A 115,343-nucleotide genomic window follows, 5' to 3' on the forward strand; every position below is an offset into this window, starting at 1 on the left:
TGCCGGGCCGATCACATCCGGTTGCAACAGAGCATTGAAGCTCATGGTCCCACCCGTAGCCGGTGTCACTGTGATCGAGTAGGTTCCAGCGGCCAGATTCCATAGCGATGGGATGTGGCAATAAGTACCACTGCAGCTGATATTCGCTATCGAGGTTCCCGCTGCATTGGTGACCGTTACCCCCACCTGATTCTGACTGCCACCGGACACATTGATGTTCGTCAACTCCAGTTCCAAGTCCTGGCCCGCCGTGGCGGTGAATACCAATCTCTCGCTCTGCCACGGGACCGTGGTGGCCTGCGCCGCAGGAGCGCCGTTCGTTAGCGTGGCATCGGTGAGTACCGCCACCGTCAACTGGGCTCCGGCCGTATTGGGCTGGAACGTCGCCATGTAAGTACCGTCAGCGGTCAACTGCGGCAGGTGAATCGACGGTGAGCTGGTTGAGATAACGCCCTGCGCGATCACCATATTGCCCGGTGCATAGACCGTATAGGCGATGCTGGTCGCGGTTGTAGTGATAGCGCTGGCCTGCAGACTCAGCCATTGTCCTGACGTGCCATTGAACAGCACTGCACCGATCTGACCAGCGGCCCCGATGTTGAGATTGACCGCAGCCCCGTTGGCCGTGGCATAGCCACTGCTCACCAAACCCGCTGCACTAAACCCGCTGGGCAGTACCACCACGGAAGTGGGGCTCGTCGTCTGGCCGTAAGGGGTTTGGACTACCACGTAGCCACTGCTGCTTGTGTCCAGCGCAGTGAATATCAGTTGAGTATCGCTCGCGGACGACAACGCCACCTCGCGACCACCCATCTGCACGTTCGTCTGTCCCGGTAACGGATCCAGATGTGTTCCGGTAACTGTGACCGTTCCACCTTCCACCACCACGCTCGGACTGACCCCACTGATCGTGGGTGGTTCTCCGGTATCGTCGATCACGAACGGCGTGGCGCTGTCGACCGTCAGTCCGCCCACCGTGACGCCGATCAGGCCGGTACTGGCGCCGACAGGCACACTGGCCACCAGTTGCGTGGCCGTCGCCGACAGCACGGTCGCCACCGTGCCGTTGAAACTGACGCTGTCGCTGGCCAGTGTGCTGCTGAAACCCTGGCCGTAGATCGTGACCGCGGTACCGGCCGTACCGTGGGATGGTATGAAGGTGAACACGGCCAGCTGCCCCGCCGCGATCGGACCGCCGACCTGCAGCCGATTGCCCAGCGCATCGTAGGTGTACTGCGTACTGGTGCCGTTGCTCTGAGTCACGGCGACGATGCGACCATTGGCATCGCGGACATAGGTCGTGGCGTGCGCCACGCTCCCGCAGAGCAAGACACCCCACAGCAGCCAGCGGATCAAGGTGCGTCCAGTTCGGCTCGCTGCCTGGAATGCTCTCAACACGCCCACGCTCTGAGCGTGACTCCCCTGCGACTCCATACGCACATCCCCTTTTGCCGACCTCTTGATCGACCGTTCCTTACGCGCTTTCTGTCCCATCGAGACAGGGCACCCAGTAGCCCAACAACTATACGGTACGTTATCTATCCATACGCAAGTGGCATCATCCCAAGGCGTCCACAGGACCACGGTGAGTCAACGACCCGTGACGAGCCACCGCACCACCGGATTGTGACGTGCTGGCAATCCCGGTACTTTAAAAAGAGATCCACTCATCCATCGGGGAAGACCAGTGACCAAATCAGGATTCGTGGGGTGGGTGAGCGTCATGAGCATGATGATCGCCGGATGCAGTCACCCCACATCGGGTACCTCCTCAGCTATCGTTGCCCACACCACCGCGTCCGCGACGACGGGTCCGGCCAAACCCATCGCCACGGCGGACGACACCACATGGGGCAACTACCTTGCCGAACAGGGCAAGCTCCACGGCAAGGACGTCCTAGGTCATCCTTACATCTATGTGATCCCGGGTGGTGACAGCATCGCTGCCACGACACGCCGCAAGAACGAGGCACAGTCGATTCCGACGGCGATTGGCCCTATCGTGATTCCCGGATCGCTGCTGGTACTGGGTGGCCCCGACCCCCAGCAAACCAATGCGTTCGTCGTGGCGCTTCCGAAGGCGATCAAGGCCGGGGGTCTCACCGGCGTCGTGGTGTTGATCGTGAGCGACACCACGCAAAAGGACGCCATCACAAGGGCCTATGCATCGACCGGTGCCACGCTGCGCTTTGCGGTGATGTAAGGATCGCGCAAGGCCCTATCAGGACAAGGACGATGAACACGGCCACGCACTTGAAGAGGCTGCGAGTGCACAGAGCGCTCATGACCTTACTCGTGTTGACCGTCGGAGTGACAAATGGTGCATGGGGGCAGTCAACCCCTGCACCGTCCGACACGGCACTGATCGCGCTGGGCCAACAACTTTTCCAGGATCCGCGCTTGAGCGCAGACGGCACGATCCGCTGCGCGTCATGCCATAGGCCCGACAAGGCCTATGCCGATGGCCGACGCGTGGCGGTCGGTGTCTATGGGCGAGCAAGCACTCGCAACACGCCCAGCCTGGCCAGCATCGGACGATCGGGCGATACATCGTTCTTCTGGGATGGCAGGCGCCCCACGCTGGAACAGGCGGTGCTGGATCCCTTCATCAATCCCGTCGAAATGGGGTTGCGTGACGATAGGGTGCTGCTGAGCAAACTCACGGCTGACGCCGCCTATTTCACGGCATTTGCGAAGCGCTTTCCCGGTACGACGACGCCCATCACGCTGATCCACGTGGCCGCCGCCTTGTCCGCCTATATACGTTCCCTGGATCAGCGAACGAGTGCCTACGATCGCTACCGATCACAGCATGATCTATCTACCCTAAGTGCGCAGGCGCAACAGGGGCTGATCATTTTTTCGGGCAAGGGGGAATGCGCCCAGTGCCATCAGCCGAATGGCTCTCCCGTGGCACTCACCGATCACGCCTATCATCGGACCGGGGTGGGGCTGGGTGCGGTGGAACAGAATCTGCCTGCGCTGACGCAGGATGTGATTGAGCGATCCTTGCAGGGCACCGACATCGGCAATCGCGTCGCGACACATGCCGATGAATCGCAACTGGGTCGATTCAACGTGACGCGAAACCCCGCCGACATCGGCATGTTTAGGACACCGTCATTGCGTGGCGTGGCGTTGACTGCTCCGTATATGCATGACGGCAGCGTGCCGACGCTCGATGAGGCCATTGATCGAGAGGTGTATTACCGCAGCCTGCAGGCCGGTCGGCCGCTCAACCTCACCGTCCGGGAAAAGCAGGAGCTGCGCGCTTTCCTTGAGGCGCTGTAAGGGTCACATATGTGACGCATCAGCCAGTCGTTTTTGCTTTCACTACTGGATGCGCTCTTACTGCGTAACGTCCCCATGCCCACATGCTCATCGCGACGGAGGGTGACCTCGGCCTGATACAGGCCGATGATCTGCGCCCTCCATACGTCGTTGGTCGGATCGCAAAGAGGCTTGACTAAAACAAGCCACCCACCACCACCGACTCATAGTTCGTGATCATCAGCTCCCTGCTCTCGTCAGGCGTACCGCGACGGTTGGCCACGCTATATCGGATGCTCAACTCGCGCATGTGCAGTCCGTCGAATGCACGCCGGATATCCGGGTGGTCGTTGATATTCACCATCACCTTGCCCATTGCCGCCTTGGCAAACGCCGGATTCCAGGCAAAGAAAAAGGCGCCTGGGAGCGCCTGAGTCTTTGTTCGCAATGGAGGCCTAGGTCGGAATCGAACCGGCGTACGCGGCTTTGCAGGCCGCTGCATGACCACTCTGCCACCAGGCCATTGCTAGGTGCATCGCGACCGTGATGATCGCAGGTGCCTTTAAAAAACAAAACCCCGGTGGACCGAGGCTTTGCTGAAACTGGAGCGGGAAACGAGACTCGAACTCGCGACCCCGACCTTGGCAAGGTCGTGCTCTACCAACTGAGCTATTCCCGCATCGGAGCAGCGAATCATAACAGAACGATGACGCTTGTGAATAGCCGTGACCGCGTCTTGTCGGCCCATATTCACGCAATTCCACTGATCGGCCCGGTACCACGCCGAAAAGACAAAGCCCCGAACAAGTCGGGGCTTTGCAGAAAACTGGAGCGGGAAACGAGACTCGAACTCGCGACCCCGACCTTGGCAAGGTCGTGCTCTACCAACTGAGCTATTCCCGCATCGGAGCCGCGCATTCTAATACGTGAATGCGGATCGTCAAGCCCACGTCGTGTCGATCACGCATCGCTGCCCCCAGATGGTTGCTTCGGCACATCGCCAAGCAGGCTCGGCCACGCCGCACGCAGGTAGTACACGCCTGACCAGATCGTCAGGATGCCGGCGATCACCAGCAGTCCCTCGCCGATGTGGTACAGCCGCAGAGCCGTGGCTTCCTTCTCGTGCTGCACGATCAGCACAACCAGCGCCACCATCTGCATGACGGTCTTGAGCTTGCCGATGAAGGCGACCTTGATGGTTGCGCGCATGCCGACCTCGGCCATCCATTCGCGCAGTGCCGACACGCTGATCTCACGCCCGACGATCACCGCCGCAGTCACCGCCATCAGAATGCCGGACCAGCCACTGTTGGGATGCGACTGCACCAGCAGGAACAGCGTGACTGCCACCATCAGCTTGTCCGCGACCGGATCGAGGAACGCACCAAACGCCGAGGTGAGGTTCATCCGCCGAGCCAGATAACCATCCAGCCAATCGGTGGCTGCTGCCAATACAAACACGATCGCCGCCGTGATGTTGTGTCCGCGAAACGGTGCATAGAAAACCACCACCATGACCGGCAGCAGTGCGACGCGAAACAGGGTCAGCCAGGTCGGCAGGTTGATGCGCATGGTTCGTTCCGGATATTTGCCACAGTGTCGCATGCCCGTGTGGCATCAACGAGTGAAAACGGGCACGCGTGTTCAGCCATGCAGGCTGGCGTAGATGCGTTCGGCCAGGCCACGGTCGATGCCCTTGACCTGCATCAGCTCCTCGACGCCGGCACTCTCCACGCCTGCAAGGCCGCCGAAGGCCTTGAGCAGGGCCGAGCGGCGGCGTGCGCCGATGCCCTGGACGTCCTCCAGCACGCTGCGTTCGCGCGCCTTCTCGCGCCGCTTGCGATGGCCGCTGATCGCGAAGCGATGGGCCTCATCACGCACGGCAGCGACCAGATGCAATGCGGGCGATGACGAGCCTGGGTGCAGCTCGCGACCAGAGTCGGCCAGGACCAACGTTTCCTCGCCTGCGCGACGACCTGGTCCCTTTGCGACGCCAACGACTTCAATGCCAGCGACGCCGAGTTCCTTCAGCACATCCAGCGCCTGCGCCACCTGCCCGCTACCACCGTCGATCAACAGGATATCCGGGCGCACGCCCTCGCCTTCGGCGACCTTGCGAAAGCGGCGGGTGAGTGCCTGATGCATGGCGGCGTAGTCGTCGCCTGGCGTGATGCCGGCAATGTTGAAGCGCCGATAATGCGATTTCTCCGGTCCTTCCGGCCCGAACACCACGCACGAAGCGACAGTCGCCTCACCCATGGTATGGCTGATGTCGAAACACTCGATGCGGCGTGGCGATACGGCCAGCTCCAGTATTTTCTGCAAGTCGTCGAAGCGCGCACCCAGGGTCTGCCGGCTGGCCAGTCGGGCGGTCAGCGAAGCCTGCGCATTGCGTTCGGCCATCTGCAGGAATTGCGCGCGGTCGCCACGCACGCTCGATTTCAGTTCTACCGCATGACCGGATTGCTGGGCCAGCAACTCCGCCAGGATCTCCTGGTCGGCGATCGGTTCGCCGAGAATCAGTTCGCGCGGCACCGGCCGATCCAGGTAGTACTGCGCGATGAACTGGGTCAGCACATCGGACGGCTCGGCATCGAGTGGCAGACGCGGAAAGAAGTCGCGCGTGCCAAGGCTGATGCCGTTGCGAAAGAACAGCACGCTGATGCAGGCCATGCCCGACTCGATGCGGCAGGCGATCACGTCCATGTCGGCGCTCGCGCCGTGCACATGATGCTGAGCTTGCAGCTGGCGCAAAGCAGCCACCTGATCGCGCAGGGTCGCCGCACGCTCGAACTGCAGTGACTTGCTGGCACGCTCCATGGCCTCGGCCAGTTCGTCGATCACGGCGTTGCTGCGTCCCTCCAGGAACATCTCGGCATGGCGTACATCGCTGCGGTAATCCTCGACGCTGATCAGCCGCACGCATGGCGCGGTGCAGCGGCCAATCTGGTGCTGCAGGCACGGCCGCGAGCGGTTGCGGAAATAGCTGTCCTCGCACTGGCGCACCTTGAACAGCTTCTGCATCAGGCTGAGGCTTTCGCGCACCGCGTAGGTACTCGGGTACGGCCCGAAATAGCGCCCTGGAAGATTGCGTGCGCCGCGATGAAACGCCAGCCGCGGATAGTCCTCGCCACCGGACAGGTAGATATACGGGTAGCTTTTGTCGTCGCGCAGCAGGATGTTGTAGCGCGGCTTGAGCGACTTGATCAGCTGCGATTCCAGCAGCAGCGCTTCTCCCTCGGTGCGCGTCACGGTGATATCGACGCGGGCGATCTGCGCCACCATCGCGGCGATGCGCGGCTCCATCCGCGGCTTCAGGAAATAGCTGCCGACGCGCTTCTTGAGATTGCCGGCCTTGCCGACGTACAACAACTCACCGGCGGCGTCGAAATAACGATAGACGCCAGGCGAAGAGGTGAGCGTGCTGACGAAGGCCTTGCCGTCGAAAGGTGGTGGTTGTGTGGATGACATGGCGGCATTCTAGCGACTGCAGTCGATGCCACCGATATGGCGGCTCACGGATGCGTGCGCAACCACTGCTCGGCACGTTCCAGATCGGCCTCGGTATCGATGCCAGGCGGAAATGGTTCCGGCGTCAGGCGCACCGCAATCGCATGGCCGTGTTCGAGCACGCGAAGTTGTTCCAGCGACTCGGTCTGCTCCAGCGGCGTTCGCGACAGGCGGGTATAGCGATCCAGGAAGCCGGCACGGTACGCATAGATGCCGATATGCCGCAGGAACGGCGAACCGGATGGCAGCGCATGCCGGTCGGCGGCGAACGCATCGCGCGCCCATGGCAACGGTGCACGACTGAAGTACAGCGCACGCCCATTCACTCCCCGTACCAGCTTCACCACGTTCGGATCGAACAGTTCCTCGGCGTCGATGATCGGCGTCGCCAGGGTAGCCACTGGCGCATTGTCACCGGCCAGTGCCTTGGCCACGGCGCGGATGCCGGCGGCCGGCGCGAACGGCTCGTCGCCCTGCAGGTTCACCACGATGCTGTCCTCGGCCCAGCCATAGAGCGCCGCGCATTCGGCCAGCCGGTCGCTGCCCGAGGCGTGGTCGCTGCGTGTCATGCAGATATCCACGCCCTGCCCGGCCAGTGCATCCGCGATGCGCTGGTCGTCCACCGCAACCACTACCTGGCGTGCACCGGCCTGCAGCGCGCGCTGCGCCACCCGCACCACCATCGGCACGCCACCGATCTCGCGCAGCGGCTTGGCTGGCAGGCGGGTCGAGCCGTAGCGGGCAGGAATGGCAACGATGAACGGCGGCACGGCGTTGGACATGGCAAGACCTTCAACCAGACGGTAGACCTGACAACAACAATACACTTTCCCGGCTGCAGTTCAGCCGGTCACCTGCAATGCAAAGCCGCAACCGTTGGTCAACTCCAGAAAGCCGGGAAAGGAGGTGGCGACATGGCTGCAGTCGTTGATCCGTAGCGGCCCGCTCGCGACCAGTCCGGCCACGGCAAAGCTCATCGCAATGCGGTGGTCGAGGTGACTTTCCACCGTACCGGCACCGAGCGCGCCACCGTGGATGATCGCGCCATCCGGGGTTTCCTCGACCACCGCGCCGAGCGTGCGCAGACCGCTGGCCATCGTGGCGATCCGATCGGATTCCTTCACGCGCAATTCGGCAGCGCCGCGAATCACGGTGCGGCCGCTGGCCACGGTCGCGGCAATGAACAGCACGGGAAACTCGTCGATCATGTCCGGCACCAACGCTTCCGGCAGCTCGATGCCATGCAGCGGCGCATGGCGCACGACCAGATCACCGACCGGCTCGCCGCCGGCCTCGCGCTCCTGTTCGACCGTGATGTCCGCACCCATCAGGCGCAACGCCTGCAGCAGCCCGGTGCGGCGTGGATTCAGGCCGACCGCCGGCAGGCGCAGGACGGAGCCCGGCACGATGCTGGCCGCGACCAGGAAGAACGCAGCCGAGGAAAAATCGGCTGGCACGTCCACATTGGCAGCATGCAAAGCATGACCACCAGTGAGTCTGGCCTGCCCTGGTACAAACTCGATCGGCCAGCCAAACGCAGCCAGCATGCGTTCGGTGTAGTCGCGGGTCGGATGCGGCTCGATGATCTCGGTTTCGCCAGCGGCATACAGGCCGGCCAGCAGCAGTGCCGACTTCACCTGTGCGCTGGCTACCGGCAATTCGTAACGGATTCCGTGCAGTGGCTGGTCTCCATGCACGTGCAGCGGTGGCAGGCCCTCGTGCGTATCGATACGCGCACCCATCGACGTCAGCGGATCGGTCACCCGGCGCATCGGCCGCTTCGACAGCGAGGCATCGCCGATCAACGTGCTGTCGAACGCCTGCCCGGCCAGCAGGCCGGCCAGCAGGCGCATGCCGGTGCCCGCATTGCCGCAGTCCAGTGACTGTGCGGTACCACGCAGACCATGCAGGCCGACGCCATGCACCACGCGCTCGCCCGCCGACGGTGTCTCGATGCGCACACCAAGCTGTGACAGCACGGCCGCAGTGGCGCGGGTGTCCTCGCCTTCGAGAAAACCGCGAATATGCGATGTGCCTTCGGCAATCGCAGCCAGCATCAGTGCACGATGCGATACCGACTTGTCACCGGGCACGCGCACACTGCCATGCAGTGGACGACCTGGTTGACTGCTCCAGTCGAGTCGATTCAAGCGAATTTCTCCGTGCGCATCGCGCAGATCAGGGCAGTGCCACCGGGTAGGAACCCAGCACGCGTATCGTCGCCGCCGACCCGCCGATTTCCTGCACGGCCGCCTGCAGCGTGGCATCGTCGATATGGCCGGAGACGTCGATGAAGAATGCGTACTGCCACTTGCCGGTATGTGCCGGTCGCGACTCGATCCGGTTCAGGCTGACACCATGCTTGGCGAACGGGCTGAGCACGTCGTACAACGCGCCTGGCTTGTCGTTCACGGTGATCAGCAGCGAGGTACGGTCATTGCCGGACGGCGGGAACAGCGACCGGCCAATGACCAGGAAGCGCGTGGTGTTGTCGGCGCGATCCTCGATGCCCTGCGCTACGGTCTTGAGTCCGTAGACCTTGCCAGCGGTCTCGCCGGCGATCGCTGCCGAATCATCGGCATGCCGCGCCAGTCTCGCCGCCTCCGCGTTGCTGCTCACGGCGATGCATTCGACGCCCGGCAGGTTGATGCGCAGCCAGGTCTTGCACTGCTGCAGCGACTGCGCGTGTGCATAGACGCGCTTGACGTCCTCCAGCTTGCCGCCCTGCGAATGCAGGCACTGGTGCACGCGCAGCTCGACTTCGCCGCAGATGGTGGCAGCGGAGGTGAGGAACATGTCCAGGGTGACCTGGATCATGCCCTGCCCGGAGTTCTCCACCGGCACCACGCCGAAGTCGGCATGCCCGGCGGCGACTTCCTGGAATACTTCCTCGATGCTGCCCAGCGGCAGCCCGTAGGCGGCGTGGCCGAAATGCTTGCGCACGGCCTGCTCGCTGAACGTGCCTTCGGGCCCGAGGAAGCCGATCTTCAACGGGTCTTCCTGCGCCAGGCAGGAGGACATGATCTCGCGGAACAGGCGCACCATCTCGGTATCGGACAGCGGTCCGTCGTTGCGATCCACCACCATGCGCAATACGTGCGCCTCGCGCTCGGGGCGGTAATAGTCGATCGCCGAAAGCCCCGAGCCCTTCACCTTGGCCACCGTCTGCGCATGGTTGGCGCGCTCGGAAATCAGCTGCTGGATCTGCCGGTCGATGCTGTCGATGCGCTCGCGCATCTCGCTCAGCGATGTCTTTGGGTCGGTCATGCTTTAGCCGCCTGGAAGTAAAGAAGTCCAAATGATGGACAGGCATCATGCCCGAAATGCAGCCTCCATGGCCAATCAGCCATGCCTTTGTGCGAAATCCTGCATGAATGTGGTCAGCACCTGCACAGCTTCCAGCGGCACCGCGTTGTACAGCGACGCGCGCATGCCGCCCACCGCCTTGTGACCCTTCAATGCGAGCAGACCGGCAGTTTCCGACTCCTTCAGGAACACCGCATCCAGCGCACTGTCGTGCAGAGTGAACGGCACGTTCATGCGCGATCGCGCGGACAGAGCCACCGGGCTGTGGTAGTAACCGCCCGAGTTATCGATGGACTGATACAGCAGCCCGGCCTTGGCGCGGTTGCGCTCGCCGATCACGGCGACGCCACCCTGCTCCTTCAGCCACTGGAAAGTCAGTCCGGCCAGGTACCAGCCCCAGGTATTCGGCGTGTTCAGCATCGAATCGTTCGCCGCGTGCTCGGCATAGCGGAAAATCTTCGCCATCGGCCGACCCGCCCGTTGCAGCAGATCGCGCCGGATGATCATCACCACCAGCCCGGAGGGTCCGATGTTCTTCTGCGCGCCGGCATAGATCAGTCCGAAACGCGAGACATCCAGCGGCTCGGACAGGATGTTCGACGACATGTCCGCTACCAGCGGCACGGCGCCCACTTCGGGAATCTCGTGGAATTCCACGCCGTGGATCGTCTCGTTCGGCGTGTAGTGCACGTAGGCGGCTCGCGGGTCGAGCTGCCAGCCTTCGCGTGGCGGCAGCTTCAGATAGTGGTCGGCCTCACCGCTGGCGGCCACGTTCACCTGCAGGTATGGTGCCGCCTCACTGACGGCCTTCGCACTCCAGTGGCCGCTGACGATGTAGTCGGCGCAGTCGCTGGCGCCGGCCAGGTTCATCGGGATCTGCGCAAAGTGCTGGGTCGCACCGCCCTGCAGGAACAGCACCGCGTAATCGGCCGGAATCGCCAGCAGCGAGCGCAGGTCCGCTTCGGTCTGCGCGGCCATCTCGATGAAGCGCTTGCCGCGATGGGACTGCTCCATCACCGAGGCGCCACTGCCGTTCCAGTCCAGCATGTCGCGCTGAGCGCGCTCAAGTACCGCCAGTGGCAGCGCGGCCGGACCGGCGCTGAAATTCCAGACTCTGCTCACGTGTTCTTGCATCCCGTCATGGTGTTCCACGCATTATGGCGCGGCGCAGCATGGGGCGGTCAACATCGGATGTCGCGAAGGCTCGATACCGCAGCGCAAGGGAATTGGGCCGGTGATGAGATCAGCCAGTTACACTGGTGGCTCGGCCTGGCAAGCAGGCCATCAGTAGCCAGCGGGGGCGTATGACATCGGCAAGGCAGTCTCGTTTCGACGGATCGTGGCTCAGGCAGGCCATTTTCGGCACCATCCTGCTGACTGTGCTGAGCATGACTGGCTGCGCACAGCTCAATAGCCTCAAATCGAAATCCAGTGGAAACCCGGCCACGACGGGTACGACACCCCCTGCTCGGATGGAGACTGGCCGGACGCTGTCGTTCACGGCCATCGTCAACGAGCTTCAACTTGGCCGCTACAGCGATGGCGAACAGGATTTGAAGCAGTATCTGGTACAGCATCCTGGCGACCGCCCGGCGCAGGCCATGTTGCACCAGCTTACGGTCGACCCCAGGCAGGCGCTCGGCTCCCGCTCGCGCACCTATGTCGTGCAGGCTGGCGACTCTTACAGCACACTGGCTGCCCGCTATCTGGGCGACTCCGGAGCGTTCCTGATCCTGGCGCGCTATAACGGATCGACCAACCCTTCCGTGTTGCGCACGGGCGAAACAGTGCATCTGCCGGCGTCCAGTCCCGGCGCATCGTCGGCGACGGGCACCGCATTGCCCAGAAGCGGCGCCACTGATCCGGATGTCTCCGCCGGCGATGCGCTGACGGCGCTCGATGGCGAGTCATCCGCCAGCGAATTGCCAGCAGCAAAGGCACAGCGACTGCAGCGGGAAAGCCTGTCCCTGCTCGATCAGGGGCAGAACGATCAGGCGATGGCGCGCCTCGGCGAAGCCTTGTCCATCGATCCCGGGATGAAGCCGGCAGGGCCGCAGGCCGCTGCCCTGCGCGAACAACTGCTGTCCTCTTACCACGAGCGCGCGATCGTGCTGTACCGCAACCAGCAGCTGGACGAGGCGATCTCGCTATGGGACCGCATACTGGCCATCAACCCGAATTACGAGCCGGCGGTTATCTATCGGGCACGCGCACTCGAGCTCAAGCATCGACTGAAACAGATCTGAACTCTGCGGTGCACCCAACCTGGTCTGGCACTTCGCAAGCAGCAAGGAAAATTGCTCAGGTTGCCTCTTCATCAGCAGCTGGTGGCGTGATGATTTGCGTCGGTTGTGCGACGTCATCCGCCGCGGCATGACGGGGTGGCTGTTCCGTCAGAGGCTGTTGTGCCTGCAGTGCGCCGCTCATCAGATTGAACGCAGTGAACAAACGACCCAACTCATCCCTGCGCTCGAGACGGATGCGGTAGTGAAAATCTCCCCGGGCAACCCGGAGCAAGGCATCCCCGAGCATCTCCAGCAAGGCCAATGGCCGCCTGAACAGCCAATAGGCGGCGCCGACCAGGGCAGTCAGGGTCAGCACGAGAACGGCAACGATGACGCCCAAGGTCGTTTTCTGGGCAATCCGCAGCGGCTCATTGCTGACGCCCAGGCGTAGCTCACCTACGGTCTTTGTCTGGTAACTGACAGGAACATCGAACAGCAGCATCTCGTCACGATGCGTACCGTCCACGATCTCACCGCGATAACTTTCGATGCCATCCGATGGCGACAGGTTTTTCTGCTCGCCCGGGATGGACAGTTTCTGCCCGATTTCCGCTTGCTGCGTGCTGGCGATGATGTCGCCATATCGATCGGCAATCGCGAGATAGCGAATCTGCCGGTTGCGGGCGACATCTTCAACCAGCGCGCGGGTCGCTGCGTGATCGCCCAGCAACAGGTTCTCCGCCGATTCGCCGGCGACCATGCGTCCCAGGGAGCTGCCGAAATCCAGGGCCAGACCGGTGATGGCCGTGTTCTGCTTGGCATAGATCGCTGCCAGGCCCAGCAGCAGGACCAGACACAGCGTGGCTCCCAGTGCACCTGCCCAGCGCAGCCGCAACGAGATGATGCGATTGGTCAGGGGGTTTTCGTGCAACCGCTCATATTCGCGGCTGGCCAGGTGCAGATCGTCGATGACTTCGGTGCCGCGCTGGTAGCGGGCTTGGGCAGTGGGCGCCAGCAAGGTGTGCACGACGTCGATCAACATCGCCGGCGTGGCAGGATCAAGTGGTTCGACCGCCGGACGTGGCGAGCGTTGCCGCTCCCTGATCAGGTGCCGCATATCTCCGGTTTCCGACCAGGGCAATTTGCCGGTGACCAGCCAGTACAGCACCACGCCCAGCGAAAACAGGTCGCTTCGCGCATCGGCTGGCTCGCCACGCAGACGCTCCGGAGCCATATAGGCTGGTGTTCCGCCAATCTCGGTGTGCTCCCCTCCTGCGGCATCGTGCATCCCGGCGCGGTCGGCAATGCCGAAATCGCTGATCTTGGCGTAATGCCAGCCCTCAGCCAGCATGATGTTTTCCGGCTTGATGTCGTGATGGATGACACCTTGGGCGTGGGCATAATCGAGTGCGGCAGCAACCTGGGCAGCCAGCTCGATGATCACTGGCAGCGGCGGCAGTCCCTCGCTTGCAACCCGGCTGGCAAGCGTCTCGCCTGAGAGACGCTCCATGGCGATGTATGAGCGGCCGTCGTCAGTCTCGCCCGCGTCGAAGATCGTGACGATGTGGGGATGGGTCAGGTTGCCTGCCGCGCGAGCCTCGGTGAGGAACCGCTGCCTGTAACCGGGATCGGATGCCACCTCCCGATGAAGACACTTGATGGCCACCTGTCGCTCGATACCAGGGTCGAAACCGGCATACACGACCGCCATCGCTCCTTCGCCGAGAATTCCCTCGATGCGATAGCGACCAAGACTTGAAGGCCACGCACGCTCACTCATCGAGATGGCATCAGAAAAGCCACCAGGCCAATGCACCCAGGCAGATCAGCACGATCACCCCGAGCATCGCCAGGCGACCCAGGTGCCGGGAGCCGGGTGAGCCGCGATCACGGGTCAGAAACACCAGCTCGACTTGCCCAAGGCGAATGCGATCGCCGTGCTTGAGGGTTGCCTGGTGTACCCGCTTGTCATTCACGAACGTACCGTTGGTGGACAGCGTGTTCATGATGACGCAGCGCCCTTGCTGATTCATGATCCATGCGTGCGAAGAAGAGACGCTCGGGCCACTGACAACAATGTCGTTGCTGGCGAGCCTGCCGATCGTCTGGCGACCTGGATGAACGGAAAATCGTCGCCCTCCAAGTTCCGGACTGATGCTCTCCAGAACCGGCTTGTGCACACTGGCCCGCGCCTCGGAAGCCTGGCCCGCCTCGGACGCAAGTCGACGCAGATCCTCCTGAGCGAAGAATCGCGTTCCCTGTGGGCCGGACGAAGGCTTTCCGGAGGTAGCAGGCGAAAGGGGGCGCGGGTTATCCATGGAGCGCTTCAGGCATCGGATCTGCTGGCATTGTAGCTGACCGCATGGCGGTTTCCGGCCGTGCATCACGAATCCGGACGACTGTTCCGATCGCTGGAATCAGTCCTGCTGCTGACGAACTCAAAAACGTATCAGCAGCACCAACGCGATACCCAGCGCCAGCACGGCGGCGGTGACGATCAGCCACCACACCTCGCCGGTCGGGCCGGCGGCTTCCTCCGGCAGATGCTCCGGCGGTGGCTCGGGCATCACGATCTCAGGTTCCGGCTCCATCCCCGGTCCCTCAACCACGAAGCGGTGCATGGCCAGGCCGATCTGATCGCCCGGCTGCAACGCCAGTTTCTCCGCATTGACACCATTGACCCGCAATGGGTGACGCGTGGATGACTGCGTGGTTTCCAGCAACAGCTGGCCGTCATGCCAGGAAATGCGCAATGCAGCGATATCGCCTTGCGGCAGCTCCAAGGGACAACGCCCCTGCGGCCCCAGCTCCAGACTGTCCTGCAATGGCAGCACGCGGCCGGACAGCGGACCGGCCACGGCGCGCAACGCTACCGTGCAACGGCCCTGTTCCGACACGCTGAACGGCGCTCGCAATGCCGGATCCTGATCGTCCCGCAGCAACATGCGGCAGTCACCCACGCTGACCACGTCGCCGGGACGCAGCAGCGCACGCTCACGCACCGGCCGGGCGTTGACGTAGATGCGGTCCGCTGACGGCAAGACCTGCAGCACCCAACCGCGGCGGTCCTGCTGGATCCGCAGATGCTGGGGCGCGGCCTGACTGCTGGCCAGCACGAGGTCATTGTCGGGCGCACTGCCGATGCGCAGCTGCGCCTGCGCCCAGTGGAAATCCTCACGGGCCGCATTGGGGAATTCGATACGCATGGATCAACCGCCGGAAAGACCGCGAAACTCTAGCATGCAGGCGCATGGCATTAAGATGTGGCGTTTATCCGGAGCCCGTCATGCCAAAAATCGATATCCGTCGCCCGCACCAGTTGTCGATCGCCGAGGCCCGTGCCGTGGTCGATCAGGTAGCCGCGAGGATGCATGAGAAGCTCGGCATCGATGGACAGTGGCAGGGAGACACCCTGCGTTTCTCGCGCCCCGGCGTCAGCGGCACGATCGCCGTCAGCAGCGATGCCATCCAGGTCAATGCCGAGCTGGGCCTGATGCTGTCGCCGCTGAAAGGCATGGTCGAGCAGGAAATCCGGCGCAAGCTGGACGAACATTTCGCCTGACCCGCTTCGAGATGTACCGAATGGGTCGACGTCTCCTTGATGATTCTTTAACCACGCCCCCAATCCGTGGCATAATCGACGGCTTACGCAGCCATGACGGCTGTGCGTGAACCCCGGAACACATGGCCAAAGACGACGTCATCGAAATGGAAGGCACGGTCCAGGAGACCTTGCCCAACACCATGTTTCGTGTGCAACTGGAGAACGGGCACGTGATCATCGCCCACATCTCCGGCCGCATGCGCAAGCACTACATCCGCATCCTCACCGGCGACAAGGTCAAGATCGAAATGACCCCGTACGACCTGAGCAAGGGTCGTATTACTTACCGAATGAAGTAAGTCAGCGCCGACTATTGCGCCAGCGCGCAGTGGCAAAAGATCCAAATAGGCGCGATTCGATGCGGTGGTGAGTGATGAAACGAAAGGCGGCGCAGATGCGCCGCCTTTGCTTTGCCCGCCGGTTACCGAAGTGATCAGCCCGGCTCGACCACCGCCGGCAGCTTTTCGACCGCTTCGCAGTCCACCCGCAGCTCGCCATCGCGCACACTCAGGTGCACCTTGCCGCCCTCGGCCAGCTTGCCGAACAGCAGCTCGTCGGCCAGCGCGCGTTTCACCTTTTCCTGGATCACCCGCGACATCGGCCGCGCACCCATCTGCGGATCGAAGCCGTGCTCGGCCAGCCAGCGGCGGGCCTCGGCGTCCACGTCCAGGCTCACCTGCTTCTCGGTCAACTGGCTTTCCAGCTCGATCAGGAACTTGTCGACCACCCGCAGGATGTGCTCGAAATCGAGCGCACTGAACTGGATGATCGCGTCCAGCCGGTTGCGGAACTCCGGCGTGAAGATGCGGCGGATCACTTCCATCGCATCCGACTCGTGCTTCTGCTCGACGAAGCCCATGCTGCGCCGTGAAGCCAGCGCCGCGCCCGCGTTGGTGGTCATAACCACCACCACATTCTTGAAGTTCGCCTCGCGGCCGTTGGTGTCGGTCAGCACGCCACGATCCATCACCTGCAGCAGGATGTTGAACACATCCGGATGCGCCTTCTCGATCTCGTCCAGCAGCAGCACCGCGTGCGGATGCTTGGTCACCGCTTCGGTCAGCAGGCCGCCCTGGTCGAAACCGACGTAACCCGGAGGTGCGCCGACCAGCCGCGACACCGAGTGGCCTTCCATGTATTCGGACATGTCGAAACGGATCATCTCGATGCCCAGCTGCATCGCCAGCTGCTTGGTTACCTCGGTCTTGCCAACACCTGTCGGCCCGGCCAGCAGGAAGCAGCCGATCGGCTTGGACGGATCGGCCAGCCCCGAACGGGCCATCTTGATCGACGCGGCCAGCGCCTCGATCGCCGGATCCTGGCCGAACACCACCATCTTGAGGTTGCGTTCCAGATTGCGCAGCACGTCGCGATCCGAGGCCGACACCTGCTTGGCCGGGATCCGCGCCATCTTGGCGATGATGTACTCGACCTCGCTCACATCGACCTTGCCGGTGCGCTGATCCAGCGGCAGCAGCCGCTGGCGCGCGCCCGCCTCGTCGATCACGTCGATCGCCTTGTCCGGCAGCAGGCGGTCGGGAATGTGCTTCACCGACAGGTCCACCGCGGCCTTCAGCGCCTCGTTGGTATAAGCGACGTGGTGATGCTCCTCGAAACGCGAGCGCAGACCCTTGAGGATCTCGATGCTGTCGGCCACGGTCGGCTCGACCACGTCGATCTTCTGGAAACGGCGGGCCAGCGCGCGGTCCTTCTCGAACACGCCGCGGTATTCCTGGAACGTGGTCGAACCGATGCAGCGCAGTTCGCCCGAAGCCAGCATCGGTTTGATCAGGTTGCTGGCGTCCATGGTGCCACCCGACGCCGAACCGGCACCGATGATGGTATGGATCTCGTCGATGAACAGGATCGAGCCCGGCTGCTTTTTCAGCTGGGCGATCACGCCCTTCAGGCGCTTCTCGAAATCGCCGCGGTACTTGGTACCGGCAACCAGCGCACCGAGATCCAGCGACCAGATCGTGGCGCTTTCCAGCACCTCCGGCACCTCGCCGTCGACGATGCGCTTGGCCAGACCTTCGGCCAGCGCGGTCTTGCCCACGCCGGCTTCGCCGACATACAGCGGGTTGTTCTTGCGCCGGCGGCACAGCACCTGGATCGTGCGTTCGATCTCGTCGGTGCGCCCGATCAGCGGATCGATCTTGCCTTCCAGCGCCAGCTCGTTGAGATTGCTGGCGAACTCATGCAGCGGATTGCCCTTCGGCTCGCCGCCCTCCTCGCCTTCGCGCTCGCTGCCGCCGGACACGCCGGCCGCCGGCTCGTCGCCGATCTTGGCGATGCCGTGCGAGATGTAATTGACCACGTCGAGCCGGGTGATTTCCTGCTGGTGCATGAAATACACCGCGTGCGAATCCTTCTCGCCGAAGATCGCCACCAGCACGTTCGCGCCGGTGACCTCTTTCCGCCCCGAGGACTGCACGTGATACACCGCGCGCTGCAGCACGCGCTGGAAGCCCAGCGTGGGTTGCGTATCGCGCTCGTCCCCGTGCGGAAGCACCGGCACGGTCTCGGCGATGATGCGTTCGAGTTCGGTCGACAGCCGTGGCAGGTCCACGCCGCAGGCGCGCAGGGCACCCACCGCCGACTGGTTTTCGGTCAGCGCCAGCAACAGGTGCTCCACCGTCATGAACTCATGGCGTTGTTCGCGGGCCTGCTTGTAGCAATGGCCGATGGTGACTTCCAGATCCTTGCTGAACATTCGGATCGTCTCCGCTTGCAAATGTTGAGCGGCCTTCAGCGCCGCGATGAGCACGAAATGGGGTCGCTCAGAGCTTTTCCATAGTGCACAACAATGGGTGCTGATGGGAGCGTGAATATTCGTTCACATGGGTCACCTTGGTCTCGGCCACCTCCCGGGTAAACACGCCGCACACGCCCCGGCCACGGGTATGCACGTGCAACATCACCTGTACCGCCTGCTCCTGGTCCAGGTTGAAAAAGCTGCGCAACACCTCAACCACAAAATCCATCGGAGTGAAGTCGTCGTTCAGCAGCAGCACCTGAAATAGCGGTGGTCGCGCCACTTCAGGCTTGGCAGTTTCCAGCGCCAGTCCGCGGCCGCTGTCGTGCTCATGTTCGGGTTCGTGGGCCATGGTTTCCGGGGTATTCGGTTTCTGGTTCGAAGTATACGCCGCAGCGGACAAGTGGCTGCAGCAGTGCATCGGCAGAGGTAATGGCACAATGGCCGCTTTTCCAGTGCCTTGCCGTATCCATGACCGATTCCGTTTCCCCTGCCGAAGTCTGGCGCCCGCGCGTCACCGTGGCCTGCGTGGTAGCCGACGGTGACCGCTACCTGATGGTCGAGGAAGAAGTAAAGGGTCGGCTCGCGTACAACCAGCCGGCTGGCCACCTCGACGAAGGCGAAAGCCTCGCCGCCGCCGCCCTGCGCGAGACGCTGGAGGAAACCGGCTGGGCCGTGGAGCTGCAGCACCTGATCGGCGTGCACCAGTGGCGCAGTACCGAGCATGGCGATGCGGTCGTGCGCTTCAGCTTCGCCGCCCGCGCGCTCAGCCACGATCCGGATCGCCCGCTGGATACCGACATCCGCCGCGCGCTCTGGCTCACCCGCACCGAGATCGCTGCGCTGGGTGATCGCCTGCGCAGCCCGATGGTGCTGCTGAGCATCGACGCCTGGCTGGCCGGTCAGCGACTGCCGCTGGACACACTGAGCTGGCTGCCGGAAGGTAACCCGACGTGAAGGTAATGCTGGGCGTCTCCGGCGGCGTCGACTCCTCGGTCGCTGCGTTGTTGCTGCAACAGGCCGGCTACGCGGTCGAAGGCCTGTTCATGCAGAACTGGGAAGAGGACGACCGTGCAGGCCCGTGCACCGCCGACGCCGATCGCAAGGATGCTGTGGCCGTGTGCGGCCGACTCGGCATCCCGTTCCATGCCCGCAACTTCGCTGCTGCCTACTGGGACGGCGTGTTCGAACATTTCCTGGCCGAGTACCGCGCCGGGCGCACGCCGAATCCCGACGTGCTGTGCAACAGCGAGATCAAGTTCAAGACCTTCCTGGACGAAGCCCATGCACTGGGCGCCGACAAGATCGCCACCGGCCACTATGCCCGCGTGGATTGTCACGAAGGTCGTTATCGCCTGTTGCGCGCGGTCGATGCGGCGAAGGACCAGAGTTATTTTCTGCATGCGCTGGGTCAGCAGCAACTGGCGGCCACGCTGTTCCCGCTGGGGGAGATCGAAAAGCCCCGCGTACGTGAGCTGGCCCGCGAGGCGGCGCTGCCCACCCACGCGAAAAAGGATTCCACCGGCATCTGCTTCATCGGCGAGCGCGATTTCCGCAGCTTCCTCGCCCAATACATCCCGGCCCGTGCCGGCGAGATGCGCACGCCCGACGGAGAACTGATCGGCGAGCACCAGGGCGTGATGTATTACACCCTGGGGCAACGCAACGGCCTGGGCATCGGCGGCCGCCACGGTGCCGGCAGCGAGGCGTGGTACGTGGTCGGCAAAGATGTGCCGGCGAACGTACTGTACGTGGCCCAGGGCGGCGAGAACCGCTGGTTGTACTCGAAGCGGCTGCAAACGGAAGCACCGAGCTGGGTTGCTGGTAGCGCGCCGGCGGCACAATTTCGCTGCACCGCCAAGACCCGCTACCGTCAGCCCGACCAGGCCTGCAGCGTCGTTGTGCTGCACGAGGGGCTGGAAGTCCGCTTCGACGAACCGCAGCGCGCTGTCACCCCGGGACAATCCGTGGTCTTCTACGGTGGTGAGGTCTGTCTCGGTGGCGCCGTGGTCGCCGCCACCGATGCACCTTACGGCGGCTTGTTGCCGGCCTTCACTCTCCCCACCTCATTCACCGCAAGAGAACCGCAATCCCGTGCTTGAAACTTTTTCCATGAATGAAGAGCGCGTGCTCTCCCTCGCAGGCCTGTACCAGGCCTGCGCACTGGCGCAGCAGCTGGCGAATGAAGGGCGCTGTGACGAAGGCGCGATGGAGGCCAGTGTGGCCAGCGTGTTCCGTATCGATGCGCCCTCGGTGGTCGGCGTCTACGGCAATATCTCCAACGTGCGGATCGGCCTGCGCAACCTGATCGGACAGCTCGACGAAAGCGAGCCCAACATGTCGGTGACCCGCATGGTGGTGACCGTGATGCGACTGGAACGCAGCCTGTCGGGTCGGCCGGAGCTGCTCGGCAAGCTGCAGCAGGGCATCCTCGCGGCACAGCGGCAGGTCGAGCATTTCGGCCAGGATTCGGCGCAGGTCACCAGCCGGCTGGCCGAGCTGTACGCGTCTACCCTGTCCACGCTGAAGCCGAGGGTGATGGTCAGCGGCAATCCGCAGCAACTGCAACAATCCAGCGTGGTGGAAAAGGTGCGCAGCAATTTGCTGGCCGCGGTGCGTTCGGCCGTGCTGTGGCGGCAGGTCGGCGGTCGTCAGTGGCAATTGCTGCTGTACCGACGCCAGTGCAGCATGCTGGCGCGTGGCCTCCTGACCGGGGCAACGCTGGACAACCGTTGATCCAAAAGAAACCGAAAAGCTTGCTCGTCCAGAATGTGCCGGGATGGTTTCACTTGAAGACCTTGGCTCGCAGGTAACCGACGTGCACATACTGCTGGTGGAAGACGACAACCAGTTGGGCGAAGCGATCAGGCATGCACTGGTGCAGCAGTCCTATGCCGTGACCTGGCTGCGTGATGGCAAGGAGGCTGCACGCGCGCTGCGTGACCCCACCGCCGATCTGGTGCTGCTCGATCTCGGCCTGCCCGGCATGGATGGCATGGATGTGCTGCTCGAAGCGCGCCGGGACGGTGTGAAGACACCGATCCTGATCATGACCGCACGGGACGCGCTGGAAACCCGCATCCGCGGCCTGGACCTCGGTGCCGACGACTATCTGGTCAAACCCTTTCATGTGGGTGAACTGGTGGCGCGTATCCGCTCGCTCACCCGCCGGGTGCGGGGAATGGCCGATAACCTGATCGAGGCAGGCGGCCTGCGCCTGAACCTGGCCACCGCCGAAGTGGAGTTCCGCGGCAACCAGATAAGCCTTACCCGCCGCGAATTCTCGCTGCTGCAGGCGTTGATGGAGCACGCCGGTCATATCGTGCGCCGCGAAGCGCTGGAAAACTCGGTCTACGGACTGGATACCGTGGTGGAACGCAATGCGATCGAGGTGCAGGTGCATTGGTTGCGGCGCAAACTTTGCCCCGAAGCGATTCGTACCGTGCGCGGCATCGGCTACATGGTTCCACGCGAACCCAAATGAACGAGTCCAAATGAAAGCGGCAAGCCTGCGCACCCGGCTGACCTGGCTGATCATTGCCGTACAGATCGGTGTGCTGATTCCGCTGGGCGTACTGAGTTACCAGCGTGAGCTGCGCGAGATGGATCAGCTGCTCGACGGGCGTTTGGCACAGGCCGGCCGCACGGTGGGTGCGCTGCTTGCGCAAGCGCCAGCCTCCCTTGCAACCGAGTCGCCGGATGCCACATTGCCCGCTGAAGCATTGCGTGGCGCCGTCCTGGTGCGGGTGCACAAACACAACTATGAGCCGGAGGTCGGCTTCCAGGCGTACGCCGCAAACGGCAAGTTGCTTGCGGCCACATCCAATTTTTCCGGGCTGTCGGCGCCATCTGCCGAGGAACGGGGCTTCCGCGATCTCGATGTGCAGGATCAAACGTGGCGCACGTTCATCCTGCAGAATCAGGCCGGGCTGGTGATACGCATCGGCGAGCGCTATGACAACCGCCGCGAGATCACCCGTGCCCTGGTCATGGAGCACAGCCTGCCCCTGTTCATCGGCCTGCCGCTGCTCGCGCTGCTGGCGAGCCTGGCCGTCAAGCGCGGTCTGCGCCCGCTGGCCCTGCTTGCCGAGCAACTGGGGACACGCACGCCTGGAAGCCGCCAGCCGATCGCGGTCGAACACACGCCGCGCGAGATCACGCCACTCGTCGTGACCCTGAACCAGCAGCTGGGTCGACTGGAAGACACCATCGAACGCGAGCACCGGTTCGCCAGCGATGTGGCGCACGAGCTGCGTACTCCGTTGACGGCCACGATGATCCATCTGGAAAGCGCGCAGATCGCCAATGATCCACGCGAGATCGAGTTCACCCTGCAGAGCGCGCAGCAGAGCCTGGCGCGGCTGGCACGGCGGGTCGAGCAGATCCTCGCACTGGCACGCCTGGAGGCTGGCGCAGCTTCACAGCAGCGGGTGCGCCTGGAGCTGGTCAGTCTTGCCACCGAGGTGATCGAAGAACTGGCACCGGTGATCGCCGACAAGGACATCGCGCTCAGTCTCAATCACGAGATGGACGCACTGTGGGTCCAGGGTCACGAGGCTGCATTGACCGCGATGTTTCGCAACCTGATCGAGAACGCCCTGCGCTACACGCAGCAGGCCGGCCGGGTCGAGGTTTCGATTGAACAGCAGGGCCGCGAGGTGATCATCAGCATCTGCGACGATGGTCCAGGCATCCCGGCCGAGCGCAGGGATGTCGTTTTCGAGCGATTCCATCGAGCCGCGGAGAGTGAATCTCGCGGTTATGGCCTTGGGCTGAGCATCGTTCAGCGTGCGGTGGAGCTGCACGACGCACGCATCGAGCTACTCGCCTCACCCTACGGCCAGGGTCTGCAGGTGCGCATACATATGCTTGCCGCATCGGCTTGAGTGCCTGTTTCCTGCACTGAAACCGAATGCCGGATGACTGCTGCTGGTCCGCTGGCGCACGCAAAAGGTTTCCACAAGACTCGCTTGCGATGATGTGGCCGTCAGATGGCACTCGTCTCTTTTCGCATGCTCCACGGTCACCACCATGAAACATCGCCGGGCAATGAATACGTGCAGTCGACCCTGACTACGCGCGTCATTCCCTGAATCACGACAACCATCGGCGCAGCGCGGTGAAGCGCCTCGCTGTGCGGCCGTGCCCGTCACATGCTGCAGGAAGTTCATCATGCTTGGTCTCATTCGCCTGGCGCTGTCACGCCCCTACACATTCATCGTGCTGGCGCTGGTCATCCTGATCGCAGGGCCGCTCGCTGCCCTGCGCACGCCGACGGACATCTTTCCGAACATCGGCATCCCGGTGATCAGCGTGGTGTGGACCTACAAGGGCATGCCGCCCGACCAGATGTCCGGCCGCATCATCTACTACTACGAGCGCACGCTGACCACCTCGGTCAACAACATCGAGCACATCGAGTCGCAATCGCTGCCCGGCGCCGGCGTGGTGAAGATCTTCTTCCAGCCCGGCACCGACATCCGCACCGCGACCGCGCAGGTCACCTCGATCTCGCAGACGGTGGTGAAGCAGATGCCGCCCGGTATCACGCCACCGTTGATTCTCAACTACAACGCCTCGACCGTGCCGGTGCTGCAGATGGCGCTGTCGAGCAGGACGCTGTCCGAATCGAAGATCCGTGACATCGCGCAGAACGACGTGCGTACCACGCTGACCTCGGTGGATGGCGTGGCGATTCCGACACCGTACGGTGGCAAGCAGCGCCAGATCACCCTCGATCTCGATCCGCAGGCGCTCGATGCGAAAGGCCTGTCGGCGCAGGACGTGGCCAATGCGCTGGCGTCGCAGAACCAGATCATTCCGGTCGGCACGGCCAAGATCGGCACCTACGAATACAACGTCAAGCTCAACAACAGCCCCGAGGCATTCGCCGCACTGAACAACCTGCCGATCAAGACCATCAACGGCGCGACCATCACGATCGGTCAGGTCGCCCACGTGCGTGACGGTTCACCGCCGCAGAACAATGTGGTGCGCGTGGATGGCAAGCGCGCGGTGCTGATGCCGATCCTGAAAACCGGTGACGCCTCGACGCTGGCCGTGGTCGCCGGTGTCAGGAAACTGATGCCGCTGATCGAGGAGACGATGCCGCCGTCGCTGAAGATCTCGATGCTCAACGACCAGTCGGTCTTCGTGAAATCGGCAATCGCCTCGGTGGCGCGCGAAGGCATCATCGCGGCCTTGCTGACCTCGGTGATGATCCTGGTCTTCCTCGGCAGCTGGCGTTCCACCGTCATCATCGCGGTGTCGATCCCGCTGGCGATCCTGTCCTCGATCGCCCTGCTCTCGCTGACTGGTCAGACCCTCAACATCATGACGCTCGGTGGCCTGGCACTCGCGGTGGGCATCCTGGTCGACGATGCCACGGTGACCATCGAGAACATCAACTGGCACCTCGAACAGGGCAAGGACGTGCACTCGGCGATCATGGATGGCGCCAGGCAGATCGTCACACCCGCATTTGTCTCATTACTGTGCATCTGCATCGTGTTCGTGCCGATGTTCATGCTCGACGGCATTGCCGGCTTCCTGTTCCGCCCGATGGCGCTTGCGGTGATCTTTGCGATGGTCTCGTCGTTCGTGCTGTCACGCACGCTCGTGCCGACCCTGGCGATGTACCTGCTGCAGCCGCATGTCACCGAGAAAGGCGTTGGCGACCATCCTGAAGATGGCTACATCAATCATCACGAGGGCGATCAGCACCATGCCCATCGCAATCTTCTCGTGCGCAAGGCGATCGCGTTCCAGCTGAAATTCGAGCACCACTTCACCCGGATTCGTGATGCCTATTACGCGATGCTGGGCGTGGTACTGACCCGTCGCCGCAACTTCATCCTCGGCTTTCTTGGTTTCGTGCTGATCTCGTTCGCCCTGGTGCCGTTCCTCGGGCGCGATTTCTTCCCTGATGTGGATGCCGGCTCGATCGCCTTGCACGTGCGTGCGCCGATGGGCACCCGCGTTGAAGAGACTGCGGCGGAGTTCGATCATATCGAAACGGCCATCCGAAAAGTCATCCCGCGTGACCAGCTCGATTCGGTGATCGACAACATCGGCCTGCCGTTGAGCAGCGTCAACCTGGTCTACAGCAATACCGGCACCATCGGTCCGCAGGATGGCGACATCCAGATCGAATTGAAGGAAGGACATGGGCCCACCGCGGATTTCGTCAGGAAACTGCGCGAGCAGTTGCCGAAGGCATTCCCCGGTACCGAGTTCGCCTTCCTGCCCGCCGACATGACCAGCCAGATCCTGAACTTCGGCGCACCTGCACCACTGGATGTGTCGATCACCGGGCGCAACAGCACCGAGAACGAGGCCTATGCAACGCAGATCATGAAGCGCCTGCGTGCCGTTCCCGGCATCGCCGACGTGCGCCTGCAGCAGAGCACCAGCTATCCGCAACTGAATGTCCAGGTCGACCGCACCCGCGCTGATGCGCTGGGCATCACCGAACGTGATGTCACCAACAGCATGGTCGCGTCACTGGCCGGCAGTGGCCAGGTGGCACCGGCGTTCTGGCTGAATCCGAAGAACGGTGTTTCCTACGCCATCGTCGCGGCCACCCCGCAGTACAAGATGGATTCGATGGCCGATCTGGCGCGCTTGCCGGTGACTTCCTCCAACAACAAGAGCAGCCAGATGCTGGGCGGTATCGCAAGCTTCACGCGCGAGCCCAGCGCCGCCGTGGTTTCGCACTACAACATCCTGCCCTCTTTCGACATCTATGCCTCGGTGCAGGATCGTGATCTGGGTGCGGTCGCCACCGATGTGGACAAGGTGCTGGCCGACTTCGCCACGAGTCGGCCCAAGGGCACCATGGTCACCTTGCGCGGACAGGTGGGCACCATGAACGAAGCCTTCAGCGGCCTGCTGTTCGGCCTGCTCGGCGCGGTGGTGATGATCTACCTGCTGATCGTGGTCAACTTCCAGTCGTGGCTGGATCCCTTCGTGATCATCACCGCATTGCCTGCAGCACTCGCCGGCATCGTGTGGATGCTGTTCGTCAGCCACACCACGCTGTCGGTACCGGCACTCACCGGTGCGATCATGTGCATGGGCGTGGCCACCGCCAACTCGATCCTGGTGGTGAGCTTCTGCCGCGAGCGGCTGGCCGAACATGGCGATCCGATCAAGGCTGCACTGGAAGCCGGCTTCACCCGCTTCCGCCCGGTCTGCATGACCGCGCTGGCGATGATCATCGGCATGCTGCCGATGGCGCTCAGCCATGAACAGAACTCGCCGCTTGGCGTGGCCGTGATCGGTGGCCTGCTGTTCGCCACGTTCGCCACCCTGCTGTTCGTGCCGGTGATTTTCAGCATCGTCCACGCCAAAGAACAACACGCAGCTTCCACTGCGCCCCTGCTTGGAGAAGATCCCCATGTCGCATGACGACACGCCGCAAAATGTCAGCGAGCCGGCAACGCAGCCGCCGCGGCTCCGACTCGCCATCGTCATCACACTGGTGGCAGCGGTGCTGGCCACCGTAGCCGGGTTGGCCGTGCGTGCACACGACTACCACCAGCTGGTGACCTGGACGGATGCGCAGGAGCTGCCAACGGTGCAATTGGTCGCACCACTGACTTCTGCGGACGCGCATCGGATGACCTTGCCCGGTCACATCGAGGCGTGGATAAGTGCCCCGATCCATGCACGCGTCAGCGGCTATCTGAAAAGCTGGAGCAAGGACATCGGCAGTACGGTGAATGCCGGCGACACGCTCGGCGTCATCGACACGCCCGAGCTGGACCAGCAATACGACCAGGCCAAGGCTGTGCTGGTACGTGCCAGGGCGGACGAGCACCTGGCGCAGGTCACCAGCCAGCGCTGGCAGCATCTGCTGACGTCCAACTCCGTCTCCAAGCAGGAAGCCGATGAGAAGAGCGGCGAAGCCGCTGTTGCCGCCGCCAACGTGCTGTCGGCCCAGGCGGACATGGATCGGCTGGCGGCACTGGAATCCTTCAAGCACATCACGGCACCGTTCAGCGGCACCGTGACCAGCCGCAGTACCGACATCGGTGACCTGATCTCGGCGACCAGCGAGAGCAGCCCGGCGCTGTTCACCGTGGCCGACACCAGCAAGATGCGCCTGTATGTACGCATTCCGCAGAGTTACGCATCCTCGATCAAGCCAGGCATGACCGTTGACCTCAGCGTGCTCGAGCATCCTGGCGTGTCCTACAAAGCCACGCTGATCGGCTCGTCGGCTTCCGTCAATCAGGCTTCGGGTTCATTGCTGGCGCAATTCGAGGCGCCGAATCCGAATGGCGCGCTGCTGCCCGGCGACTATGCCGAAGTGAATCTTCCGGTATCCGTGAATACGCACCTGATCAGCGTGCCGGCGACAGTGCTGATCTTCCGCGCCGCCGGTCCGCAGATCGCCGTGCTGGGTGCGGACCATCGCGTACAGCTGCGCGACGTTCATATCGGCATGGATCTGGGTGATGCGCTGGAAATCGACCATGGCCTGCAGCCGGGCGATCGCATCATCGATCATCCGCCGGATTCGCTGGCACAGGGCGACCAAGTGCGTCTCGCCACGACGACGCCTGCGGCACACAGCTCGTCTGCGCGATCGAAGCAAGGTTGATCGCATGACTGCCCATTTTGTAAATCCCAAACGCCTCTTGCACTGGCCGGCATGCGGCCGTCGTGTACTGGCCGGCTGTCTGATGGCTGCGCTGGCTGGTTGTTCGCTGGCGCCGGTCTATCAACGTCCGGCGATCGCCGTTCCCTTGAACTACAAGGAAGGCAACGGACTATGGACTGCCGCCGCTCCTGCCGATACGCAGGCGCGCGGCGACTGGTGGAAGGTCTTCAACGATTCGACGCTGGATGGACTGGAGCAGCGTCTCGACGCCGGCAATCCATCGCTGGCAGTGGCGCTGGCGCGCTATGACATGGCGCATGCCTACGAAGGCGAAGTCCGCTCGCAGCTGTTCCCACACCTGGGTGTGGAAGCCAGTCCAGGCAACAACCGTCAGTCGAATAACCGTCCCTTGCGCGGCAACGGGCAGCCTGACGAATACGATGCCAACACCGCGCAGTTTTCTGCCGACTACGAGTTTGATTTCTGGGGCCGCGTCCGCAACGAGGTCGCCGCGGGCAAGGCGCAGGCCCAGGCCGCGGATGCCGATCTGGCGTCGGCCAAGCTCAGCCTGCAATCGCAACTCGCCGACCTGTATATCCTGCTGCGTGGTTACGACATCCAGGCGCGCATCCTCGACGGTTCGCTGGATGCGTACCGCAAGGGACTGACCATGACCGAGAACCGCATGGCCGGTGGCATCGCCTCCGGACTGTCGGTGTCGCGTGCCAGGAACCAGTTGTCCGATGCCATGGCGCAAGCGGCCGAAGTGACTGCACAACGCGCGCTTACCGAGCATGCCATTGCCACCCTGGTCGGTGTACCCGCATCGCGCTTCTCGCTAGCTGCCTCCGACATACAGATCGGACTGCCGGCGATCCCGGCAGGCATTCCCTCCACCTTGCTGGAGCGGCGCCCGGATATCGCTGCCGCGGAACGACGCACCTTTGCAGCCAACGCTGGGATCGGCGTCGCCCGCGCCGCGTTCTACCCGAGCTTCAGCCTGTCGGCCCTTTTCGGCTGGCAGAACACCGGCAATGGCAGTCTGCTGACTGCCGGCAACCGGATGTGGGCACTGGGTCCGATTGGCGCGTTGAGCCTGCTCGACGGTGGTCGGCGGCATGCCAAGGAGCGCGAGGCCCGGGCCTCGTTCGATGAGGCTGCCGGGCAATACCGCGTCACCGTGTTGAATGCATTCCAGCAGGTGGAAGACAACCTCTCGCTGCTGACCAACCTCAGCAATGAGGCGCACGATGAGGATGATGCCGCTGCCGCCGCTGAGGAAGCAGCACAGATCGCCACCAACCGCTATAGCGAGGGCGTGGTGAATTACCTCGACGTGGTCACCGCACAAACCAGCTACCTGCAGGCCAAGCGCAATGCCGAGCAGGTGCGTACGCGTCGCCTGCAGGCCAGCGTGAACCTGATCCGTGCGCTGGGCGGCGGTTGGAGCAGCGCGCAGATGAAAACGCCGCCATCGGATGAACCGATAGCGGCGGCACACTGAATATCGACGGATCGACCGCGACTGATCGTTGGTTTCATCAGGCTGTGCAACACGCATCCGCGCGGCACAGCGCGATTCCAAAAAAGCAAACGGCGGGCTATGCCCGCCGTTTTCCGTCCCTGGGTCGAACTCCCTTGCGATAACTCTTGATAAGTTCAGTCTCGACGGAATCAGCTTGCCACGCCGCTGTGACAGTTTCTGATCAGCGACATGACAGACTGGTCATCGTCGATCAGAACTTGTAGGTCAGCATCACGCGGTTGTAGGTAAACGGCTTGTTGCCCGGGTTCAGGTTGTTGATGCCACCCGAGGATTTTTCCCAGCGGTCGCGGATCTGGAAACCTTTGAGGAAGCCGCTGAAGTTGTAGATGATGTCGAAGTAGGTATCGTGGAAGTCACCGTTCAGATCCGTGGTGTACTTGGCGTACGCACCCACCAGCTGCAGGCTGTTGTTGAAGAAGCCGTAGGTCATCTTGGCCTTCCACGCATGTCCCGGACCCGCTTCCACCAGACCACGGATCATCGAGGTGGTGTACAGCGGATCGGTGGCGTAGTTGGCAGTGAACGGCGAGATGATCGAACCATCGCCGATGGCCGAACCGGTCTCCTGTTCAACCTTGTTGTAGAACACGTCGAAGCGGCCGTTGGGAATCACCACACCGAGATTGGCACCCCACGCGCTGCTGTCCACCTTGGTGCCGGCGACGCCGTTGATCTTGAGATGGTTTGCCACCAGCACGTTGTCGGAACCGCTGCCGCTTTCGGTCAAGCCCTGGAAACCGATGACCGGGTCGAAACCGGTGCCGGTCTTGAAGACATAACTGCCGTCGGCGTAACCCATACGGGCAAAGTCGAGGAAGTCGTAGTACCAGCCCTGAGCCTTCAGGCCGCCATTGACGTACGTGCTACCCAAAGCCCAGGTGCCGCTGGTCTGTTTCGCCGTCAGCGGCAGGCCCTGGTTGCCGCCGTAAAGCGTGTCTCCCTGGTAGGCGCTGGCGTAATAGTTGTTGTCGTTGAAGTAATCGTCGGAGGTGCGGCTCTTGTAGCTGAGCTCGCGGATACCGATGATGTCCCAGCCCTTCACCGGCGTGAAAATGGCGCTCAAGGCTTCGTATGAATTGGGAGTCAGGCGGCCATCGCTGTTGCCCATCCACGGCGTATTCAGATACTGATAGCCGGCACGTGCCATGACCCAGTCATTCTTGTACTGCAGATAGGCCTGGCTCAGCGCCGTCAGCGAATCGCTGGCACCCATCAGCGTGGTATCGACCCGCTTCGGATTGTCAGCAAGCGAGCCCAGGGCATTCGCGCTTACCAGCGACGCACCGGCACTGAAGCCATCCAGCGAGGCAGTCTGTGCATTCAGCAAGATCGAGCCACCAAAGGCGCGAGCACTCGGCTTCGCCGCAACACTGTAGTCATAGGTGCGGTTGAAGTCGTACACGCGAAGTTCGCCATCGACATGACCCTGGGTAAAAAGGTCACTGAGGGTATTGATAGTGCTGTCATCGGCGTGCGCGCTGACACTGAGTGTGCCGAGCACGGCGGCGATGGCTACGGCGACGAGTTTGTTGCGCATGATGAAAAGCTCCGCATCGGGGACAAGAATGTCGTTCTACGGCGCTTGCCGGTGGCTGTTATGAGCCACGGACAGGTCAGCTGCACCGCACTTGTATTAAGTTTGTGTGATGAATATGACACTCGCGTAAATCGCAAATGACAATCAGGTTACGGTGCGACCGTGCGTGTCACAGACGAAAACTCTTGCGCTCATTGCACTCTGCGCGGTCTCGTCACCTACGGCTTTGGGCATTCGGGGGAGTGACCAGACAACACGGAGGCAGAGACAGGGATTACGTATTGCCAAGGGTCAGACCTGCCTGCATTGGTGATGCGGCTGACGGATGAGGCCCTGGAACCTGCTGCTATGCTTGTTCGATGCCTGATCTCTCTTACGCTGTACCCGCGCGCATGGCCGAACGCTTCCGCGGCTTTCTTCCGGTGGTGGTCGATGTCGAAACCGGCGGTTTCGATGCGGAACATGACGCCCTGCTGGAAATTGCGGCCGTTCCGCTGACGATGGACACCGACGGCTGCCTGCGCCTGCAACCCACGGTGTCGACGCACGTGGAGCCGTTTCCAGGCGCAAACCTGGACCCGCGCTCACTGGAGATCACCGGCATCGATCCCTATAACCCGCTACGCGGTGCGCTCGCCGAACGGCTGGCACTCGACCATATCTTTCATGTGGTGCGTGAAGCGGTGCGAGAGGCGGGCTGCCAGCGCGCCATCCTGGTGGGTCACAACGCCGCATTCGACCTGGGCTTCCTCAATCAGGCGGTACGCCGTACCGGTCACAAGCGCAATCCGTTCCATCCATTCAGCTGCTTCGATACGGTCAGCTTCGGCGGCCTCGCCTTTGGCCAGACCGTATTGAGCAAGGCGGTACTGGCTGCCGGCCTGTCGTTCGACAGCCGCGAAGCGCATTCAGCGGTATATGACGCCGAACGCACCGCCGAACTGTTCTGCAGCGTGGTCAATCGCTGGCGCCAGCTTGAATTGCTCGAACAGGCCCAGCGCGGGCTGGATGCGGCCTGAAACCGCCACCCATGCGCATTTACAAGCTGTGATGGAGCGATTTCATGCGATCGCCATGACAGTCCATCAGGGATTGTCATCTGACTGAAACATTCATTTCATCCAATGGCAATACGAAAAGCCTGAAATGGCGGGGTCGCATCCTCTCGACCCTCCAAGGAGCTACCGTCTTGACCTCCAGCAAATTCCCGATTCGATTCGCCGCCGTTGCTGCGCTCGTCGCGGCCTCGAGCTTCGGCATGGCCGCACAGGCTACCGACATCACTGGCGCCGGCTCCAGCTTCGTCTATCCGGTCATGTCCAAGTGGTCGGCTGCGTATGCCGAAAAGACCGGCAACCACCTCAACTACCAGTCGGTCGGCTCCGGTGCCGGCATCGCGCAGATCAAGGAAGGCACCATCGACTTCGGCGCTTCCGACGCCCCGATGAAGGCCGAGGATCTGCAGCAGTTCGGCCTCGGACAGTTCCCGATCGTGGTTGGCGGCATCGTGCCGGTGGTACACATCGCCGGTGTGCAGGCTGACCAGATCAAGCTGGACGGCGCCACCCTGGCTGACATCTTCCTCGGCAAGATCAACAACTGGAACGATCCGAAGATCGCTGCGCTGAATGCCGGGCTGAAGCTGCCCGCCGGCAAGATCACGGTCGTGCATCGTTCGGACGGTTCGGGCACCTCGTTCAACTTCACCAACTATCTGTCCAAGGTCAGCCCGGAATGGGCCAGCAAGGTGAAGTTCGGCACCGCCGTGGAATGGCCGGCCGGCGTCGGCGGCAAGGGCAATGAAGGCGTGTCGCAGTACGTGAACCAGATCCCGGGTGCGATCGGCTACGTGGAATATGCCTACGCGGTCAAGAACAAGATCGCCTGGGTCGACATGAAGAATGCCGCCGGCAACTTCATCAAGCCGAACGCAGATGCCTTCGCCGCTGCTGCCGCTACCGCGGACTGGGCCAGCGCCAAGGACTTCAACCTGATCATGACCAATGCTCCGGGTGCCCAGGCGTGGCCGATCACCGCCACCACCTGGATGATCATGTACAAGACGCCGAAGAATGCGGCGAACAGCAAGGTGGCGTTCGACTTCTTCAAGTTCTCGCTCGAACACGGCCAGCAGGACGCCGCGGCGCTCGACTACGTGCCGCTGCCGAATGCCCTGGTCAGCAAGATCGAAGCCTACTGGGCTGCAGAGTACAAGCACTGAACCTGATCGTTCGTTAGATGCAGCATCAAACCTTCTCCTCCGCATGCGGAGGAGAAGGTTTTCAGTTCAACGGAACATGGGATATTCATGCCGGCAACCGATACCGTTGCATCGTCCATCGACGTCCTGGAGCGGCGCAGTCGCCGCGATGCCCGTGACGAACGGTTGTTTCGCTGGCTGCTCAAAGGCTGTGCCCTGCTGGTGCTTGCTGCCCTGCTCGGCGCCGCTGGCGCCACGTTGTGGGGTGGACGCAGTGCATTCTCCACGTTCGGCTGGCACTTCCTGGTCAGCACGGCGTGGGACCCCGGCAACGATGTCTACGGCGCGTTGGTACCGGTCTACGGCACCGTCGCCACCTCGCTGATCGCCTTGTTGATCGCGGTGCCGGTGAGTTTCGGCATCGCCTTGTATCTTTCCGAGGTGGCACCTGCGTGGCTGCGCACACCGGTGGCTTCGGCCATCGAACTGCTGGCCGGCATCCCCTCGATCATCTACGGCATGTGGGGCCTCTTCATCTTCGCCCCGTTCTTTGCCAACCACATCAAGCCGTGGCTGACCAACAACCTCGGCGACCAGCCCGATGACGGCAAGCTGTCATGGGTAGCACAGCACGTGCCCTTCGTCGGCAAGCTGTTCGGCAGCAGTTACCCGTTCGGCGCCAGCATCCTGGTGGCCGGCATCGTGCTGGCGATCATGATCATCCCGTTCATCTCCTCGGTGATGCGCGAGGTGTTCCAGACCGTCCCGACCCGCTTGAAGGAATCAGCCTATGCGCTCGGTTCCAGTACCTGGGAAGTCTCCTGGGATATCGTGCTGCCATATACCCGCTCGGCGGTGATCGGCGGCATCTTTCTCGGCCTTGGTCGTGCGCTGGGCGAGACGATGGCGGTGACCTTCGTGCTCGGCAATGCGATGACGCTGTCGGCCTCGTTGCTTGATCCCGGCACCTCGATCGCCTCGACCATCGCGAACCAGTTCAGCGAAGCCTCCGGCCTGCAGAAATCCTCGCTGATGGCGCTGGCCTTCCTGCTGTTCGTGGTCACCTTCTTCGTGCTGCTGATCGCGCGACTGATGTTGCGCCAGCTGGCCAAAAAGGAAGGCAGCTGATGAGCGCGATCTATCTGCGTCGGCGCATCACCAACTGGCTGGCGATGGGGCTGAGCATGCTGGCCACCCTGATCGGCCTGGCGTTCCTGGCCTGGATCCTGTGGGAAACCCTGCGTCAGGGTATCGGTGCGCTGAACCTCAAGCTGTTCACCAGGATCACTGCAAACGGTGCCGATGGCGGCCTCGCGAATGCGATGGTCGGCAGTCTGATCATCAACTTCATCGGCATCGCTATCGCCACACCGATCGGCGTGCTGGCCGGCACCTGGCTGGCCGAGTACGCCAATCGCACCAAGCTGGGCGAGACGATCCGCTTCCTCAATGACATCCTGCTGTCGGCACCGTCGATCGTGATGGGCCTGTTCGTCTACACCATCATCGTGCTGCCGAGTACGGCGCTCACCCACGGCTCGACCACGTTCTCCGGTTTTGCCGGCGGCGTGGCGCTGGCGCTGATCGCGCTGCCCGTGATCGTGCGCACCACCGACGAGATGCTGCGCCTGGTGCCGTCCACGCTGCGCGAAGCGGCGTTGTCACTCGGTGTGCCGCAGTGGAAACTGACCCTGCAGATCCTGATTCGCGCGGCGCGCTCGGGCATCATCACCGGCGTGCTGCTGGCGCTGGCGCGGATCAGCGGCGAGACCGCACCACTGCTGTTCACCGCGTTCGGCAACAACTACATGGCGGTCAATCCGATCGACAAGATGTCCAGCCTGCCGCAGATCATCTATCAATACGCCAACGACCCGGGCGACGACCTGCACGCCATGGCGTGGGCCGGTGCCTTTGTGGTCACCATGTTCGTGCTGCTGCTAAGCCTTGCCTCCCGTCTGGTCCTTTCCCGTACCAAGGTGTCCCATGACTGATTCCGCCCTCGCCATGAACCCGGCGCAGGTGGCGGCCACATCGGCTGTCGCGCCAAAACTCACCGTGCGCGACCTGCACTTCTACTACAACGGTTTCCATGCGCTGAAAGGCATCAACATGGATATCCCGGAAAAAAAGGTCACCTCGATCATCGGGCCGTCCGGCTGCGGCAAGTCCACCCTGCTGCGCATCTTCAACCGCATCTACGCGATCTATCCGAAGCTCGAGGCCAGGGGCGAAGTCACGCTGGACGGCGAGAATGTCCTCGACCCGGGCTATTCGATGAACCGCCTGCGCGGCAAGGTCGGCATGGTGTTCCAGAAGCCGGTACCGTTCCCGATGACGATCTTCGAGAATGTGGCCTACGGCATCCGCCATCACGAGAAGTTGTCCAAGGCGGACATGACGATCCGCGTCGAGCAGGCGCTGCGCAGCGCCGCGCTGTGGGACGAGGTGAAAGACAAGCTCAAGCAGAACGCGCTCGGCCTTTCTGGTGGGCAGCAACAACGCCTGTGCATCGCCCGCGCGATAGCGCTGAAGCCCGAGGTACTGTTGCTGGACGAACCAACCTCGGCGCTGGATCCGATCGCCACCAGCCGTATCGAGCAGTTGGTGGAAGAGCTGAAAAGCCAGTTCACCATCGTCATCGTCACCCACAACATGCAGCAGGCGGCACGCTGTTCCGACCTCACCGCGTTCATGTACATGGGCGAGCTGATCGAGTTCGACGGCACCGAGAAGATCTTCACCAAGCCGGGCAAGAAGCAGACCGAGGACTACATCACCGGCCGCTTTGGTTAGTACGGGAGCCGCGCTTGGCAAAAGTAAAGCCTACCCGTCAGGCGTCATTCCCGCGAAAGCGGGAATCCACTTTGACCTTTGCTTTACGCGTGTCGAGCCAATGGCAAAGACAAGATGGATTCCCGCTTTCGCGGGAATGACGAAACTGGAAGCTGACGGCAATATTCAGACAGCACACCTCGAGGCACACCATGAGCGGCAGCAGCAAAGAACACATCATCAAGAGCTACGACGACGAGCTGGCACGGCTCACCGGCGAGATCGTGCGCATGGGCGAACTCTCGGTAAGCCAGCTGGAAGCGGCGATCGATGTGGTTGAGCGTCGCGACGAACGTGCCGCGCAGCACGTGGTCAGCAACGACGACGCGATCGACCAGCTCGAACAGGACATCAGCCACGACGTGGTGCGCCTGCTGGCACTGCGCGCACCGATGGCTGGCGACCTGCGCAACGTGTTCGCCGCGCTGCGCATCGCCGCCGATATCGAACGCATCGGCGACTATGCCGCCAACGTGGCCAAGCGCTCGATCCCGTTGTCGATGGTCGCGCCAGTGGGCCCCGTTGGTGGCCTGGGACATCTCGCCGAGCTGGCCGCCAACGAAGTGCGCGAAGTGCTCGAGGCCTATCGCGACCGCGATGCCGAGCGTGCCTACCAGGTGTGGAAGGATGACGTGGTGCTGGACGAGGCCTATACCGGCTACTTCCGCCAGCTGCTCACCTACATGATGGAAGACCCGCGCAACATCACGCCATGCACGCATCTGCTGTTCATGGCGAAGAACATCGAACGCATCGGCGACCACGCCACCAACATCGCCGAGAACGTGTGGTTCCAGGTCACCGGCGAGCCGCTGACCAAGCAGCGCAGCAAGGGTGATCTCACCTCGAATCCGGAAATGACCAAGCTGGGGGGTTGAAGCCTCCCGGCGGAATCAGGCTCCCCGCGAGCGCTGCTCGCGGCGCAGGCGCATGCCACGCAGCACGCCATAGATGCCGATGGCTGCCCAGGCGACTTCCATCACGAAAGCCGAGGTGTTGAAGCTGCCGAACAGCAGCGACAACATCACGCCAAGCGCGCCGAAGATGTTCATCAGCTGATAGGTCAGACCATTGCCGTGCAGCTTGTGCGCCTGCAGCAGCAGGAACGCCAGCAGCACCAAGAGCACCCCGATATAGCCGGCCCAGTCATGCCACATCAGATTCATCGCTTCGCACTCCGCTGCCGCAAGGCCTCGAACAGCACCACGCCGGTGGCGACCGAGACATTGAGGCTCTCCATCGTGCCCGGCATCGGGATCTTCGCCACGAAATCGCACAGCTCGCGGGTGAGCCGGCGGATGCCCTCGCCTTCGCCGCCAAGCACGAGTGCCACCGGACCCTTGAAGTCGACGCCATAGATCGAGGTGTCGGTGTCACCGGCCAGGCCGGTGATCCACACGCCGGCATCCTTTAGCTCGCGCAGCGTGCGCGCCAGATTGGTCACCGCGATCAGCGGCACCCGATCGGCGCCGCCAGCCGAGGCGCGACGCACAACAGGCGTCAGACCCACGGCGCGATCCTTCGGCACGATCACCGCGGTGACTTTCGCCGCCGCCGCGCTGCGCAGGCAGGCGCCGAGGTTGTGCGGATCGGTGACGCCATCCAGCACCAGTACCAGCGTGTTGCTGCCGTCGCGCTCCATCAGTGCCGCCAGGTCGTTCTCGTGTGCCATCGGTGGCGGCTCATACAACGCCGCTACGCCCTGGTGACGTGCTTCGCCAGCGAGCTTGTCCAACTGCTCGCGCGGACGATGGTTCACAGTGATCTTCAGCGCCTTCGCGCGCTCGACCAGCTCATGCACGCGCGGGTTGCGCTGACCGTTCTCGACGACCAGCTCACTCACGCGCTCCGCGTCGTTGCTCAGCGCACCTTCGACGGGATTGATACCGACGATCCAGCTCTCACTCATGACTTGCCTTTCGGTTTCGGTTTGCGTCCGCTGCGCTTCTTGCCGCCACTCGCCGGTGAGGATACCGGCGCAGCCTTGGCGGCATGGCCTTGGCCCTGCCGCTTGCCATGACTCGGTTGTCCGTGTGCGGGCTTGCCAGGTGCCGATCCGCGATGCGGGCGATTGCCGCCATCCGTGGATGGCCTGGAAGCGTACGAGCGCGGTGGCGGATTATCACTCAGTACAGGTGTCTCCGGCACTACGGCATCGCGGCGACCGAACGCGCGACCAATCGCCTTCGCGGCACGGCCGAACATGCCTTGTGCCTTCTCCGGTGGCGCAGCGCGCTTGGGCAATGAGTAACGCTCGCCACTGGCCGCATAGTCGTAAGCCTTGCCACTGGCGGATGGCGGTGTGCCCGTTGCACGCGGCGACACCAGCCGGAAATCGATCTTGCGATCCTCCAGGCTGGCGCGCAGCACCTGGATACGCACATGGTCGCCGAGCCGGAACTGCGCACCGGTGCGCTCACCCTTCAACAGCTTGCGGGTCGCATCGAAGTGGTAGTAATCGTTGGCGAGCTGGCTGATATGCACCAGGCCGGACACCTTCGATTCGTCCAGTTCCACGAACAGGCCGAACGAAGTGACGCCGGTCACCACGCCCTCGAACTCGCTGCCGATGTGCTTCTCCATCCACGCGCACTTGAAGCGCTCGTCCACATCGCGCTCGGCCTCTTCGGCACGACGCTCGCGTTGTGAACAATGGATTGCCATTGCCGACATCTCGGCAGGGCTGTAGGTGTAGTCGGCTGGCTTGCCGTTGGTCAATGCGTAGCGGATCGCGCGATGTACCAGCAGATCCGGATAGCGGCGGATTGGCGAGGTGAAATGCGCATACGCCTGCAGCGCCAGGCCGAAATGGCCACGATTGTCCGGCTGATACGCCGCCATGCTCTGCGAGCGCAGCAGCACGTTCTGGATCAGCTCGCGCTCGGGACGATCCTTCACCATGCGCAGGATTTCGGAAAAGTCGGCTGGCGTGACATCTTCTACCGGTGGCATGCGCAGTTTGAACTCGCGCAGGAACTGCTGCAGGTCCTCGTACTTCTCCGCCGGCGGCGGCTCATGCGCGCGGAACAGCGCGGGAATCTTCTTCTTTTCGAGGAACAGCGCCGCCTGCACGTTGGCGGCGATCATGCATTCCTCGATCAGCTTGTGCGCGTCGTTGCGCTCGGTGGCGCCCATCGACTCGACGTTGCCGGTCTGGTCGAGGCGGAACTTCACTTCCGGCGTCTCGAAATCGATCGCGCCGCGACGTTTGCGCTGCTGCGCCATCGCCTTGTACAGCGCGTGCAGGTTCTCAAGCTGTGGCAGCACGTCGGCAACTTCATGCCGTGCATCAGCCTCCTTGAGGCCCACCGCCTGCCACACCTTGTCGTAGGTGAGCCGCGCATGCGACAGCATCACCGCGTCATAGAACTTCGACTTGGTGACATTGCCTTCGGCATCGACCGCCATGTCGCAGACCATGCACATCCGCTCGACCTTGGGCATCAACGAGCAGATACCGTTGGACAGCGTCTCCGGCAGCATCGGCACCACGAAACCGGGGAAATAGGTCGAGGTGCTGCGTTCGTAGGCCTCGCGATCCAGCGCGTTGCCGACCTGCACGTAATGCGACACGTCGGCGATCGCCACGATCAGCCGCCAGCCACCACCGCGCTTCGGCTCGGCATACACCGCATCATCGAAGTCGCGCGCATCGGCTCCGTCGATCGTCACCAGCGGCAGCTGACGGATATCCGTGCGGCCTTCGCGCTCGGCAGCAGTCACCACGGGCTCGACCTGCGCTGCATCACGCAGCACTTCCGGTGGCCACTCGTGCGGCAGGTCGTGGCTGGCAATCGCCATCTCCACCACCAGCGATGGCTGCAGCCGCTCGCCCAGCACCGCGCGGATCTCGCCCATCGGACCACGATGCAGCGTCGGCGGATCGGTGATCTCGACCACCACGATCTGGCCGGAACTGGCGCCCTGCTCCTGTCCCGGCTTGATCAACACGTCCTGGTTCAGGCGACGATCGTCCGGCGCCACCAGGGTTACGCCGTTCTCGATCACCACCCGACCGACCAGCCGCGACGAACGCCGCTCAAGTACTTCGGCAATCGCGCCCTGCTTGCGGCCACGTCGGTCGATGCCGACCACGCTGGCCAGCACGCGGTCGCCATGCATGACGGCGCGCATCTGCTGCGGCGACAGGTACAGATCCTCGCCACCTTCATCAGGGCGCAGGAAGCCATAGCCTTCGGCATTGGCCAGCACACGGCCGGCAATCAGGTCGAGTTTCTGGGTTGGCGCATAGCCACCGCGCCGGCCCAGCAGGAGCTGGCCGTCACGCACCATCGCCGCCAGCCGCTTGCGCAGCGCGTCGAGGTCGTCTTCATCATGGATGTCCAGCGCTTCGGCAACACGTGCCTCGGTCAGCAGTTCACCGCGCTCTTCGAGCAGGGCGAGGATCGCCTCGCGGCTGGGGATCGGGCGCGCATAACGCTGCGCTTCGCGATCGGCATGGGGGTCACGCACGGCGCCTGCGGCAGCCTTGTTGCGTCGTGGTCCGGAGGTTGCGCCGGCGCGCTGTTTCTTGACGGCGGTTTTCACCGGGCCTTTGCCTGCAGATGCGTCCGGACCCTTGCCGGACTGCGGGGGAGTTTTTCTGGTCACTAAATATCCTTGTGGTATGCGCGGCGCGGAGAATGACACGACGCGATGATTGGGTGTGAAAGATCGGAATGTGAAAAAGAGTTGACAAGCTACCGACAGATGCCTAAATTACGCGGCTCACGCAGCTCGCAGAGCGGTGTGACACCTGCCCAGGTGGCGGAATTGGTAGACGCACTAGCTTCAGGTGCTAGCGGGGGCAACTCCGTGGAGGTTCGAGTCCTCTCCTGGGCACCAATTGTAAACGAAGGCCGCCCTCCAGGGCGGCTTTCGTCTTTTCAGGGGCTCGATCGAGCTGGTACGCAGGTTGGTACGCATGCGCGACCCTCACCTTTTGGGCAGGGCAAAATTCGCCGCCTCCGTCGGAACAAGCTTCATATTTTGACGTATTCGCTCGGTGATCGGCCGACGAGTTTCTTGAAGTCATTAATGAAGTGCGCTTGGTCGTAGTACCCAAGATCCTGGGCCAGCATCGCCCATTCAGCCGGCTTCCCGGCAGCGAGTTGCTCAAGCGCCTCATATATCCGGTACCGCTTGACCACCCACCTTGCGCTTGCGCCGACGTAACGATGGAACAGCCGCTGCAATGTTCTATCCCGAATGCCGCATCGATCAGCGACATCCTCGACCCGCGTCAGGCTGCGATCATTGATGATCTCTTCCACGACATGGCAGACGGTCTCGACATTCGGATCAAGCGGCGGCAGATGCGCAACAAGAAACCGCGACGCCGCATCGACCATACCGCGGTCGTCATGGCATCCGACTATTTCTTCCTCTGCATCCGCCGCATTGCTGAAGACTTGATTCACCGGAATGCATGCGTTCGAGATCGAACTTAGTGGCTTTCTCAAGAACGGATAGAACGCACCCGGCCGAAATTTTCAGCCGAGGACCCGTTCATTGCCGCTGAGCATTCGAACGAATCGACTCAACTGCACGCCATAAATGCGCGAACGACCGCGCACGAAAGCGAGATGCACGCAAGGCTGAGGCAGCACCTCCCGGACTTGCGGTTCGTATTCGCGAAGATCCCAGCTTTCGATCCAGAAGTACTCCAACCAGCCGGCAAGCGCGGCCGGCGGCGCATACCGCGTATGCCGGTAACTGCCCGGCGGCGGGGAATGTCGCAACACGCCGCAACCTTGTCCGGCAACTCCATTCGGGCAAGATCCGTGTCGATCCGCCCTGGTTGCGTCAAGGTGTCGGCTTTTTCCAATCATTTGGATGTGTGTTTCATTGCAATCACGATCGTCAGTGCGATGACAGACGAAGAAAGCTCACCCCGTTCCGTACGGGAACACCTCGACACTTTACCCCTTCGCATGCGAATTGAGGCCTTGCCGACATGAAAACAGCAACGATGATCGTGCTTGCGTGTTCAGCTTGCTGCATGGCGACCACACCCGGATTTGCCGCTTCGTACCATGGTGCCGATCCGGTCAAGACGGTCCGGCAGAAATTCGAGGCCTTCAATCGGCATGATGTCGCTGCGATTGAGGGCATCTATGCTGCAGACGCGGTTCTGCGTAGTCCAGACTATCCCGGGTTGACCGGCAATTCGCAGATTGCCGATACCTACAAGCGCCTGTTTGATGCCATTCCCGACGCCAACGACGCCATCGAGAACATCGACCGTTCGGGAAACAGGGTGTACGCACAATTCGTGCTGTCAGGGCACCTCAAAGGCGCGGGAGGAAAATTCATCAAGGTGCCGATCATCTCCGTCTACACCGTCAGCGGCGGTCATATTGCCGCGGACTCGACATACTACGACAGGAAAACGCCGTAACTGCAGGCAGTCAGCGAGGCGCATCGATGGCGAATCAGTCATGCGTCCTTCCTGTTTCAGGAACCGGCGCAGGGACGGCCGTCGCAGGAACGACACCATGTACGCTTGCCGCGCGGCAAGAAACAGCCGTGGCGATCAGACGACAGGCGGCCCCTTCAATTCGATCATGTTGCCTTGCGGGTCGTACAGGTAGATCGACGGACCCTCGCCTTGCGCGCCGTAGCGCGAACCCAGCTCACCGATGCGCACGTCATGCGCCTTCAGATGCGCAAGGATGGCCGCCTCGTCGTAATCCTCCACACGCAGGCATAAATGGTCCATGTTGTGGCCTTCGCCGCTTGGCGCAGCTCCGCCGCGGCGACCGAGCTGACCGCCGATGCTGACCAGATCGATCAACGAACTGCCGGCACGCAGCTGCACCAGGCCAATTTCATCCTGCCGGCGCTCCTCGCGGCAACCCAGCACGTCGCAATAGAAGCGCTGCATGACGTCCGTATCGATGGCGCGCAACACCACATGGTCGATCTCTGCGATACGGATCATCGTGCGCTCCCGGGGCTGCAGGGTGGGTCACCAAGCATAAACGGTATGGATTCGGCTGATCGTCAGTTGCCTGCGACGCCTGTATAATCAGCCGGGTAAACGCTTGGTGGGAGAAGCGGATGACCCTTGACCGGGTACAGCCGCTGCCGAAGACGCAACGCCCGTAATCGCTCAGGCCCCACACCATCAGGCGTAAACACTCTGGAGAGAGCGGCTGCCTTCATCGGCGCAAGCCGCCGCCGAAGGGGCACGAGGCTATCGCCTCCAAACTCTCAGGCAAAAGGACAGAGGGGCGCCCCACGTGCGGCACGCACGTCCGGCCTTTATCGGCCATTTCCGGACGCCTGTCATGAGCCAGACCAACACGCCTTCCCTGCGCGACCTCGAGCACCATCACGCCTTCATCGAACGCCACATCGGCCCGAACGATGCGGAGATTGCGCAGATGCTGCGCGTCATCGGCCACGATTCGCTGGAATCGATGACCGACGCGATCGTGCCGGGCAAGATCAAGTCATCGGCGCCATTGGCAGTGCCGAAGGCGATCACCGAGGTCGAGGCACTGGCCAAGATCCGCACCATCGCGGACAAGAACCAGGTGCTGAAGAGCTTCATCGGCCAGGGCTATTACGGCACCCATACGCCGAACGTCATCCTGCGCAACATCCTGGAGAACCCCGCCTGGTACACGGCGTACACGCCGTATCAGGCAGAGATCTCGCAGGGCCGCATGGAGGCGCTGATCAATTTCCAGACGATGTGCGCCGACCTCACCGGCATGGAGATCGCCAACGCCTCACTGCTGGACGAAGCCACTGCCGCCGCCGAGGCGATGACGCTGGCCAAGCGCTCGTGCAAGTCCAGGAGCAACACGTTCTTCGTATCGAACGGCGTGCACCCGCAAACGCTGGAAGTGATACGCACCCGCGCGGAACCGCTGGGCATCGAGCTGGTGATCGGCAACGACGTCGACGCGCTGAACCTCGATGCCTTCGGTGTGATGCTGCAGTACCCGGATACCTTCGGCACCGTCAACGATTACCAGGCGATCGCCGCTGCCGTGCATGCGCGCGGTGGCCTGGTCGCGGTCGCCACCGATCTGCTCGCGCTGACCTTGATTGCCGCACCCGGTGAATGGGGTGCGGATATCGTGGTCGGCAACTCGCAGCGCTTCGGCGTGCCGTTCGGCAACGGTGGCCCGCACGCCGCCTTCATGGCCTGCCGCGATGCGTACAAGCGCTCGATGCCGGGCCGCCTGATCGGCGTCTCGGTGGATGCCGAGGGCAAGCACGCCTACCGTCTCACCTTGCAGACCCGCGAGCAGCACATCCGCCGCGAGAAGGCCACCTCCAACATCTGTACCGCACAGGTACTACTGGCGGTGATGGCCAGCATGTATGCCGTGTATCACGGTCCGGAAGGTCTCACCCGCATTGCGCGTCGCACGCATCGCCTCGCGTCAATCCTGGCCGCATCGCTGCGTCAAGCTGGCCACATCGTAGGTCCGGACTTCTTCGACACGCTGCATGTACTGAACGTCGATGCCGACGCCCTGCTCGCCAAGGCCGAAGCCGCCGGCATCAACCTGCGCCAGATCCATGGCGAGAGCGTCGGCATCAGTCTTGACGAGACCACCACGCGCGCCGACGTGATCGCACTCGCTGCGTTGTTCAGTGCATCCATCGACGACATCGACGAACTGGATGCCGCCACCCCGGACGCGCTGCCGAGCTCTCTCGTACGCAAGAGCGCATTCCTGCAGCATCCGGTGTTCAACACGCATCACAGCGAGCACGAACTGCTGCGCTACATGCGCGCGCTGGCCGACAAGGACCTGGCGATGGATCGCACGATGATCCCGCTGGGCAGCTGCACCATGAAGCTCAATGCCACCGCCGAGATGATTCCGGTGACCTGGCCCGAGTTCGGCAACATCCACCCGCTGGCACCGGTGTCGCAGACGCAGGGCTACAAGGAACTGATCGACGGTCTGGAAGCGATGCTGGTCGAATGCACCGGCTACGACGCGGTGAGCCTGCAGCCGAACTCCGGTGCGCAGGGCGAATACGCCGGCCTGCTGGCGATCCGCGCGTATCACCGCTCGCGCAATGAAGATCATCGCGACATCTGCCTGATCCCCGAGTCCGCCCACGGTACCAACCCGGCCTCCGCGCAGATGTGCGGCATGACCGTGGTGGTGACCAAGTGCGACACCAACGGCAACGTCGATGTGGAAGACATCCGCCGCGCGGCCGAGAAGTACAGCGACCGCCTCGCCGCGCTGATGATCACCTACCCGTCCACGCATGGCGTGTTCGAGGAAGACATCGTCGCGATCTGCGAAATCGTGCATGCGCACGGCGGTCAGGTCTACACCGATGGCGCCAACATGAACGCGCTGGTCGGCGTGGCCAAGCCCGGCAAGTGGGGCTCGGACGTATCGCATCTGAACCTGCACAAGACGTTCTGCATTCCGCACGGCGGCGGCGGCCCGGGCGTCGGTCCGTGCGCGGTGAAGTCGCATCTCGCGCCGTTCCTGCCGCGTACGCTTGGTGGCGAAGGTACGGTCGGCATGGTCAGCGCAGCGAACTACGGTTCGGCCTCGATCCTGCCGATCTCGTGGATGTACATCACCATGATGGGCCAGCAAGGCCTGCGCAAGGCAACGCAAGTCGCCCTGCTCAACGCCAACTACATCGCCAAGCGGCTGGTGCCGCACTACCCGACTCTTTACACCGGCCGTAACGGCCTGGTGGCGCACGAGTGCATCCTCGACCTGCGCCCGCTCAAGGACGCCACCGGCATCGGTGCCGAGGACGTGGCCAAGCGCCTGATCGACTTCGGCTTCCACGCGCCGACCTTGAGCTTCCCGGTGGCCGGCACGCTGATGGTCGAGCCGACCGAGAGCGAATCGCAGCACGAACTGGATCGCTTCATCGACGCGATGATCCAGATCCGCGACGAGATCCGCGCGATCGAAGACGGCAAGCTCGACCGCGAGGACAACCCGCTGAAGAACGCTCCGCACACCGCCACCATGGTCAGCGGCAGCGAATGGACCCACGCCTACCCGCGTGAGCTGGCCGCCTTCCCGCTGCCCAGCCTGAAGCTGCAGAAATACTGGTCGCCGGTGGCGCGCGTCGACAACGTCTACGGCGACAAGAACATCATGTGTGCGTGCATCCCGGTGGATGCATACAAGGAAGAAGCCGAGGTTTAAGACGCTGCGGCAGATGGCTGGATCGATACGAAGAGGCCTCGCGAATGCGGGGCCTCTTGCTTAGCAAAGGACGAATCAGCGCAGCAACGGCTTCGGCTTGGCACGCTTTGCGTCGTACATCGACTGGTCCGCCTTGTCGAGCAGATGGTTGAGTTCCTCGCCATCATCCGGGTAGATCGCCAGACCGATGCTTGCGCCCAGCGAAATGGACTTCCATTCGAACTCGAAGGGTTGCCCGATCTGTTCCGCCAGGCGTTCGACATGGTTCCTGGCACCATCACGGCCGTCGATGCTGGACAGGATCACGCCAAATTCGTCACCACCCACGCGGGCCACCGTATCCGCTGCGCGACTGGCATCCTTGATCCGTGTCGCCAGTTCCCGAATCGCGGCATCGCCAGCGCGGTGACCCAGCTGGTCGTTGATCGGCTTCAAGCCATCCATGTCGACATTGAGCAAACCGAATGGCGCGTACCCGCGCTGTGCCTCGGCGAGCCGATGACGCAGGCGTTCGTAGAACAGGGAGCGGTTCGGCAAGCCAGTGAGCGCGTCATGGGTTGCCTGGAATAACAGCTCGCTTTCCTCGTACTTGGCTGCATGGAACATTGCCGCAGCGATCACTTCGGACATCAGCTCCAGAATCTTCACATCGCCGTCGTCGAACGCGCCGGGCTTGTCGGACAGCACTTTCAACACACCGACCACGGCTTCGTGATGGCGCAAGGGCATCACCACCATCGAGCGCAAACCAATCAGGCGGCAAGCCTCGCGATTGACCCTGTCGTCGGTCTCCGAATCCGTGCAGGACAGCGCACGCGCATCCTCGATGCATTGCCCCGACAGGCTCATGGCACGCTGCAGGCGCAGGCCCAGATGCGGGCTGGCTACGCCCGAAGCTGCCCGGTAGACCAGCTCTCCATCCTCGGCCAGCTCCACCACCGCACCGGTCGCCGAAGTAAGCTGCTGCGTCCGCTCGGCAACCAGCGCCATCACGGCACCCAGATCCAGACCCAGCTTGGCAATCTCGGTCTGCGTCCTGATCACCTCAAGTAGCCGGTCCCCGTTCCAACTGAACTGTTGCGTGTTCATTGGCCCTGCCTTTGACGATATCCGGGTGGCATCACTCCGCGCCAAGTACATGCAGCCGATCCAGACGTGACCCCGCTGCCGGTGACCACATCATCAAGCGTAGATACGCTCGGGAGCAATACCAGCCAGACCGGCGCCGCCATCGCATTGATCACTCCAGCCTGGCGTGGCTAATTACTGGAAACAATCCTGTTTCTCCCCTGCTGCTTGGCCTGATACAACCGCTTGTCCACCGTCTCGATAAACGGCAGCGGCGCATCGCCATGAGACGGAATGGTGGTGCTCACACCCAGGCTGACGGTCAGCGCCGGGCCGATTTCAGAGCGATCATGCGGAATCCGTTCCTGCGCAATCAGCTCGCGACAGCGTTCGGCCACTTTCAGTGCAGCATTCTCATCGGTTTCGGGCAACACCAGCACAAACTCCTCGCCGCCAAAACGGGCAACGAAATCGCGTGCCCGCGTGGCTGCCGTGCCCAGGAGTCGGGCCACCATCTTCAGACACTGATCCCCTTCGAGATGCCCGTAGTGGTCGTTGTACTGCTTGAAATAATCGATATCGAGCATGACCAGCGACAGCGGTTGCCTGTTGCGCCGCGCGTTGTCCCACTCGATTTCCATGATCGCATCGAACCTTCGCCGGTTGGCGACGCCGGTGAGGCCGTCCTTGTAGGACAGCTCTTCCAGTTCCTTCTGCAGACCGAGCAATTTCTCCTCGGTGCGCTTGCGCTCGCTGATATCGAACATGAAGCCGATCAGCGAATCGACCGAACCATCCGCATTACGCACTACATGCACCACGTCGCGGATCCACACGTAGTCGCCGTTCTTGCACAACGCGCGGTAATCGGCTTCGTGATCGATGCCTGCCTTCGATTGCGCAACGCAGAAATCCACCGCCCATGTCCGCTCTTCCGGGTGCATGCGATCGATCCAGTCCTGCACGCTGGCCCAGCTGGAAGGTTCCCAGCCAAGCAGGGTCTCGATCTGGGGTCCGATGTAGGCAAATGTCATGGTGGCCCAATCGATCTTCCAGGGGATGGCCCGGGTCGACTCCAGCAGGGTCCTGTAGACATCGCCATCGGACTCCACTCTTTTTTCGATATCAGCCATCGCTTTCGATCCCGCTCATGTTGGAAAAGCGGTCACGGGAGCCGGCTAATGCCTGCAAGAGTGCGGCTCCCGTGGCTGCATGACGTCACTTCCATCCCTTCCCGGGCAAGCGGAAGGTGTGAAGCTACGTCCTTCCTCCGGATCGTACAGGTGCATGCAATGGTTATGCCCATTCCGGCCATCCGCTCAGTCATGACGGATAGCGAACAGGCAGGCCAGCCTGGATGTCGACGCTGCCCACACAACCGGGGCTAGCGAAACCCCGCACACGTCAAGCCGGACAGGACAGGCCGCGGCAGGAATCGCCGCTCAGACGACTGGAAACATCACTTCACCGGATGCGGCGGATTCGTTGCGGGCGTGGTCACCTGCTGCAACGCACCTACACTTACGTGCCCGGACCAGCCATCGAAGACGATCGCAGCCTGCTTGTCGATCGCGTTGACCATGGTCTGCATCGGCAGGCATTGCTGGGGATCGGGCGCCGAATCTATCGGCATGATGCCCTCCATGCAGTAATTGCTCTCACCGGCATTCATCCGTGCAAGCTGGGCCATGCCTTGCGCATAGCGCTTCTCGGCACGTACTGCCGCGGTGGCATCGGCATAGGTCGGGCGAAGTTTCGCCAGCAGCGATTCGGCAGCCTGCCGTTCGCCCGCCGTGGCACTGGTGTATGCCGACTGGTAAACCTGTTTGAAACTGGACTGTGGCCGTTCCGCCGCCAGCGTCAGCCATGCCAGCGCCAGCGGGCGGTTCACCGGCTGGTGATCGCCATCAAGCGCCATGATGCCAAGTACGTACTGCGCCGGCTTGCTGCCCCAGCTGGCCGCATCCAGGAAAAATTTCTGCGCATAGCTGTAGTGCTGTTCGCCATAGCTCTGCGTGGCCAGGCAATAGAAATAGTCGCTGGGAAGGAAACGCTCCTCCCCAATCGCACACTTCGTCGACGCCAGGTCGGCATCGCTTGGTGCCGTATCCGCACTCTTGGGTGCCGGGGTTCCATCGGTTGCCGCAGCAGCCATCAGAGGCACCCCGAAAATACCTGCCAGCAGCGCAGGCAGCAGCAGCGTCCGCGCAGATTTACCAAACAAGCCGTACATGCGCATTTCCCTTGAAAAATTCGATCGATCAGTCCGTCCAGCCTCCATAGTAACGCCGACAGCCCCGCCTGGATGACAGCACGTACGACCACACAGGTCCGGTGCGGCGTATCAGCATCCGCCGGTAGATACGCCGAAGCGCATGGTGTGCGCACACCATGCGCTTCGGCAATTGGCTTACGACTTGGTCCAGGGCGTACCGCCCGCATAGTCGGCGCTGAGTGTGGTGTTCAGCTGGGTCAGGATGGTGGCGTTGGTGGTGACCAGCCCGAGTTCCCGGTTCTCCGTCAGCGAGGCCGAGGAGAAGTTCTCCGAGCCCACGAAAGCCTTCGCGGTCGAGGTGCCGTAATCGGCCACGATCACCTTGGCGTGGACGTAAAAGCCCGTGGTCGTATCCGGATAGGTGCTGATTTTCACACCGGCTTTCGTGAGAGCCTCGAATTCGCTCTCGTAGTCGTTGTCGTCGTTGGTCATGCACACCGTCACCTTGACGCCACGCTTGGCCGCATTCTCCAGCGCAGTGACGATGGTGCTGTAGCTCATCTCCTCGTTCTCGATCAGCAGGCTGCCCTTCGCCCCATTGATCAGATTGACCAGATCGGTCTTGGAGACGGTCGGGCTCCAGACCAGGTCGTCACCGACCGGCGGCGTGATCGTCTGTGACTTGAAGTCGGCGTTGAACGTGCTTTCGATCGCGGCGACATCGGCTGCATCGTTCTCGATCACCGCGAAGTCGCGGGTGGTGCTGTAATAGCGGCTGGTCAGGTTGAGCGTCATCACCGCACTGGTGGTGCCGTCGATGGTGATGGTCTTCTGATGGGTGGCAGCATATTTGGTCCATGCCCAGACCACGCTCACGCCGCAGCCCTTAAGCTGCGTGTAGGCCGCCGTGTTGTTACTTTTCTCGAGGTTCTGATCGAGGATCACGCGCACCGCGATGCCGCTTTCGGCGGCGGTGCAAAGCAGGCCCGAAGCCTGCGTATCGACCAGCTCATACATGGTCATGTCGATGCTGGACTTGGCCGACTTGATCAGGTTGTAGATGGGCGTGAGGCCCTGATCCGGTTCGATCACCAGCGTCTGGGTGACGGTGGTGGCTTGGCTGCCTGCATCGGCGAGAGTCTGTGCAGAAACACCAGCACAGCCGGCACAGAATACAGAGGCGAAAAGTGCTGCCTTGACGGCAACGGATAACCCGCAACGATCTTTCATGTTTAAGTCCTTTTGATTGGATAAGAATTGAGACGCGTGTCCATGCGGTTCGTGGTCACCGCCCTCCATGGGCGGATGCCGGCTGTCCAACCAATCCAGTGCTCCCCTGCAGCAGGCGCGTAACGCCACAGCCGTGCGCGATTGGAGCTTGACTATGTGACGCTGCTCTTTCCGTTAATCAGTGCATGTTCCTGCGTTCAGAAATCGTACAGGCTGAAACCACGGCGCTCGTTCGCCAGTGCTACCGTCCACGCATGCCCGCCCGCCGCCTGCTCCTGCTCGCCGCCTTGTCGATGCCGCTGTTGGCAGCCGCCGGTGACGCACCCATCGCCACGGGCTTGCAACGCGATGTGATTTTCACCGGCTACTCGCCACTGTCACGCAGCAGCGAACTGGTGCGGCGACTGCTGAGCCCGCTGAACGCGCTGCGCATCAGCCAGGAGTCGATGCGACCAGGCCACGCCATACGCGAGCAACCGCTCGATCTCGCGCACGAGAAATTCGCCGTCTACCTGCCCTCTCATGCACCGCCGCACGGCTATGCCCTGCTGGTGTTCGTGCCGCCATGGCCGCAGGCCGTCGTGCCGCCGGTGTGGACATCGCCCCTGGATCGCCACGACATGATCTACGTCAGCGCCGCGAACTCCGGCAATGACGCCGATGTGCTGGACCGGCGCGTGCCGCTGGCCTTGCTGGCGGCCTACAACATCATGCAGAAATATCCGGTCGATCCGCAGCGCATCTACATCGGCGGTTTCTCCGGCGGTTCGCGGGTGGCCGAGCGCATCGCGCTGGGCTATCCGGATCTGTTCCGCGGAGCGCTGCTGCTTGCCGGCAGTGACCCGATCGGCAGCGCACAGCATTCGCTGCCGCCGGCACCCCTGTTCCGGCAATTCCAGGACGCCATGCGACTGGTCTATCTCACCGGTCGGAATGATGAAGACCACCTCGACATGGATACCCGCAGCCAGCAGTCCATGCGCGAATGGTGCGTCTTCCACCTGGATACCGTGTCGGCGCCCTGGTCCGGACATGAGGTGGTCGCACCCGGGCCGCTGAATCACGCGCTGGATTTGCTGGACAAGCCCGTGCAGCCCGATCCGGGCAAGGTCACCGATTGCCGCGCGCATATCGACCAGACACTGGCCACCCAACTGCAACAAGTGGAAGACCTGCTGGCCAACGGCAAGCCCGATGCAGCGCGCTTGCTGCTGAACAAGATCGACCTGCATTACGGCGGACTGGCGGCGCCACACAGCTCCAAGCTGGCGGAAAAGCTCGCCACGCGACCCTGACCATCCACGTCTCATGCGCCGCCCGGTCAACCGCAGACAATCGCGCTATATTCAACGACGCAAGGCGCCATTGCGGGATCGAGGCAACTTGCAAGATCGAGGAAGCAGTCCGCCTAACTGCAGCGTATTGCCGTTCGTACCATGCGTCCTGTGCCCAGGATATCGGGCCCCAATAGATCGTCTGGGAGGAACCGTGATCGACTGGATCGAATATGCAAAGGTCGCCGGCGCCTTCGTCGGTGCCTGTGGCATCGCTACCATGGCGAAGCTCTATCACGACAAGGTCGTGACCGGAAAGGACACCGAGCTGGCGATCAAGGACGCCGAAATCACACGCCTGCGGGCCGATGTGTTGAAGGCAGAATCCCATGCGCAGACTGCCGCTGACGCTGACGTTCCCGCGCACCGGGACCTGCTGAAGCTGCGCACACAGCTCACCGGCATGATCGAGCAACTGGCCGGCACGCTGCATGCACAGGCCGCCTCCATCTACATCCCGGTGTTCAATGCGGGCGATGAAAAGGCCGAGTCCCCGCGCAGCTTCGCATTCGTCGCCGCCTTCAACATCGATCCGGGTGCCACCGCCGCCATCCTCAAGATGAAACTGGTCGAGACATGGACCGTGGTTGGCGAATGCTGGGACAAGGCAACCCTGATCGGCAGCAACAAGCTGCAGGCCAATGTCCGCCACGTCGCTTCGTATGACAAACAGTCCGGATTTGTGCCGGTCCACACGCTGGCCTCACCCGTGCACTGGCAGGGGCGACAGATCGGCGTCGTGCAGGTCTTCAACAAGACCCTGCCAGGGAGCGTCTACGACATCGACGAACTTGGCTTCCAGAGCGACGACCGCAAGCATCTGCAGGAAGCCATCCACGAAACCAGCGACACCGGCATGGCAGGCAGACTGCATTATTTCCAGTCCAGCCCGAATGCCTTGCGCATACTGGGGCTGCAGGACGAGCTGAATCTCGAAAATGCCGTGATCATGTATGTCGACCTGACACACTCCTCAGCTCTGTTCAGCGAAGTGCCCTTGGTCGACGCGGCCCGGATGATTAACCGCTTCAGCCAGTACATCTACGGGCGAACCAATCTGTATTCCGGCATCGTCGAGAAATTCAATGGCGACGGCACACTGATCCGGTTCCATTACGTCGGCTTCGATTCCCGCATTCAGACGAGCAATCCGGTGCTGCGGGCCATATGCACCGGGGCGGATATGATCAGTGAGTTCAGGGACTTCAAGACCCAGCGCTGGCAGGGTCTCGCAGCAGATACCGCCGACGCGATCAAGCTGCGCGTCACGATTGCGCTGGGCCCGGTCATATCGACCAACATGGGACCACAACAAATCCAGGTACCCACCGTCATGGGACAGTGCGTCAACCGTTCGGCGAAGATGATCGCGTATGCACCACGCGATCGGGATGTCATGCTGATCGACGACAACGTGAGCAAGGCGTTGAAGCAGATCGACGAACGTTATGCTGCTGCCTTGTCCGAGTTCGCCGATTGGTCCGACAGCAGCGCGCTGCAGGCTCCGAGCCTTGCCGGCCACCAGTATTTCGAGGCGGCAGTGGAGCCTTTCAGGCTCGCCGCCATGGAATTTCGACAGACCCGCATCGGCAGCCCCCGTAACAGCGCAGAGCGCTAATCCGCTGCACTCGTGGCCTGCATCCGGCAAGCTTCGATACGCCACGACAGCCACGAGAACAGCAAGGACCGCGCCCATTCCGGCATTCTTCTCGCCTGTCACGCTTCTGTCGCGACTCTCGTCTAGCTTGGGTCCAGACCAACCGACGAGACGATGCCGATGTCATCCGATGCCGCTGCCATTGCGACTCCGGGCCGTAGCTCCGGTCGCCTGTTCGCCATCATCTTCGGGCTGATCCTGCTGATCGGTGGCAGCTACGCCGCCGTGCACCTCATGCAGGATCTGGCCGTCGTCAAATCCGGTAACGCGGCGCCGTATATCCTGCTCGGCGTGGCCTTGCTGATCGCGCTCGGCTTCGAATTCGTCAACGGCTTCCACGACACCGCCAATGCGGTGGCCACGGTGATCTATACGCACTCGATGCCGCCCAACCTGGCGGTGATCTGGTCGGGCGCGTTCAACTTTCTCGGCGTGCTGACTTCATCCGGCGCAGTCGCCTTCACCATCGTGGCGCTGCTGCCGGTGGAGCTGATCCTGCAGGTAGGCAGCCAGGCCGGTTTCGCGATGGTGTTCGCGCTGTTGATCGCGGCGATCCTGTGGAACTTGGGCACCTGGTATTTCGGGCTGCCGAATTCGTCCTCGCATACCCTGATCGGCTCGATCATCGGCGTGGGCCTGGCGAACCAGCTGATGTCCACCGCCAGCGGCACCAGTGGCGTGAACTGGGACGCCGCGATGGGCGTGTTCAGGGGCCTGGTCTTTTCGCCGATCGCCGGCTTCCTGCTGGCCGGTCTGCTGATGGTGATACTGAAGGCGGTAGTGAAGATCCCTGCCCTGTATCGCGCGCCGGAAGGCAACAAGCCGCCGCCGTGGCCGATCCGTGCACTGCTGGTGTTGACCTGCACCGGCGTGAGCTTCAGCCATGGCTCCAACGACGGCCAGAAAGGCATGGGCCTGATCATGCTGATCCTGATCGGCACCGTGCCGACCGCCTACGCATTGAACGGTGCAGTGACCGGCAACCAGGTGAAGACCTTCCACCAGGTATCCGCGGAAGCACAACAGGTGCTGGCCAGCCTCGGCAACGGCGTGAGCGTCACTGCCGATCCGCGCAAGACCGTCACCGCCGCCGTGCAACAACAGGCATTCCTGCCCGGCACCGCGCCAGCGCTTTCCGCGCTGATGGCGTCGATCGACAAGCAGCTGGGTGACCGCACCTCGCTCAAGGCGGTGCCGCAGGATCAGATGGGCAACGTCCGTAACGATATCTACCTCGCCGATGCCGCGATCCCGCTGGTGCTGAAGCAGCCCGGTCTCACTTCGCAACAGACCGCCACGCTCACCTCATGGCGCGGCCTCGGCACGCAGGCGACGCAGTTCATTCCACCATGGGTGAAGGTCGCGGTGGCGCTGGCCCTCGGCCTGGGCACGATGGTCGGCTGGAAGCGCATCGTGGTGACCGTCGGCGAGCGCATCGGCAAGGAACATCTGACTTATGCCCAAGGCGCCTCCGCCGAACTGGTGGCGATGGTGTTGATCCAGGCCGCCGATATGTATCACCTGCCGGTCAGCACCACCCACGTACTCACCTCCGGCGTCGCCGGCACCATGGCCGCGAATGGCTCGGGCCTGCAATGGAGCACGGTGCGTAGCCTGTTGATGGCGTGGGTGCTGACGCTACCCGCCTCGATCCTGCTTGCGGGCTCGTTGTTCGTGGTGTTCCGGCACATCTTCTGAAGAAAGACTGTCGAAGAGCCCGGCACTTACTCTTCTGGTGCCGGCTTCATTTTCTCCAGCACTTCTTCCAGATCGGTGATCACCGTTTCCAGTGCCTCATGCAGCTGCCCCTGCCGATCCATCAGGTCGGCAATCTTGTCGGCCAGCTTCAGCTTGGACAACTCGCCGTCGAACAACAGCCATTCCGCCGTCAGCGTTTCCACGTTGTTCTTGGAGTAATGCCGCATCTCCTTGAGCTGCGCCACCGTATCGCCGATATGGTCGGCGGGGGTCTTCTTGACATGTTCGTCGGACATGGTGGTTCCTCGTGGCGAAATGTAGCTATTCGCTCGAACCGTAACGCCAAGAACGCGAAGCTGAGGTCAATACCCTCTATCAGTAATCCCAGTGCTCATTGCGCACCGGCAGGCGATTGAGCATGTCGCGGCAATCACGCCAGTGGGGCATCAGTTTGTTCATCAACGCGATGAATCGATCGTTGTGGGTCGGCTCGCGCAGATGTACGAGTTCGTGAACGACGATGTATTCGAGGCACTCGGGCGGCTTTTTGGCCAGTTCGGTATTGAGCCGGATATTCCGAGCTGTTGGGTTACAGCTGCCCCACTTCGTTTTCATGTGCTGCACGTAAAAGTGTTCGGCCCATGCGCCAACGATCGGTTCCCACTTTGCCAGCAACGCCGGCACGGCAAGCTTCAAGTTGCTGCGGTACCAGTCAGCCAGAAGCACTTCACGCTTTTTCACGCTCGTGCCGGGACGAACCTGCAGCCGCAGGTGCCTGTGCATCAGATGAACCGAAGGCCGTGCTTCCACCTCGACGATTTGCAGCAAGTAACGCCGCCCCCAGACATAGTGGCTTTCACGCTCAAGGTATTCGCGCGGCGTTTCCCGCTCTTGCGCAAGCAGCTTCTTCTGTTGCTGTCTGACCCGCCTCGGTCTTCACCGGCACGCCATAGCGCACGTAGGTCAATGGCTGTCGGCAAATCGGCCGGATCTGCTGATTTGCGCTACATAAAAAAGAAGCCCCGCAATGCGGGGCTTTTTGTGGTGACGGCTAGAGCAGCAAGGTCGGGATGGATGATCGGTTTCGTTGTTGAAGTGCGATTCCCGCCTTCGCGGGAATGACGGCTCGTTAGGGTGACGGCTCGTGGGGATGACGGCTCGTTGGGATGTGCCCTCGTCCTCCTACTGCTGCTACCAATCAAGCAAACGGATCATCCAGCACGATGGTGTCATCACGATCCGCGCCGGTGGCGACCAACGCCAGACGACAGCCGGAGAGCTCTTCCACCGCGCGCAGGTAGGCGCGTGCCGCGGGCGGCAACTTGTTCCACTCGCGGATGCCGGCGGTGGACTCTTCCCAGCCGGGGAATTCCAGGTAGACCGGCTTGCACTCGTCCCAGCCGTCGGCGTCGAGCGGGGCCAGTTCGCGGCGCTTGCCGCGGTATTCGTAGGCGATGCAGACCTTGATGGTTTCCAGGCCGTCGAGCACGTCGAGCTTGGTGATGGCCAGGCCGTTGATGCCGTTGATCTGGGTGGCGCGCTTGAGCGCGACCAGGTCGATCCAGCCGCAACGGCGCGGCCGGCCGGTGCTGGCGCCGAACTCGTTGCCGACCTTGCGCAGGCGTTCGCCCATCTCGTCGTTCAATTCGGTCGGGAACGGGCCGCTGCCCACGCGCGTTGCATAGGCCTTGCAGATGCCCAGCACGTAATCGATGTCGCGCGCACCCACGCCGGTACCCGCGAGTGCGCCGCCGATGGTGGTATTGCTGGAGGTGACGTAGGGATAGGTGCCATGGTCGATGTCGAGCAGCGCGCCCTGCGCACCCTCGAACAGGATGTTGCCGCCGTCCTTGCGCACGTCGTGCAGGATGGTGGCGACGTCGTCGACCATCGGGCGGATGTACTCGCCCCAGGCCAGCGCGTCGTCCAGCACCTTCTGGTAATCGACCGGCTCGACCTTCAGCCACTGGGTGAGGATGAAGTTGTGGTAGTCGACGGCGGTTTTGATCAGCGCCGGCAGCTCGTGCGGGTACATCAGGTCGGCCACGCGCACGCTGCGGCGGGCGACCTTGTCCTCGTACGCCGGGCCGATGCCGCGGCCGGTGGTGCCGATGGCCTTGCCACCGGCAGCGATCTCGCGCGCCTTATCGACGGCGATGTGGTACGGCATGATCAGCGGCGTGGCTGGGCTGATCTTGAGGCGCGAGCGCACTTCGACGCCATTGGCCTCGAGCTCGGCGATCTCTTCCATCAGGGCGGCGGGCGACAGCACCACGCCGTTGCCGATCAGGCACAGCGCGTCATCGCGCAGGATGCCCGAGGGAATCAGGTGCAGCACGGTCTTCTTGCCCTTGATCACCAGGGTGTGGCCGGCGTTGTGGCCGCCCTGGAAACGCGCCACGGCGCTGACGCGCTCGGTCAGCAGGTCGACGATCTTGCCCTTGCCCTCGTCGCCCCACTGGGCACCAAGAATTACGACTGACTTACCCATGATCTTCTCGCTCGTTTGGGTTGGCTCCGCACGGGAGCCGGGGGAAACATCAAGCACGGCGGCACCAGGCCGCTGCGCGTATCAATGAAACAGTTGCAACAGCAGCAGCCCGACCACCATCACGCCGGCACCGTACAGGCGCAAGGTACGTGGCGGCAGTTTCAGCGCCTCGCGCACCATCGCCTGCCAGCCTTGCGGCACCGCGAACAGCAACAGCCCTTCGATCACCATCATCAGGCACAGCGCGGCAACCAACTGGTGCATCGGAACGCGCCTTAGCGCTTCGAGGCAGCCGGCTGGCTGAAGTAGTGCATGAACTCCGAATCGGGTTTCAGGATCAGCACGCCCTTGCCATCCTTGAACGATGTCTCGTATGCCTGCAGGCTGCGGTAGAACGCGAAGAACTCCGGATCCTGGTTGTAGGCCTGGGCGTAGATCTGCGCGGCCTGGGCATCTCCCTCACCACGGATCTTGGCGGCGTCGCGCTGGGCATCGGCGCGCAGCACCTGGCCCTGGCGATCGGCATCGGCCTGGATCGTCTCGGCCGATTCCTGGCCGGTGAAGCGCAGTTCGTTGGCCAGCTGCAGACGCTCGGCACGCATGCGCTTGTAGACCGATTCGCTGACCTCGTTGGGCAGGTCGATGCGCTTGATGCGCACGTCGACCACGGCGATGCCGAGGTTCTTGCGCGCGGCGGCATCGGTCTGCGTGCGTACCCGCTCGGTGATGTCCTTGCGGCCGCCGGAGATCAGGTCAGGCAGGGTGCGTGCGTTGAACTCGAAGCGCAGGCCGTCCTTGACGATCGGGGTCAGCCGCTGCGCCGCCATCAGCTGGTCGCCGCCGGTGGCGCGGTAATAGGCCGCGTTGTCGACCACGCGCCACTTCACGTAGAAGTCGACGTTGACGCTCTTCTTCTCGGAGGTGAAATAACGTTCCGGCGGCGCATCCAGCGACAGGATGCGCTTGTCGAAGTCCATCACCTGCTGGATCACCGGCAGCTTGAAGTGCAGCCCCGGCTGGTAATCGGTATGCACGATGCGGCCGAACTGCAGCAGCAGCGCGCTGTGCCCTTCGCTGACCACGAACATGCTGTTGAGGCCAAGCAGGATGACGATGGCGGCGATGATGACGGAGGTGAGCTTCATCATGGCTGCGTCCCCTTGTCGGCTGCATTGTTACTGGCAGGTGCCGGCGTGACCGCGCCCGCCGTGACGGTGCCGGCATCCGGTGCCGCTGCTGCTGCCTGCGCTGGCGGCAGATTGATGATGTTGCGGCCGTCGGAGCCGTCGATCACCTTGGGATTGTTCGCCATCACCTGTTCCATGGTTTCCAGCCACAGGCGTTTGCGCGTCACTTCGGGCGCCGCCTTGTACTGGGTCAACAGCAGGTTGAAGCGCGCGATGTCGCCCTGGGCGCGGGCAATTCGTTCGGCCTGGTAGCCGGAAGCCTCGGCTGCGATGCGCGCGGCGTCGCCACGCGCCACCGGCACCACCTTGCTGGCATAGGCCAGGGCACCGTTCTCGATGCTCTGCTTGTCCTCGCGGGCGTTGTTGACGTCGTCGAAGGCGTCCTTCACCTCGTTCGGCGGGGACACGTTCTGGAAGCTGACCTCGGTGACGCGCAGGCCGGAGTCGTAGCCGTCCAGCGTCTTCTGCAGGGTGGTTTGCGCCTCGCTGACCAGGCTGGCGCCGGCGGCGGACAGGATCTGGTCCATGTCGCTGCTGCCGATCACCGAGCGCACGGCGGCCTCGGCGGCAGCGCCGATGGTGCCGTCCGGATCATTCAGCGAGAACAGGTATTTGCGCGAATCGTCCACCTGGTACTGCACGGTGAAGTCGATGGTGATGATGTTCTCGTCGCGGGTCAGCATGGCCACCTTGTCGGTGACCGAGCGGATTCGCGTGGACTCGACCTTGGTGACTGACTCGAACGGCTGCGGCAGCTTCAGGTGGAAGCCCGGCGTCAGCGTGCGCGAGTACTCGCCGAAGCGCAGCACCACGCCGGTCTGGCGCGCGCCGATGATGGTGTAGCAGCTGAGCAGCAGGCCGACCACGAGCACCAGCAACACGGCCGCCAGGATGCTGCCCGGACCCTGCCTGAGCCTGCTCGTGGCGCTACGGATGGTGTTGAGCAACTCGTCCAGCGGCGATTTGCCGGACGGACGCTTCCTGTTCCACGGATCGTTCTGCCCGTTCTTGCCGGGTTCATTCCATGCCACTGTCAGTCTCCTTGAGGCCGTCGGGAGGCCGGCAACCACGGCCGGAACACACGTTGAACGGAGTAACCCATGAGGGATGGGACCAAAGCTTGTTGAAGCACCGTGCGACCCCGTCAGGTAGCCGCACAAACACCGGGCATTCTAGCAGAGCAAGCTGGCGTCGTCCGCTGTGCCACGACGCTATTCCGCCGGGGCCAGCAGCTCACGCAACAGCAGGGTCTCGGCCGCATTGCCGCCACTGAGTGGCGCGATCACGCTGCGCGGTGCGTCGATGCGCAGCTGCCAGCCGTGTTCGTCCACCGTTTCACCGGTGATCGCGCCAGCCGCCTTCAGCCGCGCATGCAGGCGCCCGGCCGACAGTGGCAACTGCAGCGCCGACTGCACGCGCTCGCCGCCGAGCAGTTCACCCAGCGCCTGACGCAGCAGCTCGAGGCCGACGCCGGTGGCGGCAGACAGCCAGACCCGCACGGGTTTGCCGGCGGCATCGCGGTCGATGCGCGGCTCGGCACCGGCCAGGTCGATCTTGTTCATGATGTGCAGCTGCGGCACGTCGCCGGCGTCGATCTCTTCCAGCACGTTGTCGACGACGCGATGCAGCCGTTCGCGCTCCTCGTCGGCGGCATCGCTGACGTGCAGCAGCAGGTCGGCATCGCGTGCCTCGGCCAGGGTGGCGCGGAACGCGGCAACCAGGTCATGCGGCAGCTCGCGGATGAAGCCGACGGTGTCGGCCAGCACTGCCGGGCCGCAGCTCAGGTCTTCCAGCTTGCGCACGGTGGGATCGAGCGTGGCGAACAGCAGGTCGGCGGTGAACACCTCGCCGGTGGTCAACGCATTGAACAGGGTCGACTTGCCGGCATTGGTGTAGCCGACCAGGGCCACGCGTGGCACCGTGTTGCGCAGCCGCGCACGCCGCTGCTGGCCGCGCTGGGTCTGCACCTTTTCCAGCCGCTTGGTGAGCATCTTGACCCGCTCGGCGAGCAGGCGGCGATCCAGCTCCAGCTGGGTTTCGCCCGGGCCACGGTTGCCGATCATGCCGCCGCGCTGGGCGTCCAGATGGGTCCAGCCACGCACCAGCCGGGTGGCGATGTGCTTGAGCTGGGCCAGCTCCACTTCCAGCTTGCCTTCGTGCGAACGTGCGCGCTGGGCGAAGATGTCCAGGATCAGCCCGGCGCGATCGACCACGCGGATGCCCAGATGCTTCTCGAGGTTGCGCTCCTGCACCGGGGTGAGCACGTGGTCGACCAGCACCAGGTCGGCCTCCAGCGCACGCGCCGCCTCGGCGACCTCGTTGGCCTTGCCGGTGCCGATGTAATAACGCGGGTTGGGGTCCTCGACGCGGGCGCTGATGACGCCCAGCACCTCGGCGCCGGCCGACTTCACCAGCTCGGCGAATTCCTCGGCGCGACGCGCCGTATCGCCTTCGCCGCGGGAATGCGGCAAAACCAGCACGGCGCGGTCGCCTTTCTTTTGTCTGTCGAACACGAGTGGGAGTGATCCTTCAGGAGCAGACCCACGTCATGCGGGCAGTTACCCCATCAATCAAGCGTCCGCGTCATTCGAGGCGGCTACCGGGTCGACATGGCCATCGTGGCCTTCATGGCCGTCGTGGCCATTGCCGATACGCACATTGCGGCTGGGCACCACGGTGGAGATGGCGTGCTTGTAGACCATCTGGCTGACCTGATTGCGCAGCAGCACCACAAACTGGTCGAACGATTCGACCGTCCCCTGCAACTTGATGCCGTTGACCAGATAGATGGCGACCGGCACGCGTTCGCGCCGAAGCGCATTCAAAAACGGATCCTGCAACGATTGTCCCTTGGACATTTCTTGTTCTCCCCTTGCAACGGACAGGCCCGGGAAAAAACGCCGAAGGCGCCCCGGCCCAACTCATCGGAGATGTTAGCTGTTTTCAAACGCTTGATGAAAGGGGATTTTTGCGCGTTGGCGGCGCACTGGATCACGCTGTCGGCGCGATGTCGTGCGCCGATTCGTCCGAAGCACCCAGAAACAGCTGTACGGCATCGACTGCACGATCCAGCAAATCGGGGCGGTCCGGATCAAACAGACGCGCGCCGACGTCGCTGCGCAGCCAGGTGATCTGCCGTTTGGCCAGCTGGCGGGTGGCGAAGATGCCGCGATCGCGGAACTCGCCGGACGTCGAATCGCCATCCAGATACTCCCACGCTTGCCGATAACCGACCGCACGGATCGCCGGCAACTCGGCATGCAGGTCGCCGCGGGCGCGCAAGGCATGCACCTCTTCGAGGAAGCCGGTCGCCAGCATCGCATCGAAACGCTGGGCGATGCGTTCGTGCAGCCGACTGCGACCCGCCGGCAGCAGGGCCAGCTTGAGTACGCGCCACGGGAAGTGTGCGCTGCTGCCGCCACGTTGCAGTTCGGACAGCGGTCGGCCGGTCAGTTCGATCACTTCCAGCGCGCGCTGCAGGCGCTGTGCATCGTTGCAGCCGATGCGTGCCGCAGCGACCGGATCCAGCTTCAGCAATCGTGCATGCTGCGCCGGCCAGCCGACTTGTTCCGCCTCTGCGGAAAGTCGTGCCCGGATGGCGGGATCGGCTTCCGGCAAATCGGACAGCCCTTGCTGCAGTGCGCGGAAATACAGCCCGGTGCCACCAACCAGCAGCGGCACCCTGCCCCGCACGCTGATCTGCTGCATCACCGGCAGCGCGTTGGCCCGAAAGTCCGCCGCCGAATACGGCTGCGCCGGATCGCGGATATCGACCAGCGCATGCGGATAACGCGCCAGTGTCGCCGCATCCGGCTTGGCCGTGCCGATATCCATGCCGCGATAGACCAGCGCCGAATCCACGCTGACCAAGTCCAGCGGGAAGCGTTCGCTCAGTTCGCATGCGAGCGCCGTCTTGCCCGAAGCAGTCGGGCCCATCAGGAAAATGGCGAGAGGGCGCTGGTCGACAGGCATGCCTCCATTGTAACGGGCATGGCTGTTCGCAGCCGGCGTCAACCGCCATGGTCAACGATGCGTTCAATGCAGGCAGTTTCTTTTGTACCGGGCGACGAAGACCGCACCCGCAGCCCCCGACCGATCATCAGAACCCTCCCGCATGACATTCCCGAAATCGCTTTGCCTGCTGCTGGCCACATCCTTTGCCGTGGCCACCTTCGCTCGCGCAGCCAGTCCCTCTGCGGACTTCAGCGGGATATGGCGCCTGAACGATCAACAAAGCGACAGTCCATCCGATATCGCCGCACGCCTGCGCGCGGAACGAAAACGCGAGCAACCCGTGCAGCAGCCGGCCAGTGCGGCTTCGACAGCTACACCGGCCAGTCAGACATCAGGTCACGGCGGCCACGGCGGCAATCACGGCATGGGCGGCGGTGGCATGGGCGGTGGTCATGGCCACGGCGGTGGCCGGGGACAGAACAAGACTGCGACCACTGACAACGGCACTCCTCCGCCGGACGATCCGCCGCCGTTGCTCGCCAACGATTCAATGATGAACGTGCAGCAGGATGCCAAGGGCATCCGTGTGGTGCTTGGCGACAAGGATCAACTGGACAGTCGGCTCGACGGCTTCGCCCGGCAGTCGCTCAACGGCGGTGCGATGGTGCAGAGCCAACTGACTGCAACGGGCATGCAGATAACGATGCGGTTCGATGGCGATGTCCGGTTGCAGCAGGACTGGGTGCAGTCGCCAGACGGTCACCATCTGACTGTCATCGAAACGTGGACCACGCCGGCGGTGCAACAGCCGATCGTGTTCAAGCGAAGCTACGACCGGCTGGATATCTGAAGAAGCAAAACCTCAAATAACCAATCATGGCAGTCATCCCGGCAAACGCGAGATTCGGAGGCTTTCGGGATTCATCGACCAAGCCATACAAAACAAAGGCCCGCGTCGATGACGCAGGCCTTTGCGGTTTCGCGAGCTGCCGCCTTACTTTGCCGGTACGCCCATTTCCTTGAGCAGATTGTCAGCGTGGTCGAGATGGTGCATCACCCACAGCATGTAGCGCACGTCGACCTGGATTGAACGGTTGAGCGCCGGGTTGAACAGCCAGTCGCCGCTCACCGATTCCCAGTTGCCGTCGAACGCCAGGCCAACCAGCTGGCCATTGGCGTCCATCGCGGGCGAACCGGAGTTGCCGCCGGTGATGTCCAGATCGGCGAGGAAGTCGACCGGCAGCGTGCCCTGCTTCTTGCTGGCATAGCCGTCGAACGCCTTCGCCTTGATCGCGGCAATCTCGGCCTTCGGCGCATCGAACGGCTCCACACCGGTGTCCTTCTCGACGATGCCCTGCACCGTGGTGAACGGCGAGTAGCTGACGCCATCACGCGGCGCCACGCCCTGCACGTTGCCGAAGGTGACGCGCAGCGAGCTGTTCGCATCGGGATAGATCGGCAGGTGTTGCGAATCCTTCCACGCGATCATCGCCTGCATGTAGCGCGGACGCAGCTTGCCCATCTCGCCGGCACGTGCATCGTTTTCGTCTTCCAGCTTCTGCAGCTGCGGCTGCACCGCGCGGGCGAGCTTGAACATGCTGTCGTTGCTGGCGTCGATCGCCTTGCTGTCGGCGTTGAACCATTTCAGGCGGTCGTCGGTATTGCCGAGCTGGCTGCCGGCATACAGCGCAGCGACCTTCTGGGTCAGTTGCACCTCGGTCTTCGCGTCACCGAGCCACGCATCCAGCGCAGGCAGGCGCTGGTCCTGTGGCAGCGTCACATAACGCTGCAGGCCGTAGACCATGAACTGCTGGTCGACCTTGGGATCGAAGCGGCGCTCCATCTGCTTGAGGCCGCCCTCGATGCGCACCCAGTCGCGCTGCTGGTAGCCGGCATCGCGCTCGAGATCGGCCTTCGGCCGTTCCTTCGCCAGATGCACCAGTCGCACCGCCGTGCTGAACATCGACGAACGGCTGACCAGGCCGATATCCAGGTTGCGCTCGCGATCCGCCTGATCGGCGGCGATCTGCTGGCGCAGCTTGCCGATGTCCGCCGCCAGCGCCGTGTTTTCCGCAGCGCCCTGTTGCTTCAGCCATGCTTCGAGCCGGGTTTCCTGCGCGCGCTTGACGTTGACCGCGTCGGCACGGCGCAGACCTTCGAGCTGACCGCCGAAGTTCTTCAGGTAGTTGTTGAGGCCGGCGACCATGCTGGCGTACTTCACCGTCACCTTCGGGTCGGCCTTGCCGGCGCTGTCGATGATGTTCAGCGTGTCCTGGTAGATCTTGATCTGGGTCGGATAGACCCAGTCGATCGAGCTCTGCACTTCGTCGGCGAGACGGTAGCGGTTGGTGCGGCCCGGATAGCCGACCACCATCACGTAATCACCGTTCTCCACGCCTTGCGGGTTCACCTTCAGCACGTGCTTCGGGTGATACGGCACGTTGTCCTTCGCATAGGTGGCCGACTTGCCGTCCTTCGAGACATAGGCACGCAGGTAGCTGAAGTCGCCGGTGTGGCGCGGCCACATCCAGTTGTCGATGTCGCCACCGAACTTGCCGATCGATTCCGGCGGCGCGTAGACCATGCGCACGTCCTTGATCTCGAGTTGCTTGATCAGCTGGTAGCTGTAGCCACCGTGGAAGCTGTAGACGTCGCAGCGGTAGCCGTCGCTTTCGCAGCCTTTCACCAGCTGCTTGATTGCCAGCTCGATCGCCTTGTAGCGCTCGGCGCCGCTCATCTGGTCGTTGAGCTTGGCGTTGACGTCCCTGGTGACGTCACGGATTTCCTCGGTGACGAACACGCGCATGTCCGGCGAACCCTGCAGCTCGTCCGCTCTGGTCTTGGCCAGGAAGCCGTCGACGATCAGGTTCTTCTGCGGCGTCGAGTTGTACTGCAGCGCACCGTAACCGCAATGGTGGTTGGTGACGATCAGGCCATCCGGCGACACGAACGACGCGGTACAGCCGCCAAGGCTGACGATCGCGCCCATCGGATAGGCGGTAAGGTCGGTCAGCGTCTTCGGATCGAGCTTCAGACCGTGCTGCTTGAGCGTGTCGGCGATCTTCGGAAGCTGGGCAGGCTGCCACATGCCTTCGACGGCATGGGCGGTACCGGCGAGGCCGGCTGTCAACGCAGCGGCAAGCAAAACGCGACGCATGAGGATCTCCTTGAGGGTCGGATACGGGCTCGTGCCGCAGTTTCTTGCGACAGGAACTGGCCTTTATGCCGCATATGCACGCGCCGCCGATAGTGACTTTAGGCATGGTCAGGCCCTTCCCGGGGCCTGTTGTCATGCCACGCGCGCCTCTTCGATGCCCGCCGCGATCCCTCTATAATTGCCGCTTCCCTGCCCGCTGCGCGGGCCAACTGATGGACTCCCCATGCCGCAGACGATGAAAGCCCTGGTCAAGCGCAAGCCCGAACAGGGCATCTGGATGGAAGAGGTGCCGCTGCCGGTGGTCGGCCCGAACGAAGTGCTGATCAAGATGGAAAAGACCGCGATCTGCGGCACCGACCTGCACATCTACAAGTGGGACGAGTGGAGCCAGCGCACGATCGTCCCTGGCCTCACCATCGGCCACGAGTTCGTCGGCCGCATCGTCGAGATCGGCCCGGGCGTGACCGGCTACAAGATCGGCGACCGCGTCTCCGCCGAAGGTCATATCGTCTGCGGCCATTGCCGCAACTGCCGCGCCGGTCGCCAGCACCTGTGCCCGAACACCATCGGCATCGGCGTGAACCGCAACGGCGCGTTCGCCGAATACATGACGATGCCGGCCTCGAACCTGTGGCCGATTCCGGACCAGATCCCGTCCGAGCTGGCCGCGTTCTTCGATCCGTACGGCAACGCCGCGCATTGCGCGCTGGAATTCGACCTGATCGGCGAGGACGTGCTGATCACCGGCGCCGGCCCGATCGGCATCATCGCAGCCGGTATCTGCAAGCACATCGGCGCGCGCAACGTGGTGGTCACCGACATCAACGACTACCGCCTGAAGCTCGCCGCCGACATGGGCGCGACGCGGGTGGTGAACGTGTCCAAGCAATCGCTCAAGGACACCGTGAAGGACCTGCACATCGAAGGCTTCGACGTGGGCCTGGAGATGAGCGGCAACCCGCGTGCGTTCGCCGACATGCTCGACTGCATGTACCACGGTGGCAAGATCGCGATGCTCGGCATCATGCCGCGCGGCGCCGGCATCGACTGGGACAAGGTGATCTTCAAGGGCCTCACCCTGCAGGGCATCTACGGCCGTCGCATGTACGAGACCTGGTACAAGATGACCCAGATGGTGCTGACCGGCTTCCCGCTGCAGAAGGTGCTCACCCATCAGATCCACATCGACGACTTCCAGAAGGGTTTCGACCTGATGGATGCCGGTACCTGCGGCAAGGTCGTCTGCTCCTGGAACTGAGTCACACGCCACGGGTTATCGCCACGCTACACTGACGCACCGGCAGGCCGACAAGGCCTGCCGATTTGGAAGTGACCGACCTTCGGCCGGGTACCGACAGTTCGCGAGGTCAAAGGAGCAGCGACGGCATGGCAAACCGCAGTCCTTCGCGCAGTGAACTGCTCGCCGCGGGACGTAAACACGCTCACGCCCTGTATCGCTCCCGCCGGCTGCGCAAGGGCGCGTTGATTATCGGCATCCTGCTGCTGGTTTTCGGCCTGCTCGGTTTCTTCGCTGCTCCGCCACTGATCCGCAGCCAGCTGCAGACTCGCCTTGGCGACATGCTGCAACGCCCAGTCAGCGTGGCGGCGGTACATCTCAACCCGTTCACGCTGAGACTCGAACTCGACCAACTGCATGTCGGCGAGCGCGATGGCAGATCGCCCTTCGTCGATATCGACCAGATCGTCGTCAACGCCTCGTGGGCCTCGATGTTTCGCATGGCGCCGGTGCTCGACGAGTTGCGCTTGCAACATCCGCAACTGCATATCACGCGAACGGCACCGCAGCAGTTCAATTTCTCCGACCTGATCGAGCGGCTTGTCGGCAAACCGGCACCACCGAATGCCGCTCCGGCACGCTTCGCGCTGTCCAACATCAGTGTGCACAACGGCGACATCGTGTTCGACGACAAGGTGCTGAACAGCAGCCACCGGATCGACCAGCTCGAACTCGGCATCCCGTTCATCGCCAACCTGCCGCACGACACGGACGTATTCGTGCAGCCACTGCTGGCGATGCAGGTAGACGGCAGCCCGTTGCGGATCGGGGGTCAGACCAAGCCGTTTGCCGACAGCCGCGAGTCGGCGATCGACTTCAACATCGATCACCTGGACCTGCCGCGCTACCTGAGCTACGTGCCGACACCCTTGCCGGTGGCGATTCCCAGCGGCCAGCTGTCCGGTCAGCTCAAGCTGGATTTCATCAATCGCCATGCCACCCAGCAGATGAAGTTGAGCGGCAACGTGCAGCTGGAAAACTTCGCGCTCGACGATCACGACGGTACGCCGATCGTCGAACTCGGTCATGTCAGTGCCACGCTGGCAGATGTGGAGCCGTTGGTGTCGCGCTATGACTTCGACGCCATCATGCTCGATCGAGCCATCGTGCATTACACGAGTCAGGCCGGTGGCCATGGCAATCTGGATGCATTGACCGGCACTGCTAAAGCACCGGGCAAGTCGACATCACCACCCACCGATCTGCGTATCGCCACACTGACTTTGCAGGGCAGCCAGATCGCCTATGCCGACCTCAGTGGTCCGACTCCGATGCGGCTGTCGCTCGACAGCCTTCAAGGCACGATCCGCGGGTTCGCGACCCGCCCCGCGCCACCGGCCAGCATTGACATGAGCGCGGGGCTTGCCGGCGGCATGCTGCATATCAGCGGCACCCTGCGCCTGAGCGAGAACCACTTCGCTGGCCAGGTTGCATTGAACGGTGTCGGGCTGCCGCCACTCGTCGCTTTGGCGCCACCGATGTTGAATGCGCAAGTCAGCCACGGCAGCCTGAATGCGAGTGGACAGCTCGTGGCCGACTGGAGCAAGACGTTCAATCTGCAACTGGATGCGAGCAAGCTCGCAGTGAACGATTTTTCACTGCAGCAGAAGAATCGCACCCCGGTGGCGTGGAAGGCGCTCAATGCCGACATCACCCATCTGGATCTGGTCAGCAGCCACGCGAGCCTGGGCAGCATCAACCTGCAAGGGTTGAAGATCGACGCCCAGCGCTATCGCAACGGACACATCGATCTCACCGACCTGGTCAAGTCATCGCCGCATCACGCCGCAAGCAAACAAGCCGCTGCGCCGGCATGGCACTGGAACATTGCGCACCTTGGCATCGATGGCAGCAGCTTTGCCTACAAGGACACGGCGGTGGCAGGCAAGGCTGGACACATCACGGTGAATGCCGACAAGTTCAGCATCGATGGCCTGTCCGACAACATGCATCAACCGCTGAAGCTGGACCTGGCCGGCGGCATCGACCAGGGCAAGTATCGCGTCACCGGTTCCGTGCGACCAGAGCCGCTCAATGCCGACCTGCATGTCACGACGACCCGGTTGAACGTGGCGCCATTGCAATCCATGGTCAAGGTGCCGCTCAACGTGCACGTCGACAGCGCGCTGCTGAGCCTGAAAGGCCGAGTGCGCTATCGCGACCACAAGCCGGAGGCTTTGCTGAGTTACCAGGGCCAGCTCACGCTGGGCCGCGTGAATGTGCTGGACAACCTCACCAACAATGATTTCCTGCGCTGGAGTTCGCTGGCTGCCACCGGCGTCAACGTACGCACCGGCGAAGGTGCCGCGCAGGTATCCGTGGGAGGCCTGGCGCTGGACAATTTCTATGCCCGCGTGATCGTCAACAGCAATGGACGTCTGAACCTGCAGGATGTGGTGGCCAGTCCGCAGACTGCGCCGGTTTCGGTGACCCAGGCCAACAACACGCCGGCTGCATCCAATGCGCCACAGGTGGCTGTCGTCAATCCGGCTGCCTCCGCTACCGCCACCGCCGCGCCCAGCCCGGCTGCCAGCAGCGCCACACCGCCAGCGGTGATCCATATCGGTCAGATCATTCTTGCGCGCGGCAATCTCAACTACACCGACAACTTCATCAAGCCCAACTACACCGCAAACATCACCCAGCTTGCGGGCAAGATCGGCGCCTTCGGTACCGCCACCGGCGGACCGCCGGCGCCGCTTACGCTGCAGGGTCAGCTCGATGACAACGCGCCGGTCAATATCGACGGCACGATCAACCCGCTGACGCCGGTTACCTTCCTGGATGTGAAAGGAAAAGCCGATGGGGTCGAGCTGACGCACCTGACACCCTATTCGAGCAAGTACACCGGCTACCCGATCATCAAGGGTCGCCTCACCATGGACGTGCATTACGCGCTCGATCAGGGCAAGTTGAATGCAGACAACCACATTTTCCTGAGCCAGCTGACCTTCGGCGATCGCGTCGAGGGCAAGGGCATCAGCCATCTGCCGGTGAAGCTGGCGGTCGCCCTGCTCAAGGATTCGCAAGGCAATATCGATGTCGATGTCCCGGTGACCGGCTCGCTCAGCGATCCGCAATTCAGCTTTGGCAGCCTGATCTGGCATGCCTTCGTCAATCTGATCGGGCGCGCGGTCACTTCCCCGTTCCGGCTGATCGCTTCGGCGATGGGCGACAGTCATCAGGATCTTGGTTATGTGGAATTCGCTTCAGGCTCGAACGTACTCGATGCGCAGGCACAGGAACGACTGGCCCAGATCGTCAAGGTCCTCACCGAGAAGCCGGCGCTCAACCTGGACGTCATCGGCAGAACGGATCCCCAGTTCGACCAGGACGGTTTGCGCAAAGTCATGACGCAGCAGCTGATCACGCATGAACTGGCCAAGGACCAGGGCGGTGACGAAAGCGATGTCTCCGTCCTGTCCAGACTCAGTCCCGATGACTACAACAAATACCTGAGCAAGGCATACAAGCATGCCAAGTTTTCCAAACCTCGCGACCTGATCGGCCTGACCAAATCGCAGCCACCGGACGTGATGGAAAAACTGCTGCAGACGAATGTGCCGGTCGATCAGGATGCCTTGCGCCATCTTGCCGAACGCCGTGCCGATGCGGTCCGCCAATGGCTGCATGGCAAGGTCGACGACAAGCGCGTGTTCGTGTCGGCACCCAAGCTGGATGCCACGGGCATCGACGACAAGGGCAAGACCACGCGGGCCGATTTCGGCCTGCATTGATGGTCGTGGTGACAGCCGCGATGGTCCCGCAGCTGTCAATGGTTTTCCATCGCGGTTGAAAGGCTCACAATGGGCGCTTTCCCCGCCAGCGGAACCCACCATGAGCTACCCCGGTCAGTCGCGCTACGCCAGCGAACTCGAGTCCATCCGCGAGCAGGGCCTGTTCAAGGCCGAGCGCATCATCACCTCGCCGCAGTCTGCCGAGATCGAGCTGGAGGGTGGCCGCAAGGTGCTGAATTTCTGCGCCAACAACTACCTCGGCCTGGCTGATCATCCCGAGGTGATCCAGGCAGCGAAGGACGCACTCGACACACACGGTTTCGGCATGGCGAGCGTGCGCTTCATTTGCGGCACGCAGGATTTGCACAAGCAACTGGAAGCGAAGATCGCCGAGTTCTTCGGCACCGAGGACACTATCCTCTACGCCGCCTGCTTCGACGCCAACGGCGGTCTGTTCGAGCCGCTGCTGGGTGAGGAGGATGCCGTGATCTCCGATGCGCTGAATCACGCCTCGATCATCGACGGCATCCGTCTGTGCAAGGCCAAGCGCTTCCGTTATGCCAACAGCGACATGTCCGACTTGGAAAAGCAGCTGCAGGCAGCCGACGCCGCCGGTGCACGTACGAAGCTGATCAGCACCGATGGCGCGTTCTCGATGGATGGCTTCATTGCCAAACTCGACCAGATCACTGCGCTGGCCGCCAAGTACAAGGCGTTGGTACACATCGACGAATGCCACTGCACCGGCTTTCTCGGCGATACCGGTCGCGGCTCGGCCGAAGTCAATGGCGTGATGGACAAGATCGACATCTTCACCGGCACGCTGGGCAAGGCACTTGGCGGTGCATTAGGCGGCTTCACCACCGGCCGCAAGGAAGTGGTCGAGATGCTGCGTCAGCGCTCGCGCCCCTATCTTTTTTCCAACTCGCTGCCGCCACATGTGGTCGCCGCGGCGATCAAGGTGTTCGACATGCTGGCATCCGCCGGCGACCTGCGTGACAAGGTCAAGGAAAATACCCGCTATTTCCGTGAGCAGATGACCGCGGCCGGTTTCGACATCAAGCCAGGTGTGCATCCGATCGTGCCGGTGATGATCTACGACGCAAAGAAGGCGCAGGCGATGGCCTCCGCGCTGCTCGATGAAGGCATTTATGTCACTGGTTTCTTCTACCCGGTGGTACCGCAGGGACAGGCACGTATCCGCACGCAGATGAGCGCCGCACATACCCGCGAGCATCTGGATCATGCGATTGCTGCGTTTACCAAGGTTGGCCGACAGCTTGGCGTCATTGCCGCGTAACCACTGAGCCTCTCCTATGGAAGCGGTTCAAGCCGCTTCCATAAACCGATGATCAACGTGTCCCTTTGCGGCGCGTATCGAGTGCCCGAACTTCATCAGCGCTCAACCGCCGCCACTGCCCCTTCGCCAATTCACCCAGTTCCAGCGTACCAACCGCCACCCGGACCAGGCGCAGCACGTCAAAGCCCAGTGCTGCAAGCAGACGACGGATGTGACGATTGCGTCCCTCGTCCAGCACCACTTCAAGCCAGGCATTCTTCTCGCCGGCACGCAACAGCGTGGCCCGTCGTGCCTTCAACAAATCACCGCCATCTAGGACGCCTGCCTGCATGGCGGCCAGCACCGAAGCATCCGGCTGGCCGGACACCTGCACGTGGTAGGACTTGTCGAGGTGTGAGGCCGGATCGGTGATGGCCGCCGACCAGCCGGTGTCATTGCTGAGCAGCAACAAGCCTTCGCTGGCCTTGTCCAGCCGACCAACCGGTCCCAGCCACGGCAATCCGGCAGCAGCCAGCGCGGTGTAGACGGTAGCGCGTCCCTGCTCGTCGGAGGCGCTGACAACCAGGCCACGCGGCTTGTTGAACATCACATGGATGGGTTCGGCAGATTTCACCGGCTTGCCATCGACGGCTACCTGCTGTCGATCCAGCTGCGCCGGATGATACGGATCGCGTACAACGCGGCCGTCCAGGCTCACACGGCCATCGCGTATCCATTGTTCAGCCTGACTGCGCGAACAGACGCCAAGCTTGGACAGCACCCTTGCCAGTCCATGCCGTGGTGCATGGATGGTCGATGTTGTGCCAACGCTGGATCGAAAAGGTGGTCGTGACATCCGCCTAGCGTATAGGTCAAGGCCACGAAGCAACAAGGTTTCCTGACAGCCGATGACGGTATTGGATGACCTATCCGCCCTACCTGGAATAACGACCAAAAAAAACCCGGCCGAAGCCGGGTTTTTTTCTATTACATGACCGAGGTTCGATTACTGCTGAACCTGCAGCTCCGTGCGACGGTTCTGGGCACGACCGGCATCCGTGGCGTTGTCGCCAATCGGATCGTTCTTGCCATGACCGATCGGGCCTTCCAGACGGTCCGCGGCAATGCCGTGAGCGGTCAGGTAGTCATACACGATCTTCGCGCGACGCTCGGACAGACCCTGGTTGTACTCGTCCGTACCCTTCGAGTCGGTGTAACCGGCAACAGTCACGTGCACCTGCGGGTAACGCTGCAGGGTGTCGACAGCCTGATCCAGGATCGACAGCGAGTCCTTGGTCGGCTCGGCCAGCGACTTGGTGATGTTCGTCTCGCCCTTCTTCGGGCGGTCGAACTTGAAGTTCACACCACGCAGGTCGATCACGACCTTCTGCGGGCAGCCGTCCGGACCCACGACCGTGCCTTCCGGCAGGTTCGGGCACTTGTTGTCGCAGAGGTTGACGCCGTTGACGATCGTCTTCGAGCAGTCAGGTGCTGCCGGAGCCGGAGCCGGGGCCGGAGCCGGGGCAGCAGCTGGAGCGCCAAAGCGCGAAACGATGCTCAGGCCCAGGAACCAGTCGCCGTAGCCGCTCTTGGCCGGGTTGGTCTTGTTGTCCCAGTCGTAGCGATAGCCGGCTTCCAGACGGACGTCCGTGCTGTCGGTAACCGTCTTCGACACACCGCCACCCAATTCAGCAGCCGGCGACCAGCCGCTCGCGTCCACGCTCTGGTGATGGCTACCCATCACACCAGCGAGCAGGTACGGGCGCCATGCGTTCCAGTCACCCGCATAGAAACGGACCGCAGCGCCGACATTGGTGCTGGCCCAGGAGTTGTTGCTGAGACCGCCGCCATTCGCGGGACCGTTGTCCATCTTCCGCTTGGTGCGGTCGACGAACGCATCGATCGACATGTTCGGCGTGAAGAAGCGACCAAAGCCCAGACCATAATAGAACTGGCGGCTGTTGGTATCGCGCTTGTGATCGTTGTAATAGCCGCCGATGGTCGGCGCGATGTACCAGCGGTCGTCGTAGCTCGACGTCGCCTGGGTGGATGCGGAATCAGCAGCAGCCGGAGCCGCGGTGTCCTGCGCATGAACGGCACCTACGCCGCCCAGGGCCAGCGCGATCAGAAAGTACAAGCCCTTACGTTTCATCAGGTGTCTCCTCATTTATTAGATTTTTTCGCGTCCGTTCAATCCCAACCGGAAATCGCGCGTCAGAACTGAATACGTCATTCAGAGCTTTTATAGCCCCTGCTTGGCGTTCATGCGACAAGCGCCGGGGAGTGTAGCAAATTCGTTAAGCCGTTGGCATCTTAACGCATTGACAACGAGATTTCGGTGAGCCTTCGTTCAGGAAGTTACATTACCAAACCAATGCCACTTTTTTCGACTTCAATGGACGCTTGCGGTTGCAGTCCAGGACAGAACAGGAGTATCCAGCGTTCCCTGATTCTACGGAAAAGGCTATTGGCATCCAACCAAATGAAATGCCAACGGCCCTCCACGCGTCTTCCTTAATCTTCCACTCACACCGTCTTTACAACGTGAAGAGTGCCAGGAACTCCTGCACTGGCATCGCATCCAGCTTGGCCGGGTCCTGTGTGGCAGCCATGATCGCCTTGACCCTGTGCGCTGGCAATTGACCCTGCATGGCAGCCTCGAACTTCTTCAGCAATACCGGAATACCCTCGGCCCGGCGCTTGCGGTGACCAATGGGATAATCAATCGAAATCTTTTGCGTGCTCGTGCCGTCCTTGAAATACACCTGCACCGAATTGCCGATATAGCGCTTGGCCGGGTCGAAATAATCCTTCGTGAACTGAGGGTTCTCGACTACCGTCATCTTGTCACGCAGCGCGTCGATCCGCGGATCGATGGCGACGTCATCGTTATAGTCGCTGGCCACGAGACGGCCGAAGATCAACGGCACGGCGACCATGTACTGGATGCAATGATCGCGGTCGGCGTAATTGTCCAGCGGGCCGGTCTTGTCGATGATGCGGCAGCCGGCTTCCTGGGTCTCGATGACGATCTTCTCGATCTGGTCGAGCTTGCCGGCTACTTCGGCGTGCAGCTTCATCGCGCACTCGACCGCAGTCTGCGCATGGAATTCGGCCGGGAAGCTGATCTTGAACAGCACGTTCTCCATCACGTAGCTGCCGAACGGGCGCTCGAACTCGAACGCCTTGCCCTTGAAGGCGACATCGTAGAAACCCCAGGTCTTCGCGCTCAGTGCGGACGGATAGCCAACCACGCCACGATAGACCGCATTGATCGCATGCGTGACCGCGCGACGGCAGGCGTCACCGGCGGCCCAGCTCTTGCGCGGGCCTGTGTTCGGCGCATGGCGGTAGGTGCGCAACGCGCCGTTGTCGATCCAGCTGTGCGACACCGCCGTGGTGATCTGCTCCTTGTCGCCACCGAGCATCGCCGTGGCGACCGCGGTGGAGGCCAGGCGAACCAGGATGACGTGATCCTGGCCGACACGGTTGAAGCTGTTGAGCAAGGCGTAACAGCCCTGGATCTCGTGTGCCTTGATCGCATAAGTCAGCACATCGCGCACCGTCAGCGGCTGGCCACCCTCACGCTCGGCCTTGCGGCTCAGGTAATCGGCCACGGCAAGGATCGCACCGAGATTGTCGGACGGGTGACCCCACTCGGCCGCCAGCCAGGTGTCGTTGAAGTCCAGCCAGCGGATCTGCGTGCCGATCGCGAATGCAGCCTGCACCGGATCCAGCTCATGACTGGTACCCGGCACGCGGGCACCGCCCGGCAACGTGGCGCCCGGCACCAGCGGACCGAGATGTTTCACGCATTCCGGAAATTTCATGGCCAGCATCGCGGTGCCCAGCGAATCCAGCAGCATGTAGCGCGCAGTGTCATACGCCTCGGTCGAGTCGATCTGGTAATCGGCGACGTAATTGGCGATGTCGACGAGCGGTTGATCGGGATCGGGACGGACAGCGGAACGGATGTCGTGCGCACTCATGACGGATCTCGCAACATGGGAAAACGACCATTTTAGCTGACTGACACGCCATGTCGCAGCCCTGTCTTGCTTGACCGCAACCGCACCGCGGCAGACAATCCGGCACTCATCCCAGAAGGGAGTAGTTCCCGAGACAGGCTCGCCTGTGTCGGTGTGGTGATCGTCAACACGAGCGACGCTTCGCTCCGGTCACCTCGGCAGTCATGCTGCGAACGAGACTTTTGTGGTGGACACGGGCTACGCGCGCCCGTGTCCACTGCATTGTCTGACGCGCATGGACTCCCGCATGAATCTCCTCTCCACCGATTTTGTCTCCGACCTGCTGACCATCATCCTGCTCGACCTGGTGCTGGCCGGCGACAACGCCATCGTCATCGCCATGGCGGCAAGCCGCCTGCCCAAGGCGCTGCAGAAGAAGGCGGTGTTCTGGGGCACGTTTGGTGCTGTTGCGGTCCGTTTTGCGTTGACCGCCGTCGTGGTCTACCTGCTCAAGCTGCCCGGACTGATGTTGATCGGTGGATTGTTGTTGTTGCCGATCGCCTGGAAGCTGCTTCGCCATGACAATGACGACGATCCGGCAATAAGCGCCGCTGTCACGTTCTGGAGTGCGCTGCGCACCATCATCGTCGCCGACGCGCTGATGGGACTGGACAACGTGCTGGCAATCGCCGGTGCGTCGAGTGGACACCTCGGGCTGGTCATTCTCGGCCTGCTGATCAGCGTGCCACTGGTGGTCTGGGGCTCCACGCTGATCCTGAAACTGATAGGCCGCTTTCCAATCATCATGTATATCGGTGCCGGCGCCATTGCATTCACGGCCAGTCGGATGATTACGCACGACCACCTGTTGAATATCTGGTTCGAGGAACACGGCTGGGTGAAATACATCTTTGACCTGATGCTGGTGCTCGGCATCTGCGGTGGCGGCTGGTTGATGCAGCGGCGGCGTCAAGCCTCGTTGCCGCCGGCGAACTGAAGTCACCAAGACTGTGCACCGTGATCAGGCAAACTGGTTGCCCGCTTGAACCACCATCATCCACGGGACGGGTACCTTCCCTGCCCCCATCCGGAGCTCTCATGAAGCTTTACTACATGCCTGGCGTCTGTTCGCTGGCCACCCATATCGTGCTGGAATGGATCGGTCAGCCTTACCAGATCGAGGAAGTTCCGCGTGCCGAGCTGCGCTCCCCGGAGTATCTGAAGCTCAACCCCGATGGAGTCGTACCTGTGCTGGTCGACAACGATGGATGGGTGCTGACCGAAAACGTGGCGATCCTCAACTATCTTGCCGATTGCTTTCCAAAGGCTGGTCTTGGCGGCGACGTTACCCCGCGTGGCCGCGCCGAGGTCAATCGCTGGCTGGGTTTCCTCAATTCCGATGTGCATCCGGCATTCAAGCCGCTATTCCGGCCTGAGCGATTCATCGCCGACCCGTCCCAGCATGGTGGGTTGCAGGACACTGCCCGAACAAAGCTGCGCAGCTATTTCGAACAGCTGGATGCACGACTGGAAAATGTGGATTGGCTCGCTGGCACGCGCTCGGTCGCCGATCCCTACCTGTTCGTCGTGCAGCGCTGGGCCAAGGCAAAGGCAGTCGACCTGAGCGGCCTCGATCACCTCGACCGCTTCGTTCATCGCATGCATGCCGATGCCAGTGTCAAGGCAGCCATGCGCGCCGAAGGCATCTGAGACTTGCTGGAACCCGCTCACGTCGCTTCAAATGAAGGAGGGAGCCAGATGGCTCCCTCCTTCATTTCCACAAGTGGATCTTTCAGCGTTTGTCGATCGGCACGTAGGCCAGATCTTCCGGGCCGGTGTAGTTCGCACCCGGGCGGATGATCTTGCCGTCCTCGCGCTGTTCGATCACGTGCGCGCTCCAGCCTGAAGTGCGTGCGAGCACGAACAGTGGCGTGAACATTGCGGTCGGCACGCCCATCATGTGATACGCACTGGCCGAGAACCAGTCCAGGTTCGGGAACATCTTCTTCTGATCCCACATCAGCTTCTCGATCCGTTCGGAGACATCGAACAGGGTCGGATTGCCACCCTCGGTGCAGAGCTTGCGCGAGACTTCCTTGATGATCTCGTTGCGCGGATCGGACACCGTGTACACCGGATGGCCGAAGCCAATGATGATTTCCTTGCGCTCGACGCGGGCTCGGATATCCGCTTCGGCGGCCGCAGCATTGCGATAGCGCGCGATGATCTCCATCGCCACCTCGTTCGCACCGCCATGCTTGGGACCGCGCAGTGCACCGATTGCGCCGGTGAGCGCCGAATACATGTCCGAGCCGGTACCGGCAATGACGCGTGCGGTGAATGTCGAGGCGTTGAACTCATGCTCGGCGTAAAGCACGAGCGACTTGTCCAGCGAGTGCGCATGCAGCTCGCTCGGCTTCTTGCCGTGCAGCAAGTGCAGGAAATGCGCGGCGATCGACTCGTCGTCGGTCTGCGTCTCGATGCGCTTGCCGTTGTGGCTGAAGTGGTACCAGTACAGCAGCATCGAGCCGAAACTGGCCATCAGGCGGTCGGCGATCTCGCGCGCACCGGTGACATTGTGGTCGTCCTTTTCCGGCAATACGGTGCCGAGCACCGAACAACCCGTGCGCATCACATCCATCGGATGGGTTGCCGCCGGCAGCAGTTCCAGTGCGCTCTTCACCGGTGCCGGCAGGCCGCGCAGACGCTTCAGGCGCGCGCGATAGTTGTTAAGCTCGGTCCAGTTCGGCAGCACGCCGTGCACCAGCAGATAGGCCACTTCCTCGAAGCAACCCTTGGCGGCCAGGTCATGGATGTCGTAGCCGCGGTAATGCAGATCGTTGCCGCTGCGGCCGACCGTGCACAGCGCGGTATTGCCCGCAGCCACGCCGGACAGCGCGACGGATTTCTTCGGTTTGGGAAGGGTTGGCTCGCTCATCGGATGACTCTCCTAAGACTTGCAGATGCATGGGTGTAAACGACCCACCCATGCGAAAAACGGAAATATCGATCAGGCCTTCTTGCCGGCAAACAGCGCGTCGAGCTTGCTCTCGAATGCGTGGTAGCCGATGCGGTCGTACAGCTCCTCGCGCGTCTGCATGGTGTCGATCACGTTGCGCTGGTGGCCATCGCGGCGAATCGCCGTATAGACATTCTCGGCTGCCTTGTTCATGGCGCGGAACGCGGACAACGGATACAGCACGATGCCCACGCCAGCCGTGCGCAATTCGTCGACGCTGAACAGCGGCGTCTGGCCGAACTCGGTGATGTTGGCCAGCACCGGCACCTTCACCGCGTCGACAAAGCGACGATACGTCGGCAGATCGTAGGCAGCCTCGGCGAAGATGCCGTCGGCACCCGCCTCGACGCAGGCGATTGCGCGTTCGATGGCGGCGTCCACGCCATCCACCGCGATCGCATCGGTACGCGCAATCAGGAAGAAATCGGCATCGGTCTTGGCATCGGCAGCGGCTTTCACGCGATCAGCCATTTCGCCGGTGGAGACGATCTCCTTGCCCGGGCGATGACCGCAGCGCTTGGCGCCGACCTGATCCTCGATATGGCAGGCCGCGGCGCCGAACTTGATCAGGCTCTTCACCGTGCGTGCGATGTTGAACGCACTCGGGCCGAAGCCGGTGTCGATATCCGCCATCAGCGGCAAATCGCATACGTCGGTGATGCGGCGCACGTCGGTGAGCACGTCGTCCAGCGTATTGATGCCCAGATCCGGCAGGCCCAGCGAGCCGGCCGCCACGCCACCGCCGGAGAGATAGATCGCACGATAACCCGCACGCTTCGCCAGCAGCGCATGGTTCGCATTGATCGCGCCAATGACCTGCAGTGGCTGCTCTTCGGCCAGTGCGGCACGAAAACGCGCGCCGGGGGATGCCATCTTCGTCATGGGCTGCTCCGCGTAAAACGGGCATTTTAGCGCACTGCCCCTGCGATCGCTCCTGCAGCCAGGATCCGCCGGTTCTAGTCGCCCTGCTCCGGCCCACGCTCCAGCGCACGCCGCACCTCGTCCAGCGCATTCGGATCATCCAGCGTGGACAGATCGCCCGGGTCACGGTGCTCGGCCAATGCCTGCAACGATCGGCGCAGCAGCTTGCCGGAGCGGGTCTTCGGCAGTGCATTGACGACGTAGACGCGCGCGGGTTTCGCCACGCCACCGAGCCGGTCGATCACCCGCTGCTGCATCGCCAGCGCGATCGCCGCGGTGGCGGTACCCGCCTCCTGCTTGAGCGTGGCGAACACCACAGGCACCTGGCCTTTCAGCTCGTCGTAAACACCGATCACCGCGGCTTCGGCCACATCCGGATGGCTGGCCACGGACTCCTCGATTTCGCGCGTACCCAGCCGATGACCGGCGACATTGATGACATCGTCGGTGCGGCCGAGGATCCAGGTGTAACCGTCCTCGTCACGGATCGCCCAGTCCAGCGAGCTGTACAGCAGTTCCTTGAAGTGGCTGAAGTAACTGGCGACATAGCGTTCGTCATTGCGCCATACCGTCGTGAGGCAGCCGGGCGGCAACGGCGGTTCGAACACCAGCACGCCCTTCTGCTGCGGCGCGACTTCGGCACCGGTGTTTTCGTCGATCACCTTCATCCGGTAACCCGGCGCCGGCAGTCCCGGCGAGCCGAACTTCACCGGCTTCAGGTCAAGTCCCGGCATCAGGGTGAGCGCGGGCCAACCGGTCTCGGTCTGCCAGTAGTTGTCGATCACCGGCACGCCGAGGCCTTCTGTGATCCAGTGTGCGGTGGGTTCGTCCAGCGGTTCGCCGGCAAGGAACAACCACTTCAGTTTCGACAGGTCGTATTTCTTCAACCACGCCGGATCCTGCTTCTTCAGCACGCGGATGCCGGTGGGCGAAGAGAACATCGTGTGCACACCGTACTTTTCGCACAACTGCCACCAGATGCCGGGGTCGGGGCGTGTCGGCAGCCCCTCATACAGCAGCGACGTGGCACCGCCGATCAGCGGGCCGTAGACGTTGTAGGAATGCCCCACCGCCCAGCCCACGTCCGAGGTGGAGAACATCACCTGGCCCGGCGCAATGTCGAAGATCGTGCGTATCGACAACGCCAGCGCCACCGCGTAGCCACCCACGTCACGCTGGATGCCCTTCGGCTTGCCGGTGGTGCCGGAGGTGTACAGCAGGTAGCTCGGCTCGTTCGATTCCAGCCACGTCACCGGCACTTCGGCATTCATGTGCACGGCGCGCAGTCGCGCGTAATCGAGGTCGCGTCCTTCGATGCGTGTCATCTGCGGATCGAGTCCGCGATCGACGATCAGCACATGCGGTGGTGGCGACCTGGTTTCGGCCAACGCCGCATCCACCAGCGGCTTGTACGGAATCACCTTGCCGCCGCGCATGCCGGCATCGGCACAGACCAGCAGCTTCGGTTCGGCATCATCGATGCGCAACGCGAGGTTGTGCGCGGCAAAGCCACCGAATACCACCGAGTGGATCGCACCGATACGCGCGCAGGCCAGCATCGCGTAGACCGCCTCGGCCATGTTCGGCATGTAGATGACGACGCGATCGCCCTTGCCTACACCCAGTGCGATCAGCACGGCGGCAAAACGATTCACCTCGCGATACAGCACGCGATAGCTCACTGCGCGAATGATCTTGGTCTCACTGGATATCGCCACCAGCGCCAGCTGCTCGCCGCGTTCGGCGAGATGGCGATCCACCGCGTTGTAGCAGAGGTTGGTGGTACCGCCGACGAACCAGCGGCGGAACGGCGGCCGTGACTGATCGAGGATCTGCTGCGGCGGCGTCTCCCAATGGATCAGCCGCGCCTGCTCGGCCCAGAACCGCTCCGGCTGCTCGATGGATTGTCGGTAGAAATCCTCGTAGCGCATGGCCGCATCCTTACTTACCGTCAACTCTTCAAGACTAGAACAGACGCAGTGCAGCAAGGCGCTCGACTTTCGTCCTTGTGGAAACGACAACAGGCCGGCAAGCCGGCCCGCGCGATAACTCCTCCCCCTGCTGGCAGGGGGAGGATGGGAGGGGGTTGTCCGAGCTTGCGACTAGATCAAAAGCTCCCTCCCCTGCGACCGAAGGGAGTCCCTTCTTTGGGGCGTGCAAGGGAAGGAGCATAGCCTCGGCAATCTGGAAGAGCTTACTTGGCGAACAGATGCTCGACGCCGGCGCGCTCTTCGCGCAGTTCCTTGTCGGTGGCGTCCATGCGGGCGCGCGAGAAGTCGTTGATCGCCAGGCCCTGCACGATCTCGTACTTGCCATTCTTCACCGTCACCGGGTAACCGTAGATCACGCCCGGCGCGATGCCATACGAACCGTCGGACGGGATGCCCATCGAGACCCAGTCGCCCTCGGCCGTACCCAGCGCCCACGAGCGCATGTGATCGACGGCAGCCGAAGCGGCCGAGGCAGCGGACGAAGCACCACGCGCCTTGATGATCGCCGCGCCGCGCTGCTGCACGGTCGGAATGAAATCGCTCTCGTACCAGGCCTGATCGACCAGCGACAGCGCGGCCTTGCCGTCCACGGTAGCGTGGTGCAGGTCCGGATACTGGGTGGAGCTGTGGTTGCCCCAGATCGTCATCTTCTTGATGTCGGTGTTGTGCTTGCCGGTTTTCTCGGCGAGCTGGCTCAGCGCGCGGTTATGGTCGAGGCGGACCATCGCGGTGAAGCACTTCGGATCGAGGTCCGGTGCATTCTGCTGCGCGATCAGCGAGTTGGTGTTGGCCGGGTTGCCGACTACCAGCACGCGCACGTCACGCTTGGCGTGATCGTTCAGTGCCTTGCCCTGCGGGCCGAAGATGGCGCCGTTGGCTTCCAGCAGATCCTTGCGCTCCATGCCCGGGCCGCGCGGACGCGCACCAACCAGCAGTGCGTAGTCGACGTCCTTGAACGCGACGCTGAGGTCGTCGGTAGCCACCACACCGGCAAGTGTCGGGAACGCGCAATCGTTGAGCTCCATCACCACGCCCTGCAGCGCGGGCAGCGCCGGGGTGATTTCCAGCAGATGCAGGATCACCGGCTGATCGGGACCCAGCATGTCGCCAGCGGCGATGCGGAACAGCAGCGCGTAACCGATCTGGCCAGCGGCACCGGTAACGGCAACTCGAACGGGGGCTTTCATCGTGGCAACTCCTTGGGGTGCATAAACTTGAGGTGCTGAAGACAAGGCCCGCATCCTGCGATGCGGGCCGGAACAATCGCTCAGCTCAGCTCGGCGAAGAACTCGGCGATACGCGAGAGGCCAGGCGCCAACTGTGCCGTGGGACAGGTATAGGAAATGCGCATGGCGCGCGGCTCACCGAATGCCGAGCCCGGCACGCAGGCGACGCCCTTGGCTTCCAGCAGCGCGGCGCAGAACTCCACATCGCTGTTGATCTTCACGCCGTTGTGGCTCTTGCCGAATGCGCTGGAGATATCCGGGAACGCGTAGAACGCACCCTGCGGCCGCGGGCAGACCACACCGGGAATCGCACCGAGCGCAGCGGCCACGATGTCGCGCTTGCCGGCGAACTCCGCGCACTTCGCCTGCGGGATGTCCTGCGGGCCGGAGAACGCTGCCACCGCCGCTGCCGTGATCACTTCCGGAATGCTGGTGATGTGGTTCGAATTGAGCGTGGTGACCGCCCTGGCCACCGACTCCGGTCCGGCAATCAAGCCGACACGCCAACCCGGCATGCCGTATGTCTTTGAAACCGAGTCGACGAAGACCAGCCGCTCGCGCAGCTCGGGCCTGGCGAACACGAAATTGTGATAGCCGATACCGTCGAACACCATCGAGTTGTAGATGTCGTCGGTGACGATCCAGGTATCCGGATGCTTCACCAGCACCTCGGCCAGCGCAGCGATCTCGTCGCGCGTATAGACCATGCCGGTGGGGTTCGACGGATTGTTGAACAGGAACACCTTCGGCTTGCGCGCCAGCGCTGCATCGAGCTGGGCTGGTGTGAGCTTGTAGTTCTGCGCGGCACCGCAATGCAAGACGTTGGTCCTGGCGCCCACGATATCGGCGATGTCGTGATAGGTGGTCCAGTACGGCGCGGCAAAACAGATCTCGTCGCCCTCGTTGAGCAGCGCCTCGGCCAGGTTGTACAGCACCTGCTTGGCACCGATGCCGATCGAGAGGTTCATGCGGCCGTAGCCGCTGAAACCCAGCGCCTCGATGTGCTTCAGGAACGCATCCAGCAGCGGCTCCGCACCGCGGTTGCTGCCGTACTGGCCGGAGTCGTGCGACAGCGCCTCGCGCGCCGCGGCATACACGTGTTCGCCGGGCAGGAAATTCGGTACGCCGATCGAGAAGCTGATGATGTCGCGACCGGCAGTCTTGAGCTGTTTCGCCTTCTCGGCTATCACCATGATTGCGCTGGGTTTGGCGCGACCGACACGCTGGGCAAGCTGGGGCATGGGTTCCTCGACGTCAGGGGGATGAGGTCAGCAAACCCGTGAATTTTAGCATGCGGCGATGCGGCATCCGGCAAAAATCGCAAGAGTTTTCGCACCAGTCACTGATGCATTCCTACTGCAGTCCATGCATGATGCGAACGCCACCTCCACGACGGTTTGGCCGTGGGCGGGAGGGCAAGGGCCGACAGGATGCCGACCCAGCCAAGTTCAGGGAGATCCAACCAACTCTCGCGGAGGACACACGGATATGCTGCATCTGATCTGGTCCATCATCGTTGGCTTTATCGTCGGTCTGATCGCCCGGGCCATCATGCCCGGCGCCGACCACATGGGTTTCTGGATGACTGCTGGCGTCGGTATCGTCGGCTCGCTTATCGGCGGCGCAATCGGCAACCTGATCAAAAAGCCCGAACCGGGTTCCATGTTCCATCCGGCTGGCATCTTGATGTCGATCGTCGGCGCACTGATCCTGCTGGTGGTTCTCCGCTTCGTGTTCCATATGTAAGCCAACCGTGGCCATTCAAACGCGGTAGCGTCTGAAACGAAAAGGCGGCGGGGATTGCTCCCCGCCGCCTTTTTCATGTCCGTTACTGAAACCGGTCTCAGGCAGTCTGGCCGAACAGCTTGCCGGCCAGCCCTTCCAGAGCACCCAGATCGAAACCGCCGCCCTGCCCAGCCGCCGGCACCTGGCCGTCCGGCGTCAGATGATCGACCGCATGTGGGAGCACCTGCGAGAGCTGGCCAAGCAGCTGGTTCGGGTCGACGCCCAGCTTGCCGGCAGCTTCCTGCACCAACGAGCCGAGACCGCCATTCTGCAGTGCCTGGCCGAGCTGATCGCCCGACACCGCCTGGTTCGCGCCACTGCCGACCCACGACTGCACCGCGTCACCCAGCCCATGCTGCTGCAGCATGTTGGTCAGGCCCTGCACACCGCCGGCCTGCTGGATCAACTGGCCAGCCACGCCAATCAGCGAACCCGCACCTGCCTGCTGCCCCTGTCCTCCGAGCAAACCATCGAGGAATGACATGGTCGTTCTCCTTCGTTAGTGAATGGGCGTGAAGCCTGCCGATCATAGGCACGCAAATCGGCATTTGTCATGACGTTGGCCCGCAAAAAGAAACCGCCGGCTGAAGACCGGCGGTTTTCTGCAAATCGGCCAACGGAAACTCAACCGCGCTGGTCGAGCACCGCGTTCCATTCCTTGACGCGATCGGACTGCGCGGTCAACAGCGCATCGACGTCGCCTTCGACGGTGACCTTCTCGATCACGTCGCCCTGCTGGATCGTGTTGACCACAGCCATATCAGCCGCATCGACCACTTCGCCGAACACGCTGTGCTTGCCATCCAGCCACGGCGTGGCGCCATGGGTGATGAAGAACTGGCTGCCGTTCGTGCGCGGGCCGGCGTTGGCCATCGACAGCACGCCCGGCCTGTCGTGACGCAACGAGGCGTTGAACTCGTCCTCGAACTTGTAACCCGGGCCGCCGCGACCGCTGCCCTCGGGGCAACCGCCCTGGATCATGAAGTCGGCGATCACGCGATGGAACGACAGCCCGTCGTAGTAGCCGCGCTTGGCCAGATTGACGAAATTGGCGACCGTGACCGGTGCCTTGTCCTCATGCAGACGCAGGTGGATCGGGCCGCGGTTGGTGGTGAAGGTGACATTGATGGTCATCGCAAATCCTTGAGTTCGAGAACTGCATCGTGCACCGACCTGGAGCACGCGGGTTGCAGAGAATAACCCAGCAGCAGCCTGCAAGTCAGACCGACCCTTTCTTGCGACGCCAACGCTACGGCAAGTCCAGCATGCCGGACACCAGGACACCGGCGCCTCGTGGCTGAGCCGCTGGAGTCGGCACCTCGGCCGGCCACGCGGTTCCCTGATAAAGATGCGCCCACAGCCGGTCCAGCGCCGCATAGCCATACGGCAACAGCGGCACATGCCCGTCACCAAAACCGGGCAGCGCCAGGAAGGCATCGAAGTGTTGTGCGTGCGGCACCTTCCAGTAGATCGGTTGGCGCCCTTCGTCGCGCAGCCACGCCACATACGGTTCGGAGCTGAAGACCGTCGGCAACAGGCCATCGCTGGCACCGTGCACCACCCACAGCGGCAGGTCATTGCGTGGCAACCGGACTGCGGTGGCGGCAACCGAGGCACGCAACGCCTGCGACTCGTGATCGTCGCCGGTCCACAGCGCGCGCAGGCACTCGCTGCCGATCAAGGTGGGATCGGTCGAGACGCTGGTGCCGCCAAGCAGCCCGATGCCGTTGCCGGGCGGAATGCCGGAGGCATCTGCCCACCATGCTGCTCGCGCGGCAGGATCGGCCGTGCCCGGCAAACCCTTGGCATCGACTGGCGCGTAATGAAAACCGCACGGCATGTCAGTGGCGCCACGGCGAAGATAGGACGAGGCATAGCCCGCGGCAATCACCCGCCACAGGTCGAATGCGGTGGTGCTGGCTGCCGTGCTCATCGCCTCGTCGGTCCAGCCACGGGCATGCAGATACTGCCGGGCCTGTTCCGCCTGTTCGGTTACGGTGTTGCCGCTCAGCTTGCCCTGCGCGCGCAGGCTGGCACAGCGCACCGGCCATGCCGGTAGCGGCACACCCCTCGGGCCACGCGCCAGCGGCACGCTGGCGAAATGCTCGGCGCTGAGCGCGCACGGCAGCCAGATCGCCGCCTCGGTGGCGTAGTCGTACATCGCGCGGCCGTGGCCCTGCACGTGCACGTTCGGCTCCAGCGCCACCACGCCGGCAAAAAAGTGATCCTTGTCGAGACCGGCTGCCTGCAGCACCGCACCGCCACCATTGGACAGGCCGGTGGCGATGATCCTGGTGTTCTGCGGCGTGAATGGCGCTTCGGCGGGAAACGCACGATCGAGCATGGCCAAGCCGAACTGAGCCGCCTGGATCACATGCTGGCCCCAGTCGGCTTCCGGATTGTCGCCGGAGTTCATCTGCTTCACCGCGATGCCGGCCGTCGACGGCGCGGGCGATGGCTGGAACTCCAGCTCGGTCTCGCCACGCTTGGCACGACGACCGTCCAGCCCTACGCCGCTGTTGTCGGCGTAATCGAAATAGCCCGCGCCCGTGCCCTTGTCGGTGTAGGCCACCGCACAACCATGCGGCAGGCCCCAGGCACCGGCCAGCGCGATCGCACCGTAGATACCGCGCGAACCCGACGAGGCAGTCACCACCAGACAGCGCTTCTGCCGATCGAAGTGATCGGGTACCTGCAGCAGCACGCGATGGGGTGCGTTGGCGCCGGGGATGCGCGCAAACGCCTGATATTCACGACCTGGCACTTCCGGCACGCCGCCGTACACCGTGCCGTAACCGCCCAGCGGACCGAGGTCGGCAATGCCCTTCCAGCTGGTCTGGATCGCCCGCTGGCGCAGTTCCTCTGTGGTGGGGTTCAACGGGTCGGCAAACGGCCGTGGTGTGCTGGCCAGGCCAGCCAACCCCAGCCCCGCACTCAACAGATCATCCTGGCCACGATGATCGGTAACCCGTACTTCGCCGTAGTCAACATCACGCATTGCGGATTCCTTCGGCACAGGGCCACCGGCGCAGGCCGACAGCGTGAGCATGAGCAACAGGGAGGACACGCAGGCGGATTTTTTCATCCCGCCACCATATCAAGCATGCACGCACCCGCCATCGTACGAAAGTCCAGCATCGCACCAATGACCTCCGGACCTCGACGACCGTGCTGCGGCCCGCTAACGTCGACGGCATGACAAGCCTGCTGATCGCCGACGACCACCCGCTATTCCGCGCCGCGCTGCGCCTGGCGGCCAGCGAAAGCCTGCCCGACTGCCGCGTGCGCGAAGCCGCCGACCTGTCCGGCGTACTCGCCGCGCTGGCTACCGAACCAGACACCGACCTGGTCCTGCTCGACCTGCACATGCCCGGCAGTCATGGCCTGTCCGGTCTCGCCACGCTGCGCGGCCAGCATCCCGGCGTGGCCGTGCTGGTGGTCTCCGCCCACGACGAACCGCGCATCGTGCGCCGCGTGCTCGATCACGGCGCCGCCGGCTTCATCCCCAAGAGCGCCAGCCCCGCCGAGATCGGCGAAGCGATCCGCCACGTGCTCGACTGCGGCAATTGGTTGCCGCCAGGTCTTGCCGCCGCCGTCGCGGCCTTACCCGCCGATCCGGCCGACACCGATCTCGCCAGCCGCCTCGCCCGCCTCACTGAACAGCAATCTCGTGTACTCACCCTGCTCGCCGAAGGCTTGCTCAACAAGCAGATCGCCGACCGGCTGGCGATCCAGGAGCGCACGGTGAAGGCACATGTGACGGCGATCTTTGAGAAGCTCAGGGTGAGGAATCGGACGCAGGCGGGGATGTTGTTGCGGTCGCTGGATCTGGGGGAACCAGCGCGGGTGATGTGAGAGAAGCTTTTGCCTTATGACGGATACCGAAGTGGTTCGCAAAACCGCTTTCGACCCAGATCGGACGGACTTTTGTCCGATGGCGGACTGGATCTGCCACGCCCCGCATGTCAAATGAAAGACCCATCCGCTGATCCTAGAGACCGACATGCCAATGACTAGACGCATACGGGCATGGCTGCGACCACACCCTCATTTGGCCATAACGTTCTTGTGGTTCACGGCTATGGTGGCTCACGCATGGATTTTCATAGCATCCAATGTCGCTTACGTACGCGCTCACCCTGAGATCGAGTGGTATGCGGGTAGCAGAAGCTTTCAGGCATTGAATTTTTGCGTGACTCGGCTTCCATTCTGGTTACTGGGACTCTGCCTTTTGCTAGTCCTCGCATCATGGATCCAGCGGGCGATCAACAGGCCTTATCACTAGGCGAATGTTGCGGCCATGGACTCGGTTCGGCACGCTGGTAACAACTGCTTTCGACCGCTCCCGCTACCACTCGTTGCAACAACTGCCGCAACGCCAACGGCTTCAAAGGCTTGTACAACACGCCCACCCCTGCATCGAGCAACCGCTGGCGCAGCTCACCATCGCGATCCGCCGTGAGCATCACGGTCGGTACATCGGCATGCAGTTCGCGTAGCTGATGCCACACATCGAAACCGGTGTCGCCGCCGTCGAGGTGGAAATCGAGGATATGCAGATCCGGCCGCCACGGCGCCGCCAGCGCCTGTTCGGCATTGCGCGCGGCATGTACGTGCCAGCCCCAGCTGGTCAACAGACTGCTGAGCGCGGCGAGTGCGGCTGGCTCGTTGTCCAGCACCAGCGCACGACCAGCGGTCAGTGATTGCTGTGCATCGGCGATGGGTGGCAGTGGTATCGCGGCACGTGCCATCGGCATGCTGAGGTCAAACACGCTGCCGCGGCCGGGCCACGAGCGTAAACCGAGCGGATGGCCGAGCAATCCAGCCATGCGTTGCGCGATGGACAAGCCCAGCCCGAGCCCCTGCCCGCCTGCGGCGCTGCCGCGACGAAACTCCTGGAAGATCAATTGCTGCTCACCCGGCGCGATGCCAGGACCGGTATCCCACACTTCCACGCGCAACTGATCGCCACGTCGGCGCACACCGAGCAACACACGCCCGCGCTCGGCATAACGCAACGCGTTCGACAGGAAATTCTGCAGCACGCGGCGCAGCAATTGTGGATCGGATTGCACCCATGCACGCGTGCCGACTACGTCGAACCGCACGCCGCGGTCGAGCGCGATGGCGCGAAATTCCGCGGCCAGGGGATCGAGCACTTCGGCCAGTGGAAATGCACGCGGTTGCGGATGCAGGCGGCCACCTTCCAGCCGTGCGATGTCGAGCAGACCAGCGAGCAAGCCTTCGGTAGCGGCCAGTGCGCCATTGAGATGATGCGCTGTCGTGGCATCGGCGCCGCGTTCGGTGAGCGAGTGGGCAAACAGCTGCGCCGCGTGCAGCGGTTGCATCAGGTCGTGGGTCACTGCGGTGAGGAAGCGGCTCTTCGCCTCGTTCGCGCCCTGTGCTTCCGCCGAGGCCGCAGCCAGCGCGCGGGTGCGTTCTTCCACCCGCAGTTCCAGCGTTTCGTTGACACGCTTGAGTGAGCCTTCGGCCTGACGGAATGCGGTGACGTCGGTGAATGTGGCGACGAAGCCGCCGCCGGGCATCGGGTTACCGCGGATCTCGACGATGGTGCCGTCGGGAAAGCGCCGCTCGGACAGGTGCCGGGTGCCCGCGCGCATGTGGGTAAGTCGCTGCTGCACGCGTCGCTCGACTTCGCCGGGACCGAGCATGCCGGCGTCAATGTTGTAGCGCGTCAGTTCGGCCACCGACCGGCCAACCTGCAGCAGTTCGGGCGGATAGTTGAACAGGCGCGCATACGGACTGTTCCAAGCGACCAGCTGCAGCTCGGCATCGACTACGCAGATGCCCTGGCTCATGTTCTCCAGCGCGGCCTCCAGCACGCGCTGGTTGAAGCGCAAGTCCTGCGCCGCCTCGCCGACGATGGCGACGACGGTATCCAGATCGTCGCGGCCCTGCCGATGCACCACTTCCAGCAGCAATCGTGCCGAGGCAGCGCCGATCACCGCGGCCAGTTCGTGTTCGACCTCGGCCACGCGCGCACTGCCAGCGGAACCGGCGACAGGCGCGTTGATGAACAAGTGCTCGACCCGCTCGGACGGCAGGAAGCGTGCCGCCAGCGCACGCAATTCAGCTACACCGACATGGCCCACGCTGACTGCATGCGTGGCCCTGCCATAACGCGAGCCGGCTACGGCCAGCATCACTGCAGCATTCGCCGCCAGGCTCACCACCACCGCACGGCCCAACCGGTTCCAGTCGCCGAGTCCGAGCAGGTCATCCGGCGCCAGCCAGCGCAGACCGAACGGGCCCACATGCAGCCAGGGCAAGGCGGACGGCAGCAGCGAAGGCAACACCGCATACACCCACACCAGCGTGCCGGCCGCCAGTCCGGCCATCACCGCACGCGAACCCAGCTGCGGGCGGTACACCGCCGCCAGCAACGCCGGAGTCAACCCGGCCAGCGCGGAGAACGAGATCGCACCGATATCGGCCAGCGCCTCGTTGCGTGCCAGCACGCGGCTGTATGCCCACGCCAGCAGGATCACCACCAGGATCGCCACGCGCCGGTGGTTCAGCAGTTCGCCACGCAGGTCGCCATGTTCGTCGCGACCCCAGCCGGCCTTCACCCGCAGCGGCGCAATGAAGTGATTGACCACCATCAGGCTCAAGGTGAGCGTGGCGATCACCACCATGCTGGTTGCGGCACTGAGGCCACCGAGGAAGGCGATCAGCGCCAAGCCGTGTTCGCCTCGCGCCATCGGCAACGCCAGCACGTACATGTCCGACGACACCCCGCTCGGTCCCAGCAGCGCATCGCCCATCCGCGCCAGCGGCAGGATCGGCAGCGAGATCAGCAGCAGGTACAACGGGAACAGCCAGCGCGCGCTGCGCAGATGCCCGTCGTTACGGCACTCCACGATGCCCGCATAGAACTGGTGCGGCATGGTGAACATCGCCAGCGCACCGAGCAGGATCAGCGCCGGGAAACCGCTGCTGTCCGGCGGTGGCGGCAGGTTGACCGGCAAGCCGGCCGGCAGCGCGGCGAACAGCAGCGTACCAAGCGCCAGCATCGCGCCGAGCTTGAACAGCGACTCGAACGCCATCGCCAGCACCAGCCCGCGGTTGTGCGCCATGGTCGAGGCACGCCGCGTACCGAACAGCATCGCGAACAGCGCCATCAGCAACGCCACATACAGCGCACTGTCCTGCCACGGCTCCGACTCGGCCAGTTGGCCGTGGCTGAGGATGCCGTAACTCATCGCCACCGCCTTCAGCTGCAGCGCGATGTACGGCACGATGCCGATCAGCACAACCACGGTGACCAGCGCCGCCAGCCCCGAATGCCGCCCCAGCCGCACCGCGATCAGATCGGCCAGCGAACCGGCATTGTATTCGCGTACCAGTTGCACCATGCGGCGCAGGAATTTCAGCGCGAACAGGTACATCAGGATCGCCCCGACAAACGTCGGCGGCAGCCACCAGCCGGAGCGGCTGGCCTGGGTCACGGTGCCGTAGAACGTCCACGAGGTGCAGTGGATCGCAAGCGACAGAGCGTAGACGATCGCCCAGCGCTTCTCGAACAGCTGCGGGCGACGTTCGCCGAGCAGGGCCACGCCGAACAGCAGGCCTAGCCAACACAATGCGGCAAACGCGATGACGCCTGCGCTCAACATGGCATCCGCACCTGTGGGAGCGACTTCAGTCGCGATGCTCCGTTATTGCCACGGCTTTTCAGCTTTTCGGCTTTCCACCGAGTGCGGGCCAGGATGGCCCGCTGCCCTACCCGGGGCCCCTGTGCGGCGGTGAGTCGGGGTCGACAGGCCGCGCAGCGGGAGTCGACAGGGATGTCGACTCCTTTTCGCTCGGACAGGAGTCCGATCGAAAAGCCCGGCCCCGGCTCACGGACTTGCCGGGCATGAATGCCCGGCAAGCGCCAAGCGGGGTGTCGTTTTCTCTTGGTTACTTCTCTTTTGGACAAGCAAAAGAGAAGTAACTCGCCCTCCGCAGGAGGACGAAAGCTCTTCACGCATTCGCAGTACCGAGCAACCCTCAAGACCAAGAGCGCCCCCTCACCCCAACCCTCTCTCCCGACGTTGTCGGGGAGAGGGAGTAAAAGCGAAGAGCCAACATCAATGCCCCGCTGGCAACCCCAGCGCCCGCACCGCGTTCACCAGCCAGCGCAGCTGCACGCCCTGGCGGCTGTCGTAGTCGGCTCCGGAATATCCCCACCAGTCCCAGCATGCTTGCGGATTCAAGGGCGCGAAACTTGCGCGGGTCTGAGGATATAGCACGGCCACATCGTAGACATCGGCCCAGCGGTTGAAGCCGGCGTCTTTCACGAACGCCTCGCCCACTGCGTCGGCGTTCTGCTTGCAACCGTGGAACGCGACCACCAGGCCGCACGGCTTGCCGGCGAGGCAGTCCGGTGGCAGGTAGACGTAACCGGTCTTCGCCAGCAACGCATCGGCTCCATCAGGGCGCAGTGCATCCTGGTCGAACATGCGCAATTCACCACGTGCCTGCGCGGCCGCGTGGGCCGGCTTGCCGAACATCTGCGCGAAGATTTCACCGGCAGCATCGAAGCCGCAATGACCGAGATACGGCGCGACCGATTTGTCGCAGTCATCGCCGCTCGCCACCACCGGCAGGTTGTGCGCGAACGCGCGCTGGCCGTCGTCATGCACCTGCATGCCGCTCAGGCCGGGCGTGTTGTCGCGCAATTTCTCGTAGAAATGCGCACCCGCCTCCGCCACCGCCGGCGCCACCACTGCGTCGGCGCTGCCGTGCAACAGATAGACATGGGCATGCGCGAGATCCTTCAACGGACCGATCTCGCCAGCGGCGGCACGTTTGGTGGCACTCGCCACCAGTGCGCCGACATCCGGCGCCGGTACACCCTTCATGCAACTGCCCAGCGCAGCCTCGAGCTTGCCGCCGGCGCAACCGAAAGGACCGCCGGCAACCAGGGCCGCGTTCGGGAACAGCTCCGGATACGCCAGCTGCGCCTGCGTCGCCATATAGGCTCCGGACGAAAGCCCGGCCACGGCGACCCGCGACGGATCGAGCTTCAGCTTCGGCAGGGAACCTGCCGGCTGGGCTGCACAGGCGCTGCCGCTGGCCAGCAGCAGCGACAGACCGAACGAGCGGATCCAGGCTTTCAATGACATCGACGATCTCCATGGTTCGACAACGGCACTCGCCGAGTATGCAGCGGGTTCATGCGATGCCTCCACGGCATGAACTCTCCTACATCAGGCTCGACGGATCAGAACGTATAACGCGCGCTGAGAGTCACCATGCGCGGTGCGCCGTAGTAACCGGTGACGATGCCCAGCGCGGCAATGTTGTAGCCAGTGGTGCGATACGACTTGTTGGCGAGATTGGTGCCCTGCAGGCTCAGCGTCCACGGCGTGTTGATCTGCCAGATCAGGCCGGCGTTCCACAGGCCGTAGGCCGGCTGCGCGATCAGCGGCGAGAGGGTGGTCTCCGGATACACCATGCTCTGGTAGGTGTAGTTGATGCGCGCAGTAAGGCTGCCACCGTTGGGCAGTGGCTGTGTTCTATCCAGTGACAGGGCGCCGGAGAACTTCGGTGCGTTGGTGAATTTCTGCGTGTCAGCAATGTTGACGCCGCTGCTGAGGAACTGGGTGTACTTGGTGTGCATCCAGGCGAAGTTGCCGCTGAGCGTCCAGTTTTCCACCGGCTTCCAGGCGAACTCCTCTTCCAGGCCATCGATATGGCCCTTGCCGGCATTGGTGAAGTCGCCGAAGAAGCCCTGGCTGCCATTCGGCAAGGTGTAGGAGGTGAACACCGACAGCTGGATGTTCGAATAGATATTGTGGAACAGCGCCGTGTTCATCATCAACGCGTCGTCGAGGAAGGTCATCTTGCTGCCCAGCTCGAACGACTGCACCTTCTCGTCCTCGATCGGTCGGCACGAGGTGGGAATCGCCGCGCAGTTCGCACGGATGTTGTAGCCGCCCGAATGGAAGCCGGTGCTGTAACTGCCGTAGAGCTTGACGTTGTCGTTGAGGCTCCAGTCCAGCGAGACCTTTGGCGAGGCATTGTTCGAGGTGTGCGAACCGGAGAAATCGGCCAGCACGGCGATCGGCGTGGTGAAGCTTTCGTTGGCGTAACCGTAGTTCTGGATCAGCGCACCCTTGGTCTCGCGGGTGAGGCGTGCACCCACGTCGAGGCTCAGGCTCGGGCTGATGTCCCAGGTGAAATCGCCATAGGCAGCGAGGCTGCGCGTGCTGATGCGCCCACCCGTGCTGCCGTACTGCGAATAGCCCAGCGTGGAGTAAGGCGGCGAACCGAGGAAGATATTGTCGATCTCGCCGCTGGCCGAACCGTTGAAGTAGTACAGGCCGGTCACACCATGCACGCTGCTGCCGGAGTCGTAATTGGCCTGCAGTTCTTCGCTGAACTGGTGATCCTTGTAGATCGCGCTCACGTCTGCGATCTTCTCCGGCAACGTGTCGAAGTCGATGTTGGTGTCGGTCGACGAGCCGCGCACCGCGGTAACCGATTTCAGGGTCCAGTCCTGGCTGGCGATCCAGTTCATCGTGAGCGCAGTGCCGTAGAGCTTGGTGTGGTTGACCTGCGGCATGCCGCTGCGCGTGTCGTAATCGCTGGAGAGCGGCGCATAGGTCGGATCGAACATATTGCCGATCAGCATCTTCGCGCCGCGCGGATTGGAATTGTCGCGCACGCCGTCCACCGACAACTGGGCATTGAAGGTGCTCGACGGGAAGAAGCCGAGCGTGGCGCGTGCGGCATTGGTGTTCTTGTTGCCGTTGCGGCTGCCGCCGAGCAAGTCGGTACCGAAGCCGTCGTTGTGCTCGCTGGCATAGGCAATGCGTCCACGCCACACGCCGTCGGCACTGGCGCCGCCCACGCTGGCCTTGACGTCTTTCTCGCCATGCGTGCCGATGGTCGTCTCCACCGAGCCTTCGGTCTTGGTCGGCAGCGGCGCGGACACGTACTTGATCGCGCCACCGATGGTGTTCTTGCCGTACAGGCTGCCCTGCGGGCCACGCAACACCTCGATGCGGCTGACGTCGAACACGTCGAGCATGGTGCCCTGCGGGCGCGCCATATACACGTCATCGAGGTAGATGCCGACCGCCGGATCGAAACCCCAGGTCGGATCGGCCTGACCGACGCCGCGGATATAGGCGGTAAGCGTGGTGTTGGAACCGCGCGCCGCGTAGATCTGCAGCGAGGGCACCTTGCCCTGCAGGTCGGCGAGGTTCTGCACGTTCTGCTTGTACAGCGAGTCCGCGGTGAACGCGCTCACCGCGATCGGCACGTCCTGCAGGGTCTCTTCACGCTTGCGCGCGGTCACCGTGATCTGGCCGAGCTGCTTGGCGTTGACCGGCTTGCCCTGCTCGGTCGGCGTACTGGTGTCGCTGCTTTGCTGTGCATACAGCGGTGCGGCAAACAGCAGCCCAGTCGTCGCCAGACCAATCGCCAGACTCAGATACGTGCGCTTCATGACTTCCCCTTCCGGCTAGGCGCATCCATTGCTGATGGATGCAGGCAGTGACGCAGCCATCGACGATGGATGCTGATGCGACGAAGAGTAGGCAGCCGGCGCCGGCACGACACTTGTACCTTCGTACAGTGCCCGCGCAGCCGGTACGCGCCGATACTCGGCCCTCGTCGATTCCGACCTTGTCTCCCGAGGATCCGCAAGGATGGCATTCCTGATCGTGCTGGCCGCACTGTGTTTCCTGATGTTCGCGGCCTACCGCGGCTACAGCGTGATCCTGTTCGCACCGATCGCCGCGCTCGGCGCAGTACTGCTGACCGAGCCGGCACTGGTCGCGCCGATGTTCACCGGCCTGTTCATGGACAAGATGGTCGGCTTCCTCAAGCTGTACTTCCCGGTGTTCATGCTCGGCGCGGTGTTCGGCAAGCTGATCGAACTGTCCGGTTTCTCCAAGGCGATCGTCGCCGCCACCATCGGCCTGGTCGGGCGCAGCCGCGCGATCCTGTCGATCGTGCTGGTGTGTGCGCTGCTGACCTACGGCGGCGTGTCGCTGTTCGTGGTGGTGTTCGCGGTGTATCCGTTTGGGGCCGAGCTGTTCCGCGCCAGCAACATTCCGAAGCGGCTGATCCCCGGCACCATCGCGCTGGGCGCATTCACCTTCACCATGGATTCGCTGCCGGGCACGCCGCAGATCCAGAACATCATCCCCACCGCGTTCTTCGGTACCAACGCGTGGGCGGCGCCGTGGCTGGGCACGATCGGCGCGGTATTTATCCTGATCGTGGGTCTGGCGTACCTGGAATCGCGTCGGCGCAAGGCTGCCGCCGCGGGTGAAGGCTATGGCGACAGCCTGGTCAACGAACCGGCGCCGTTCGAGTACGCCAAGCTCGCCCATCCGCTGGTCGCGCTGTTGCCGCTGGTGCTGGTCGGTATCTGCAACAAGCTGTTCACCGAACTTATTCCGCGCGTCTACGGCACAACCCAGTCGTTCCTGCCCAGCGTGGTGGGCGACGTCAAACCGGTGGTGCAGGAAGTAGCCAAGATCGCCGCGATCTGGGCGGTGGAAGGGGCGTTGCTGGTCGGCATCCTGTGCGTGCTCGCATTTGCGTGGCGGCCGGTGATCCGCCAGTTCGCCGACGGCAGCAAGGCAGCGGTCGGTGGCGCGTTGCTGGCCTCGATGAATACCGCCTCGGAATACGGCTTCGGCGCGGTGATCGCCGCCCTGCCCGGTTTCAAGCTGGTCGCCGATGCGTTGCACACGATTCCGAACCCGCTGGTGAACGAGGCGGTCACGGTGACCGCGCTGGCCGGCATCACCGGTTCGGCCTCCGGCGGCATGGGCATCGCGCTGGCGGCGATGGCGGACACCTTCATCGCCAATGCGCATGCGGCCGGCATTCCGCTGGAGGTGATGCACCGGGTCGCCGCGATGGCCTCCGGCGGCATGGACACGCTGCCGCACAACGGCGCCGTGATCACCCTGCTGGCGGTGACCGGGCTGACCCATCGGCAGTCCTACAAGGACATTTTCGCAATCACCGTGGTCAAGACGCTGGCCGTGCTGGTGGTGATCGCGACTTACTACGTGACTGGTCTGATCTAGCCGCCCGAAGCGGTACCACGACGTCGCTCCCCCGACCGGCGAAACGCCAGTTGACGACGCCAGCCCGATCCGGAGCTGCCCGACTTTTCGCGCGGCTCTCCTGATTCCGTGCAAACGGAATCGTCGCGAAGCAAAGGGAGATACGAGCGATGTCGATCAAAACTTGCATTCTGGGGCTGCTGGCCCTGTTGCTGTTCATGCCGGTCATGGCGCTGCATGCCACCTGCCATGACACGGTGGTGATGGTGCACGGCAATACCGGCAGCCCTACCGATTTCCAGAACACCTACAACCTCCTGCGCCAGAGCGGCTGGAGCGATGCACAGATCATCGCGCCGGCCTGGGGCAACGCCTTCTGCGCTGCCTGCAACGACCACAACGGCAGCGAGGAGACTCCGGTGGCCAACGCGATCACCAGCGCCATCGCCACCTCCTGCAGCGGGCACATCGACGTGATCGGCCACTCGATGGGGGTCACTTTGGCAATGCGTGAAATCGACAAGCTGGGCGTGGCCGGCAAAGTCGACGTGTTCATTGGCATCGCAGGCGCAGTGCACGGGCTGTGGTCGTGCGGCATGTATCCGTTCAACGTCGCCAACGCCACCTGCGGCTACTACGGGTTGTCCGTGCACAGTCCGTTCCTGCTGGGCATCGCCGGGCATCGCTTCGGCGTGCGCATGTATTCGATGAAATCGTGGACCGACGAGATCAACTGTGCCACGGGCACCTGCATCGTTGACGGCGTGCACACCTCGACGATTCAGGGTGAGAACTCCAGTTTCGACTATCCCTATGGCCACTATCAGCTGTTGTTCCTGACTGCTGCCGATCAGGTGAGCCTGCTGCAGTAACGCCGCCGGCGGGCGCGTGACGGCAACGCCCGCGCCCGCTGACGCCACAACTCCTGCCCCAGCCGACGGGTCTGCATGGCCCGGATGCTGCGTTCCAGGCTGCCCGCTTGATGCAGCTGCCTGAACCTGTTTGCAGCGATACAGGCAAGTCGTCACATAAGTACGTATAATCCTCGGGTTAATCCTTCTGTTAACCCACGTGGTGGCTCTATGCGCCACCCGAGTCGATCCCATGTCCATCGAAAAACTGCGCAATATTGCCATCGTCGCCCATGTCGACCACGGCAAGACCACCCTCGTCGATTGTCTGCTCAAGCAGTCCGGCACGCTCAACGAGCGCACCGTGCTGGCCGAACGCGTGATGGACTCGAACGATCAGGAAAAGGAACGCGGCATCACCATCCTGGCCAAGAACACTGCCATTACCTGGCAGGGCAACCGCATCAACATCGTCGACACGCCGGGACATGCGGACTTCGGCGGTGAAGTGGAACGTGTGCTGTCGATGGTCGATTCAGTGCTGATCCTGGTCGACGCGATGGACGGCCCGATGCCGCAGACCCGCTTCGTGACGCAGAAGGCGTTCGCGATGGGCTTCAAGCCGATCGTGGTGATCAACAAGGTCGATCGTCCGGGCGCCCGTCCGGAATGGGTGGTCGAACAGGTGTGGGATCTGTTCGATCGTCTGGGCGCCACACCGGAGCAGATGGACTTTCCGATCGTCTACGCCTCGGCGCTGAACGGCTATGCCGGTCTCAACGATGACGTGCGCGAAGGCGACATGACCCCGCTGTACGAAGCGATCATGCAGCACGTGAGCAAGCCGGACGTCGATCCGGATGGCCCGTTCCAGATGCGGATCAGCCAGCTGGACTACAACAACTTCGTCGGCGTGATCGGCATTGGCCGCATCCAGCGCGGCATCTTGAAGAAGGGCATGCCGGTCGCGATCGTCGATCGCGAAGGCAAGAAACGCCAGGGCAAGGTGATGCAGGTGCTGGGCTTCCTCGGCCTGGAACGGATCGAGCAGGACAGCGCCGAGGCCGGCGACATCGTCGCGATCTCGGGTATCGCCGACCTGACCATCTCCGACACCGTCTGCGCGCTGGATACGCCTGAGGCGTTGCCCGCGTTGACCGTGGACGAGCCGACCATCTCGATGACCTTCCAGGTCAACAACTCGCCGTTCGCCGGCAACAAGGATCTTTCCGGCGGCAAGTTCCTGACCAGCCGCCAGCTGCGTGAGCGCCTGGATCGCGAACAGGTGCACAACGTGGCACTGAAGGTCGAGGAAGGTTCCGACGCCGACAAGTTCCTGGTTTCCGGCCGCGGCGAGCTGCATCTGTCGGTGCTGATCGAGAACATGCGTCGCGAAGGCTACGAGCTGGCCGTGTCGCGTGCGGAAGTGATCATCAAGGAGATCGACGGCCAGAAGATGGAGCCGATCGAGCAACTGGTGGTCGACGTGGAGGAAATCCATCAGGGCGCCGTGATGGAAAGGCTTGGCGTGCGCAAGGGCCAGCTGAAGAACATGGAGTCCGACGGCAAGGGACGCGTGCGTCTGGATTACGAGATCCCGGCGCGGGGCCTGATCGGCTTCCAGAACCAGTTCAAGACCCTGACCCAGGGTTCGGGCCTGCTGTTCCACGTGTTCGACCATTACGGTCCGAAGGAAGACGGCCAGATCGCCAAGCGCCTCAACGGCGTGATGATCGCGAATGCTGGTGGCACCACCCCGGCCTATTCGCTCGGACCGCTGCAGGATCGCGGCAAGCTGTTCGCGGCCGAGGGCGACTCGGTGTACGAGGGCCAGCTGGTCGGCATCCACGCCAAGGACAACGACCTCACCGTCAACGTGATCAAGCCCAAGCCGCTGACCAACATGCGTGCTTCGGGCAAGGACGATGCGATCCAGCTGACCCCGGCGATCAAGTTCACGCTGGAACAGGCGCTGGACTTCATCGACGACGACGAGCTGGTCGAGATCACACCAAAGGAAATCCGCCTGCGCAAGAAGAACCTCACCGAGAACGATCGCAAGCGCGCCTCGCGCGGTTGAGTCATCGCCTCATGTGATTGACAGAAGGCCGCCGCAAGGCGGCCTTCTGCTGTGTGGTCATGGCGCAGCGTTTTTTGTCTTCACACCCATCACGCGCAGACCCGGTCGCTGCCGGGCCAGCTTGCGCAGCAATTCGGCAAACGCCTGCAGATCGTCGTGCCACGGCGAGGCGTCACGCCAGTACAACGCGATCTCCCGACCCAGCGCCTGCCCCTTCAGCTTGGCCAGCACGATGTTCGGCATCGAGGCCAGCCGCTCGTGCGCCAGCGTCGGTACCAACGCGTAGCCACCGCGCAGACTGACCAGGGCGGCGAGGCTTTCCAGGCTGACATCCTGCACGTGGCCATGCTCGCTGCCATCGCCGTCGAGCCCATCCGCATGGCTCTCGGCCATCAAGGTCGCCTCGGCCGGATCGAGCTGATCCAGCGCGATGCTGCTCTGGTCGGCCAAGGGATGATCGGCACGCAGCATCAGCTCCCACGGCTCGGCGAACAACAGTCGCATCCCGATGCCGTTGACCGCCGGCGTCGGCGGTGCCAGCACCGCATCGAGCTCGCCTTCGTGCAGGCGGCGCAGCAGGCCACGCGGCTTGCCCTCGGAAATACCGAGCCGCGCACCCGGGAAATGCTGGGGGAACGGCGCGATCAGATGCGGCAGCAGATACGGCCCCAGCGACGCCGGCACGCCGAGTCGCAATTCGCCACCGAAGGCGACCGCACCGGCACGGGCGACCTGCTGCAGGTGCTCGCCCGCGGCGAGCACGGCGTCGATCTGCTGCAACAGCCGCTGTCCACCGGCGGTCGGCACGATGCGGCGACCGCCACGCTCGAACAGCGGTGCGCCCAGCGCCTGCTCGACCTTCTGCACCTGATGCGACAGTCCGGACGGGCTGATGTGCATGGCCCGCGCCGCGCTGTTGAAACTGCCATGCCGATGCACCGCCTGCACCAGCGCGAGGTCGCGCAGCGAGACGGCGGCGAGGGCCATCGAAATCATCGAATGCTGCATGTCATCAAATACGTTTGTGCATAACGAACCCTGCGCCCATGCTAGGCGGCGAACCAGCACCGTAACCGCCCAAGCCCATGCCGCAGTCTACCTGCCCGAACCGATGCCACCACAAGGCTCGCGCATGCAGCTGGAGCCGGCTGACCGGTTAGCGACTGCTCCGTGTTTGCGCGATAATTGCGGTCTTTGCCGGTCTGGCAAGCACGCCCTTCGTTGCCCTCCCCATCCCAGCCGCAGGATCCAGCCAGGAGTTTTCCCATGAAAGATTCATTCTCGGTACGCGACACGCTCGAAGCCAACGGCAAGCGCTACAGCTATGCCAGCCTGGCCAAGCTGGGCCAGCGCTTCGACCTGAAGCGCCTGCCCTATTCGATGAAGATCCTGCTGGAAAACCTGCTGCGGCACGAGGACGGCCTCAACGTCACGACGAAGGAAATCGAGGCGGTCGCCACCTGGAACGCCAAGGCCGAGCCGGATACCGAAATCTCCTTCATGCCTGCCCGCGTGGTGCTGCAGGACTTCACCGGCGTGCCGTGCGTGGTCGACCTGGCCGCGATGCGCGATGCGGTGGTGAAGCTGGGCGGCGACGCCAACCAGATCAACCCGCTGGCGCCGGCCGAACTGGTCATCGACCATTCGGTGCAGGTCGATGCCTACGGCTCGGCCAGCGCGCTGGAGCAGAACGTCGAGATCGAGTTCCATCGCAACCAGGAGCGCTACTCCTTCCTGCGCTGGGGCCAGAAGGCGTTCAACAACTTCAAGGTGGTGCCGCCGCGCACCGGCATCGTGCACCAGGTGAACCTGGAACACCTCGCCCGCGTGGTGTTCACCAATGAAGCGAACGGCGAGAACTGGGCCTATCCGGACACCGTGTTCGGCACCGACTCGCATACCACCATGATCAACGGCATCGGCGTGCTGGGCTGGGGCGTGGGCGGTATCGAAGCCGAGGCCGCGATGCTGGGCCAGCCCTCCTCGATGCTGATTCCGCAGGTAGTCGGCTTCAAGCTGACCGGCAAGCTGCCGGAAGGCGTCACCGCCACCGACCTGGTGCTCACCGTCACCCAGATGCTGCGCAAGCTCGGCGTGGTCGGCAAGTTCGTCGAGTTCTTCGGCGATGGCCTGGCCCACCTGCCGCTGGCCGACCGCGCCACGATCGCCAACATGGCGCCGGAATACGGCGCGACCTGCGGCATCTTCCCGGTCGATCAGGAAGCGCTGAATTACATGCACCTGTCCGGCCGCACGGCCGAGCACATCAAGCTGGTCGAGGCCTATGCCAAGGCGCAGGGTCTGTGGCACGACGCGAACACCCCGCATGCCGAGTTCACCACCACGCTGGAACTGAATCTGGCCGACGTGCGTCCGTCGATGGCCGGCCCGAAGCGCCCGCAGGATCGCGTGCTGCTGGAAGGCGTGCAGAAGAGCTTCCACGACGCCGTGGCCCCGCTCACCGCCACCCGCAAGCCGAAGAACGGCGCCGACGCCAGCTTCGCCAACGAGGGTGGCGCCACCGCGATTGGCAATCCTGCCAACGCCATCACCAACGATGGCGTGCGCGTGGAGAAGGACGGAGAGAACTTCAAGATCGGTGACGGCTCGGTGGTGATCGCCGCGATCACCTCGTGCACCAATACCTCCAACCCGGCGGTGATGCTGGGCGCCGGCCTGCTGGCGAAAAAGGCCGCGGCCAAGGGCCTCAAGGCCCAGCCGTGGGTGAAGACCTCAATCGGCCCGGGCTCGCTGGTGGTCAGCGACTACCTCGAGAAGACCGGCCTGCTGAAGGAACTGGAGAAGATCGGCTTCTACATCGTCGGCTACGGCTGCACCACCTGCATCGGCAACTCCGGCCCGCTGCCGGTCGAGATCAGCAAGGGCATCGCCGAGGGCGACCTCGCCGTGGCCTCGGTGCTCTCCGGCAACCGCAACTTCGAAGGCCGCGTGCATCCGGAAGTGAAGATGAACTACCTGGCCTCGCCGCCGCTGGTGGTCGCCTACGCGCTGGCCGGCACGCTGGACATCGACCTGACCAAGGACGCACTGGGCACGGGCAGCGATGGTCAGCCGGTCTATCTGAAGGACATCTGGCCGAGCAACCAGGAAATCTCCGACACCATCGCGGGCGCGATCAACCCGGCCATGTTCGAGAAGAACTACGCCGACGTGTTCAAGGGCGACAGCCGCTGGAACCAGATCGCCTCGCCGGATGGCGCCTTGTTCAAGTGGGACGACTCCACCTACATCAAGAACCCGCCGTACTTCGACGGCATGAGCAAGGAAGCCGGCACCATCGAGGACATTCACGGCGCCAGCGTGCTCGGCCTGTTCGGCGACTCGATCACCACCGACCACATCTCGCCGGCCGGCTCGATCAAGAAGGACAGCCCGGCGGGCCGCTTCCTGATCAGCAAGGGTGTCGAGCCGAAGGACTTCAACTCCTACGGTTCGCGCCGCGGCAACGACGACGTGATGGTGCGCGGCACCTTCGCCAACATCCGCATCAAGAACCTGATGCTGGACGGCGTGGAAGGCGGCTACACCCTGCATGTGCCGAGTGGCGAACAGCTGGCGATCTACGACGCGGCGATGAAGTACAAGGCGAGCAAGACCCCGCTGGTGGTGTTCGCCGGCAAGGAATACGGCACCGGCTCGTCGCGTGACTGGGCCGCCAAGGGCACCCTGCTGCTGGGCGTGAAGGCAGTGATCGCCGAGAGTTTCGAGCGCATCCATCGCTCCAATCTCGTCGGCATGGGCGTGCTGCCCTGCCAGTTCCAGGACGGCCAGAACGCGCAGTCGCTTGGCCTGACCGGCAAGGAGACCTTCGACATCACCGGCCTCAACGGCGGCGAGTCGAAGGAAGCCAGGGTCGTCGCCACAGCCCCGGACGGCAGCAAGAAGGAGTTCACCGTGAAGGTGCTGCTGCTGACCCCGAAGGAGCGCGAGTTCTTCCGCCACGGCGGCATTCTGCAATACGTGCTGCGCCAGCTGGCCAGCAAGAAAGCCGCCTGAGTTTCAGCGTGACCTGGTGACACACAAAACCGCCCCGGATCCGGGGCGGTTTTTTTATGGGCTGGCCAACTACATCGAATGCTTCCAGCTCGCCGTATAACAGCGCCACTGGCCATCGTCCTTGCGCCACGCGGACTCGACCTGGTAGACACCCATCTGATCGGGCAACAGATGACTGCCGCTGGTTAGAGTGACTGTGAACGTGGCCACCATCCGCTCGCCGCGATGCTCGAGCGTGACCGGCCCCGTCGTTACACCAATATGCTCGCCACGCAGGGCGATCAGCCTGACCATGTTCGCCAGGGCGCGACGATCAAGTTCGCCCTGGTTGCCGTCGAAATCGTCGCTGAGCGGCGCAACAACGTCGCTCGCCGCATTCGATTCGGCAGCATGCGCGATCGAGGCAATCGCTTCACGCACCTGTGCTTCGTCCGGCGTGCGACGGCACCCCCACAACGCTGTCGCGCACAGCACGAGAACGATCCACAGGCAAGCAGCTTTTCTCAATCGGTTCATGGGCGGAAACTCGATGCAGTGCGGCTTGCCGCTATACGCAGGCGTATGCTCCAATGAACAATGCGTCTGGCGCATGATGGATGCTGCGGTCATCCTGAAACCATCATCGACCTGCGGTCATCGACAACACAGGGAACCCTAGCATGAGCAACGAACGTCCGTGGCTGGATCACTATCCGACAGGCGTGCCCAGCCAGATTGACGTCAATACCTATGCCTCGGTACCAGCCGTCCTCGAGGAAGCGTTCGGCCACTTTCGCGAACGACCGGCCTTTGCGAATTTCGGCCATAAGCTGACCTACGGGCAGATCGACGAGATGAGCCGTCAGTTCGCCGGCTATCTCACCGGCGAGCTCAAGCTCGGCAAGGGCGATCGCATCGCGATCATGATGCCGAACGTGCTGCAGTATCCGATCGCGCTGTTCGGTGCGCTGCGTGCCGGTCTGGTCGTGGTCAACACCAACCCGATGTACACCGCGCGCGAACTCAAGCACCAACTGGAGGATGCCGGCGCCAAGGCCATCGTGGTGCTGGACAACTTTGCCGCGACCCTGCAGCAGATCGTCGCCGACACCCACGTGGAGCACATCGTCACCACCGGTATTGGCGACCTGCTCGGTCCGAAGGGTGTGCTGATCAACTTCGCGCTCAAGCACGTCAAGAAGATGGTGCCCGCGTTCGACCTGCCGCAGGCCGTGCGTTTTCGCGATGCACTGACGCGCGGCGCACCGCATCCGCTGCAACCGGTAACCCTGGACCACGACGACATCGCCTTCCTGCAGTACACCGGCGGCACCACGGGTGTGGCCAAGGGCGCGATGCTGACCCACGGCAACATGATCGCGAACATGCTGCAGGCCGGCGCCTGGGTCGGCACAAATGCCAAGCCCGGCGAAGAAGTGATCATCACCGCGCTGCCGCTGTATCACATCTTTTCGCTGTGCGCGAACGGGCTGGTCTTCACCCGCCTGGGTGGCCTGAACTGGCTGATCACCAACCCACGCGACATGCCCGGCTTCGTCAAGGAACTGAAGCAGTCCGGCTTCACCGCACTGACCGGCGTCAACACGCTGTTCAACGGTTTGCTCAATACACCAGGCTTTGCCGAACTGGATTTCTCGAAGTTGCACCTGACTCTGGGCGGTGGCATGGCCGTGCAGCGCGCGGTGGCTGACCGCTGGAAGAAAGTCACCGGCTGCACTCTCGCCGAAGCGTACGGACTGACCGAGACCTCGCCAGCGGTGTGCATCAATCCGCTGGATATAAAGGAATACAACGCCTCGATCGGCCTGCCCGTACCATCCACTGATGTGGCGATCTGGTCGGAGGAGGGACACCCTCTTCCGACTGGTGAAGTGGGCGAACTGATGGTGCGCGGCCCGCAAGTCATGAAGGGTTACTGGCAGCGTGAGGACGAGACCATCAAGGTACTCGGCCCCGATGGCTGGTTGCATACCGGCGACATCGCGAAGATGGACGAAAACGGCTACTTCTATATCGTCGACCGCAAGAAGGACATGATCCTGGTGTCCGGCTTCAACGTGTACCCGAACGAGGTCGAAGACGCCGTGATGCAGCACCCCGGTGTACTCGAAGTGGCGGCCGTCGGCGTACCGGACGAGCATTCCGGCGAAGTGGTGAAACTGTTCGTGGTACGCAAGGACCCGAACCTGACCGAAGAGGCGCTCAGGCAGTTCTGCCGCGAGAACCTCACCGGCTACAAGCGGCCCAAGTTCATCGAATTCCGCGACGCACTGCCCAAGAGCAATGTGGGCAAGATCCTTCGCCGCGAACTGCGCGATGAGAAGAAAGCCGCGACCTGAAATGACAACGCCCGCTTGAGGCGGGCGTTCTCGCTGCAACAACAGCCTGGGACTCAGTTGTCCTTCCAGTACTCCAGGATGTCGGCGTAACCGCCCAGCAGGTTCCACAACGGAACCTGTTTGTCCTCGGGGATCCGGCTGTAGGAAAAGCCGATGTGGTGATCGGAGATGCGTGCGACCGCAGCCTCCAGATGGATGTGCAGGTTGTGCCCGAAGATCATGTCGAGCACCCAGCGCTGACCTACTTCGCCAGCCCAGCCCAATGGGCGCCGCAACAATGCGCCGGTAGCCGAGATGTCGACCAGTTCCGTCGGATGCGACTCGCCATTGCGGCTCATCAGCACCGTCGTCGCGATCTGCATGCGCGCTGGACGCAGCTGCTCCGGAAGGTTGTCACCTTGCACATTCTTGTCGGTCGTCATCGTCATCCCATTGCTCTTGTGTGCACGCCTGCCGCTGGCCAAGACACCGTCCCACACATCCGCCTTACCTTGCTTGATTGTTCCGGTTCGTCACCCGACACCCCATTGAATCTCCGAGCAACGGTACCGAATTGTTTCCAGTCCAAAATAAGCAACTAATATGCCATTCCATCAAATTTGGTATCTGCATATGAGCAGACTAATCCTTTCGCTGCGATACCAGCGTTTTGCGCATGGCCCGAGTTCTTGAGTTCCGAAGGCCCCGGCTGTATCACGAACATTTTGAAGCCAATTGACGATGGATCAATGCTCATTCCCTGATCACGGCCTGCCATCCAGGCATGCCACACCGACAGCACGAGAATGCATGCTCCGTAACGGACCGACGCATTAGGTCACATGCCGCCCCACATCGACGATACCTGCAGGTCAGACGACATCATTGACACGGAGGCCTGACTGGCCAATCCCATATTGTGCCTGCGCCGACACTGCCATGCAGCCTGACGGCGCACAGAATCGGCGTGCATTGATCGGATCCTGTAACCGACTGAACATCGATGCCCCTGCACTGCTGGACTTGTCGCCGGGTAGCCGCTACTCTTTGTCCACGCGTAGTCTCATCCAGAATGCTTGCCGATTACTGTCGGCAGCCGGTGAGTCTTCACCCGATAGCTCTGAAACCGACCGCTGAAGAGTCATTGGCGTCATTGTTCGCCATCTCTGACCTGCACCTTTGCCGTGGCTGACAACCCGGGACCGGCGCAAAGTGATCACCGACGACCCGCCTGACCGAACCACCTGTGCGTGGCTTCATCATGCCCGTCGCGACGATGGCGCCCAGTGCGCCTCGGCGGAAGATGTGAAAGACCGCAGCACCCTTAGCCGCACCTTGGGAACGCCGCCTTACCGCTGCATTCCGAGTACGGATGTTCCATGGGTCACGCCAGCGCATGGAATGGTTCCGAACGTGTTGAACGCACTGCCAGCCGCTGAAGGCGGCCCAACGACATGTATTGATGAGCACTGAGCCAGTCGAGCCCGAGAGCCTGGTCACCGCACCGCAGGGGGCGTTTGCATCGGTACCACAGCAGCAGGAAATGCCGCTGGCCATCGTGCGCGGCCAGCCGATGCTGCAGATGCCGCAGGATCTGTACATCCCGCCGGATGCACTCGAGGTCATTCTGGAGTCGTTCGAGGGGCCGCTGGACCTGCTGCTGTATCTGATCCGTCGGCAGAATCTGGACATTCTGGACATTCCGGTCGCCGAGATCACCCGGCAGTACATGACCTACATCGAGCTGATGCGCGATGTGATGAGACTGGAGCTGGCCGCCGAATATCTGCTGATGGCTGCGATCCTGGCCGAGATCAAGTCGCGGCTGCTGCTGCCGCGACCGCCGGTCGAGGAAGGACTGGAGGAAGACCCCCGCGCCGAGCTGGTGCGACGTCTGCAGGAGTACGAACGGTTCAAGCGGGCGGCGGAAGACATCGAGGCGCTGCCTCGGCTGGAGCGCGACACCGCGGTGGTGCATGCCGAGGTGGGCGAACGCAATGTGATCAAGTTGCCGCCGCCACTGGATTTGACCGAGTTGCTGCTGGCTCTGAAGGACGTGATGCATCGGGCCGAGCTGTTCGGTCATCACGCGATCAAGCGCGAGACACTCAGTGTGCGCCAGCGCATGGGCGAACTGCTGAGCCGGCTCGACGACGACAGCTTCCACCGTTTCGAAAGCCTGTTCGATCCCGGCGAAGGTCGCCTCGGCGTGGTGGTGACCTTTCTGGCGATGCTGGAACTGGCCAAGGAAATGCTGGTGGAAATCATCCAGGAAGAGCCGCTGGCGGCGATCTATGTCAAGGCCAAGGCGCACCACACCGATGCATTCGCCGACACCGCAGCAGACGACGAACAACCGGGCGAGTCGGCACTGATCGAATCGTCCAACGAATGAACAACACCCACTGAATCGGCATCCGACCCAAGGCCATGCAGATCGAGCAACTCAAACCCATCATCGAGGCCGCCCTGCTGGCCTCCAGCCAGCCGATGACGGTTCATCAGCTGGGCGACTTGTTCAACGAGACCGACGAGGTCAGTCACGCGCAGATCGCCATGGCATTGGAAACGCTGGCCAATGACTGCGATGGCCGCGGCATCGAGCTGAAGGAAGTGGCTTCCGGCTTCCGTTACCAGGTGCGCCAGGATGTGCATCCGTGGATCTCGCGGATGTGGACCGAAAAACCCAGCCGCTATTCACGTGCGCTGCTGGAAACACTGTCATTGATCGCCTATCGCCAGCCGATCACGCGTCCGGAGATCGAGCAGATCCGTGGCGTGGTGGTGTCCTCCAACATCATCAAGACGCTGGAGGAGCGCGAATGGATCCGCGTGGTCGGTTATCGCGACGTACCCGGCAAGCCCGCACTGTTCGGCACCACCCGCATGTTTCTCGACTACTTCAACCTGAAATCGCTGGATCAACTGCCGCCGTTATCCGAAATCCGCGATATGGAAGACCCGCAACTGCGCTTCGAGCAGGAACCGCTGCCTGCCCGCATCGTGCGCAACCTGCCGATCGACCCGGACGACGAAGCCACGGATGATGCGGAGCCTGTGGCTGACGGCGACGAATCACACCCATCGGCAAGCACCGCAGATACCAGCGACACCCATGACACCACAGCCGATGCTCATGCAGCGGCTGCTTCACCCGAGTCCGGCGAACATGGCTCTCAGCTGAGCCCATCCGCCGAAAACCCGACTACCACTGCCGATGAGGCAGCGAACCCCGCCGCGGACGTCGAAGCCGACGCCGCCGAGCAAGATACCGAGGAGTACCGCGCATGACTGCGCCGCAGAAATCCGTTCTATCCCTGAAGCGCGAACCGCGCAACGATGCCACCGCCGTCCAGCTCGAGGAGCGCCTGCACAAGGTGCTCGCCAATGCCGGCCTCGGCTCGCGTCGCATGCTCGAGCAGCGCATCCAGTCCGGCGAAGTCGAACTGAATGGCACACCGGCCGGCATCGGCACCAGCGTGCACGCCGGTGACCGCGTGGTGCTCGACGGCAAGCAGTTCGTCGTCGCCACCGACAGCCGTGACGATACCGAGGTGCTGCTCTACCACAAGCCCGAGGGCGTGCTGACCACCCGTGACGATCCCGATGGCCGGCCTACCGTGTTCGAACAGCTGCCGCGCCTGAAGGGCGCGCGCTGGGTCGCCGTGGGTCGCCTCGACATCAACACCACCGGCCTGCTGCTGCTCACCACCGATGGCGAACTCGCCAACGCGCTGATGCACCCGAAGAGTGGACTCGAACGCGAATACCTGTGCCGCGTGCATGGCGAAGTGCCGGACGAGATCATCGAAAGGCTGAAGGCGGGTGTGGAACTCGACGATGGCCCTGCCCGTTTCGACGAGATCGCGGTCATCAGCCGCGGTGGCAGCCACAGCTGGTTCCGCGTGGTGATCCGCGAGGGCCGCAACCGCGAAGTGCGCCGTCTGTGGGACTCGCAGGGTTTCCTGGTCAGCCGCCTCAAGCGCATCCGCTACGGCAAGATCGAACTGCCACGCAACCTGCGCCGCGGCGAGTGTGAATCACTCGACGCGGAAGCAGTCAAGCAGCTGCGCCAGACCACCGGCCTCGGTGCGCCGCAGCCTGTGCTGACGCTGAGTCCGGTACTGCATCAGCGCCGCGCCAATCGCAATGTCACTGAATACCGGCCCGAGCGCGGTGCCAGCGGTGCCTGGACTGGCGGTCAGGACGAAGCCCGCGAACTGCGTGCTTACGACCGCATCCGCGAAGAACCCGTGCGCGGCCGCAAGCCACCGCGCCGCGATGGCAAGGAAGTCAACGGCAACCTCGCACGCCCCGAGCGCGGTGCCGGCGGCGGCAACCGCGGCGGCAAAGGCCGGCGTGTGGCGCCGGGTCAGGAGCTGCCGTCGGTACGTACCTGGTTCGCCGGTGAAAGCCGTGAGGGTGGCAGTCGTCCCGGTAGTGCGCCGCGCGGCAACGCTGCGGGTGGCGCTGCCGGCAGTCGTCGGCCGGCCGGCGGCAAACCGTTTGCTGCGCGTACTGGCGGCGAGAGCCGTGGTACCGGCAGCCCCTACAGCGGTTTCGGCGGTGAGCCGCGTGGCACCAGCGGCAATCGCACACATGGTGGTCGCCCGCAAGGCCAGGGCAATCAGGCCCATGGCAACCAGGCGCACGGCAATCAAACGCATGGGGGTTCGTCCTACGGCAACCAGGCAGCACATGGCAATGCTCGTCCGCACGGCCAGGGCGGCGCGCGTCCGCAAGGCAGCGGTCGTCCGCAAGGCCAAGGTGGTAATCGCCCGCAGGGCCAGGGCCGACCACAGGGCCAGGGCGGCAATCGTCCACAAGGTGGTGGTGCGCGTCCCCAGGGTCACGGCAGCGCACCGGGTGGACGTCCGCACGGTCGCGGCGGCAACCGTTCGGGCAACCGCTGAGCCTCGGCTTGGTCTGACGACGCGAAACGGCTGACCGATGGTACGCATCTATCACAACAGCCGCTGCTCCAAGTCGCGCGCCACACTGGCGTTGCTGGAGCAGCATGTCGATGGCGCGTGCGCGGTGATCAATTACCTCGACACGCCACCAAGCACCACCGAGCTGACTGTTCTGCTCAAGCAGCTCGGCATGAGTGCCCGCGAACTGCTGCGCAGTGGCGAGGCAGAGTATCAATCGCTCGGACTGGATGACCCCGCTCTCGACGATGCCACGCTGATTGCCGCGATGGTGGCGCATCCGAAACTGATCGAACGGCCGATCGTGGTGGCCAACGGCAAGGCAGCCATCGGACGTCCACCGGAAGCGGTGCTGGCCATACTCTGATTCACCACGAGTCGACAACAAAAAGCCGCCTTTGAGGCGGCTTTTTGTTGTCATGAAGGAAGGATGGATCAACCGGGATCGAGCGAAAACGCGTCGGCATCCATCCATGCGGGAAACCGCTCCCGGTGCGCAAGCAGTGGCGCCGGATCGAGCGTAACTGTCACCACCTGCTCCTGCACACCCAGTTCGACCAGCGGTTCGCCGACCGGGTCGATCACTGCACTGTCGCCAGCATACGGCAGCTCATTGCCATCCACGCCGACCCGGTTCACAGCAATCACGTAGCTGAGGTTCTCGATCGCGCGTGCGCGCAGCAGCGTGCGCCACGGGCCGCGACGCGGTGCTGGCCAGTTCGCCACGAACAGCGCAAGGTCGTAGTCCATGCCGCCGCTGGCGGAGGCCAGCCGGCGATTGCGCAACCAGACCGGAAAGCGCAGGTCGTAGCAGACCTGCGGCAGGATTCGCCAACCCTTCAGCTCCACGATCAACCGTTCGTTGCCGCCGCCGTAGCGGGTGTGTTCGCCAGCCATGCGGAACAGGTGGCGCTTGTCGTATTGCGCGAAGCTGCCATCGGGCCGCATCCACAGCAAGCGGTTGTAGACGGTGTCGTTCTCACGGATCGCCAGACTGCCGCAGATCACCGCGCCCACTTCGATCGCCAGCGCACGCAGCCACGCCACGCCCTCGCCGTCCATGCTCTCGGCACTGGCGTGGGTGTCATTGCTGAAGCCGGACAGGAAGGTCTCCGGCAGCACGATCAGGTCGCTTCCTTTTACCTGCCGCACCAGCGCGCCGTAGTAGTCACGATTGGCCGGCGCGTCATGCCAGCGGGTGGCGCCCTGCACCAGCGAAACCTTCAGGGGTTGCATGCTCATAGCCGGCACAGCCGTTCCGCCGCTGCATTCATCGTCGCATCGCTCTTGGCGAAGCACAGTCGCAGCAGGCGTATACCCGGTGCGGTTTCATAGAACGGCGTCAGCGGAATCGCCGCCACGCCACCGTGCTGCACCAGCCAACGACTGAAGGCGAGGTCATCCTCGTCGCCGATCGCCGAGTAGTCGACCAGCTGGAAATAACCGCCCGGTACGTCGAGCAGCTTGAGGCGCGACGGTGCCAGCAGCGCACGGAAACGATCGCGCTTGGCCTGGTAGAACGCCGGCAGCTCCAGGTAGTGCTCCGGGTGACTGGCCATGAATTCGCCGAACGCCACCTGCGCCGGATGGAAGGTGCAGAACGTGAGGTACTGGTGCACCTTGCGGAACTCGGCCGACAGTGCGGCCGGTGCCACCGCATAGCCGACCTTCCAACCAGTGCAGTGATAGGTCTTGCCAAACGAGGAAACCACGATGCTGCGCTCGGCCAGCTCCGGGTGACGCAACACGCTTTCATGCTGCGCACCGTCGTACACGATGTGCTCGTACACCTCGTCGGACAGCACCACGATGGAAGTGTCGCGCACGATCGCCGCCAGTTCTTCCAGATCCGCCGCAGACAGTACCGCGCCGGACGGGTTGTGCGGGCTGTTGATCAGGATCATCCGCGTCTTCGGCGTCACCGCATCGCGCACGCGCTGCCAGTCGATCGCGAAGGTCGGCACGGTCAGCGGGATATGTACCGCGCGTGCGCCTTGCAGCTCGATCGCCGGCTCGTAGCAGTCATACGCCGGGTCGAACACGATCACTTCCTCGCCCGCACGCACCACCGAGGCGATCGCTGCAAAGATCGCCTCGGTGGCACCGGAGGTGACCGTGATGTCGGTATCGACATTGAGCTTGCGGCCATATAGCTGCGCGACCTTCAACACGATCTGCTCGCGCAAGGCCGCCGTGCCATGCATCGGTGCGTACTGATTGCGGCCTTCGTTCATCGCGCGGGTCAATGCGTCGCGCAGTGGCTGCGGCGGTTCGAAGTCGGGAAAGCCCTGGCCCAGGTTGACGGCCTTGTGCTCGATCGCCAGCTGACTCATC

At 63.0% G+C, this 115,343-nt stretch carries 93 protein-coding genes, 4 tRNA genes, 1 pseudogene and 1 riboswitch (1 of these 99 running past the window's edge); of the genes and pseudogenes, 42 read left to right on the top strand and 56 right to left on the bottom strand.

Going from position 1 to position 115,343, the window contains the following annotated elements:
• A partial coding sequence (locus B0E51_RS04560) for an IPT/TIG domain-containing protein (RefSeq protein ID WP_217333063.1) occupies positions 1–1,356 on the bottom strand: 1,356 nt, incomplete at its 3' end.
• A gap of 367 nt (positions 1,357–1,723) precedes the next feature.
• Here B0E51_RS04560 and B0E51_RS04565 point away from each other — a divergent pair.
• A complete protein-coding gene (locus B0E51_RS04565) occupies positions 1,724–2,203 on the top strand; it encodes a hypothetical protein (protein WP_077443681.1) in 480 nt (159 codons plus the stop codon).
• A 32-nt stretch (positions 2,204–2,235) separates the two neighbouring features.
• Positions 2,236–3,291 carry a cytochrome c peroxidase gene (locus tag B0E51_RS04570; protein ID WP_217333064.1) on the top strand — a complete coding sequence of 352 codons (1,056 nt, stop codon included), beginning with the start codon at positions 2,236–2,238 and terminating at the stop codon, positions 3,289–3,291.
• A gap of 175 nt (positions 3,292–3,466) precedes the next feature.
• Here B0E51_RS04570 and B0E51_RS04575 read toward each other — a convergent pair whose 3' ends face one another.
• The 10 genes from B0E51_RS04575 to serC form a co-directional block, all read right to left on the bottom strand.
• Positions 3,467–3,718 (bottom strand): hypothetical protein, encoded by a 252-nt coding sequence (locus tag B0E51_RS04575; protein WP_217333065.1) that lies wholly within the window; start codon positions 3,716–3,718, stop codon positions 3,467–3,469.
• Positions 3,719–3,792: transfer RNA gene (locus B0E51_RS04580), tRNA-Cys, on the bottom strand. It abuts the gene before it with no gap.
• Positions 3,793–3,873: 81 nt separating this feature from the next.
• Positions 3,874–3,949 (bottom strand) — tRNA-Gly (locus B0E51_RS04585).
• 148 nt (positions 3,950–4,097) lie between these two features.
• Positions 4,098–4,173: transfer RNA gene (locus B0E51_RS04590), tRNA-Gly, on the bottom strand.
• Between the two features lie 57 nt (positions 4,174–4,230).
• Positions 4,231–4,842 (bottom strand): CDP-diacylglycerol--glycerol-3-phosphate 3-phosphatidyltransferase, encoded by a 612-nt coding sequence (gene pgsA, locus B0E51_RS04595; RefSeq protein ID WP_077443684.1) that lies wholly within the window; start codon positions 4,840–4,842, stop codon positions 4,231–4,233.
• Between the two features lie 72 nt (positions 4,843–4,914).
• A complete protein-coding gene (gene uvrC / locus B0E51_RS04600; protein WP_077443685.1) occupies positions 4,915–6,741 on the bottom strand; it encodes an excinuclease ABC subunit UvrC in 1,827 nt (608 codons plus the stop codon).
• A gap of 44 nt (positions 6,742–6,785) precedes the next feature.
• Positions 6,786–7,562 (bottom strand): 3-deoxy-manno-octulosonate cytidylyltransferase, encoded by a 777-nt coding sequence (gene kdsB / locus B0E51_RS04605; RefSeq protein WP_077443686.1) that lies wholly within the window; start codon positions 7,560–7,562, stop codon positions 6,786–6,788.
• Between the two features lie 60 nt (positions 7,563–7,622).
• Positions 7,623–8,930 (bottom strand): 3-phosphoshikimate 1-carboxyvinyltransferase, encoded by a 1,308-nt coding sequence (gene aroA / locus B0E51_RS04610; RefSeq protein WP_077443687.1) that lies wholly within the window; start codon positions 8,928–8,930, stop codon positions 7,623–7,625.
• Positions 8,931–8,958: 28 nt separating this feature from the next.
• Positions 8,959–10,047, bottom strand: a complete 1,089-nt coding sequence (pheA, locus tag B0E51_RS04615) for a prephenate dehydratase (RefSeq protein WP_077443688.1) — start codon at positions 10,045–10,047, stop codon at positions 8,959–8,961.
• Positions 10,048–10,122: 75 nt separating this feature from the next.
• Positions 10,123–11,208, bottom strand: a complete 1,086-nt coding sequence (gene serC / locus B0E51_RS04620) for a 3-phosphoserine/phosphohydroxythreonine transaminase (RefSeq protein ID WP_077443942.1) — start codon at positions 11,206–11,208, stop codon at positions 10,123–10,125.
• Positions 11,209–11,474: 266 nt separating this feature from the next.
• Here serC and B0E51_RS04625 point away from each other — a divergent pair, with 266 nt between their 5' ends.
• A complete protein-coding gene (locus tag B0E51_RS04625; RefSeq protein WP_254424413.1) occupies positions 11,475–12,332 on the top strand; it encodes a tetratricopeptide repeat protein in 858 nt (285 codons plus the stop codon).
• 55 nt (positions 12,333–12,387) lie between these two features.
• On the opposite strand, the gene B0E51_RS04630 is transcribed toward B0E51_RS04625, so the two are convergent.
• From B0E51_RS04630 to B0E51_RS04640, 3 genes are all read right to left on the bottom strand, one after another.
• Positions 12,388–14,091 (bottom strand): protein kinase, encoded by a 1,704-nt coding sequence (locus B0E51_RS04630; RefSeq protein WP_077443689.1) that lies wholly within the window; start codon positions 14,089–14,091, stop codon positions 12,388–12,390.
• A 10-nt stretch (positions 14,092–14,101) separates the two neighbouring features.
• The gene (locus tag B0E51_RS04635) at positions 14,102–14,629 is read right to left on the bottom strand and encodes an FHA domain-containing protein (RefSeq protein WP_077443690.1); all 528 of its coding nucleotides are present in this window, start codon (positions 14,627–14,629) and stop codon (positions 14,102–14,104) included.
• A gap of 120 nt (positions 14,630–14,749) precedes the next feature.
• Positions 14,750–15,517, bottom strand: a complete 768-nt coding sequence (locus tag B0E51_RS04640) for an FHA domain-containing protein (protein WP_077443691.1) — start codon at positions 15,515–15,517, stop codon at positions 14,750–14,752.
• 80 nt (positions 15,518–15,597) lie between these two features.
• Between B0E51_RS04640 and B0E51_RS04645 the strand changes: the two genes are divergently transcribed.
• Together B0E51_RS04645 and infA are read left to right on the top strand one after the other, a co-directional pair.
• The gene (locus B0E51_RS04645) at positions 15,598–15,873 is read left to right on the top strand and encodes a polyhydroxyalkanoic acid system family protein (RefSeq protein WP_077443692.1); all 276 of its coding nucleotides are present in this window, start codon (positions 15,598–15,600) and stop codon (positions 15,871–15,873) included.
• 122 nt (positions 15,874–15,995) lie between these two features.
• Positions 15,996–16,214, top strand: coding sequence for a translation initiation factor IF-1 (infA, locus tag B0E51_RS04650; RefSeq protein WP_007508585.1), 219 nt, complete (start codon positions 15,996–15,998; stop codon positions 16,212–16,214).
• A gap of 134 nt (positions 16,215–16,348) precedes the next feature.
• Here infA and clpA read toward each other — a convergent pair whose 3' ends face one another.
• On the bottom strand, positions 16,349–18,628 hold the full coding sequence (gene clpA, locus B0E51_RS04655) for an ATP-dependent Clp protease ATP-binding subunit ClpA (protein ID WP_077443693.1): 2,280 nt from the start codon (positions 18,626–18,628) through the stop codon (positions 16,349–16,351).
• A 67-nt stretch (positions 18,629–18,695) separates the two neighbouring features.
• Positions 18,696–19,022, bottom strand: coding sequence for an ATP-dependent Clp protease adapter ClpS (gene clpS / locus B0E51_RS04660; RefSeq protein ID WP_007808959.1), 327 nt, complete (start codon positions 19,020–19,022; stop codon positions 18,696–18,698).
• 119 nt (positions 19,023–19,141) lie between these two features.
• On the opposite strand from clpS, the gene B0E51_RS04665 reads away from it, so the two are divergent.
• The 8 genes from B0E51_RS04665 (at position 19,142) to B0E51_RS04700 (ending at position 29,781) form a co-directional block, all read left to right on the top strand.
• On the top strand, positions 19,142–19,627 hold the full coding sequence (locus B0E51_RS04665; protein WP_077443695.1) for an NUDIX hydrolase: 486 nt from the start codon (positions 19,142–19,144) through the stop codon (positions 19,625–19,627).
• Positions 19,624–20,772 carry a tRNA 2-thiouridine(34) synthase MnmA gene (mnmA, locus tag B0E51_RS04670; protein ID WP_077443696.1) on the top strand — a complete coding sequence of 383 codons (1,149 nt, stop codon included), beginning with the start codon at positions 19,624–19,626 and terminating at the stop codon, positions 20,770–20,772. Before B0E51_RS04665 ends, mnmA begins: the two co-directional genes overlap by 4 nt.
• A 10-nt stretch (positions 20,773–20,782) precedes the next feature.
• Positions 20,783–21,406, top strand: a complete 624-nt coding sequence (gene hflD, locus B0E51_RS04675) for a high frequency lysogenization protein HflD (RefSeq protein WP_077443697.1) — start codon at positions 20,783–20,785, stop codon at positions 21,404–21,406.
• Between the two features lie 82 nt (positions 21,407–21,488).
• Complete coding sequence (locus B0E51_RS04680) at positions 21,489–22,154, top strand: response regulator transcription factor (protein WP_077443944.1); 666 nt, start codon at positions 21,489–21,491, stop codon at positions 22,152–22,154.
• A gap of 10 nt (positions 22,155–22,164) precedes the next feature.
• Positions 22,165–23,556 (top strand): ATP-binding protein, encoded by a 1,392-nt coding sequence (locus B0E51_RS04685; RefSeq protein WP_077443698.1) that lies wholly within the window; start codon positions 22,165–22,167, stop codon positions 23,554–23,556.
• Positions 23,557–23,842: 286 nt separating this feature from the next.
• Positions 23,843–27,079, top strand: coding sequence for an efflux RND transporter permease subunit (locus B0E51_RS04690; RefSeq protein ID WP_077443699.1), 3,237 nt, complete (start codon positions 23,843–23,845; stop codon positions 27,077–27,079).
• Positions 27,069–28,277, top strand: a complete 1,209-nt coding sequence (locus B0E51_RS04695) for an efflux RND transporter periplasmic adaptor subunit (RefSeq protein WP_077443700.1) — start codon at positions 27,069–27,071, stop codon at positions 28,275–28,277. Before B0E51_RS04690 ends, B0E51_RS04695 begins: the two co-directional genes overlap by 11 nt.
• Positions 28,278–28,281: 4 nt before the next feature.
• Positions 28,282–29,781, top strand: coding sequence for an efflux transporter outer membrane subunit (locus B0E51_RS04700; RefSeq protein WP_077443701.1), 1,500 nt, complete (start codon positions 28,282–28,284; stop codon positions 29,779–29,781).
• A gap of 232 nt (positions 29,782–30,013) precedes the next feature.
• Here B0E51_RS04700 and B0E51_RS04705 read toward each other — a convergent pair whose 3' ends face one another.
• On the bottom strand, positions 30,014–31,360 hold the full coding sequence (locus B0E51_RS04705) for a hypothetical protein (RefSeq protein WP_077443702.1): 1,347 nt from the start codon (positions 31,358–31,360) through the stop codon (positions 30,014–30,016).
• Positions 31,361–31,719: 359 nt separating this feature from the next.
• On the opposite strand from B0E51_RS04705, the gene rnt reads away from it, so the two are divergent.
• The 6 genes from rnt to phoU all read left to right on the top strand — a co-directional run bounded on the left by rnt (position 31,720) and on the right by phoU (position 37,273).
• Positions 31,720–32,379 carry a ribonuclease T gene (rnt, locus tag B0E51_RS04710; protein ID WP_077443703.1) on the top strand — a complete coding sequence of 220 codons (660 nt, stop codon included), beginning with the start codon at positions 31,720–31,722 and terminating at the stop codon, positions 32,377–32,379.
• A gap of 170 nt (positions 32,380–32,549) precedes the next feature.
• Positions 32,550–33,581, top strand: a complete 1,032-nt coding sequence (pstS, locus tag B0E51_RS04715; protein WP_077443704.1) for a phosphate ABC transporter substrate-binding protein PstS — start codon at positions 32,550–32,552, stop codon at positions 33,579–33,581.
• Positions 33,582–33,668: 87 nt separating this feature from the next.
• A complete protein-coding gene (gene pstC / locus B0E51_RS04720; protein WP_077443705.1) occupies positions 33,669–34,688 on the top strand; it encodes a phosphate ABC transporter permease subunit PstC in 1,020 nt (339 codons plus the stop codon).
• Entirely contained in the window at positions 34,688–35,554 is an 867-nt protein-coding gene (gene pstA / locus B0E51_RS04725; protein WP_077443706.1) for a phosphate ABC transporter permease PstA, read from the top strand. Before pstC ends, pstA begins: the two co-directional genes overlap by 1 nt.
• The gene (gene pstB, locus B0E51_RS04730) at positions 35,547–36,356 is read left to right on the top strand and encodes a phosphate ABC transporter ATP-binding protein PstB (protein ID WP_077443707.1); all 810 of its coding nucleotides are present in this window, start codon (positions 35,547–35,549) and stop codon (positions 36,354–36,356) included. Before pstA ends, pstB begins: the two co-directional genes overlap by 8 nt.
• A gap of 191 nt (positions 36,357–36,547) precedes the next feature.
• The gene (gene phoU, locus B0E51_RS04735; protein WP_077443708.1) at positions 36,548–37,273 is read left to right on the top strand and encodes a phosphate signaling complex protein PhoU; all 726 of its coding nucleotides are present in this window, start codon (positions 36,548–36,550) and stop codon (positions 37,271–37,273) included.
• Between the two features lie 15 nt (positions 37,274–37,288).
• On the opposite strand, the gene B0E51_RS04740 is transcribed toward phoU, so the two are convergent.
• From B0E51_RS04740 to rnr, 3 genes are read right to left on the bottom strand one after another with little or no spacing between them, the layout of a single operon-like run.
• The gene (locus B0E51_RS04740) at positions 37,289–37,561 is read right to left on the bottom strand and encodes a hypothetical protein (protein ID WP_077443709.1); all 273 of its coding nucleotides are present in this window, start codon (positions 37,559–37,561) and stop codon (positions 37,289–37,291) included.
• Positions 37,558–38,304 (bottom strand): 23S rRNA (guanosine(2251)-2'-O)-methyltransferase RlmB, encoded by a 747-nt coding sequence (rlmB, locus tag B0E51_RS04745; protein ID WP_077443710.1) that lies wholly within the window; start codon positions 38,302–38,304, stop codon positions 37,558–37,560. Before rlmB ends, B0E51_RS04740 begins: the two co-directional genes overlap by 4 nt.
• Complete coding sequence (rnr, locus tag B0E51_RS04750) at positions 38,301–40,868, bottom strand: ribonuclease R (RefSeq protein ID WP_254424426.1); 2,568 nt, start codon at positions 40,866–40,868, stop codon at positions 38,301–38,303. The genes rlmB and rnr overlap by 4 nt, the downstream gene beginning before the upstream one ends.
• A 285-nt stretch (positions 40,869–41,153) precedes the next feature.
• Between rnr and B0E51_RS04755 the strand changes: the two genes are divergently transcribed.
• Positions 41,154–41,240, top strand: a tRNA-Leu gene (locus B0E51_RS04755).
• A 137-nt stretch (positions 41,241–41,377) separates the two neighbouring features.
• Here the strand turns inward: B0E51_RS04755 and B0E51_RS04760 are convergent.
• On the bottom strand, positions 41,378–41,815 hold the full coding sequence (locus B0E51_RS04760; RefSeq protein WP_143525790.1) for an AraC family transcriptional regulator: 438 nt from the start codon (positions 41,813–41,815) through the stop codon (positions 41,378–41,380).
• Positions 41,816–41,887: 72 nt separating this feature from the next.
• Positions 41,888–42,139, bottom strand: coding sequence for a DUF6597 domain-containing transcriptional factor (locus B0E51_RS04765; RefSeq protein ID WP_077443713.1), 252 nt, complete (start codon positions 42,137–42,139; stop codon positions 41,888–41,890).
• A 212-nt stretch (positions 42,140–42,351) separates the two neighbouring features.
• Between B0E51_RS04765 and B0E51_RS04770 the strand changes: the two genes are divergently transcribed.
• On the top strand, positions 42,352–42,795 hold the full coding sequence (locus B0E51_RS04770) for a nuclear transport factor 2 family protein (protein ID WP_077443714.1): 444 nt from the start codon (positions 42,352–42,354) through the stop codon (positions 42,793–42,795).
• Positions 42,796–42,930: 135 nt separating this feature from the next.
• Here the strand turns inward: B0E51_RS04770 and B0E51_RS04775 are convergent, their stop codons facing one another.
• Complete coding sequence (locus tag B0E51_RS04775; protein WP_077443715.1) at positions 42,931–43,338, bottom strand: VOC family protein; 408 nt, start codon at positions 43,336–43,338, stop codon at positions 42,931–42,933.
• A 191-nt stretch (positions 43,339–43,529) separates the two neighbouring features.
• Positions 43,530–43,636: riboswitch (glycine riboswitch) on the top strand.
• A gap of 51 nt (positions 43,637–43,687) precedes the next feature.
• Between B0E51_RS04775 and gcvP the strand changes: the two genes are divergently transcribed.
• Positions 43,688–46,558: an aminomethyl-transferring glycine dehydrogenase gene (gcvP, locus tag B0E51_RS04780; protein ID WP_077443716.1), complete on the top strand. Its 2,871-nt coding sequence runs from the start codon at positions 43,688–43,690 to the stop codon at positions 46,556–46,558.
• Between the two features lie 75 nt (positions 46,559–46,633).
• On the opposite strand, the gene B0E51_RS04785 is transcribed toward gcvP, so the two are convergent.
• The 4 genes from B0E51_RS04785 to B0E51_RS04800 form a co-directional block, all read right to left on the bottom strand.
• The gene (locus tag B0E51_RS04785; protein WP_077443717.1) at positions 46,634–47,647 is read right to left on the bottom strand and encodes a sensor domain-containing diguanylate cyclase; all 1,014 of its coding nucleotides are present in this window, start codon (positions 47,645–47,647) and stop codon (positions 46,634–46,636) included.
• Between the two features lie 170 nt (positions 47,648–47,817).
• Positions 47,818–48,759 (bottom strand): sensor domain-containing diguanylate cyclase, encoded by a 942-nt coding sequence (locus B0E51_RS04790; RefSeq protein WP_077443718.1) that lies wholly within the window; start codon positions 48,757–48,759, stop codon positions 47,818–47,820.
• A 326-nt stretch (positions 48,760–49,085) separates the two neighbouring features.
• A complete protein-coding gene (locus B0E51_RS04795) occupies positions 49,086–49,859 on the bottom strand; it encodes a hypothetical protein (RefSeq protein ID WP_143525791.1) in 774 nt (257 codons plus the stop codon).
• 177 nt (positions 49,860–50,036) lie between these two features.
• Entirely contained in the window at positions 50,037–51,071 is a 1,035-nt protein-coding gene (locus B0E51_RS04800; RefSeq protein ID WP_168172574.1) for a phospholipase D-like domain-containing protein, read from the bottom strand.
• Positions 51,072–51,325: 254 nt separating this feature from the next.
• Here B0E51_RS04800 and B0E51_RS04805 point away from each other — a divergent pair, with 254 nt between their 5' ends.
• The 3 genes from B0E51_RS04805 to B0E51_RS04815 all read left to right on the top strand — a co-directional run bounded on the left by B0E51_RS04805 (position 51,326) and on the right by B0E51_RS04815 (position 55,760).
• Positions 51,326–52,366, top strand: coding sequence for a hypothetical protein (locus tag B0E51_RS04805; RefSeq protein WP_217333066.1), 1,041 nt, complete (start codon positions 51,326–51,328; stop codon positions 52,364–52,366).
• A 13-nt stretch (positions 52,367–52,379) separates the two neighbouring features.
• Positions 52,380–54,023, top strand: coding sequence for a hypothetical protein (locus B0E51_RS04810; RefSeq protein ID WP_143525792.1), 1,644 nt, complete (start codon positions 52,380–52,382; stop codon positions 54,021–54,023).
• A gap of 159 nt (positions 54,024–54,182) precedes the next feature.
• Positions 54,183–55,760, top strand: coding sequence for an inorganic phosphate transporter (locus tag B0E51_RS04815; RefSeq protein ID WP_143525793.1), 1,578 nt, complete (start codon positions 54,183–54,185; stop codon positions 55,758–55,760).
• 26 nt (positions 55,761–55,786) lie between these two features.
• Here the strand turns inward: B0E51_RS04815 and B0E51_RS04820 are convergent, their stop codons facing one another.
• From B0E51_RS04820 to miaA, 9 genes and pseudogenes are all read right to left on the bottom strand, one after another.
• Positions 55,787–56,056 carry a hypothetical protein gene (locus B0E51_RS04820; RefSeq protein WP_077443724.1) on the bottom strand — a complete coding sequence of 90 codons (270 nt, stop codon included), beginning with the start codon at positions 56,054–56,056 and terminating at the stop codon, positions 55,787–55,789.
• A 79-nt stretch (positions 56,057–56,135) separates the two neighbouring features.
• A pseudogene (locus B0E51_RS04825) lies at positions 56,136–56,675 on the bottom strand (SprT family zinc-dependent metalloprotease); the annotation flags it as partial.
• A gap of 283 nt (positions 56,676–56,958) precedes the next feature.
• The gene (locus B0E51_RS04830) at positions 56,959–58,251 is read right to left on the bottom strand and encodes an adenylosuccinate synthase (protein WP_077443726.1); all 1,293 of its coding nucleotides are present in this window, start codon (positions 58,249–58,251) and stop codon (positions 56,959–56,961) included.
• 81 nt (positions 58,252–58,332) lie between these two features.
• Positions 58,333–58,515 (bottom strand): DUF2065 domain-containing protein, encoded by a 183-nt coding sequence (locus B0E51_RS04835; protein WP_077443727.1) that lies wholly within the window; start codon positions 58,513–58,515, stop codon positions 58,333–58,335.
• 11 nt (positions 58,516–58,526) lie between these two features.
• The gene (gene hflC, locus B0E51_RS04840) at positions 58,527–59,396 is read right to left on the bottom strand and encodes a protease modulator HflC (RefSeq protein WP_077443945.1); all 870 of its coding nucleotides are present in this window, start codon (positions 59,394–59,396) and stop codon (positions 58,527–58,529) included.
• The gene (hflK, locus tag B0E51_RS04845) at positions 59,396–60,469 is read right to left on the bottom strand and encodes an FtsH protease activity modulator HflK (protein ID WP_077443728.1); all 1,074 of its coding nucleotides are present in this window, start codon (positions 60,467–60,469) and stop codon (positions 59,396–59,398) included. The genes hflC and hflK overlap by 1 nt, the downstream gene beginning before the upstream one ends.
• A gap of 180 nt (positions 60,470–60,649) precedes the next feature.
• Positions 60,650–61,951 (bottom strand): ribosome rescue GTPase HflX, encoded by a 1,302-nt coding sequence (gene hflX / locus B0E51_RS04850; RefSeq protein ID WP_077443729.1) that lies wholly within the window; start codon positions 61,949–61,951, stop codon positions 60,650–60,652.
• Positions 61,952–62,008: 57 nt separating this feature from the next.
• The gene (gene hfq / locus B0E51_RS04855; RefSeq protein ID WP_077443730.1) at positions 62,009–62,296 is read right to left on the bottom strand and encodes an RNA chaperone Hfq; all 288 of its coding nucleotides are present in this window, start codon (positions 62,294–62,296) and stop codon (positions 62,009–62,011) included.
• A gap of 133 nt (positions 62,297–62,429) precedes the next feature.
• A complete protein-coding gene (gene miaA / locus B0E51_RS04860; protein ID WP_077443946.1) occupies positions 62,430–63,410 on the bottom strand; it encodes a tRNA (adenosine(37)-N6)-dimethylallyltransferase MiaA in 981 nt (326 codons plus the stop codon).
• 142 nt (positions 63,411–63,552) lie between these two features.
• On the opposite strand from miaA, the gene B0E51_RS04865 reads away from it, so the two are divergent.
• The gene (locus B0E51_RS04865) at positions 63,553–64,242 is read left to right on the top strand and encodes a hypothetical protein (RefSeq protein WP_077443731.1); all 690 of its coding nucleotides are present in this window, start codon (positions 63,553–63,555) and stop codon (positions 64,240–64,242) included.
• 144 nt (positions 64,243–64,386) lie between these two features.
• On the opposite strand, the gene B0E51_RS04870 is transcribed toward B0E51_RS04865, so the two are convergent.
• Positions 64,387–66,549 carry a S46 family peptidase gene (locus B0E51_RS04870; protein WP_077443732.1) on the bottom strand — a complete coding sequence of 721 codons (2,163 nt, stop codon included), beginning with the start codon at positions 66,547–66,549 and terminating at the stop codon, positions 64,387–64,389.
• Positions 66,550–66,784: 235 nt separating this feature from the next.
• Between B0E51_RS04870 and tdh the strand changes: the two genes are divergently transcribed.
• The 3 genes from tdh to kbl all read left to right on the top strand — a co-directional run bounded on the left by tdh (position 66,785) and on the right by kbl (position 72,883).
• Positions 66,785–67,807 carry an L-threonine 3-dehydrogenase gene (gene tdh / locus B0E51_RS04875; RefSeq protein ID WP_077443947.1) on the top strand — a complete coding sequence of 341 codons (1,023 nt, stop codon included), beginning with the start codon at positions 66,785–66,787 and terminating at the stop codon, positions 67,805–67,807.
• Between the two features lie 128 nt (positions 67,808–67,935).
• On the top strand, positions 67,936–71,583 hold the full coding sequence (locus B0E51_RS04880) for a DUF748 domain-containing protein (protein ID WP_077443733.1): 3,648 nt from the start codon (positions 67,936–67,938) through the stop codon (positions 71,581–71,583).
• A gap of 100 nt (positions 71,584–71,683) precedes the next feature.
• The gene (gene kbl / locus B0E51_RS04885; RefSeq protein WP_077443734.1) at positions 71,684–72,883 is read left to right on the top strand and encodes a glycine C-acetyltransferase; all 1,200 of its coding nucleotides are present in this window, start codon (positions 71,684–71,686) and stop codon (positions 72,881–72,883) included.
• A gap of 52 nt (positions 72,884–72,935) precedes the next feature.
• Here kbl and B0E51_RS04890 read toward each other — a convergent pair whose 3' ends face one another.
• From B0E51_RS04890 to B0E51_RS04900, 3 genes are all read right to left on the bottom strand, one after another.
• Positions 72,936–73,718 (bottom strand): pseudouridine synthase, encoded by a 783-nt coding sequence (locus tag B0E51_RS04890; protein WP_077443736.1) that lies wholly within the window; start codon positions 73,716–73,718, stop codon positions 72,936–72,938.
• Between the two features lie 150 nt (positions 73,719–73,868).
• Positions 73,869–75,014 carry an OmpA family protein gene (locus B0E51_RS04895; RefSeq protein WP_077443737.1) on the bottom strand — a complete coding sequence of 382 codons (1,146 nt, stop codon included), beginning with the start codon at positions 75,012–75,014 and terminating at the stop codon, positions 73,869–73,871.
• A 385-nt stretch (positions 75,015–75,399) separates the two neighbouring features.
• Positions 75,400–76,851 carry a bifunctional 2-methylcitrate dehydratase/aconitate hydratase gene (locus tag B0E51_RS04900; RefSeq protein WP_077443738.1) on the bottom strand — a complete coding sequence of 484 codons (1,452 nt, stop codon included), beginning with the start codon at positions 76,849–76,851 and terminating at the stop codon, positions 75,400–75,402.
• 286 nt (positions 76,852–77,137) lie between these two features.
• Here B0E51_RS04900 and B0E51_RS04905 point away from each other — a divergent pair, with 286 nt between their 5' ends.
• Both B0E51_RS04905 and B0E51_RS04910 read left to right on the top strand, forming a co-directional pair.
• Positions 77,138–77,827, top strand: coding sequence for a TerC family protein (locus B0E51_RS04905; RefSeq protein ID WP_077443739.1), 690 nt, complete (start codon positions 77,138–77,140; stop codon positions 77,825–77,827).
• Positions 77,828–77,928: 101 nt separating this feature from the next.
• Positions 77,929–78,540, top strand: a complete 612-nt coding sequence (locus B0E51_RS04910) for a glutathione S-transferase N-terminal domain-containing protein (RefSeq protein WP_077443740.1) — start codon at positions 77,929–77,931, stop codon at positions 78,538–78,540.
• 82 nt (positions 78,541–78,622) lie between these two features.
• On the opposite strand, the gene prpC is transcribed toward B0E51_RS04910, so the two are convergent.
• The 5 genes from prpC to B0E51_RS04935 form a co-directional block, all read right to left on the bottom strand.
• The gene (gene prpC, locus B0E51_RS04915; protein WP_077443741.1) at positions 78,623–79,768 is read right to left on the bottom strand and encodes a 2-methylcitrate synthase; all 1,146 of its coding nucleotides are present in this window, start codon (positions 79,766–79,768) and stop codon (positions 78,623–78,625) included.
• A gap of 72 nt (positions 79,769–79,840) precedes the next feature.
• Positions 79,841–80,731, bottom strand: coding sequence for a methylisocitrate lyase (prpB, locus tag B0E51_RS04920; protein ID WP_077443742.1), 891 nt, complete (start codon positions 80,729–80,731; stop codon positions 79,841–79,843).
• Positions 80,732–80,805: 74 nt separating this feature from the next.
• Entirely contained in the window at positions 80,806–82,701 is a 1,896-nt protein-coding gene (gene prpE / locus B0E51_RS04925; protein ID WP_077443744.1) for a propionate--CoA ligase, read from the bottom strand.
• A gap of 263 nt (positions 82,702–82,964) precedes the next feature.
• Entirely contained in the window at positions 82,965–83,948 is a 984-nt protein-coding gene (locus B0E51_RS04930) for a malate dehydrogenase (RefSeq protein WP_077443745.1), read from the bottom strand.
• Between the two features lie 80 nt (positions 83,949–84,028).
• Positions 84,029–85,228, bottom strand: a complete 1,200-nt coding sequence (locus B0E51_RS04935; protein WP_077443746.1) for an aminotransferase class I/II-fold pyridoxal phosphate-dependent enzyme — start codon at positions 85,226–85,228, stop codon at positions 84,029–84,031.
• A gap of 247 nt (positions 85,229–85,475) precedes the next feature.
• On the opposite strand from B0E51_RS04935, the gene B0E51_RS04940 reads away from it, so the two are divergent.
• Entirely contained in the window at positions 85,476–85,733 is a 258-nt protein-coding gene (locus tag B0E51_RS04940; RefSeq protein ID WP_077443747.1) for a GlsB/YeaQ/YmgE family stress response membrane protein, read from the top strand.
• 97 nt (positions 85,734–85,830) lie between these two features.
• Here the strand turns inward: B0E51_RS04940 and B0E51_RS04945 are convergent, their stop codons facing one another.
• From B0E51_RS04945 to B0E51_RS04955, 3 genes are all read right to left on the bottom strand, one after another.
• The gene (locus B0E51_RS04945; RefSeq protein WP_077443748.1) at positions 85,831–86,256 is read right to left on the bottom strand and encodes a YidB family protein; all 426 of its coding nucleotides are present in this window, start codon (positions 86,254–86,256) and stop codon (positions 85,831–85,833) included.
• A gap of 140 nt (positions 86,257–86,396) precedes the next feature.
• Entirely contained in the window at positions 86,397–86,906 is a 510-nt protein-coding gene (locus B0E51_RS04950) for a peptidylprolyl isomerase (protein ID WP_077443750.1), read from the bottom strand.
• 115 nt (positions 86,907–87,021) lie between these two features.
• The gene (locus B0E51_RS04955; RefSeq protein WP_254424414.1) at positions 87,022–88,770 is read right to left on the bottom strand and encodes a D-(-)-3-hydroxybutyrate oligomer hydrolase; all 1,749 of its coding nucleotides are present in this window, start codon (positions 88,768–88,770) and stop codon (positions 87,022–87,024) included.
• 197 nt (positions 88,771–88,967) lie between these two features.
• Between B0E51_RS04955 and B0E51_RS04960 the strand changes: the two genes are divergently transcribed.
• Positions 88,968–89,627: a response regulator transcription factor gene (locus tag B0E51_RS04960; protein WP_077443948.1), complete on the top strand. Its 660-nt coding sequence runs from the start codon at positions 88,968–88,970 to the stop codon at positions 89,625–89,627.
• A gap of 410 nt (positions 89,628–90,037) precedes the next feature.
• Here B0E51_RS04960 and B0E51_RS04965 read toward each other — a convergent pair whose 3' ends face one another.
• From B0E51_RS04965 to B0E51_RS04975, 3 genes are all read right to left on the bottom strand, one after another.
• A complete protein-coding gene (locus tag B0E51_RS04965; RefSeq protein WP_077443752.1) occupies positions 90,038–93,409 on the bottom strand; it encodes a PAS domain-containing hybrid sensor histidine kinase/response regulator in 3,372 nt (1,123 codons plus the stop codon).
• 456 nt (positions 93,410–93,865) lie between these two features.
• Entirely contained in the window at positions 93,866–94,903 is a 1,038-nt protein-coding gene (locus B0E51_RS04970; RefSeq protein ID WP_077443753.1) for a PHB depolymerase family esterase, read from the bottom strand.
• Between the two features lie 98 nt (positions 94,904–95,001).
• The gene (locus tag B0E51_RS04975; protein WP_077443754.1) at positions 95,002–97,233 is read right to left on the bottom strand and encodes a TonB-dependent receptor; all 2,232 of its coding nucleotides are present in this window, start codon (positions 97,231–97,233) and stop codon (positions 95,002–95,004) included.
• Positions 97,234–97,435: 202 nt separating this feature from the next.
• Here B0E51_RS04975 and B0E51_RS04980 point away from each other — a divergent pair, with 202 nt between their 5' ends.
• The 3 genes from B0E51_RS04980 (at position 97,436) to typA (ending at position 101,743) form a co-directional block, all read left to right on the top strand.
• Positions 97,436–98,833 (top strand): GntP family permease, encoded by a 1,398-nt coding sequence (locus B0E51_RS04980; protein WP_077443755.1) that lies wholly within the window; start codon positions 97,436–97,438, stop codon positions 98,831–98,833.
• Between the two features lie 149 nt (positions 98,834–98,982).
• A complete protein-coding gene (locus tag B0E51_RS04985) occupies positions 98,983–99,684 on the top strand; it encodes a lipase (RefSeq protein WP_077443756.1) in 702 nt (233 codons plus the stop codon).
• A 232-nt stretch (positions 99,685–99,916) separates the two neighbouring features.
• Positions 99,917–101,743 carry a translational GTPase TypA gene (typA, locus tag B0E51_RS04990; protein ID WP_077443758.1) on the top strand — a complete coding sequence of 609 codons (1,827 nt, stop codon included), beginning with the start codon at positions 99,917–99,919 and terminating at the stop codon, positions 101,741–101,743.
• Positions 101,744–101,800: 57 nt separating this feature from the next.
• Here the strand turns inward: typA and B0E51_RS04995 are convergent, their stop codons facing one another.
• On the bottom strand, positions 101,801–102,751 hold the full coding sequence (locus B0E51_RS04995) for a LysR family transcriptional regulator (RefSeq protein WP_077443759.1): 951 nt from the start codon (positions 102,749–102,751) through the stop codon (positions 101,801–101,803).
• A 258-nt stretch (positions 102,752–103,009) separates the two neighbouring features.
• Here B0E51_RS04995 and acnA point away from each other — a divergent pair, with 258 nt between their 5' ends.
• On the top strand, positions 103,010–105,760 hold the full coding sequence (gene acnA, locus B0E51_RS05000; protein WP_077443760.1) for an aconitate hydratase AcnA: 2,751 nt from the start codon (positions 103,010–103,012) through the stop codon (positions 105,758–105,760).
• A 69-nt stretch (positions 105,761–105,829) separates the two neighbouring features.
• On the opposite strand, the gene B0E51_RS05005 is transcribed toward acnA, so the two are convergent.
• Positions 105,830–106,276 carry a hypothetical protein gene (locus B0E51_RS05005; protein WP_077443949.1) on the bottom strand — a complete coding sequence of 149 codons (447 nt, stop codon included), beginning with the start codon at positions 106,274–106,276 and terminating at the stop codon, positions 105,830–105,832.
• Positions 106,277–106,419: 143 nt separating this feature from the next.
• Here B0E51_RS05005 and B0E51_RS05010 point away from each other — a divergent pair, with 143 nt between their 5' ends.
• Complete coding sequence (locus B0E51_RS05010) at positions 106,420–108,099, top strand: AMP-binding protein (RefSeq protein ID WP_077443761.1); 1,680 nt, start codon at positions 106,420–106,422, stop codon at positions 108,097–108,099.
• Between the two features lie 53 nt (positions 108,100–108,152).
• Here the strand turns inward: B0E51_RS05010 and B0E51_RS05015 are convergent, their stop codons facing one another.
• Positions 108,153–108,527: a PilZ domain-containing protein gene (locus B0E51_RS05015; protein ID WP_174570599.1), complete on the bottom strand. Its 375-nt coding sequence runs from the start codon at positions 108,525–108,527 to the stop codon at positions 108,153–108,155.
• A 1,013-nt stretch (positions 108,528–109,540) separates the two neighbouring features.
• Here B0E51_RS05015 and B0E51_RS05020 point away from each other — a divergent pair.
• From B0E51_RS05020 to arsC, 4 genes are read left to right on the top strand one after another with little or no spacing between them, the layout of a single operon-like run.
• Positions 109,541–110,473 carry a ScpA family protein gene (locus tag B0E51_RS05020; protein ID WP_077443762.1) on the top strand — a complete coding sequence of 311 codons (933 nt, stop codon included), beginning with the start codon at positions 109,541–109,543 and terminating at the stop codon, positions 110,471–110,473.
• A 35-nt stretch (positions 110,474–110,508) separates the two neighbouring features.
• A complete protein-coding gene (gene scpB, locus B0E51_RS05025) occupies positions 110,509–111,369 on the top strand; it encodes an SMC-Scp complex subunit ScpB (RefSeq protein ID WP_077443763.1) in 861 nt (286 codons plus the stop codon).
• Positions 111,366–112,991, top strand: coding sequence for a pseudouridine synthase (locus B0E51_RS05030; RefSeq protein ID WP_077443764.1), 1,626 nt, complete (start codon positions 111,366–111,368; stop codon positions 112,989–112,991). Before scpB ends, B0E51_RS05030 begins: the two co-directional genes overlap by 4 nt.
• Positions 112,992–113,028: 37 nt before the next feature.
• Positions 113,029–113,376, top strand: coding sequence for an arsenate reductase (glutaredoxin) (gene arsC / locus B0E51_RS05035; RefSeq protein ID WP_077443765.1), 348 nt, complete (start codon positions 113,029–113,031; stop codon positions 113,374–113,376).
• Positions 113,377–113,444: 68 nt separating this feature from the next.
• Here the strand turns inward: arsC and B0E51_RS05040 are convergent, their stop codons facing one another.
• A complete protein-coding gene (locus tag B0E51_RS05040; protein WP_168172575.1) occupies positions 113,445–114,245 on the bottom strand; it encodes an amidohydrolase in 801 nt (266 codons plus the stop codon).
• Positions 114,246–114,247: 2 nt separating this feature from the next.
• On the bottom strand, positions 114,248–115,343 hold the 3' portion of the coding sequence (locus B0E51_RS05045; protein WP_077443951.1) for a pyridoxal phosphate-dependent aminotransferase. The gene runs 47 nt beyond the window's last position; 1,096 of the gene's 1,143 nt are visible here — the last part of the coding sequence; its start codon lies off the right edge, out of view; its stop codon occupies positions 114,248–114,250.

Source organism: Rhodanobacter sp. C05, from assembly GCF_002001165.1.
Classification (GTDB): Bacteria; Pseudomonadota; Gammaproteobacteria; order Xanthomonadales; family Rhodanobacteraceae; genus Rhodanobacter.

What these genes read in the sequence shown, in the direction of transcription:
- B0E51_RS04965 (WP_077443752.1), bottom strand. Translation starts at nt 93,409, where the DNA reads ATGTTGAGCGCAGGCGTCATCGCGTTTGCCGCATTGTGTTGGCTAGGC.
- B0E51_RS04895 (WP_077443737.1), bottom strand. Translation starts at nt 75,014, where the DNA reads ATGAAACGTAAGGGCTTGTACTTTCTGATCGCGCTGGCCCTGGGCGGC.
- miaA (WP_077443946.1), bottom strand. Translation starts at nt 63,410, where the DNA reads ATGCCTGTCGACCAGCGCCCTCTCGCCATTTTCCTGATGGGCCCGACT.
- B0E51_RS04645 (WP_077443692.1), top strand. Translation starts at nt 15,598, where the DNA reads ATGCCAAAAATCGATATCCGTCGCCCGCACCAGTTGTCGATCGCCGAG.
- B0E51_RS05020 (WP_077443762.1), top strand. Translation starts at nt 109,541, where the DNA reads ATGAGCACTGAGCCAGTCGAGCCCGAGAGCCTGGTCACCGCACCGCAG.
- B0E51_RS05015 (WP_174570599.1), bottom strand. Translation starts at nt 108,527, where the DNA reads ATGACGATGACGACCGACAAGAATGTGCAAGGTGACAACCTTCCGGAG.
- B0E51_RS05005 (WP_077443949.1), bottom strand. Translation starts at nt 106,276, where the DNA reads ATGAACCGATTGAGAAAAGCTGCTTGCCTGTGGATCGTTCTCGTGCTG.
- B0E51_RS04900 (WP_077443738.1), bottom strand. Translation starts at nt 76,851, where the DNA reads ATGAGTGCGCACGACATCCGTTCCGCTGTCCGTCCCGATCCCGATCAA.
- B0E51_RS04980 (WP_077443755.1), top strand. Translation starts at nt 97,436, where the DNA reads ATGGCATTCCTGATCGTGCTGGCCGCACTGTGTTTCCTGATGTTCGCG.
- B0E51_RS04785 (WP_077443717.1), bottom strand. Translation starts at nt 47,647, where the DNA reads ATGAACACGCAACAGTTCAGTTGGAACGGGGACCGGCTACTTGAGGTG.
- B0E51_RS04695 (WP_077443700.1), top strand. Translation starts at nt 27,069, where the DNA reads ATGTCGCATGACGACACGCCGCAAAATGTCAGCGAGCCGGCAACGCAG.
- B0E51_RS04935 (WP_077443746.1), bottom strand. Translation starts at nt 85,228, where the DNA reads ATGCCCCAGCTTGCCCAGCGTGTCGGTCGCGCCAAACCCAGCGCAATC.
- B0E51_RS04940 (WP_077443747.1), top strand. Translation starts at nt 85,476, where the DNA reads ATGCTGCATCTGATCTGGTCCATCATCGTTGGCTTTATCGTCGGTCTG.
- pgsA (WP_077443684.1), bottom strand. Translation starts at nt 4,842, where the DNA reads ATGCGCATCAACCTGCCGACCTGGCTGACCCTGTTTCGCGTCGCACTG.
- B0E51_RS04870 (WP_077443732.1), bottom strand. Translation starts at nt 66,549, where the DNA reads ATGCGTCGCGTTTTGCTTGCCGCTGCGTTGACAGCCGGCCTCGCCGGT.
- hfq (WP_077443730.1), bottom strand. Translation starts at nt 62,296, where the DNA reads ATGTCCAAGGGACAATCGTTGCAGGATCCGTTTTTGAATGCGCTTCGG.
- pheA (WP_077443688.1), bottom strand. Translation starts at nt 10,047, where the DNA reads ATGACCGACCCAAAGACATCGCTGAGCGAGATGCGCGAGCGCATCGAC.
- B0E51_RS04790 (WP_077443718.1), bottom strand. Translation starts at nt 48,759, where the DNA reads ATGGCTGATATCGAAAAAAGAGTGGAGTCCGATGGCGATGTCTACAGG.
- B0E51_RS04625 (WP_254424413.1), top strand. Translation starts at nt 11,475, where the DNA reads ATGACTGGCTGCGCACAGCTCAATAGCCTCAAATCGAAATCCAGTGGA.
- prpB (WP_077443742.1), bottom strand. Translation starts at nt 80,731, where the DNA reads ATGACGAAGATGGCATCCCCCGGCGCGCGTTTTCGTGCCGCACTGGCC.
- B0E51_RS04635 (WP_077443690.1), bottom strand. Translation starts at nt 14,629, where the DNA reads ATGGATAACCCGCGCCCCCTTTCGCCTGCTACCTCCGGAAAGCCTTCG.
- scpB (WP_077443763.1), top strand. Translation starts at nt 110,509, where the DNA reads ATGCAGATCGAGCAACTCAAACCCATCATCGAGGCCGCCCTGCTGGCC.
- B0E51_RS04865 (WP_077443731.1), top strand. Translation starts at nt 63,553, where the DNA reads ATGACATTCCCGAAATCGCTTTGCCTGCTGCTGGCCACATCCTTTGCC.
- B0E51_RS04570 (WP_217333064.1), top strand. Translation starts at nt 2,236, where the DNA reads ATGAACACGGCCACGCACTTGAAGAGGCTGCGAGTGCACAGAGCGCTC.
- typA (WP_077443758.1), top strand. Translation starts at nt 99,917, where the DNA reads ATGTCCATCGAAAAACTGCGCAATATTGCCATCGTCGCCCATGTCGAC.
- B0E51_RS04565 (WP_077443681.1), top strand. Translation starts at nt 1,724, where the DNA reads ATGAGCATGATGATCGCCGGATGCAGTCACCCCACATCGGGTACCTCC.
- B0E51_RS04890 (WP_077443736.1), bottom strand. Translation starts at nt 73,718, where the DNA reads ATGTCACGACCACCTTTTCGATCCAGCGTTGGCACAACATCGACCATC.
- rlmB (WP_077443710.1), bottom strand. Translation starts at nt 38,304, where the DNA reads ATGAGTGAGAGCTGGATCGTCGGTATCAATCCCGTCGAAGGTGCGCTG.
- B0E51_RS04690 (WP_077443699.1), top strand. Translation starts at nt 23,843, where the DNA reads ATGCTTGGTCTCATTCGCCTGGCGCTGTCACGCCCCTACACATTCATC.
- B0E51_RS04905 (WP_077443739.1), top strand. Translation starts at nt 77,138, where the DNA reads ATGAATCTCCTCTCCACCGATTTTGTCTCCGACCTGCTGACCATCATC.
- B0E51_RS04685 (WP_077443698.1), top strand. Translation starts at nt 22,165, where the DNA reads ATGAAAGCGGCAAGCCTGCGCACCCGGCTGACCTGGCTGATCATTGCC.
- hflD (WP_077443697.1), top strand. Translation starts at nt 20,783, where the DNA reads ATGAATGAAGAGCGCGTGCTCTCCCTCGCAGGCCTGTACCAGGCCTGC.
- B0E51_RS04930 (WP_077443745.1), bottom strand. Translation starts at nt 83,948, where the DNA reads ATGAAAGCCCCCGTTCGAGTTGCCGTTACCGGTGCCGCTGGCCAGATC.
- B0E51_RS04985 (WP_077443756.1), top strand. Translation starts at nt 98,983, where the DNA reads ATGTCGATCAAAACTTGCATTCTGGGGCTGCTGGCCCTGTTGCTGTTC.
- B0E51_RS04910 (WP_077443740.1), top strand. Translation starts at nt 77,929, where the DNA reads ATGAAGCTTTACTACATGCCTGGCGTCTGTTCGCTGGCCACCCATATC.
- B0E51_RS04800 (WP_168172574.1), bottom strand. Translation starts at nt 51,071, where the DNA reads ATGAAAGATCGTTGCGGGTTATCCGTTGCCGTCAAGGCAGCACTTTTC.
- tdh (WP_077443947.1), top strand. Translation starts at nt 66,785, where the DNA reads ATGAAAGCCCTGGTCAAGCGCAAGCCCGAACAGGGCATCTGGATGGAA.
- B0E51_RS04810 (WP_143525792.1), top strand. Translation starts at nt 52,380, where the DNA reads ATGCGCCGCCCGGTCAACCGCAGACAATCGCGCTATATTCAACGACGC.
- B0E51_RS04880 (WP_077443733.1), top strand. Translation starts at nt 67,936, where the DNA reads ATGGCAAACCGCAGTCCTTCGCGCAGTGAACTGCTCGCCGCGGGACGT.
- B0E51_RS04665 (WP_077443695.1), top strand. Translation starts at nt 19,142, where the DNA reads ATGACCGATTCCGTTTCCCCTGCCGAAGTCTGGCGCCCGCGCGTCACC.
- B0E51_RS04805 (WP_217333066.1), top strand. Translation starts at nt 51,326, where the DNA reads ATGCCCGCCCGCCGCCTGCTCCTGCTCGCCGCCTTGTCGATGCCGCTG.
- rnt (WP_077443703.1), top strand. Translation starts at nt 31,720, where the DNA reads ATGCCTGATCTCTCTTACGCTGTACCCGCGCGCATGGCCGAACGCTTC.
- pstC (WP_077443705.1), top strand. Translation starts at nt 33,669, where the DNA reads ATGCCGGCAACCGATACCGTTGCATCGTCCATCGACGTCCTGGAGCGG.
- hflC (WP_077443945.1), bottom strand. Translation starts at nt 59,396, where the DNA reads ATGAAGCTCACCTCCGTCATCATCGCCGCCATCGTCATCCTGCTTGGC.
- B0E51_RS04640 (WP_077443691.1), bottom strand. Translation starts at nt 15,517, where the DNA reads ATGCGTATCGAATTCCCCAATGCGGCCCGTGAGGATTTCCACTGGGCG.
- prpE (WP_077443744.1), bottom strand. Translation starts at nt 82,701, where the DNA reads ATGCGCTACGAGGATTTCTACCGACAATCCATCGAGCAGCCGGAGCGG.
- B0E51_RS04770 (WP_077443714.1), top strand. Translation starts at nt 42,352, where the DNA reads ATGAAAACAGCAACGATGATCGTGCTTGCGTGTTCAGCTTGCTGCATG.
- B0E51_RS04945 (WP_077443748.1), bottom strand. Translation starts at nt 86,256, where the DNA reads ATGTCATTCCTCGATGGTTTGCTCGGAGGACAGGGGCAGCAGGCAGGT.
- B0E51_RS04795 (WP_143525791.1), bottom strand. Translation starts at nt 49,859, where the DNA reads ATGTACGGCTTGTTTGGTAAATCTGCGCGGACGCTGCTGCTGCCTGCG.
- B0E51_RS04955 (WP_254424414.1), bottom strand. Translation starts at nt 88,770, where the DNA reads ATGCGTGATGTTGACTACGGCGAAGTACGGGTTACCGATCATCGTGGC.
- uvrC (WP_077443685.1), bottom strand. Translation starts at nt 6,741, where the DNA reads ATGTCATCCACACAACCACCACCTTTCGACGGCAAGGCCTTCGTCAGC.
- B0E51_RS04700 (WP_077443701.1), top strand. Translation starts at nt 28,282, where the DNA reads ATGACTGCCCATTTTGTAAATCCCAAACGCCTCTTGCACTGGCCGGCA.
- B0E51_RS05030 (WP_077443764.1), top strand. Translation starts at nt 111,366, where the DNA reads ATGACTGCGCCGCAGAAATCCGTTCTATCCCTGAAGCGCGAACCGCGC.
- kbl (WP_077443734.1), top strand. Translation starts at nt 71,684, where the DNA reads ATGAGCTACCCCGGTCAGTCGCGCTACGCCAGCGAACTCGAGTCCATC.
- arsC (WP_077443765.1), top strand. Translation starts at nt 113,029, where the DNA reads ATGGTACGCATCTATCACAACAGCCGCTGCTCCAAGTCGCGCGCCACA.
- B0E51_RS04705 (WP_077443702.1), bottom strand. Translation starts at nt 31,360, where the DNA reads ATGCGCAACAAACTCGTCGCCGTAGCCATCGCCGCCGTGCTCGGCACA.
- phoU (WP_077443708.1), top strand. Translation starts at nt 36,548, where the DNA reads ATGAGCGGCAGCAGCAAAGAACACATCATCAAGAGCTACGACGACGAG.
- kdsB (WP_077443686.1), bottom strand. Translation starts at nt 7,562, where the DNA reads ATGTCCAACGCCGTGCCGCCGTTCATCGTTGCCATTCCTGCCCGCTAC.
- B0E51_RS04740 (WP_077443709.1), bottom strand. Translation starts at nt 37,561, where the DNA reads ATGAATCTGATGTGGCATGACTGGGCCGGCTATATCGGGGTGCTCTTG.
- B0E51_RS04815 (WP_143525793.1), top strand. Translation starts at nt 54,183, where the DNA reads ATGTCATCCGATGCCGCTGCCATTGCGACTCCGGGCCGTAGCTCCGGT.
- B0E51_RS04975 (WP_077443754.1), bottom strand. Translation starts at nt 97,233, where the DNA reads ATGAAGCGCACGTATCTGAGTCTGGCGATTGGTCTGGCGACGACTGGG.
- B0E51_RS05040 (WP_168172575.1), bottom strand. Translation starts at nt 114,245, where the DNA reads ATGCAACCCCTGAAGGTTTCGCTGGTGCAGGGCGCCACCCGCTGGCAT.
- B0E51_RS04995 (WP_077443759.1), bottom strand. Translation starts at nt 102,751, where the DNA reads ATGCAGCATTCGATGATTTCGATGGCCCTCGCCGCCGTCTCGCTGCGC.
- B0E51_RS05010 (WP_077443761.1), top strand. Translation starts at nt 106,420, where the DNA reads ATGAGCAACGAACGTCCGTGGCTGGATCACTATCCGACAGGCGTGCCC.
- B0E51_RS04950 (WP_077443750.1), bottom strand. Translation starts at nt 86,906, where the DNA reads ATGACCATCAATGTCACCTTCACCACCAACCGCGGCCCGATCCACCTG.
- B0E51_RS04970 (WP_077443753.1), bottom strand. Translation starts at nt 94,903, where the DNA reads ATGTCATTGAAAGCCTGGATCCGCTCGTTCGGTCTGTCGCTGCTGCTG.
- clpS (WP_007808959.1), bottom strand. Translation starts at nt 19,022, where the DNA reads ATGGCCCACGAACCCGAACATGAGCACGACAGCGGCCGCGGACTGGCG.
- B0E51_RS04775 (WP_077443715.1), bottom strand. Translation starts at nt 43,338, where the DNA reads ATGATCCGTATCGCAGAGATCGACCATGTGGTGTTGCGCGCCATCGAT.
- infA (WP_007508585.1), top strand. Translation starts at nt 15,996, where the DNA reads ATGGCCAAAGACGACGTCATCGAAATGGAAGGCACGGTCCAGGAGACC.
- B0E51_RS04960 (WP_077443948.1), top strand. Translation starts at nt 88,968, where the DNA reads ATGACAAGCCTGCTGATCGCCGACGACCACCCGCTATTCCGCGCCGCG.
- B0E51_RS04820 (WP_077443724.1), bottom strand. Translation starts at nt 56,056, where the DNA reads ATGTCCGACGAACATGTCAAGAAGACCCCCGCCGACCATATCGGCGAT.
- B0E51_RS04835 (WP_077443727.1), bottom strand. Translation starts at nt 58,515, where the DNA reads ATGCACCAGTTGGTTGCCGCGCTGTGCCTGATGATGGTGATCGAAGGG.
- B0E51_RS04830 (WP_077443726.1), bottom strand. Translation starts at nt 58,251, where the DNA reads ATGGGTAAGTCAGTCGTAATTCTTGGTGCCCAGTGGGGCGACGAGGGC.
- pstB (WP_077443707.1), top strand. Translation starts at nt 35,547, where the DNA reads ATGACTGATTCCGCCCTCGCCATGAACCCGGCGCAGGTGGCGGCCACA.
- B0E51_RS04630 (WP_077443689.1), bottom strand. Translation starts at nt 14,091, where the DNA reads ATGAGTGAGCGTGCGTGGCCTTCAAGTCTTGGTCGCTATCGCATCGAG.
- pstA (WP_077443706.1), top strand. Translation starts at nt 34,688, where the DNA reads ATGAGCGCGATCTATCTGCGTCGGCGCATCACCAACTGGCTGGCGATG.
- acnA (WP_077443760.1), top strand. Translation starts at nt 103,010, where the DNA reads ATGAAAGATTCATTCTCGGTACGCGACACGCTCGAAGCCAACGGCAAG.
- prpC (WP_077443741.1), bottom strand. Translation starts at nt 79,768, where the DNA reads ATGAGCGAGCCAACCCTTCCCAAACCGAAGAAATCCGTCGCGCTGTCC.
- gcvP (WP_077443716.1), top strand. Translation starts at nt 43,688, where the DNA reads ATGAGCCAGACCAACACGCCTTCCCTGCGCGACCTCGAGCACCATCAC.
- clpA (WP_077443693.1), bottom strand. Translation starts at nt 18,628, where the DNA reads ATGTTCAGCAAGGATCTGGAAGTCACCATCGGCCATTGCTACAAGCAG.